Annotated in this window: 92 protein-coding genes (1 of these 92 cut by a window edge); 54 read left to right on the forward strand and 38 right to left on the reverse strand. The window is 67.1% G+C overall.

What is annotated here, in order from left to right:
• A protein-coding gene (locus WJ542_RS17430) for a hypothetical protein (protein ID WP_411190657.1) crosses the window boundary here: on the forward strand, positions 1–385 show its 3' portion. Its footprint begins 152 nt before the window's first position; only the last 385 of its 537 coding nucleotides appear in the window; its start codon lies off the left edge, out of view; its stop codon occupies positions 383–385.
• A gap of 125 nt (positions 386–510) precedes the next feature.
• Positions 511–696: a hypothetical protein gene (locus tag WJ542_RS17435; RefSeq protein WP_411190658.1), complete on the forward strand. Its 186-nt coding sequence runs from the start codon at positions 511–513 to the stop codon at positions 694–696.
• Between the two features lie 27 nt (positions 697–723).
• On the opposite strand, the gene WJ542_RS17440 is transcribed toward WJ542_RS17435, so the two are convergent.
• The 6 genes from WJ542_RS17440 to WJ542_RS17465 form a co-directional block, all read right to left on the reverse strand.
• Positions 724–2,163 (reverse strand): efflux transporter outer membrane subunit, encoded by a 1,440-nt coding sequence (locus WJ542_RS17440; RefSeq protein WP_411190659.1) that lies wholly within the window; start codon positions 2,161–2,163, stop codon positions 724–726.
• Complete coding sequence (locus WJ542_RS17445) at positions 2,160–3,152, reverse strand: efflux RND transporter periplasmic adaptor subunit (RefSeq protein ID WP_411190660.1); 993 nt, start codon at positions 3,150–3,152, stop codon at positions 2,160–2,162. The genes WJ542_RS17440 and WJ542_RS17445 overlap by 4 nt, the downstream gene beginning before the upstream one ends.
• A gap of 1 nt (position 3,153) precedes the next feature.
• Positions 3,154–3,366, reverse strand: a complete 213-nt coding sequence (locus WJ542_RS17450; RefSeq protein ID WP_411190661.1) for a DUF1656 domain-containing protein — start codon at positions 3,364–3,366, stop codon at positions 3,154–3,156.
• A 37-nt stretch (positions 3,367–3,403) separates the two neighbouring features.
• Positions 3,404–5,542: an FUSC family protein gene (locus tag WJ542_RS17455; RefSeq protein WP_411190662.1), complete on the reverse strand. Its 2,139-nt coding sequence runs from the start codon at positions 5,540–5,542 to the stop codon at positions 3,404–3,406.
• Between the two features lie 20 nt (positions 5,543–5,562).
• Complete coding sequence (locus WJ542_RS17460; protein ID WP_411190663.1) at positions 5,563–6,018, reverse strand: MarR family winged helix-turn-helix transcriptional regulator; 456 nt, start codon at positions 6,016–6,018, stop codon at positions 5,563–5,565.
• A 173-nt stretch (positions 6,019–6,191) separates the two neighbouring features.
• Positions 6,192–6,890 (reverse strand): HAD family hydrolase, encoded by a 699-nt coding sequence (locus WJ542_RS17465; RefSeq protein WP_411190664.1) that lies wholly within the window; start codon positions 6,888–6,890, stop codon positions 6,192–6,194.
• A 193-nt stretch (positions 6,891–7,083) separates the two neighbouring features.
• Between WJ542_RS17465 and WJ542_RS17470 the strand changes: the two genes are divergently transcribed.
• Positions 7,084–7,842 carry a class I SAM-dependent DNA methyltransferase gene (locus tag WJ542_RS17470; RefSeq protein ID WP_411190665.1) on the forward strand — a complete coding sequence of 253 codons (759 nt, stop codon included), beginning with the start codon at positions 7,084–7,086 and terminating at the stop codon, positions 7,840–7,842.
• Here the strand turns inward: WJ542_RS17470 and WJ542_RS17475 are convergent.
• Positions 7,839–8,972: a pyridoxal-phosphate-dependent aminotransferase family protein gene (locus tag WJ542_RS17475; RefSeq protein ID WP_411192474.1), complete on the reverse strand. Its 1,134-nt coding sequence runs from the start codon at positions 8,970–8,972 to the stop codon at positions 7,839–7,841. The two genes, WJ542_RS17470 and WJ542_RS17475, sit on opposite strands and share 4 nt — an antisense overlap.
• Before the next feature lie 1,267 nt (positions 8,973–10,239).
• Here WJ542_RS17475 and WJ542_RS17480 point away from each other — a divergent pair.
• The 6 genes from WJ542_RS17480 (at position 10,240) to WJ542_RS17505 (ending at position 16,047) form a co-directional block, all read left to right on the forward strand.
• Positions 10,240–11,370, forward strand: coding sequence for a branched-chain amino acid ABC transporter substrate-binding protein (locus WJ542_RS17480; RefSeq protein WP_411190667.1), 1,131 nt, complete (start codon positions 10,240–10,242; stop codon positions 11,368–11,370).
• Between the two features lie 138 nt (positions 11,371–11,508).
• Complete coding sequence (gene livH / locus WJ542_RS17485; protein WP_411190668.1) at positions 11,509–12,435, forward strand: high-affinity branched-chain amino acid ABC transporter permease LivH; 927 nt, start codon at positions 11,509–11,511, stop codon at positions 12,433–12,435.
• A gap of 7 nt (positions 12,436–12,442) precedes the next feature.
• Complete coding sequence (locus WJ542_RS17490; protein WP_411190669.1) at positions 12,443–13,723, forward strand: high-affinity branched-chain amino acid ABC transporter permease LivM; 1,281 nt, start codon at positions 12,443–12,445, stop codon at positions 13,721–13,723.
• Complete coding sequence (gene livG, locus WJ542_RS17495) at positions 13,720–14,490, forward strand: high-affinity branched-chain amino acid ABC transporter ATP-binding protein LivG (RefSeq protein ID WP_411190670.1); 771 nt, start codon at positions 13,720–13,722, stop codon at positions 14,488–14,490. Before WJ542_RS17490 ends, livG begins: the two co-directional genes overlap by 4 nt.
• Positions 14,490–15,191: an ABC transporter ATP-binding protein gene (locus WJ542_RS17500; protein WP_411190671.1), complete on the forward strand. Its 702-nt coding sequence runs from the start codon at positions 14,490–14,492 to the stop codon at positions 15,189–15,191. Before livG ends, WJ542_RS17500 begins: the two co-directional genes overlap by 1 nt.
• A 262-nt stretch (positions 15,192–15,453) precedes the next feature.
• On the forward strand, positions 15,454–16,047 hold the full coding sequence (locus tag WJ542_RS17505; RefSeq protein ID WP_411190672.1) for a DUF4337 domain-containing protein: 594 nt from the start codon (positions 15,454–15,456) through the stop codon (positions 16,045–16,047).
• 43 nt (positions 16,048–16,090) lie between these two features.
• Here WJ542_RS17505 and WJ542_RS17510 read toward each other — a convergent pair whose 3' ends face one another.
• Together WJ542_RS17510 and WJ542_RS17515 are read right to left on the reverse strand one after the other, a co-directional pair.
• On the reverse strand, positions 16,091–16,534 hold the full coding sequence (locus WJ542_RS17510) for a hypothetical protein (RefSeq protein ID WP_411190673.1): 444 nt from the start codon (positions 16,532–16,534) through the stop codon (positions 16,091–16,093).
• A 186-nt stretch (positions 16,535–16,720) separates the two neighbouring features.
• On the reverse strand, positions 16,721–17,191 hold the full coding sequence (locus tag WJ542_RS17515; protein ID WP_411190674.1) for a DUF2501 domain-containing protein: 471 nt from the start codon (positions 17,189–17,191) through the stop codon (positions 16,721–16,723).
• A 611-nt stretch (positions 17,192–17,802) separates the two neighbouring features.
• Between WJ542_RS17515 and WJ542_RS17520 the strand changes: the two genes are divergently transcribed.
• A complete protein-coding gene (locus WJ542_RS17520) occupies positions 17,803–18,891 on the forward strand; it encodes a transposase (protein ID WP_411190675.1) in 1,089 nt (362 codons plus the stop codon).
• Between the two features lie 51 nt (positions 18,892–18,942).
• On the opposite strand, the gene WJ542_RS17525 is transcribed toward WJ542_RS17520, so the two are convergent.
• Positions 18,943–20,433, reverse strand: coding sequence for a mannose-1-phosphate guanylyltransferase/mannose-6-phosphate isomerase (locus WJ542_RS17525; protein ID WP_411192475.1), 1,491 nt, complete (start codon positions 20,431–20,433; stop codon positions 18,943–18,945).
• A 520-nt stretch (positions 20,434–20,953) separates the two neighbouring features.
• Between WJ542_RS17525 and WJ542_RS17530 the strand changes: the two genes are divergently transcribed.
• The 10 genes from WJ542_RS17530 to WJ542_RS17575 are packed head-to-tail and all read left to right on the forward strand — an operon-like array spanning position 20,954 to position 33,831.
• Positions 20,954–22,333 (forward strand): undecaprenyl-phosphate glucose phosphotransferase, encoded by a 1,380-nt coding sequence (locus WJ542_RS17530; protein WP_411190676.1) that lies wholly within the window; start codon positions 20,954–20,956, stop codon positions 22,331–22,333.
• A 37-nt stretch (positions 22,334–22,370) separates the two neighbouring features.
• A complete protein-coding gene (locus tag WJ542_RS17535) occupies positions 22,371–23,789 on the forward strand; it encodes a UDP-glucose dehydrogenase family protein (RefSeq protein WP_411190677.1) in 1,419 nt (472 codons plus the stop codon).
• A gap of 31 nt (positions 23,790–23,820) precedes the next feature.
• Positions 23,821–24,264 (forward strand): arsenate reductase/protein-tyrosine-phosphatase family protein, encoded by a 444-nt coding sequence (locus WJ542_RS17540; protein WP_411190678.1) that lies wholly within the window; start codon positions 23,821–23,823, stop codon positions 24,262–24,264.
• Positions 24,252–25,427: a polysaccharide biosynthesis/export family protein gene (locus WJ542_RS17545; protein ID WP_411190679.1), complete on the forward strand. Its 1,176-nt coding sequence runs from the start codon at positions 24,252–24,254 to the stop codon at positions 25,425–25,427. The genes WJ542_RS17540 and WJ542_RS17545 overlap by 13 nt, the downstream gene beginning before the upstream one ends.
• A gap of 60 nt (positions 25,428–25,487) precedes the next feature.
• A complete protein-coding gene (locus WJ542_RS17550; RefSeq protein ID WP_411190680.1) occupies positions 25,488–27,716 on the forward strand; it encodes a polysaccharide biosynthesis tyrosine autokinase in 2,229 nt (742 codons plus the stop codon).
• 47 nt (positions 27,717–27,763) lie between these two features.
• Positions 27,764–28,690: a glycosyltransferase family 2 protein gene (locus WJ542_RS17555; protein ID WP_411190681.1), complete on the forward strand. Its 927-nt coding sequence runs from the start codon at positions 27,764–27,766 to the stop codon at positions 28,688–28,690.
• Between the two features lie 49 nt (positions 28,691–28,739).
• Positions 28,740–29,888 carry a glycosyltransferase gene (locus tag WJ542_RS17560; RefSeq protein WP_411190682.1) on the forward strand — a complete coding sequence of 383 codons (1,149 nt, stop codon included), beginning with the start codon at positions 28,740–28,742 and terminating at the stop codon, positions 29,886–29,888.
• 2 nt (positions 29,889–29,890) lie between these two features.
• Positions 29,891–31,405, forward strand: a complete 1,515-nt coding sequence (locus WJ542_RS17565; protein WP_411190683.1) for a glucose-6-phosphate isomerase — start codon at positions 29,891–29,893, stop codon at positions 31,403–31,405.
• Entirely contained in the window at positions 31,402–32,625 is a 1,224-nt protein-coding gene (locus tag WJ542_RS17570; protein WP_411190684.1) for a glycosyltransferase family 4 protein, read from the forward strand. Before WJ542_RS17565 ends, WJ542_RS17570 begins: the two co-directional genes overlap by 4 nt.
• A gap of 27 nt (positions 32,626–32,652) precedes the next feature.
• Positions 32,653–33,831: a glycosyltransferase family 4 protein gene (locus WJ542_RS17575; RefSeq protein ID WP_411190685.1), complete on the forward strand. Its 1,179-nt coding sequence runs from the start codon at positions 32,653–32,655 to the stop codon at positions 33,829–33,831.
• A 33-nt stretch (positions 33,832–33,864) separates the two neighbouring features.
• Here WJ542_RS17575 and WJ542_RS17580 read toward each other — a convergent pair whose 3' ends face one another.
• The 3 genes from WJ542_RS17580 to WJ542_RS17590 all read right to left on the reverse strand — a co-directional run bounded on the left by WJ542_RS17580 (position 33,865) and on the right by WJ542_RS17590 (position 37,001).
• Complete coding sequence (locus WJ542_RS17580; RefSeq protein WP_411190686.1) at positions 33,865–34,797, reverse strand: NAD-dependent epimerase/dehydratase family protein; 933 nt, start codon at positions 34,795–34,797, stop codon at positions 33,865–33,867.
• A complete protein-coding gene (gene gmd, locus WJ542_RS17585) occupies positions 34,784–35,827 on the reverse strand; it encodes a GDP-mannose 4,6-dehydratase (RefSeq protein WP_411190687.1) in 1,044 nt (347 codons plus the stop codon). The genes WJ542_RS17580 and gmd overlap by 14 nt, the downstream gene beginning before the upstream one ends.
• 82 nt (positions 35,828–35,909) lie before the next feature.
• Entirely contained in the window at positions 35,910–37,001 is a 1,092-nt protein-coding gene (locus WJ542_RS17590) for an acyltransferase family protein (protein WP_411190688.1), read from the reverse strand.
• A 405-nt stretch (positions 37,002–37,406) separates the two neighbouring features.
• On the opposite strand from WJ542_RS17590, the gene WJ542_RS17595 reads away from it, so the two are divergent.
• The 3 genes from WJ542_RS17595 to WJ542_RS17605 all read left to right on the forward strand — a co-directional run bounded on the left by WJ542_RS17595 (position 37,407) and on the right by WJ542_RS17605 (position 43,629).
• Positions 37,407–39,593, forward strand: a complete 2,187-nt coding sequence (locus WJ542_RS17595; RefSeq protein ID WP_411190689.1) for an NHL repeat-containing protein — start codon at positions 37,407–37,409, stop codon at positions 39,591–39,593.
• Positions 39,594–39,667: 74 nt separating this feature from the next.
• A complete protein-coding gene (locus tag WJ542_RS17600; protein ID WP_411190690.1) occupies positions 39,668–41,134 on the forward strand; it encodes a flippase in 1,467 nt (488 codons plus the stop codon).
• The gene (locus WJ542_RS17605) at positions 41,131–43,629 is read left to right on the forward strand and encodes a glycosyltransferase family 4 protein (protein WP_411190691.1); all 2,499 of its coding nucleotides are present in this window, start codon (positions 41,131–41,133) and stop codon (positions 43,627–43,629) included. Before WJ542_RS17600 ends, WJ542_RS17605 begins: the two co-directional genes overlap by 4 nt.
• 698 nt (positions 43,630–44,327) lie before the next feature.
• On the opposite strand, the gene WJ542_RS17610 is transcribed toward WJ542_RS17605, so the two are convergent.
• Positions 44,328–45,506: an acyltransferase family protein gene (locus tag WJ542_RS17610; RefSeq protein ID WP_411190692.1), complete on the reverse strand. Its 1,179-nt coding sequence runs from the start codon at positions 45,504–45,506 to the stop codon at positions 44,328–44,330.
• A 225-nt stretch (positions 45,507–45,731) separates the two neighbouring features.
• On the opposite strand from WJ542_RS17610, the gene WJ542_RS17615 reads away from it, so the two are divergent.
• The 4 genes from WJ542_RS17615 (at position 45,732) to WJ542_RS17630 (ending at position 50,854) form a co-directional block, all read left to right on the forward strand.
• Positions 45,732–45,875 carry a hypothetical protein gene (locus WJ542_RS17615; protein ID WP_169740115.1) on the forward strand — a complete coding sequence of 48 codons (144 nt, stop codon included), beginning with the start codon at positions 45,732–45,734 and terminating at the stop codon, positions 45,873–45,875.
• 277 nt (positions 45,876–46,152) lie between these two features.
• Positions 46,153–47,043 (forward strand): UTP--glucose-1-phosphate uridylyltransferase GalU, encoded by an 891-nt coding sequence (galU, locus tag WJ542_RS17620; RefSeq protein WP_411190693.1) that lies wholly within the window; start codon positions 46,153–46,155, stop codon positions 47,041–47,043.
• 444 nt (positions 47,044–47,487) lie between these two features.
• Positions 47,488–49,074, forward strand: a complete 1,587-nt coding sequence (locus WJ542_RS17625; RefSeq protein WP_411190694.1) for a S53 family peptidase — start codon at positions 47,488–47,490, stop codon at positions 49,072–49,074.
• 130 nt (positions 49,075–49,204) lie between these two features.
• Entirely contained in the window at positions 49,205–50,854 is a 1,650-nt protein-coding gene (locus WJ542_RS17630; RefSeq protein WP_411190696.1) for a S10 family peptidase, read from the forward strand.
• Between the two features lie 49 nt (positions 50,855–50,903).
• Here the strand turns inward: WJ542_RS17630 and WJ542_RS17635 are convergent, their stop codons facing one another.
• The gene (locus WJ542_RS17635; RefSeq protein WP_411190697.1) at positions 50,904–51,425 is read right to left on the reverse strand and encodes a nucleoside 2-deoxyribosyltransferase; all 522 of its coding nucleotides are present in this window, start codon (positions 51,423–51,425) and stop codon (positions 50,904–50,906) included.
• 322 nt (positions 51,426–51,747) lie between these two features.
• On the opposite strand from WJ542_RS17635, the gene WJ542_RS17640 reads away from it, so the two are divergent.
• Entirely contained in the window at positions 51,748–54,330 is a 2,583-nt protein-coding gene (locus WJ542_RS17640) for a response regulator (RefSeq protein ID WP_411192476.1), read from the forward strand.
• Here WJ542_RS17640 and WJ542_RS17645 read toward each other — a convergent pair.
• The 3 genes from WJ542_RS17645 to WJ542_RS17655 all read right to left on the reverse strand — a co-directional run bounded on the left by WJ542_RS17645 (position 54,303) and on the right by WJ542_RS17655 (position 57,710).
• On the reverse strand, positions 54,303–55,478 hold the full coding sequence (locus tag WJ542_RS17645) for a hybrid sensor histidine kinase/response regulator (protein ID WP_411192477.1): 1,176 nt from the start codon (positions 55,476–55,478) through the stop codon (positions 54,303–54,305). The genes WJ542_RS17640 and WJ542_RS17645 overlap by 28 nt on opposite strands.
• Before the next feature lie 120 nt (positions 55,479–55,598).
• The gene (locus tag WJ542_RS17650; RefSeq protein ID WP_411190698.1) at positions 55,599–56,951 is read right to left on the reverse strand and encodes an MFS transporter; all 1,353 of its coding nucleotides are present in this window, start codon (positions 56,949–56,951) and stop codon (positions 55,599–55,601) included.
• 138 nt (positions 56,952–57,089) lie between these two features.
• Positions 57,090–57,710: a cytochrome b gene (locus WJ542_RS17655; RefSeq protein ID WP_411190700.1), complete on the reverse strand. Its 621-nt coding sequence runs from the start codon at positions 57,708–57,710 to the stop codon at positions 57,090–57,092.
• A 29-nt stretch (positions 57,711–57,739) separates the two neighbouring features.
• Here WJ542_RS17655 and WJ542_RS17660 point away from each other — a divergent pair, with 29 nt between their 5' ends.
• The 8 genes from WJ542_RS17660 (at position 57,740) to WJ542_RS17695 (ending at position 72,050) form a co-directional block, all read left to right on the forward strand.
• Positions 57,740–58,651 carry a transporter substrate-binding domain-containing protein gene (locus tag WJ542_RS17660; RefSeq protein WP_411190701.1) on the forward strand — a complete coding sequence of 304 codons (912 nt, stop codon included), beginning with the start codon at positions 57,740–57,742 and terminating at the stop codon, positions 58,649–58,651.
• 250 nt (positions 58,652–58,901) lie between these two features.
• Entirely contained in the window at positions 58,902–60,143 is a 1,242-nt protein-coding gene (locus WJ542_RS17665) for an NAD(P)/FAD-dependent oxidoreductase (protein WP_411190702.1), read from the forward strand.
• Positions 60,144–60,261: 118 nt separating this feature from the next.
• Entirely contained in the window at positions 60,262–60,495 is a 234-nt protein-coding gene (locus WJ542_RS17670; RefSeq protein WP_411190703.1) for a type II toxin-antitoxin system Phd/YefM family antitoxin, read from the forward strand.
• Complete coding sequence (locus WJ542_RS17675; RefSeq protein WP_411190704.1) at positions 60,492–60,887, forward strand: type II toxin-antitoxin system VapC family toxin; 396 nt, start codon at positions 60,492–60,494, stop codon at positions 60,885–60,887. Before WJ542_RS17670 ends, WJ542_RS17675 begins: the two co-directional genes overlap by 4 nt.
• An 84-nt stretch (positions 60,888–60,971) precedes the next feature.
• A complete protein-coding gene (gene recC, locus WJ542_RS17680) occupies positions 60,972–64,667 on the forward strand; it encodes an exodeoxyribonuclease V subunit gamma (protein ID WP_411190705.1) in 3,696 nt (1,231 codons plus the stop codon).
• A complete protein-coding gene (gene recB / locus WJ542_RS17685; RefSeq protein WP_411190706.1) occupies positions 64,664–68,464 on the forward strand; it encodes an exodeoxyribonuclease V subunit beta in 3,801 nt (1,266 codons plus the stop codon). Before recC ends, recB begins: the two co-directional genes overlap by 4 nt.
• Positions 68,461–70,704: an exodeoxyribonuclease V subunit alpha gene (gene recD, locus WJ542_RS17690; protein ID WP_411190708.1), complete on the forward strand. Its 2,244-nt coding sequence runs from the start codon at positions 68,461–68,463 to the stop codon at positions 70,702–70,704. Before recB ends, recD begins: the two co-directional genes overlap by 4 nt.
• 11 nt (positions 70,705–70,715) lie before the next feature.
• Positions 70,716–72,050: an NRAMP family divalent metal transporter gene (locus WJ542_RS17695; RefSeq protein ID WP_411190709.1), complete on the forward strand. Its 1,335-nt coding sequence runs from the start codon at positions 70,716–70,718 to the stop codon at positions 72,048–72,050.
• 14 nt (positions 72,051–72,064) lie between these two features.
• On the opposite strand, the gene WJ542_RS17700 is transcribed toward WJ542_RS17695, so the two are convergent.
• The gene (locus WJ542_RS17700; protein ID WP_411190711.1) at positions 72,065–72,814 is read right to left on the reverse strand and encodes a GntR family transcriptional regulator; all 750 of its coding nucleotides are present in this window, start codon (positions 72,812–72,814) and stop codon (positions 72,065–72,067) included.
• A gap of 271 nt (positions 72,815–73,085) precedes the next feature.
• Here WJ542_RS17700 and WJ542_RS17705 point away from each other — a divergent pair, with 271 nt between their 5' ends.
• From WJ542_RS17705 to WJ542_RS17730, 6 genes are read left to right on the forward strand one after another with little or no spacing between them, the layout of a single operon-like run.
• Positions 73,086–74,015, forward strand: a complete 930-nt coding sequence (locus WJ542_RS17705) for an ABC transporter substrate-binding protein (RefSeq protein WP_411192478.1) — start codon at positions 73,086–73,088, stop codon at positions 74,013–74,015.
• Between the two features lie 13 nt (positions 74,016–74,028).
• Positions 74,029–75,558 carry an ATP-binding cassette domain-containing protein gene (locus tag WJ542_RS17710; RefSeq protein WP_411190713.1) on the forward strand — a complete coding sequence of 510 codons (1,530 nt, stop codon included), beginning with the start codon at positions 74,029–74,031 and terminating at the stop codon, positions 75,556–75,558.
• A complete protein-coding gene (locus tag WJ542_RS17715; protein WP_027794698.1) occupies positions 75,555–76,493 on the forward strand; it encodes an ABC transporter permease in 939 nt (312 codons plus the stop codon). Before WJ542_RS17710 ends, WJ542_RS17715 begins: the two co-directional genes overlap by 4 nt.
• Positions 76,490–77,446: an ABC transporter permease gene (locus WJ542_RS17720; protein ID WP_411190714.1), complete on the forward strand. Its 957-nt coding sequence runs from the start codon at positions 76,490–76,492 to the stop codon at positions 77,444–77,446. Before WJ542_RS17715 ends, WJ542_RS17720 begins: the two co-directional genes overlap by 4 nt.
• Positions 77,447–77,501: 55 nt before the next feature.
• On the forward strand, positions 77,502–78,422 hold the full coding sequence (locus tag WJ542_RS17725) for an SMP-30/gluconolactonase/LRE family protein (protein WP_411190715.1): 921 nt from the start codon (positions 77,502–77,504) through the stop codon (positions 78,420–78,422).
• Complete coding sequence (locus WJ542_RS17730; RefSeq protein WP_411190716.1) at positions 78,419–79,975, forward strand: UxaA family hydrolase; 1,557 nt, start codon at positions 78,419–78,421, stop codon at positions 79,973–79,975. The genes WJ542_RS17725 and WJ542_RS17730 overlap by 4 nt, the downstream gene beginning before the upstream one ends.
• Positions 79,976–80,080: 105 nt before the next feature.
• Here the strand turns inward: WJ542_RS17730 and WJ542_RS17735 are convergent, their stop codons facing one another.
• The 5 genes from WJ542_RS17735 to WJ542_RS17755 form a co-directional block, all read right to left on the reverse strand.
• Positions 80,081–80,506: an organic hydroperoxide resistance protein gene (locus WJ542_RS17735; protein ID WP_411190717.1), complete on the reverse strand. Its 426-nt coding sequence runs from the start codon at positions 80,504–80,506 to the stop codon at positions 80,081–80,083.
• 240 nt (positions 80,507–80,746) lie between these two features.
• Positions 80,747–81,313, reverse strand: coding sequence for a TetR/AcrR family transcriptional regulator (locus WJ542_RS17740; protein ID WP_411190718.1), 567 nt, complete (start codon positions 81,311–81,313; stop codon positions 80,747–80,749).
• Between the two features lie 96 nt (positions 81,314–81,409).
• Positions 81,410–82,960 (reverse strand): rhomboid family intramembrane serine protease, encoded by a 1,551-nt coding sequence (locus tag WJ542_RS17745; protein WP_411190719.1) that lies wholly within the window; start codon positions 82,958–82,960, stop codon positions 81,410–81,412.
• A gap of 160 nt (positions 82,961–83,120) precedes the next feature.
• Positions 83,121–83,774: a LysE family translocator gene (locus WJ542_RS17750; RefSeq protein ID WP_411190720.1), complete on the reverse strand. Its 654-nt coding sequence runs from the start codon at positions 83,772–83,774 to the stop codon at positions 83,121–83,123.
• A gap of 64 nt (positions 83,775–83,838) precedes the next feature.
• A complete protein-coding gene (locus tag WJ542_RS17755) occupies positions 83,839–84,546 on the reverse strand; it encodes a CerR family C-terminal domain-containing protein (protein WP_411190721.1) in 708 nt (235 codons plus the stop codon).
• Positions 84,547–84,640: 94 nt separating this feature from the next.
• Here WJ542_RS17755 and WJ542_RS17760 point away from each other — a divergent pair, with 94 nt between their 5' ends.
• The 3 genes from WJ542_RS17760 to WJ542_RS17770 are packed head-to-tail and all read left to right on the forward strand — an operon-like array spanning position 84,641 to position 88,850.
• The gene (locus WJ542_RS17760; protein WP_411190722.1) at positions 84,641–85,777 is read left to right on the forward strand and encodes an HlyD family secretion protein; all 1,137 of its coding nucleotides are present in this window, start codon (positions 84,641–84,643) and stop codon (positions 85,775–85,777) included.
• Positions 85,770–87,368, forward strand: a complete 1,599-nt coding sequence (locus tag WJ542_RS17765) for an MDR family MFS transporter (RefSeq protein WP_411190723.1) — start codon at positions 85,770–85,772, stop codon at positions 87,366–87,368. Before WJ542_RS17760 ends, WJ542_RS17765 begins: the two co-directional genes overlap by 8 nt.
• An 18-nt stretch (positions 87,369–87,386) precedes the next feature.
• Positions 87,387–88,850: an efflux transporter outer membrane subunit gene (locus tag WJ542_RS17770; protein ID WP_411190724.1), complete on the forward strand. Its 1,464-nt coding sequence runs from the start codon at positions 87,387–87,389 to the stop codon at positions 88,848–88,850.
• A 58-nt stretch (positions 88,851–88,908) separates the two neighbouring features.
• Here WJ542_RS17770 and WJ542_RS17775 read toward each other — a convergent pair whose 3' ends face one another.
• The gene (locus WJ542_RS17775; RefSeq protein WP_411190725.1) at positions 88,909–89,454 is read right to left on the reverse strand and encodes a cytochrome b; all 546 of its coding nucleotides are present in this window, start codon (positions 89,452–89,454) and stop codon (positions 88,909–88,911) included.
• Positions 89,451–90,533, reverse strand: coding sequence for a catalase family peroxidase (locus WJ542_RS17780; protein ID WP_411190726.1), 1,083 nt, complete (start codon positions 90,531–90,533; stop codon positions 89,451–89,453). Before WJ542_RS17780 ends, WJ542_RS17775 begins: the two co-directional genes overlap by 4 nt.
• A gap of 266 nt (positions 90,534–90,799) precedes the next feature.
• Between WJ542_RS17780 and WJ542_RS17785 the strand changes: the two genes are divergently transcribed.
• Positions 90,800–91,198, forward strand: a complete 399-nt coding sequence (locus tag WJ542_RS17785) for a GFA family protein (RefSeq protein ID WP_411190727.1) — start codon at positions 90,800–90,802, stop codon at positions 91,196–91,198.
• Between the two features lie 70 nt (positions 91,199–91,268).
• On the opposite strand, the gene WJ542_RS17790 is transcribed toward WJ542_RS17785, so the two are convergent.
• Together WJ542_RS17790 and WJ542_RS17795 are read right to left on the reverse strand one after the other, a co-directional pair.
• Complete coding sequence (locus WJ542_RS17790) at positions 91,269–92,711, reverse strand: NAD-dependent succinate-semialdehyde dehydrogenase (RefSeq protein WP_411190728.1); 1,443 nt, start codon at positions 92,709–92,711, stop codon at positions 91,269–91,271.
• Positions 92,712–92,942: 231 nt separating this feature from the next.
• The gene (locus tag WJ542_RS17795; RefSeq protein WP_411190729.1) at positions 92,943–95,090 is read right to left on the reverse strand and encodes a phosphocholine-specific phospholipase C; all 2,148 of its coding nucleotides are present in this window, start codon (positions 95,088–95,090) and stop codon (positions 92,943–92,945) included.
• Between the two features lie 712 nt (positions 95,091–95,802).
• On the opposite strand from WJ542_RS17795, the gene WJ542_RS17800 reads away from it, so the two are divergent.
• A complete protein-coding gene (locus WJ542_RS17800; RefSeq protein WP_411190730.1) occupies positions 95,803–96,267 on the forward strand; it encodes an RbsD/FucU family protein in 465 nt (154 codons plus the stop codon).
• Positions 96,268–96,277: 10 nt separating this feature from the next.
• Here the strand turns inward: WJ542_RS17800 and WJ542_RS17805 are convergent, their stop codons facing one another.
• Complete coding sequence (locus tag WJ542_RS17805) at positions 96,278–96,616, reverse strand: DUF1330 domain-containing protein (protein ID WP_411190731.1); 339 nt, start codon at positions 96,614–96,616, stop codon at positions 96,278–96,280.
• A 176-nt stretch (positions 96,617–96,792) separates the two neighbouring features.
• Here WJ542_RS17805 and WJ542_RS17810 point away from each other — a divergent pair, with 176 nt between their 5' ends.
• Positions 96,793–97,062, forward strand: a complete 270-nt coding sequence (locus tag WJ542_RS17810) for a tetraspanin family protein (RefSeq protein ID WP_411190732.1) — start codon at positions 96,793–96,795, stop codon at positions 97,060–97,062.
• A 96-nt stretch (positions 97,063–97,158) separates the two neighbouring features.
• On the opposite strand, the gene WJ542_RS17815 is transcribed toward WJ542_RS17810, so the two are convergent.
• The 6 genes from WJ542_RS17815 to WJ542_RS17840 all read right to left on the reverse strand — a co-directional run bounded on the left by WJ542_RS17815 (position 97,159) and on the right by WJ542_RS17840 (position 104,990).
• Complete coding sequence (locus WJ542_RS17815; protein ID WP_411192479.1) at positions 97,159–98,211, reverse strand: alcohol dehydrogenase; 1,053 nt, start codon at positions 98,209–98,211, stop codon at positions 97,159–97,161.
• Between the two features lie 192 nt (positions 98,212–98,403).
• Positions 98,404–99,048: a DUF2894 domain-containing protein gene (locus WJ542_RS17820; protein ID WP_411190733.1), complete on the reverse strand. Its 645-nt coding sequence runs from the start codon at positions 99,046–99,048 to the stop codon at positions 98,404–98,406.
• Positions 99,041–99,691 (reverse strand): OmpA family protein, encoded by a 651-nt coding sequence (locus WJ542_RS17825; RefSeq protein ID WP_411190734.1) that lies wholly within the window; start codon positions 99,689–99,691, stop codon positions 99,041–99,043. Before WJ542_RS17825 ends, WJ542_RS17820 begins: the two co-directional genes overlap by 8 nt.
• On the reverse strand, positions 99,688–102,084 hold the full coding sequence (locus WJ542_RS17830) for a DUF802 domain-containing protein (protein WP_411190735.1): 2,397 nt from the start codon (positions 102,082–102,084) through the stop codon (positions 99,688–99,690). Before WJ542_RS17830 ends, WJ542_RS17825 begins: the two co-directional genes overlap by 4 nt.
• An 11-nt stretch (positions 102,085–102,095) precedes the next feature.
• Positions 102,096–102,827 (reverse strand): DUF3348 domain-containing protein, encoded by a 732-nt coding sequence (locus tag WJ542_RS17835; RefSeq protein WP_411190736.1) that lies wholly within the window; start codon positions 102,825–102,827, stop codon positions 102,096–102,098.
• 141 nt (positions 102,828–102,968) lie between these two features.
• On the reverse strand, positions 102,969–104,990 hold the full coding sequence (locus WJ542_RS17840; protein WP_411190737.1) for an acetoacetate--CoA ligase: 2,022 nt from the start codon (positions 104,988–104,990) through the stop codon (positions 102,969–102,971).
• A gap of 170 nt (positions 104,991–105,160) precedes the next feature.
• Between WJ542_RS17840 and WJ542_RS17845 the strand changes: the two genes are divergently transcribed.
• The 3 genes from WJ542_RS17845 (at position 105,161) to WJ542_RS17855 (ending at position 107,177) form a co-directional block, all read left to right on the forward strand.
• Positions 105,161–105,577, forward strand: a complete 417-nt coding sequence (locus WJ542_RS17845) for a MarR family winged helix-turn-helix transcriptional regulator (RefSeq protein WP_411190738.1) — start codon at positions 105,161–105,163, stop codon at positions 105,575–105,577.
• A 128-nt stretch (positions 105,578–105,705) separates the two neighbouring features.
• Entirely contained in the window at positions 105,706–105,840 is a 135-nt protein-coding gene (locus WJ542_RS17850) for a hypothetical protein (RefSeq protein WP_411190739.1), read from the forward strand.
• On the forward strand, positions 105,837–107,177 hold the full coding sequence (locus WJ542_RS17855) for a hypothetical protein (protein WP_411190740.1): 1,341 nt from the start codon (positions 105,837–105,839) through the stop codon (positions 107,175–107,177). The genes WJ542_RS17850 and WJ542_RS17855 overlap by 4 nt, the downstream gene beginning before the upstream one ends.
• 60 nt (positions 107,178–107,237) lie before the next feature.
• Here WJ542_RS17855 and zwf read toward each other — a convergent pair whose 3' ends face one another.
• Together zwf and WJ542_RS17865 are read right to left on the reverse strand one after the other, a co-directional pair.
• Positions 107,238–108,713 (reverse strand): glucose-6-phosphate dehydrogenase, encoded by a 1,476-nt coding sequence (gene zwf / locus WJ542_RS17860; protein ID WP_411190742.1) that lies wholly within the window; start codon positions 108,711–108,713, stop codon positions 107,238–107,240.
• A 161-nt stretch (positions 108,714–108,874) separates the two neighbouring features.
• Positions 108,875–110,200 carry an Nramp family divalent metal transporter gene (locus WJ542_RS17865; RefSeq protein WP_411190743.1) on the reverse strand — a complete coding sequence of 442 codons (1,326 nt, stop codon included), beginning with the start codon at positions 110,198–110,200 and terminating at the stop codon, positions 108,875–108,877.
• 252 nt (positions 110,201–110,452) lie between these two features.
• On the opposite strand from WJ542_RS17865, the gene WJ542_RS17870 reads away from it, so the two are divergent.
• The 3 genes from WJ542_RS17870 to WJ542_RS17880 are packed head-to-tail and all read left to right on the forward strand — an operon-like array spanning position 110,453 to position 113,642.
• Positions 110,453–111,421 (forward strand): YncE family protein, encoded by a 969-nt coding sequence (locus WJ542_RS17870; RefSeq protein ID WP_411192480.1) that lies wholly within the window; start codon positions 110,453–110,455, stop codon positions 111,419–111,421.
• Positions 111,422–111,456: 35 nt separating this feature from the next.
• The gene (locus tag WJ542_RS17875) at positions 111,457–112,461 is read left to right on the forward strand and encodes a sterol desaturase family protein (RefSeq protein ID WP_411190745.1); all 1,005 of its coding nucleotides are present in this window, start codon (positions 111,457–111,459) and stop codon (positions 112,459–112,461) included.
• A 56-nt stretch (positions 112,462–112,517) separates the two neighbouring features.
• On the forward strand, positions 112,518–113,642 hold the full coding sequence (locus tag WJ542_RS17880) for a 3-deoxy-7-phosphoheptulonate synthase (RefSeq protein ID WP_411190746.1): 1,125 nt from the start codon (positions 112,518–112,520) through the stop codon (positions 113,640–113,642).
• Positions 113,643–113,679: 37 nt separating this feature from the next.
• On the opposite strand, the gene WJ542_RS17885 is transcribed toward WJ542_RS17880, so the two are convergent.
• Positions 113,680–115,221, reverse strand: coding sequence for a methyl-accepting chemotaxis protein (locus WJ542_RS17885; protein WP_411190747.1), 1,542 nt, complete (start codon positions 115,219–115,221; stop codon positions 113,680–113,682).
• Positions 115,222–115,343: the final 122 nt, after the last annotated feature.

Here is a 115,343-nt window from a genome sequence, read left to right on the forward strand (position 1 = left end):
AGGTCTTCAGAAGAAGATCGAACGTCTTGACGCTGAGATCGCTCAGGCACAGGTCGACAGACAGGCTGCCGAGATCAAGGTCCATCGTCTCGCGGCACTGATCGAGGAACTGCGCGGCCTGAAAGCCGGGGTTCCGGCAGTGGGCATGCCCCAATTCGGCGCGGAACCCGCAATCATGCCGTCCCAACGGCCGCGAGAATCATCCCGGTTTCGTCCCGGTGCGTTGTTGATTGCTATCGCCGTCGTGTTGATCGCTGTCGGACTGTTTGCGGCATTCGCTTACGACGGGACGGCATGGCATGGCCTCGCCGGCTATTGCTCGGACCACACCGATTCCGTATTCAAGGCATTGTGCTGGATGGCGGGCACGTCGCCTCATCGCTGATCTCGCAGGATGCGATTGTGCTTTTGCCCGGCTGCGTTGAAGCGGTCCGTGGCGGCTCGATCGGCAGTGAGGTATCTTCAGGCCCCCGTTTGCCTGATTTCACCGACGGCGAGACTTGATTGATCATGGGAACGCTGAAAGTCGTCGAAGACGTGGTCGTAGGGTTGACGGTCGTCGTGCTGTTTGCGTTGGTTGAACTGAGCGCGAAGAATCGTCTCCCGGGCATGCCGCGTGACGAGCTGCGGGATCGGGCCACCGGCTGCAATGGCGCGCGTGACGCGGATTCCACCGGGATGTCCGACTCCTCTTGAAGCGCGCACCGCACTTGCCGTGCGGCCTCACTTCGGCTGGGACTCCTGCCATCCTCCACCCAGCGCGAGAAAGAGCTTCACCTGATCGAGCGCCACCTGTCCCTGGGCCGCGGCCACCTGAGCATGCACGCTCGTGACCGTGCGCGTGGCGTCGAGGTCGGAGAGGAACGACTCGCGCCCGGCCGCGTACAGTCTATGCGTTTCGTCGGCCGACTCCTGCGCGGAAGCGTAGGCGGCGACCAGTGCTTCGGTGCGCTGGTCGTCGGCGGCATAGGTTGCGAGGCTCGTCTGCGTTTCGCGCAGCGCGTTGAGCACCACGCCGTCGAAGTGGGCGAGCGCGCCGCCCGTCGCTGCCTGGGCCTCCTGCACGCGCGCGCGTTGGCCGTTGACGGGGAAGGACCAACTGATTAGCGGTCCGAATGACCAGTTGTTGGTGGCCGGCCCGAACAGGTCGCCCGTCACGCCAATCGTACCCACCCCCGCGCCGAAGCTGATCGAAGGATAGAGCTCCGCCGTCGCCACGCCAATGCGCGCCGTGGCGGCCGCGAGTTGCCGCTCGGCCTCGCGCACGTCGGGGCGGCGCTTGAGCAGGGCGGCGCCGTCGCCTACCGGGATCGGCTGCCTGAGCTTCGGCAACTGCGTGCACGAGAGCGCGGCGGGCGGCAGGTCCGCCGGTGCGCGGGCCAGCAGCATGGCGAGCTGGTATTGCGCGATGCGGCGCTGGCCTTCGAAGCGCGGAATGTCGGCCGCAACCGTTTCGGCCTGGGTTTGGCCGCGCGTCACGTCTGGCTGGTTGCCGCGGCCCGCATCGCGCAGCCGCTTCGTGAGCGCCACGCGCTCCTGCTGCAGCTTCAAGGACTCCCTGGCGACGGCGAGTTCCTCGGCGGCCGAGCACGATTCGACGTAGGCCTGCACGACGTCCGCGACGACCGTGATGCGCGCGAGGTCCGCGGCGGCGAGAACCGCGTCGTCGTCGGCGCGCGCGGCTTCCACGCCGCGCCGCAGCTTGCCGAACAGATCGAACTCATAAGAGACATTCACGCCGAGGTCGCCCAGGGTGGCGACAGGCACTTTGCTGAACAGCAGATATTGCTCTCCCGACACCTGCGCGCGCTGGAATGCGGCGCTCGCGCCGCCCGAGAAGCCGCCCTGTTCGTTGGCCACCTCGACGGCCGCGCGTGAGCGTGCGAGGTTCGCTGCCGCCACGCGCAGGCTCGTATTCGACTTCAGCGCTTCCTCCACGAGATCGTCGAGCACGGGGTCGTCGTAGAGCCGCCACCACTGCGCGGGCACGTCACCCTGTGTGACCGGCGCGTTCTCCGCGCCCGCAATCGGCCCCTGCGCGAGCGGTGCGTTGACAACTGCCTCTTGCGGCAGCTTGTAGTTCGGGCCCACGTTCATGCATGCCCCGAGCGCGAGCGCCATCGGCGTGAGTGCAACGATGCGCCACAGACTCCGGCGCTTCATTGCGACGCTCCGGCTGAGCTGGCCGCGCCAGACGCACCTGACGCGCCCGGCGCAGCCTGGGCTTCCACGGCGCCGCTCGAACCGCTTGCGGCACTCGCGCCCGTAGCCTTCTTCTTGCCGGTTTCCGGCTCATGCACCGAAACCGTCGCCGTGCGCCCCGCAATCATGCGGAAGTCTTCGGGCACCTCATCGAGCGCGACGCGCACGGGAATGCGCTGCGCGAGCCGCACCCAACTGAACGCGGGGTTCACGTTCGGCAGCAGGTTCGCGCTCGGCTGCCGGTCGCGGTCCTCGATGGCGGCGACGATGCTTTGCACGTGGCCGCGCAGCGGATGCGACTCGCCCATCACGAGAATGTCGACGGGTTCGCCGATATGGATGCCGGAAAGCTTGGTTTCCTCGAAGTAGCCGTCCACGCGGAACGAATGCATGTCCACGACCGAGAGCACGGCGTGGCCCGCCGAAACATACTCGCCCACGCGCGGCGCGCGGTCGTTCAGATAGCCGTCCACGGGGCTCACGATCGTCGTGCGCTGCAGGTTCAGGCGCGCGGTGTCGACCTGGACCTGGGCGTCGGCAACCGTCGCTTCGCCTTGCTCGACACGCGTGCGGCTCTCTTCGAGCGTCTCGCTCGCCACGAGGTTGCCGAGCGTGAGGTTGCGCGCATATTCGCGCTTGGCCTGCGCAAGCGTTGCCTGCCGCTGTTCGAGCGTGGCCTGCGCGAGTCGCAGCGCAAGCGTGTAGCGCGCCTGGTCGATCACGAACAGCACCTGGCCTTGCTTGACCTGCTGGTTGTCCACCACCTGTACGGAGGTGATGAGGCCGCCCACGTCGGGCGCGACCTGGATCACGTCGGCGCGCACATGGCCGTCGCGCGTCCACGGCGCGAACATGTAGTAGTTGACGATGCGCCACAGCACGAGCGCGGCGACCACGACGACGATGAGCGTCAGCAGGATCTGTCCTGCGGAGAACCAGGTTTTTTTCACGTTAGTAGGGCATGTAGCGATGCGAGACGATGACGACGGCGGCCAGCACGAACACGTAGATGCCGAGGTCGAAAATGGAGCGGTGCCAGACGAGCCGGTAGAAGCCGATGCGCATGAGCACCTTGCCGATCACGACGTTGATGAGGTACGCGATCAGCATGAGCACGAGAACGGCGGGCACGAACACGCCGAAGATGTCGACTTCGCCGATCATGAGTCGGACTCCGTAAGAAAAGCGATAAGAGGGGCGTTCATGCCTTGGCCTCCACGCATGCCTCGGGTGGTTGCGCGGCGTTGTGCGGGAAGAGCGAGAGCCGCATGCCCACGAGCGCGTGCAGCGTGTCGCGCAGCCAGCGCTGCGAAGCGCTCGCGCGCCGGGCTTCGCCTGCGGGCGTGCTGCCCGGCGCCGGGGCCGCAGGCACGGGTGCGGCTTCGTGCGTGAGGATGCGGCCGAAGGCTTCGTCGATGGTGTCGCGCAGCGCCTGCGGCGCGGGCTCGCGCACGCTCTTTTCGGCACATCGCGCATAGTAGGCGCTGACGTCGGCCAGCACGCGGTCGATCGCGGCCGGCACGTCGCCGGTGAGCTTGTGGCGCGAGCGGCGCAGGTCGAGCGAGTTCAGTGCGATGCGCAGGTCGCGGAAGCTTTCGATCGACGGATGGCGGTGCTCGTCCGAAGCCGCGAGGCGCGGGAGCAGTTGCATCAGGCGGTCGAGCATGCGCGAGGCGAGGTTGCGCTGATCGTCGAGCGGCGCCGACGAGGCGGCCAGCGCGACGTCGCTCCAACTGGAACGCAAGAGGCGCCGCGCGGCGAGCTCGGCGCCGAAGGGACGCGTGGCGCGCGTCCAGAGGAAGGCAAAGAGCAGGCCTGCAACGCCTGCGAGATTGCTGTTCAGGAACACGAGGAAGTCGGCCTCGTAGGCGCTCTGGATGCTGATGAAGGTGGCCGTGTTCACGGCGACGAGCATCGTCACCATGTTGAACTGCGGGCGCGGGATCAGCGTGCCGACCAGGATGAACGGTCCCGCGAACATGATCACGAGCAACTCGAAGTCGTGCACGTGCGGCAGCACGACGAAGAGATAAAGCCCCGCAAAGACCACGCTGGCGCAGGTGGCGGCGAAGAACTTGAAGACCATCGGCGCCGGCTCGTCGAGCGCCGCGAAGAAACTGCACGCCACGGCGGCGAGCGAAACGGCGCCCGCGCCGTCGTGCCATCCCGAGCTGATCCACAGCGCACTCGCGACCACGATCGCGCTTACCGGCACGAGACACGAAATGAGCATCATGCCGCGGTCGAAGAAGCGCTCGGTGCCGCCAAGGCGCCAATGCCGGTAGCGCGGCAGCCAGGAACCCGATTGATGCGCGATCAGCGCGCGCAGCGTGCGGCAGTCCTGCCATACGTCGATCACCTGGCCGAGGCGCCACAGCGCGTTCGACAGCACCGCGCCTTCCCAACTGGCCAGCGCCTCGCGTCCGGGCTGCAGCGCTTTGATGCGCGCGCGCAGTTCTTCGGCGACCGGATCGTCCGCTTCGATCTGCATGTCGGCGGCGCGTTTGGGCAGCGGGGCGTCGAACCACTTCGCGGCGTCGGCGAGCAGCGCGTCGAGGCCCTCGGGCCGCGCTTTCAGTTCGAGCAACAGCGCGACGAGCGGGTCGGCCAGCGCCGACATCATCGGCAGGAATAGCTGCATGCGGCCGCGCAGTGACTCGGCGCGCGCGAGGATTTCCGGATGCGTGTGGTCGTAGCTCAACTGGCTCAGCAGGAACTCGAGACCGTTGACGGTGGACGCGAGCCGCTGGCGGCAGGCCGAGAGCGCCGTGCCCGCGAGATGGCCCGAGAGCGTCTCGCGGCCGTAGAACGCGGCGTCGCGGAACCATGCGTCCGCGCGTTCGATGAGCGTGGGCGCAAGGCGGCTCGGCAGGATGACGCTGCCTACCACGCTCGCGCAGACGATGCCGAGCGTGATTTCCTCCGTGCGCGTGATGGCCACGTCGAAGATCGTGGCGGGATCGGCCACGGTGGGGAGCGCGATGAGCGGCATCGTGTAGCCCGCGAGCATGAAGACATAGCTGCGCGCCGTGCGGTCGGAGATCGCGAGGAAGAGCAGCGTGCCGGTCCACAGCGCGACGATCACGCTGAACGCATAGGGCATTTCCACGAACGGCGGTACGAGCAGGATCGCGGCAAAGGCGCCCAGCGCCGTGCCGAGCGCCCGGTAGAGCGCCTTCGAGCGCGTGGCGCCGACGAACGGATTCGAGACGATATAGACGGTTGCCATCGCCCAGTAGGGACGCGGCAGTTCGAAGTAGAGCGCGAGGTACAACGCCAGCATCGAGGCGGCGAAAGTCTTGACGGAGAAGAGCCAGTCGCGCACGGTGGGGTAGGTCATGACGCCGTTCGCTCCGCCTTTTACGCGTCGTGTGCGGCGTCTGCCGCTTCGGCTGCGTTGAATGCCTTCAGCACACGCAGCGTGGCTTCGAGGTCGGCGCGCGTCACGCCCTTGAGGACGCGTCCGCGCAGCGAGCGCAGATCGTCTTCCATCTTTTCGGTGACGGCGCGGCCGGTGTCGGTGAGCGTGATCGTCTTGGCGCGGCGGTCGTCGGGATCCTCGTCGCGGCGCACGAGGCCGGCGGCGCAGAGCTGGTCGAGCAGGCGCACGAGCGAAGGCCCTTCGATGCCCACGTGCTCGGCCAGCGTGACCTGGCGCACCGCTTCGCCCAGGCGCCCGGCCGTGAGAAGCGGCGTGGCGCAGGCTTCGGAGACGTTGTACGCGGCCAGGGCGCCGTGGCTGGTGCGGCGCCATTTGCGCGCGGCTACCACGAGCGTGCTGCTGACGGCCAGACGTAAAGTATGAAGATTAGACATCGGCGGGATGATAGCGGAATGCGATTCGGTAGCAAACTATCTTTTCCGGCTGACGACGCCATCGTCGGATGGTAGTCGAGTCGGCGGCCGGATGCTTCGTAGATGAGCGGCGTGTCGCGATGTGTCGGTTTTGCGCGACGGTCATACGCGCTACATACGTGATGCACCCGGGTTTAGCCGGCGCGCCAGCCCGCAAGCAGCGCGGGGAGATCCGCCATATCCGTGAAGACATGAGCGACGCCGGTTTCGCGCAGGGCGCGGGCGCTGTCGTGGCCGCTGTCGTGGCCAATATGCGCCGGGCTGTAGCCGAACACCGTCGCACCGGCGGCGAGACCGGCGCGGGCGCCCGTCACGGTGTCTTCGACGACCGCGCAGCGCGCGGGCTCGACGCCGAGTCCGGCCGCGGCGGCAAGGTAAACGTCGGGGTGCGGCTTGCTGCGCTCCATCTCGTGACCGCTGAAGATGCGGCCTTCGAAGCAGTCGAGGAGGCCCACCTTGCGCAACTGCAGCTCCACCTTGTGGCGGTCGGCGCCCGAGGCGAGTGCGATGCGGCCGCCGAAGGCCGCGTGTACGGCGCGCACGGCGGCAGGGGCGCCCGGAATCTCGACGAGATCGCGCGCGAGCGCCTCGTTGCGGCGCGCGCGAAAGCCCGCAAGCCAGGCTTCGTCGATGGTGATGCCCGTATGGGCCGCGATGCGCGCCGTCTCGTCCTTCACCATCTTGCCCACGAAGATCCGCATGGCTTCGTCGACGCTCAGCGTCCAGCCCAGCTCGCCCAGCATGGCCACGAGCACCTCATGCGTGATGCGTTCGGAATCGACCAGCACGCCGTCACAGTCGAAGAGCACGGCGTCGAAGGGAAGGTGGGACATGGTCGGTCTGCGCAGAGGGCGGGTAAGGGTGGGCAGCCGGGCCGTGCGCGGTTCGGCACGGCCCAGGGTGGAGCGCGATGATAACCGGAGTCCACGCAACGTGGGCGGCTCGCGCGCAGGCGGTGCAGGCAGGGCTGGAGCAAAGCATGGAAAACGCGTGACAATGGCGTTCCACCGAATTTCCACATGCCCCATGCCCGCCGACTCGCCGACACCCTCCGCCGATCCGAACGAACTGCCTGGACGCGCGAACTACACGCAGTTCGCCGACCGCTATGCGCAACGCGTGGCGGACAAGCCTCATAACGCGCTCTACGAGCGGCCCGCCACGGCGGCGCTACTTGGCGAGGTCGCGGGACTCGCCGTGCTCGACGCGGGCTGCGGACCCGGTTTCCTCAGTGCGAAGCTGGCGCGCTCCGGCGCGCACGTGCACGCGTTCGATGTGACGCCGGCCATGATCGAGCTGGCGCGGGCGCATTGCGGGGGGCTGCCGGTCGAGGTAGCGCTGGGCGACCTTGGCCGGCCGCTTAGCTGGCTCGCCGGCGGCACGTTCGACCGCATCGTCTGCTCGCTCGCACTCGATTACGTGGAGGCGCTCACGCCGGTGTTCGCCGAATTTCACCGCGTGGCGAAGCCCGGCGCGCAACTGGTGTTCTCGCTGGCGCACCCGATGCGCGACTGGATCGACACGCGCACGCGCGGCGGGCGCAGCTACTTCGAGACGACACGCTTCGGCCTGCACTGGGGTGGCTTCGGCGAGCCGAAGCCGTGGATCGAAGCGTTCCGGCGCCCGCTTGCGGACATCGTCAACGGCCTTGGCGCGGCCGGCTGGACGCTGGAGACGCTCGTCGAGCCCAGGCCCGCGCCCGAAATGCGGGCTGTCGCGCCGGCGCTGTACGCCGAGCTCGAACTTTCGCCCGCGTTTCTCTGCGTGCGTGCCCGGCGCGCCTAGCGCGCGCCGGCGGACAGCGACGCTTCGAGCGCCGCCACGCCCGCAGGCAGGTCGACCTTGCCGCCCAGATCGCGGATCGTGCGGCCGAGCGCGTGGACGGTGCGAAAGAGATTATGGTCGCGGCATTGCTCGCCCATCTGGCCGATGCGAACGATAGGCAGCCCGAACGATCCCGCGATCTCCACCTGATGCTGGCCTGAAATGTGTTCGCAGACGGCGCGCGGCGCGAGTCCTTCGGGCAGCGCGATGCCCACGACCGAATTCAGCCGGCAGTTTTCGGGCGCATAGAGCGCGAGGCCGAGCGCGCTCACGCCGCTCTGCAACGCGAGCGACGAGCGCTGGTGGCGCGCGAAACGCTTCTCCAGCGTTTCCGTGCAGACGAGCCGCAGCGCCTCGTGCAGCGCCAGCACGCCCGAAACGGGTGCTGTGTAGTGATAGCCCGCGTTGTGCCAGAAGTTCTCGGCGAGCGTGGCGTCGAGGCACCAGTGCGTGTTCGGCACGCTGCGCTCGCGCACGCGCGCCCACGCCGCGTCCGAGAATGCGATCAGCGAGACGCCGGGGATCGACGAGAGGCCTTTCTGGCCGCCCGTGATCACCACGTCGATGCCCCAGGCGTCCATTTCGAGCGGCATCGTGCTGAGCGTGCAGACCGCGTCCACCACGACGAGCGCGCCCGCCGCTCTCGCAAGCTGCACGATCTCTTTCAACTGGCGGTTGCAGACCGTATTCGACGTTTCGCCATGGACCACGGTGACGACGGCGGGCCGCGTGCGCGCAATGGTTTCGGCCACGGCGTCGAACGAGGCGATCTCGCGGTCGGGTACGTCGAGCGTCGTGACCTCGGCGCCGACGCGGCGCGCCATTTCCGCCATGCGGTGGCTGAAGAAGCCGTTCACGATGGAGAGCACGCGGGTGCCCGGCCACGCGAGGTTCGAGACGGCCATTTCCATGGCGGCCGAGCCCGGACCCGCCACGCCCAGCACCCAGTTCGAGCGCGTCTGGAACACGTAGCGCGCCATCGCCTTCACCTGGTGGATCACGCGCGCCATGGTGTCGCCCAGGTGATTGATCACGACCGAGTTTGCCTGGGCGACCGCGGCCGGAATGGGAACGGGGCCGGCACCCATCATGAGCAGGGGCTCGTCGGGCAGGATGTCGTCGAGCGAGTCGACTGCGGGGCAGGGCACCGGCGCGGCGGCTGCGGCGGGGATGGCGGTGCGCTGCGGATTGGCGGATTCGGGATGAAGCGTGCGGGACGTGGTTTCGGTCATGGGAAATGCCTGGTGCGGAGATTCCAGCCCAAGGCGCGGATGCGGGGCGGAAGGAGCAGTGTTGTCCCGCGGCGGCCGCATGGCCATGTACAGTTCGCGCGAATTCCGCTGAACAGTCGCGTGGGCTCGCGCGACCCTGCCCGCGGTTTTCGCATGCGGTACGACGCGCTTGATGAGGGCGATTTGCCGGTCGAGCGGCAGTTTGCCCGAGACGCCGGTGACGTTGTGGTGCCGGTAGCCCTGCGGACTGTGCGCCGTTATGGTGCATGAGCCGACGGCAAGGCAGCGAGACTATCACCGAGGCTGGGTCGCCGGGATGGAGGAAAGGGATTCTGGTGCGGCGGCGCCACGCTGCTGTCCGGGATTATGTGCGCCCGGGTGCGGGATTTTTAGACAGGAGTATTGCGGCGACGAAGATTTTCTCGTTTTCCGATGGGAAAAATGGATGGGAGCGAGTGAGAAGGGTATGAAATTGATTAAGTGAAATCCTGATTTCAATTTAAATTATTTTGTAATATTTCTTCTTGTAAATCAATGGCTTGCCGAATTTTTATTTAGGGTTTTCCATTATGTTAATTGTCGCTGGTAAAATATGGAAATCGAGGTTTGATTAATTGTCTCGAAAATGTGCGATCCGAAAAGAGGTGTCTTGTCTCGATTGAGATCCGCTTATATTATCCGCAATCTTGGATTATATACCCCCGGTAAGCCCCGTCAGTCGGCGATCGGCGGCGCGGCACCCGATTTCTCCAGCATTTTCAACGCGCTTCGATCATTCGGGCTCTATTGGCCGTCGCCAATACTCGACGCGATATCGGAATAAACCCTTGGTTGCGACCGCAATCGTTTATTGTTAGCATCCGCGGGTCGCTGATTGAGTCCGGATCACCTTTCCGGTACGAAATGCAGTGAACGGGGCAGGCGGATCGCTTGCGCAATAGAGGCGGTATCCACCCAGTCTCTCCGAACTCGGCCGCTACAAGGCGGTTGATACATGCCGGGCCCCGTCGCGTCTTTTCTCCGGCCCGTCCTTGTTGTTCTCCTCGGCAAGTCCCTTGGGGTGCTGTTCGTTTGCGCAGGTCAATCTGTCTGACCGGTTGACCCGAAAACAATCGAGGAGCTCCAGATGACGCCGTTCTCTCGCCTTACCCGCCTTACCTCCATTTCTCTCGCCGCTGCGCTGCTCACTTTTGGTGCATCCGCGCATGCCGATACCATCAAGATCGCCATTGCCGGCCCGTTCAGCGGCCCGGTCGCCCAGTACGGCGACATGGTCAAGGCGGGCGCGCTCACGGCCATCGACCAGATCAACGCCGCCGGCGGCGTGAACGGCCAGAAGCTCGAAGCCGTGCTGATGGACGACTCGTGCGAGCCGAAGCAGGCCGTCGCCGTGGCGAACAAGATCGTCTCGCAGCACATCCAGTACGTGGTTGGCCACGTCTGCTCGGGCTCGACGATCCCCGCTTCGGACATCTACGAGAACGAAGGCGTGGTGATGATCACGCCGTCGGCCACCGCGCCGCAACTCACCGAAGGCAAGAAGCGCCAGTTCATTTTCCGCACGATCGGCCGCGACGACCAGCAAGGCCCGGCCGCCGCCGCGTACATCATCAACAAGGTCAAGCCGAAGAAGGTCGCGATCCTGCACGACAAGCAGTCGTACGGCCAGGGCATCGCCACCTCGGTGAAGGCCGCGCTCGACAAGGCGCACATTCCTGTCGTCGTCTTCGAAGGCATCAACGCGGGTGATTCGGACTACTCCGCAGTCGTCACGAAGCTCAAGTCGCAGGGCGTGGACTTCGTCTACTTCGGCGGCTATCACCCGGAAATGGGTCTGCTGCTGCGTCAGTCGCGCGAGCAGGGCGTGAAGGCGACCTTCATGGGACCCGAAGGCGTGGGCAACAAGGACGTGACCGCGATCGCCGGTCCGGCTTCGGAAGGCATGCTCGTCACGCTGCCGGCCGACTTCGCCTCCGACCCGGCCAATGCGAAGCTTGTGAAGGCATTTGCCGACGCGAAGCGCGACCCGAACGGCCCGTTCCAGATGCCGGCCTACGCCGCTGTCGAAGTGATCGCGGATGGTATCGCGGGCGCGAAGACCACGGATCCGACCAAGGTTGCCGCGTACCTCCACCAGCACGCGTTCGAGACGCCCATCGGCAAGGTCGAGTACGACGCGCAGGGCGACCTGAAGTCGTTCCATTTCGTCGTCTACACGTGGCACAAGGACGCCACGAAGACCGTCGCCGCCAACTGATTCCGGCGCGTGGTCTCTACGCCCCGTTCCCCGTCGCGACGGGCGGGGCGTTTTTCGATCCGGGCCTGTAGCTGGGCCCAATCGTGTCCCAACCGGTCCCGTCGGCCCTTAATGGCCTTGTTGCCGCGAGGCTTACGCATGAATGATTTTCTTCCGCAGTTCACCCAGCAGCTCGTCAACGGGCTCACGCTGGGCGCGATCTATGCGCTGATCGCCATCGGCTACACGATGGTCTACGGCATCATCGGCATGATCAATTTCGCTCACGGCGAGATCTACATGATCGGCGCCTACGTGGGCCTCGTCACGCTCACGGCGATCGGGACGACGGCGGGCTATCCGCTGCCGCTCGTGCTGGGCGCGGCGCTTATCGTCTCGGTGCTCGTCACCGGACTCTACGGTTTCGCGGTCGAGCGCGTGGCGTATCGGCCGCTGCGCGGCGGTCCGCGCCTCGTGCCGCTCATCTCCGCGATCGGCATGTCGATCTTTCTGCAGAACTACGTGCAGATCGGGCAGGGCGCGCGCGACGTTTCGGTTCCCGAACTGATTTCCGGCGCGCTCGACTTCAACATGGGCGGCAACTTCGAGGTGACCATTCCGTATGCGCGCATGCTGATCGTCGGCGTGACGCTCGTGCTGATGGCCGCACTCACGCTCTTCATCGGCCGCTCGCGCATGGGCCGCGCCTGCCGCGCCTGTGCGGAAGACATGAAGATGGCGAACCTGCTCGGCATCGACACGAATCGCGTGATCTCGTTCACGTTCGTGCTCGGCGCAATGCTGGCCGCCGTAGGCGGCGTGCTGATCGGCCTCACGATCGGCAAGCTCAATCCGTATATCGGCTTCGTCGCGGGCATCAAGGCCTTCACGGCGGCCGTGCTGGGCGGCATCGGCAGCATTCCGGGCGCGATGCTCGGCGGCGTGCTGCTGGGCCTTGCCGAAACCTTCGCTTCGGGCTACATGCCGGCCGAATACAAGGACGTGGTCGCGTTCGGCCTGCTCGTGCTCGTGCTGCTGTTCCGTCCCACCGGCCTGCTCGGCAAGCCGGACGTCGAAAAGGTGTGAGGTCGATATGAGCCAGACTGTTTCGGTTCGCGTGGCCGCGCACGGTCCTTCTTCGTCGCAGACGGTGAAGGGCGCGTTCGCGGCGGCCCTCGCCACTCTCATTCTCACCGCGCCCATCCTCGGCCTGCAGCTCACGCTCGACGGCTACCAGGTGGTGCTGCAGCAGCATTGGCGGCCCGTCTGGGTCGCGGCGGCGGTCGTGTTCGTGTTCCAGCTCGTCAAGCCGTCGTTCCGGCGCGTCGTCAGCAACGTCGGCGGCTTGCGCCTGCCCGCGCTGCCCGTGCTCGGCGCGCGGCGGCAACGCGTGGCGATCTGGGTGCTGCTCGCGTTCGGCCTCGTGTTCGCGTTTATCGGTTCGCGCGGCGCCGTGGACGTCGCCACGCTGGCGCTGATCTACGTGATTCTGGGTCTCGGCCTGAACATCGTGGTCGGCTTCGCGGGCCTGCTCGATCTCGGCTACGTGGGCTTCTATGCCGTGGGCGGCTACACCTACGCGCTGCTCAACCAGTACTTTGGCCTGAGCTTCTGGGAGTGCCTGCCCCTCGCCGCGCTCGCCGCGGCTACGTTCGGCTTCCTGCTGGGCTTTCCGGTGCTGCGCTTGCGCGGCGACTACCTCGCCATCGTCACGCTCGGCTTCGGCGAGATCATCCGCTTGCTGCTCAACAATCTCACGAGCATCACGGGCGGCCCGGACGGCATCTCGGGCATTCCGAAGCCCACGGTGTTCGGCTACGAGATGGCGCGTCACGCGAGCGTGGAGGGCGCGAAGACGTTCCATGAGCTGATGGGCTGGGAGTACAACGGCGAGCATGTGGTGATCTTCCTTTACCTCGTCGCGCTCGTGCTGGTGGCGTTCACGTTGTTCGTCACGAGCCGCCTGCTGCGCATGCCGATGGGCCGCGCGTGGGAGGCGCTGCGCGAGGACGAGATCGCGTGCCGCTCGCTGGGCCTGAACCCCACGCGCGTGAAGCTTTCGGCGTTCACGCTGGGCGCTTCGTTCGCGGGCCTCGCCGGCGCGTTCTTCGCGGCGCGCCAGGGGCTCGTGACGCCCGAGTCGTTCACGTTCATCGAATCCGCGCTGATTCTCGCCGTGGTGGTGCTGGGCGGTATGGGCTCGCAGTTGGGCGTGGTGCTCGCCGCCATCCTGCTGACCGTCCTGCCCGAAGTGGCGCGCGGCTTCGCCGAGTACCGGATGCTGATGTTCGGTCTGGTGATGGTGCTGATGATGATGTGGCGTCCGCAGGGCCTGTTGCCCGCGAGCCGTCCGCATGTGGAGTTGCCGCGATGAGCGCAGAACAGTTGTTGAAAGTATCGGGCCTCCAGATGCGCTTCGGCGGCCTGCTCGCGGTGGACGGCATCGATTTCGACGTGCGCGCCGGCGAGGTCTTCGCGATCATCGGTCCGAACGGCGCGGGCAAGACCACGGTGTTCAATTGCGTGGGCGGCTTCTACAAGCCGACCGCAGGCGAAATCCGCCTCGCCGGCAAGGCGATCACGGGCCTGCCGAGCCATCAGGTGGCGCGGCGCGGCCTCGTGCGCACCTTCCAGAACATCCGTCTCTTCAAGCAGTTGACGGTGCTGGAGAACCTGATGGTTGCGCAGCACCTCAAGGTGAACCGCAACATCCTGAGCGGCCTTTTCACGACGCCCGCGTACCGGCGCGCCGAGCGCGCGGCGCTCGAACACGCGGCGCAATGGCTCGATCGCGTGGGGCTGAAGCATGTGGCGAACCGCGAGGCGGGCACGCTTTCGTACGGGCATCAGCGCCGCCTCGAAATCGCGCGCTGCATGATCACCGGGCCTCGTCTCCTGATGCTCGACGAACCGGCTGCGGGCCTCAACCCGCAGGAGAAGATCGAGTTGCAGCAGATGGTGGACGGACTGCGCAACGAGTTCGGAATTTCCGTACTCCTGATCGAACACGACATGAGCCTCGTGATGGGCGTGTCGGACCGCATTCTCGTGATGGAGCACGGCAAGCCGATCATGATCGGCAAGCCTGAAGCCGTGCGCAACGACCCGCGCGTGATCAAAGCGTATCTCGGAGAGGACTGATGCTGAAGCTGGAACAGGTCCATACCCACTACGGCGCGGTAGAGGCGCTGGCGGGCGTGTCGATCGAAGTGAACAAGGGCGAGATCGTCACGCTGATCGGCAGCAACGGCGCCGGCAAGACCACGCTCATGATGACCGTGTGCGGCACGCCGCGCGCGTCCTCGGGCCGCGTGACGTTCGAAGGCGAGGACATCACGCGCAGGCCCACGCACGAGATCATGCGTCTTGGCATGGCGATCTCGCCCGAGGGGCGCCGCGTGTTTCCGAGCCTGACCGTGCTGGAAAACCTGCAGATGGGCGGCTTCTTCGCCTCGCAGCATGAGATCGAGGCGGGCCTCGAGCACGTCTTCAAGCTGTTTCCGCGTCTGGAGCAACGTGCGAAGCAGCGCGCGGGCACGATGTCGGGCGGCGAGCAGCAGATGCTTGCCATCGGCCGCGCGCTGATGAGCCGTCCGCGCCTCTTGCTGCTCGATGAGCCGACGCTCGGACTCGCGCCGCTCGTGATCGCCCAGATCTTCGACATCATCCGCACGATCCGCGACGAAGGCGTCACGGTGTTCCTCGTCGAGCAGAACGCGAACAAGGCGCTCAACGTGGCCGACCGCGGCTATGTGCTCGAAACGGGCCGCGTGGTGCTGGCCGACAGCGCCGACAATCTGCTCGCCAACGACAACATCAAGCGGGCCTATCTGGGCGGCTAGATGGCCGGCCAAGGCACGCGCAAGCGGCCCGCGGGATCTCCGTTCGTCGAGCGGCGGTTTCGCGGGCCGCTTCCTTTTGCGCGCCCGCCAGGGGGCCGTGTTGGGCGCCGCGAATCCTTCGTTTCGCTTTCTGTTACGTCGACCCCGTATTTTTTGTTACGGCAATGCCCTGCTGCGTACTGGACAAGTGCGCCGCGCTCACGATAATTGACGCTCCCGAAAGGCAGGCGCGCCTGAGCGGGTTTTATCGGAGAGTGTGGGGATGTCTGATGAGTATGAAGTGCACGGGCCGCACGATCACGCGGTCGAGCACGCCGCCGCCGGTCACGGCGCGCGTGGGGCAGGGGATCCGTTTGCGAGCCGCATGGCGGTGATGACGGCGATCCTCGCGTCGATCGGCGCGATTTTCGCGTATCAGAGCGGGACGAGCGAAAATCTCGCGCTCTATTACAAGAACGAAGCGGCGATCCTCAAGACGGAGGCCGCGAACCAGTGGGCGTATTACCAGGCGAAGGGCGAGAAGCAGAATCTCGCGGAACTGGGCGAGGCGCTTTCGGGCAATACCGGCGAGGCCCACAATCGCTTCGCGGCGGACGCCGAAAAATATCGCCAGCAAAAAGAGCCGATACGCGCGCAGGCCGAAGCACTCGAGAAAGCCGTTGCGCAAAACGACGCGCGCAGCGAGGGGCTCATGCACGGCCATCATCGCTGGGCTCAGGCCACCATGGCCATCCAGATTTCCATCGCGCTCACGGCGATCACGCTGCTCACGCGGCGGCGCTGGCTGCAGTACACGTCGATGGGCATTGCGGTGGCGGGCGCGGTGCTCGGCACGATGGCTTACTTCGGCGTCTGACGAGGATTGACGAGCTGCTGGCGGCGATTGACGGGAACCGACCCTAGCCGCCGCAGACGATGGCCGTGAGCATGAACGGCACGACGGTCTGTACCGTTGCGTCGCTGTTGGCCTCGCGCAGGCGCACCCGCACCGAGTCCGCGGGGGCGGAGACCACCACGCCGTAGAGCGGCGAGTCGATCTCCTTGCCGGAGCCATGGTGAAAGAGCGAGTCGTCGCGCTCGTAGCCGACTACCACGTAAATAGGAAAGCCGAATGCGCTGAGTTGCCCGCCGTGTGCCGGGCGGAATGCGTTGACGGAGTTTGCCTCGACCCGGGTTGGCCGGGGATCGATCGACTTCTCGTCGATCAGCGACGAGATGAAGGCATGCGGGTTCGAGCGGCAGTCGAACTGCTCGTCGAGGCCGTCGGCATGCGCGAATGCGGGCGCCAGCATGGCGGCGAGGCCTGCGAAGAATGCGAATACGGGAGTACGGCGCTGGCTCATGATCGTGACACGACTGCTACACAACACCCGGGATGACCCATTCGACACCCGAACGCCATTCATGTTCAAGCGGCGCGGCACATAAATTGCGCCGCAGTGCGCGCGAGCCCACATCCGGGTCGCGCGCATCGCGCCTCGACTGCGCCTGCAGCGCCGGAACGGCAGGCGCCACGGAGGCTGCCGGCGTTACAGCATCGACTTCCCCTGGGCGAGGATCTTGTCGCAGACCTGGCGCGTGGCGGCTTCCTTGAGGCCGCCGCCCGAAAGATCGACCTGCGAGCCGCTGCCGGAGGTCAGTACGCCTTTGCTGCCCTGGGTGTAGCCGCTATCGGTCGTATTCGCGCCGCCGGGCAGCTTGCTGAGCAGCGAGTCCTTCACGCCGCTCGCGCTGTCCGCACTGAGGTAGTTGTTCTTGATGCAGTACTGGAGCAGACCGGTGACGTTGCCGAGGCTGCCCGACGTGAGCGAGGAGCCCCCGGCCAGCGAGCTCAGGCCGCCGGACCCGCTGTTGCCGCCGAGCGCGCCGAGCGCATTGCCGGCCGAGCCGCTGTTGCCGCTCTGGTTCAGCAGATTGCCGAGCTGGGCGTGGGCCACGCCCACGGGCAGCGCGAGCGCGATGGCCAGCGTGGCAAGGGCGCGAGGCACAGACGTTTGCATACTCCTTCCTCCATCGTGTAATAGGTGCCTCGTAATATAGACGGATTCGGTCGATGGGCGCGCGAAGGTGCTCACGCGCGGCGACACATCACCCGCTATGGGCAGGCGAGGTGCAACCGGTGCATACGCAGGTTTCATCACCTTGTCATTTGTTGCGGGCACAACATAATGCAGGAGAGCCAGGCATTGAGCAGTCATTGCGCATGCACGTGAAGCAGGCCACTTGCATACCGCGCGGGGAGGACGATGCGAGATGCGTGCGAGATGCGATGCGAGCTGGATGGGCAGGAAACATCGTGCTTACAGGCGGTTTCAGCAATATTCACGCCGTACGATGAGGGACTTTGTTTCTAACCGTAACACTTATTACGGCCCTCCTCATCGGCTGGTTTCAGGTGGTATGCTTCCTGCACAAATTCTCCCCTGCACGAGTGAGACCACGTTCTTTGCGTCAATAACGTGAATGCGCGCACTGCCCGAGTGCAGCGTAAGGCGCAAATGAATCCGGTAGATAAGCATATGGTGCAACCGGGCATTCCAACGCGGACAGCCACGATCCGCGCGTGAAGGTCCAGTCACAGCAGCCCCGGTCCGGCTGCGCGGAGAACAGCATGAATTTCGAAGAACTGAGCGACGACGAATGGACGATGGTGTCCTCGTTCATCGCCGATGAACCGCCTATCCGGCTCAATCGCCGCGGCCGCCCCCGCGCCGAGCCGAGGGTGGTGGCCAATGCCGTACTCTGGATTTTGACCACGGGTGAATCGTGGTCGCGCCTGCCCGCGCGTTATCCGTCCGGGCCCACGTGCCGCCGCCGCTTCGACGAATGGCACGTGAGCGGCACGCTTGGCGAGATCGTTCAACGCTTGACCCAGGTCGGGCGTCAATTCGTTTATGTCCCGGAACCTGCGCCCCCTGTTTCGCAGGTTGCGGCGGCACCTGCCGTCGAAGCCGGGCAGACTGCCGAGGACGATGGCCTGCCCGCCGTCTACTGGAAGAGCCCCGAAGCCTGGCAGGCGCCGGCCCCGGCGTCCGCTCCGGCTTTTGCCGATCCGATCGAAAGCATGACGCGCCAGCTCGCGTGTGCGGATCCGGTCGAGCGGGCCAGGTCCGATCGCGCGGAGCGCGCGCCGGCCGTGCGTGCGCGCGCCGACGACGTTGCGGCTGCACCGGCGGCTTTGCCGGGCGCGCAGGCGTTGGGCGTGCCGCACGACGAAAGCCCCGCGGCCGCGCGTCGCGTGCCGGGCGGGAGCAGTGCGCCGCAGCCCGTGCAGGTGGCCGAGTGGCGCGGCTATGTGATGAACCTCGCCGTGCAGCCCGTGCGCAACCGCATGTATCGCGCAGCGGTGGAGATTCTCAAGGACGGCCGGCGTGTCGAACGCTCGGGCCTCATCGGACCGCCGTTCCAGGATCGCGAAACGGCCAAGCATTTCGCCTATGACTGGGCGCGCAAATGGATCGAGCGCGAGTGCTGTGATGCGTCGCATACGGCGTCCGCGGCGCTGCGCGGTACGGTCGTGACGCGTTCCGCGCCGCCCGCGGGCAGCAACGTTCGCCTCGCGCCGCTGCAGCGCTATACCGCGTCCGGCACGCTCTTGCCCGCCGCCGAGGTCCGCGATGCGGACACGGCTGCATGCAGTAACGAACGTCGTGCCACCGAGCCGCATTTCAGGCCTCACGCCAGAACGCACGCAGGCTGACCGCTTGCACCGGCGCATGGCGCCGGTGCAAGCTCGTGCTTACGCCTGAATTCACTGCCGCCCATACTGATCGTCGAGGCGCACGATGTCGTCCTCGCCGAGATACGAGCCCGATTGCACTTCGATGATCTCGAGCGGCATCTTGCCGGGATTTTCCAGCCGGTGCGCCACGCCCAACGGGATATAAGCCGATTCGTTCTCCGACACGATGAAGCGCTCCTCGCCGCGCGTGACGAGCGCCGTGCCGCGCACGACGACCCAGTGCTCCGCGCGATGATGATGCATCTGCAGTGACAGCCGTGCGCCCGGTTCGACGACGATGCGTTTCACCTGGAAGCGTTCGCCGCCGTCGACGCAGTCGTAGTGGCCCCACGGACGATGCACGAGGCGATGCGTATGCGCTTCGCTGCCGTGTTGTTCGCGAATGCGCTGCACGACTTTTTTGACGTCCTGCGCGCGCGAGCGGTCGGCCACGAGCACGGCGTCGGGCGTTTCCACGACCACGAGATCCCGGGTGCCGAGGCAGGCGACGAGGCGTCCGTCGGAGTGCGCGAACGTATCGCTCGCGCCTTCGAACATCACGCGGCCTTGCGCCACGTTGCCCGCGTCGTCCTTGTCCGAGACCTGCCAGACCGTGTCCCAGGATCCGAGATCGGTCCAGCCCGCCGCGAGCGGCACCACTACGCCGTGCGCCACCGAGGGGTCGCTTGCGAGCGGCTCCATGACGGCATAGTCGATCGAGTTCGAAGGCGTGCGCTCGAAGGCTTCGCGTTCGACACGGAAGAAGTCGCCGTCCCGCGTGCCGTGCTCGGTGGCTGCCGCGCAGGCGTCGTAGATCGCGGGCTGAAAGTGACGGATGGCGGCGAGCCAGGTCGAGGCGCGCATGATGAAAATGCCGCTGTTCCACCAGTAGCGCTGCGAAGCAACGTACTGCTGAGCAAGTTCGAAGTAGGGCTTCTCGACGAATCCGTTCAGGCGCCGCGCGCCGCCGGGCTCGGCCGCGGCCAGCGGCTCGCCCACGTGAATGTAGCCGTAGCCCACTTCCGCGCGCGTCGGCACGATGCCCATCGTCACGATATGGCCCGCTGCCGCGTGGCGCACGCCCTCGGCCACGGCCGTCTGGAACGCGTCGAGATCGGCGAGCGCGTGATCCGCGGGCATCACCACGAGGATGCCATCCTGCTGTTCGCTCACCACCGAGAGCGCGGCCAGCGTCAGTGCCGGCGCGGTGTCGCGCCCGGTGGGCTCGAGAATCAGACGGGCGCGCTTGCCCACGCCGCGAACCTGCTCGGCAGTCGTGAAGCGATGCTCTTCATTGCACACGATCAGCAGTTGATCGGTCAGCGCGACGCGCCCGGCCAGCGCGTCCAGACGCGAAGCCGTCTGGGCGAGCAGCGAATGGTCGCCCACGAGGTTGATCATCTGCTTGGGGTGCTGCTCGCGCGACAGAGGCCACAGCCGCGAGCCCGCGCCGCCTGCGAGCACCACAGGGCAGACCTGCAACGCGCTGCGCGAATCGGCAGGGACTTCGGCCGCGCGCATCGATACCGTTGCGGAACCCGTATCCGTCATCTCGTTCTCCTGAAAGGGGTTTCGGTCCAGCGATTTGTAGCATGCTTAAATCGGTAATAAATCGGAATGCAAATAAGAAATCGGAAAATATTCTTTTCAAATAAGTTCAAGGACTTTATGGGGGTATTGATTCTGAAAAAAATAAAGTAAAAATGAATCAATATTCATTGTGAATGCCGTCGCAAACCCGACAAATTGGCTGGAAACAAGGAAAAATGTGCCGAAATCAGATGTCGATGGCGGTCTGATCAGAGGTCTTTGGCGCAAATTTTGCCGAAAAAAACAGGCCAATAATGGTGCGTGAGGCCCGATACATTTCGAGATACTTTTGCGCCTTGCGGGATAAATTTTATCGCGGTTTATTAGGGTTTATTCGGATCCAGTCCAGCAGCGCAGGAAGGGACAAGCGCTGCATTTCCAAGATTATCGAGACGCTGCCACCGGTTCGTACGCGTGGCCGCGTTCCATTTATTTAACCGAGGGGCAGGACATGTTCAGCGTTCTAGCGAGAATCCTTGACGTGGTCGCCATCGCCGCCGGCGCGTTGGCGGCGGCCGCCCTGCATCGCGGAAGCATCGTGCCGCTCGGCGACGTGGAAAGTGTCGCGCTCGCGTTCAACTGCCTGCTCGCGATCTGGATGTTCCCCGCTTTCGGCGTTTACCAGTCGTGGCGCGGCAAGTCGCTCTATGACCTGTTTGCCCGCGTCTGCGCGGCGTGGATCGCCGTGGAGGCGACCGGCATCCTGCTGAGCTTCAGCCTGCACCGCGCCGATTCGCTCTCGCGGCTGTGGCTCATGTGGTGGGCCGTGGCGACGGTGGCGTTCCTGATTGTCGCGAAGGCGCTCGTGTACATGGTGCTCAAGGGCTTGCGCCGCGAAGGCTACAACCAGCGCGACGTGGCCGTGGCGGGCAGCGATCGCTACGGGCGCTTTCTGATCGAGCAGATGAAGAGTCGCCCGGAAGCCGGCTTTCACCCGGCGCTGCTGTTCGATGAGGACAGCGATGCGTATGGCGAGGCCACCGTGGACGGCGTGCCCGTGGAGCGCAATCTTCAGGCCATGGTGCAGCAGGTGCGCGAGCGCGGCATACGCGAGCTCTGGCTGGCCCTGCCGATCTCGAAGGAGCGCACGATCCACCGCATCGTCATGGAATTGCGCAACGACTTCGTGAATATCCGCTTCATTCCGGACGTGCGTGCGCTCTCGCTCTTCAGCCAGCCCGTGGTGGATCTGCTCGGCGTGCCGGCCATCAATCTGGCGGCCTCGCCGATCACCGACCTGCGCGTGCTGCCCAAGCGCATCTTCGACTGCCTCTTCGCGGGCTGCGTGCTGGCCGCGCTCGCGCCGCTTTTCGCCGTCATCGCGATCGCCGTGAAATGCGATTCGCGCGGGCCGGTGCTGTTTCGCCAGCGTCGCAAGGGGCTCGACGGCAACGAGTTCGAAATCTACAAGTTCCGCTCGATGAAGGTGCACGCGGAAGGCACGGGGCAGGTCACGCAGGCGCGCCGCAACGATCCGCGCGTGACGCGCATGGGGGCGTTCCTGCGCCGCACGAGCCTCGACGAACTGCCGCAATTCATCAACGTGCTCAAGGGCGAAATGTCGGTGGTCGGTCCGCGTCCGCATGCGCTCGAGCACGACGACATCTACAAGAACCTCGTGCGCGGCTACATGCAGCGCTATCGCATCAAGCCGGGCATCACCGGCTGGGCGCAGGTCAATGGCTTTCGCGGCGAAACCGACCGCGTGGAAAAGATGCGCGACCGTGTCCGCTTCGACCTGCACTACATGCAGAACTGGAGCTTCACGCTGGACCTGAAGATCGTTGCAATGACGATGTGGAAGGGCTTTGCAGGACAGAACGCCTATTGAGGCGCGGCGCAAACGGACAATCACTTAAGAGGTGGGCATGAATCTGACGATCATAGGCAGCGGTTATGTGGGTCTCGTGACGGGCGCGTGCCTGGCCGATATCGGCAACGACGTGTTCTGTCTCGACGTGGACGCGCGCAAGATCGACCTGCTCAACCAGGGCGTCGTGCCGATTCACGAGCCGGGCCTGAAGGAGATCATCGAACGCAACCGCCGTGCAGGACGCCTGACGTTTTCCACCGACGTGGCGGCGGCCGTCGCCCACGGCGACATCCAGTTCGTGGCGGTGGGCACGCCGCCCGACGAGGACGGTTCCGCCGACCTACAGTACGTGCTGGCGGCCGCGCGCAATATCGGCCGGCACATGACCGGCTTCAAGGTGGTCGTCGACAAATCGACGGTGCCAGTCGGGACGGCCGCGCTCGTGCACGACGCGATCGCCAGCGAGCTGCGCCGGCGCGGCGAGTCGCATATGTTCTCGGTGGTGTCCAATCCCGAGTTCCTGAAAGAAGGCGCGGCCGTGGAGGATTTCGCGCGGCCCGACCGCATCGTGCTGGGCTGCGGCGACGACGTGCCCGGCGAACGCGCGAAGGAGCTGATGAAGCGCCTCTACGCACCGTTCAACCGCAACCACGAGCGCACGCTGTACATGGACGTGTCTTCGGCCGAGTTCACGAAATACGCCGCGAACGCGATGCTGGCCACGCGTATCTCGTTCATGAACGAGCTGGCCAATCTGGCCGACCGCGTGGGCGCCGACATCGAGGCGGTGCGCCGCGGCGTGGGCTCGGACCCGCGCATCGGCTACGACTTCCTGTACGCAGGCTGCGGCTACGGCGGCTCGTGCTTCCCGAAGGACGTGAAGGCGCTGATGCGCACGGCCGAGGATTTCGGCGAGCCGCTGCAGATTCTGCGCGCGGTGGAAACGGTAAACGACGCGCAGAAGCTGGTGCTTGCGCAAAAGATCGTCACGCGCTTCGGCTCCGATCTCACGGGACGCACGTTCGGCGTCTGGGGTCTCGCGTTCAAGCCGAATACCGACGACATGCGCGAGGCGCCCAGCCGCACGCTGATCGCGGAGCTGCTCGCGCGCGGCGCCCAGGTGCGCGCTTACGATCCGGTGGCCACCGACGAGGCACGCCGCGTGCTGGCGCTCGATCTCGCGGCGCAGCCCGAACAGCACGCGCGCCTCGCGTTTTCTGCCGATGCGATGGACGCGGCGAGCGACGCCGACGCCGTTGTCGTCGTGACCGAATGGAAGGTATTCAAGGCGCCGGACTTCGACCTGCTGAAGGCGCGCCTCAAGTCGCCGATCGTGTTCGACGGCCGCAATCTCTACGACCCGCCTGCCTTGCAGGAGCTCGGAATCGAATATCACGCGGTGGGCCGCGCGAGCGCGGCACAGGCGAGCCGGGCGCGCGCCGAAGACGCGGCGCGCGCGGGCGTGACGGCCTGAGCGGGCCGGTCTGCAACACGAGGGAGGTGCCATGTTCAACGACGTGCTGATCGTTTGCCATGCGAACGTTTGCCGCTCGCCGGCGGCAGAGCAGCTTTTCAGGGCGGCCGCGCCGCAGCCGGGTTCGTTTCACTCGGCCGGCCTGCGCGCGCGCGAGGGCGCCGACATGGACCCGATGATGCAGCGCCTGCTCGCCGAGCGCGGTGTCAATGTCGGGATGGGCGCACATCGCGCGCGGCGGCTCACGAGCCGGCTCGTGCGTGCCGCCGATCTCGTGCTCGTCACGGAACGCCGTCAGGTGTCCGAAGTGGAGCGGCTGGATCCGACCGCGCGCGGCAAGGTGTATGCGCTCGGCAATTGGGAGAACTCGGACGTCGCGGATCCGCACGGCCTCCACGAGGAAGCGTACCGCGAGAGTCTCGAGTTGATGGATCGTCTGGTGAAGGGATGGCTGAGCCGAATATGCCAAGGATGAAACTAGCTTGTGTACTGGCGCTTAGCGCCTTCGTGTCGGCCTGCGCCACGGCGCCCGGCAATTATCTCGACACCTCGAGCCTGCAGGAGCAGCCGTCGAATCAGCCGCAGCAGCAGTACACCGTGCACCTGATCGACTCGCAGCTCGTCATGCAGATGGCTCAGGCAGCCGCGTCCGCGCCGCCGCGGCCCCTGCCGCCGTCGCGCTACAGCAGTCCGGCTGACTACGTCTATCACATCGCGCCGCAGGACATTCTGGGCGTGACGGTGTACGACCATCCGGAACTTTCGACGCCGCAGGGCTCGACGTTCTCGACGGGCGGCAACACCACGCAGACGCTGGGGCAGACGCTCACGCAGCCGTACACGAACGCGCTGCCGGGCGAGGCCGACCCCTATGGGCAGACCGTCGCCTCGGACGGCACGATCTACTTCCCGTTCGTGGGCCGCCTGATGGCGGCGGGCAAGACACCGGGCCAGCTTCGCGACCAGATCGCCTCCGGCCTCGGTCCGTACGTGAAGAATCCACAGGTGGACGTACGGGTGCTTGCGTACCGCAGCCAGAAGGTGCAGGTGACGGGCGACGTGAAGACGCCGGGGCCGCTCGCGATGAGCGACGTGCCGCTTACGCTGACCGACGCGATCACGCGTTCGGGCGGCACGACCGACAACGCCGACATCAACCGCGTGCGGCTCACGCGCGACCACAAGCTTTACGTGCTCGACGCGAACCGCATGCTCGAAAAGGGCGATACGAGCCAGGACGTGATGCTGCAGAACGGCGACACGGTCTATGTGCCGGATCGTTCGGATAGCAGAGTGTTCGTCATGGGCGAAGTGAAGACGCCCACCCAGGCGGGCATGATACGCGGCGACTTCACGATCGCGGACGCGCTCACGGCGGCGGGCGGCATTCTCGACACCGACGCCAACCCGCGCCAGGTGTTCGTGATGCGGGGCATGAAAGACAACCCCACCCATCCCGATATCTACCGCCTCGACATGACGAAGCCGGACGCCATCATGCTGTCCTCGCATTTCGACCTCCAGCCGATGGATGTCGTATATGTCGGCACGGCGGCCTCGGCCACCTTCAACCGCTTGTTGCAGCAGGTGCTGCCCACCATCCAGTCCGTCTTCTACCTGAAGGAGATCGTGCAGTGACGCGCATGGCCATCCGGAAGCAGAACGCACTGGCGCAACACGAGACATGGGGATCGTAACGTGAGCACGCAATTCACCCATCAGGCGGCCCCAGCGGTCCGCACCGAAGAAGAGGACGTGGTCCTCGGCCAGTTGCTGCGCGTCATTCTCGACGACATCGGCTGGCTCATCGCCATCGCGGCGGCCGTGATCGCCATCGCGGTGTTCTACTGCTATGTGGCAAAGCCCGTTTACTCGGCCGATACCCAGGTTCGCGTCGAGACCTCCGACTACACGTCGCAGGCGCTCACGCAGACGCAAACGGGCGCCGACATCAAGAGCGGCTCCTCGACCTCGCTGCCCACGGACGCCGAGATCGAGATGATCAAGAGTCGCAGTGTGATCGAGCCCGTGGTCCAGCAGTTCAAGCTGAACTTCTCGGTCTCGCCCGACACGATTCCGGTGCTGGGCAGTCTCGCGAGCCGGCTCGCCACGCCGGGCGTTCCTGCGAAGCCATGGCTCGGCATGAACTCGTACGCATGGGGCGGCGAGGTGGCCGACGTGGATTCGGTGGAAGTGCCGCCCTCGCTCGAAGGCCAGAAGCTCACGATGACCGCGCTCGGAGACGGCCGCTACGCGCTGAGCGGCCCCGAAGGCGGGCGGCTGCTGGAAGGCGTTGCGGGGCAGGTCGCGCAGGGCAGCGGCATCACGCTCCTCGTGAACAAGCTCGTGGCGCGTCCCGGCACGCGCTTTACCGTCGTGCGCATGAACGATCTCGACGCCGTGACGGCGTTCCAGAATGCCATCACGGTGCAGGAGCAGGGCAAGCAGACGGGCGTGATCGACATCTCGCTCGAAGACACCGACGCGCAGCGCGCCGCCGACATTGCCAACGCGGTGGGGCAGTCGTACGTGCACCAGCACATCGAGACCAAGCAGGCCGACGCGGGCAAGATGCTCGACTTCCTGCGCGGCGAAGAACCGCGCCTGAAGTCGGACCTGGAGCGCTCGGAAGCCGCGCTGACCGCGTATCAAAAGCAGTCCGGCTCGATCGACGCGAGCGACGAGGCGAAGATCTATCTGGAAGGCAGCGTGCAGTACGAGCAGCAGGTTTCGGCGCTCAAGCTGCAGATCGCTTCGCTCGACCAGCGCTTCGGCGACCAGCATCCGGTGCTCATCGCGGCGCGCCAGCAACTCGCGCAGCTCGAGGGCGAACAGCAGAAGTACGACACGCGTTTCCGCGATCTGCCGGCAACCGAGGTGAAGGCGGTGCAACTGCAGCGCGACGCCAAGGTGGCGGAAGACATCTACGTCCTGCTGCTCAACCGTATCCAGGAGCTTTCGGTGCAGCGCGTGGGCACGGGCGGCAACGTGCATATCGTCGACACGGCGATGCGCCCGGGCAAGCCCTCGAAGCCGAAGAAGCTGCTGATCATTTCCGCGGCGACGCTGCTTGGCCTGATTCTCGGCACCGGCTTCGTGCTGATGCGCCGCAACCTCTTCAAGGGCATCGTCGACGCCGACGAGATCGAACGCACGTTCCATCTGCCCGTGTATGGTCTCGTGCCGCTTTCGGCGGAGCAGGTGGCGCTCGAGAAGCGCGCTCCCGCGCGCGGCGGCACGCGCCTGCGCGAAGTGCTGGCCAACGCCTGCCCGAAGGACCTCACGGTGGAGAGCCTGCGCAGTCTGCGCACCTCGCTGCAGTTCAGCGTGATGGATGCGCGCAACCACGTCGTGATGTTCACGGGTTCGGTGCCCGGCGTGGGCAAGAGCTTCATGACCGCGAATCTCGCGGTGCTGCTCGCGCACTCGGGCAAGCGCGTGCTGATGATCGACGGCGACATGCGCCGCGGCGCGCTCGAACGCCATCTGGGCGTGCCCCAGGAAAACGGCTTTTCCGAGCTGCTGTCGGGCCAGATCTCGCTCGACGAGGCCATCCGTGCGACCGAAGTGGACAACCTGCACTTCATCTCGTGCGGCCGCCGCCCGCCTAATCCGTCCGAGCTGCTGATGTCGCCGCGTCTCGGTCAGTACCTCGAAGGACTTTCGAAGCGCTACGACATTCTGCTCGTCGACACGCCGCCCGTGCTGGCCGTGACGGACGCCGCAATCATCGGCGGTCACGCGGGGTCGACGTTCCTCGTGCTGCGCTCGGGCATGCATTCGGAAGGCGAGATCGCCGATACGCTCAAGCGTCTGCGCACCGCCGGCGTGCGGGTGCAGGGCGGCATCTTCAACGCGGTGCCGCAGCGCGCGCGCGGCAACTATGGCTACGGCTATGCCGGCGTGCAGGAATACCTGAGCGCCTGAGACATGGGACGCAGTCCGGACCGAACCCAACACGGAGAAATCGTGCGATGAAAGTGACCGTGCTCGTGCCCACCTACCGGCGCCCCGACGACCTCGCGCGCTGCCTCTCGGCGCTGTTGCGCCAGGCGCGCGCGCCCGAACAGATCGTCGTGGTCGCGCGCGCCGACGACGAAGCGACGCATGCGTGCCTTGCGGAACACGTGACGCCGCGCGTGCTGAACGTGGATATAGCGATCGTCGACGAGCCGGGCCAGGTGGCGGCGCTCAACCGCGGCCTGGAAGCTGCGACGGGCGACGTGATCGCCATCACCGACGACGACGCTGCGCCGCGCGCGGACTGGGTCGAACGCATCGCCGCGTGGTTCGAGGCCGATGCGCAACTGGGCGCGCTGGGCGGACGCGACTGGGTTCACGAAAACGGCCGCATGCTCGACGGCGAGCGTGAACTCGTGGGCAAGCTGCAGCGCACGGGCCGCATCGTCGGCAATCATCACCTGGGTGTGGGCGCCGCGCGCGAAGTCGATCTGCTCAAGGGCGCCAACATGAGCTACCGGCGCGCCGCCATCGCGGGCCTGCGCTTCGATCGCCGCCTGCGCGGCACGGGTGCGCAGACCCACAACGACATGGCGTTCAGCATGGGCGTGAAGCACGCCGGCTGGAAGCTCGTCTACGACCCGCGCGTGGCCGTGGACCACTATCCGGCGCCGCGTCCCGGCGACGATCCGCGCAATGCGCAGACGCTTGCTTCCCTGCGCAACGCGGCATTCAACCTGCACCTCATCCTGCGCGCCCATCTTTCGCCGCTGCGGCGCGAGATGGCGTGGTGGTGGTACGCGCTGGTCGGCACGCGCGTCTACCCCGGCATGCTGCACGTGGCCATGGGCGCGCTGCGCGGGCAGCAGCCGGGCGCGGCGTTCGCGCGCTGGCGCGCCGTGCGCGGCGGCGCACGCGAGGCACGCCGAGCACTCGCCTGAACGGCGAGACGAAGAAAGCAGGCCGAAGCAATACTACGGAGGACCCCGAATGAGCCGTACGCAAGTCCACGTCCATCTTTTCTACGGAGCGGATCCGCGCCGCTATCGCCAGGGCGAGAACATCGGCTGCCTGTATGGCTACCATTTCGCCGAATCGCCGGAATTCGCGCTCGACTATTCGCGGGACGCGAACGAGCGCGCGCCCATGCGTTTTCTGCGCCGCGCGCTGAAGGCGGCGCTCGGCTTCGATTTCATTCATACGTGGCGCAATCGCCGCGCGATCCTGCAGTCTGACGTGATCTGGACGCATACGGAGCAGGAGCATCTGGCCGTGGCGCTGCTGCTGTTGATGCGGGCGCGCAAGGGCGGCGACCGGCCGCTCCTGCTCGCGCAAAGCGTCTGGCTGCTCGACCGCTGGGCCGGCTACGGCGCGCTGCGCCGCGCGCTCTATCGCCGGCTGCTCGGGCGTGCCGACATGCTCACCACGCTGGCGAGCGAGAATGCCGCCCTGTGCGGCCGTTATTTCGGGCGCAACGCGCGTCGCGTGCTCTACGGTCTGAACACCAGCGATTTTCCGCTGAGCCCGCCCGCGCCATGGCAGCCGCACGCGCCGTTGCGCGTGGCCGCCATCGGCAACGACCGCGACCGCGACTGGACCACGCTCGTCGAGGCGCTCGGCAACGACCCGCGCTTCGAGGTGCGTATCGCCACGCGGCGGCGCATGCCGTCTTCGGCGCGCGCGCCGAACGTCGAGATCGCGCGCGTTTCCGGCATCCAGCAGCAGCGCGCGCTCTACGACTGGGCCGACCTGATCGTCGTGCCGCTGCGGCCCAATACGCACGCGTCCGGCATCACAGTGATGCTCGAGGCCGCCGCGCTCGGCAAGCCGATGGTCGCGACGAAGGTCGGCGCGCTCGACGATTACTTCGATGAGCAGGCCGTTTCGTGGGTCGCGCCGTTCGATGCACAGCAGTTGCGCGAGGCCGTGAGCGCGCTCGCCGCGAATCCGAAGCGCGCCGGGGCCCTCGCGCGCGAGGCCGGCGAGCAGTTGCGCGAGCGCGATCTGACCACGCAACACTACGCATTTCAGCATGTGCAGCTTACGCGCGAGATGTTGCTGGAGCGCGAGGCGCAACAGGCGCGCAGCGCGGCGGCAGACGCGGCGCCTGCGGTGCGCGGGCTGACGCGGGGCCTTTGACGATGCGCACGCCTTACGCCGCATCCGGGCCGCTGCTGCCAGGCCAGCCGTCCTCCCCCGCATCCGCCTCGCCCGCGCAGAGCCGGCAGCCGTCGGGCCTGCGCCGCGCGCTGGGCCGCGATACGCTGCCGCCGGCGGCGCTGTGGGTCTTCACGGCATTGCTGGTGGCGGCACACCAGGGCACGGTGCTCACGCTCGCGTTTCCGGTGCTGGCCATCATGGTCGGCTTTTCGCTCTATTTCGTGAATCCGGTGCGCTACATCGGCTTCATGTGGTGGCTGTGGTTCCTGAGTCCCGAGGTGCGGCGCCTCGCCGACTTCGGCAAGGGCGCCTTCACGCCCACGAGCCTGATCCAGATCGCGCCGCTCGCGGTCACGATGATCAGCGGCATCTCGCTCGTGCGCTACTACCCGCTGCTCGCGCAGCGCCGCGGCTTGCCGCTCCTGCTCGCGCTCGCCGGCATCGGCTATGCGTTCGTGATCGGCCTCGCCGCGAACGGTCCGGCCGCCGCCGCGTACGACCTCGCGAACTGGATCTATCCGCTCCTGATCGGCTTTCACATCATGGTGCTCACGCGCCGCTATCCCGAGTGCCGCGACACCATCGTCAACACCTTCATCTACGGCATGCTCGTGATGGGCGCCTACGGCCTCGTGCAGTTCTTCGTGATGCCGCCGTGGGACGCCATGTGGATGATGGGCTCGGACATGGACTCGCAGGGCGATCCCGTGCCGTTCGGCGTGCGCGTGTTCAGCACGATGAATTCGTCGGGACCGTTCGCGTTCGCGATGATGGGGGCGATGGTGTTCGTCATGGCGGCGAAGCACCGCGTGCGCTGGGTCGCGGCGGCCTTCGGCTTCTTCGCGTTCGCGCTCTCGCTCGTGCGTTCCACCTGGGGCGGCTGGGCGATCGCCATGCTGATTCAACTGATGAAGTCCAGCAATCGCGTGCGCATTCGCATCATCGTGAGCGCGCTCGTGCTCGCGGGCGCCTGCGTGCCGCTGCTCACCATCGGGCCGATTGCGGACCGCATGCAGCAGCGCCTGAACACGCTCGGCAACCTCAGCAACGACCAGAGCTACCAGGCGCGCAACCAGTTCTACGCGGACTTCGCGAAAACTGCCTTCACCGACGTCACGGGCGAAGGGCTGGGCGCCACGGGTGCCTCGACGAAGCTGTCGAGCAGCAACGGCCAGCTCAGCAAGTACGGCAGCTTCGACAGCGGCGTGATGAACGTTCCGTTCGTGCTCGGCTGGCCCGGCACGCTGCTGTACCTCTCCGGCGTGCTGTGGCTCATCGTGCGCGCCGTGCGCGAGGCGCTGCGCATGCCCGAGGACCGCTATGCCACGGCGTGCCTGAGCCTCGCGATCTCGATCTTCGCCATGCTCGTGTTCACGAACTCGCTGGTGGGCACCGGCGGTCTGCTGCTGTTTTCCAGTGTCTTTTCCCTGCTCGCCGCGGGCCACTGGCGCAAGCTTACGCGCCGTCAGGCCCGCATCAAGGAGATCACCGATTGAGAGTTGCAATCGTCACGCACGTCGTGCGCCATAACGACGGCCAGGGGCGCGTCAATCACGAGATCGCGCGCGCCGCGCTCGAAGAGGGCTTCGAGGTGACGCTCGTGGCCTCGCACGTCGCGCCGGAGCTGCTTGCGCATCCGCGCGTAAAGTGGGTACAGGTGCAGCCCTCGCGCGCGTGGCCCACCAATCTGCTGCGCCAGCAGGTGTTCGCGGCGAAGAGCGCGCTGTGGCTGCGCCGGCATCGCCGCGAGTACGACGTGCTGCATGTGAACGGCTTCATCACGTGGGCTCACGCGGACGTCAACACCGCTCACTTCGTGCACGGCGGCTGGGCGCGCAGCAAGTATTACCCGTTTGCGCTCACGGGCGGCGTCTGGTCGGCGTATCAGTTCGTCTATACGCGCGCAAACGCCATGCTCGAACGCTGGGCGTACCGGCGCTCGCGCGTGATCGCCGCCGTTTCGCGCAAAGTGGCCGACGAGATCGGCGCCTGCGGCGGCGAGCCCGTGGAGCGTCTCGACGTGATCTACAACGGCGTCGATACGCAGGCCTTTTCGACGGCGAGCGGCAACCGGGCGAAATTCGACTTGCCGGCCGACGCGTTTTTGCTGCTCTTCGTGGGTGACCTGCGTACGCCGCGCAAGAATCTGGGCACCGTGCTGCATGCGCTGAAAGCGCTGCCCGAGCGCGTGCATCTCGCCGTGGCGGGCTATCTGCCCGGCAGTCCCTATCCGGCGCTTGCGCAGTCGCTGGGCATCGAATCGCGGGTGCATTTCCTCGGCCTCGTGCGCGAGATGCCGGTCCTGATGCGCTCCGTGGACGCCTATGTCTTTCCTTCGCGCTACGAAGCGATGAGTCTCTCGCTGCTGGAGGCCATGGCGGCCGGTTTGCCGGTCGTCACCGCGCGCACGGCGGGCGGCGCCGAAATCATCACGCCGGACTGCGGCATCGTGCTCGACGACCCCGACGACGCGGCGGCGCTGGCAGGCGCGGTCCAGCAGCTTGCCGACGACACGCGGCGGCGCCATGCGATGGGCGAAGCGGCGGCGCGGCTCGCGACGTCGTTCGGCTGGGCGCGCATGGCCGCGCAATACATTGCGCTGTACCGGCAACTGGCCGGCGACGTGAACGAAGCGGCGGACGTGGCAGAAGCGGCAGGCGCGGGCGAGGGCCGCGTGCTGACGTCCGCCGCGCTGCCGCGCGCCGAAACCCTTTGAAATACGAATAGAACGAGGACACACGCGATGACGACTCACTCCATCCATTCGCTGCAGATCGGCATGCACTGGTTTCCCGAACGCGCGGGCGGACTCGACCGCATGTATTACTCGCTCGTGGGCGCGCTGCCGGGCGCGGGCGTTCACGTGCGCGGCGTGGTGGCCGGCTCGCCCAAGGTCGCGCAGGACAGCGGCGGGGCGATCAATGGTTTCGGTTCCGCCGCGCGCGCGTTGCCGCTGCGCCTCATGGCGGCGCGCCACGCGCTGCGGCGCGAAATCCGCCGGCATCGGCCCGACGTGATCTCTTCGCATTTCGCGCTCTATACGTTCCCCGGGCTCGACGTGACGCGCGGCATTCCGCAGGTCTCGCATTTCCAGGGACCGTGGGCCGACGAAAGCTTCGTGGAAGGCGCGGCTTCGCTGAGCCAGCGCATCAAGCATTATCTGGAGCAGTCGGTGTACGAGCGCTCCTCGCGCCTCATTGTGCTGTCGCGCGCGTTCGGCGACATCCTCACGAAACGCTATGCGATTTCCCCGGAGCGGGTGCGCGTGGTGCCGGGCTGCGTGGACACGGCGCAGTTCGATCCGCCCTGCACGCAGGCGGAGGCGCGCCTGAAGCTGCAACTGCCGCAGGGACGGCCGATCGTGCTGGCCGTGCGGCGGCTCGTGCGCCGCATGGGTCTCGAAGATCTGATTGACGCGATCGCGCAGATCCGCTCGCGCCATCCGGACGTGCTGCTGCTGATCGCCGGGCGGGGTCGCCTCGAAGCCGAACTGCAGCAGCGCATCGACGATGCGGGGCTGGCCGACAACGTGAAGCTGCTCGGCTTCGTGCCCGATGCGCATCTGCCGTCGCTGTATCGCGCCGCGACGCTTTCGGTCGTGCCCACGGTCGCGCTGGAGGGCTTCGGGCTCATCACGGTGGAGTCGCTGGCGGCCGGCACGCCGGTGCTCGTGACGCCCGTGGGCGGGCTGCCGGAAGCCGTGGCGGGGCTCTCGCAGAATCTCGTGCTGCCCGCCACGGGCGTGGGCGCGATTGCCGATGGCATCGACGCGGCGCTGTCGGGGCGCATCAAGCTGCCCGACGCGCAAACGTGCCGCGACTACGCGCGCAATCACTTCGATAACGCGGTGATCGCGAAACGCGTAGCCGCGGTCTATGCGGAGGCGATTGGTTTGACCGGCGCCGCGAACGGCGCGCATTGAGATCGAGAAGCCAGACCGTCCGCCGCGCCGGCGTCAGGCGACGCGGCGGCGGGCGTCCTCGTACATCCAGCGCAGTGTGTCTTCCAGCTTCACGCGCGTCATCGGGCCGATCGCCGCGTCGAGCTTCGCGTGCGAGCCGACGAGCTGGCGCACTTCGTTGGCGCGAACGAAGCGCGGATCGACCGTAACCTCGATTGCATAGCCGGCGATCCTGGCGAGCGCGTCGAGCACGGCTTGCAGCGTCCAGCCCGCGCCCGAACAGACGTTGAAGGTTTCGCCGCGGGGGACGGCTTCGATGAGCTGCGCGTAGGCGTCGACCACGTCGCGCACGTCGGAAAAGTCGCGGCTCACGTCGAGGTTGCCGAGCGAGATCGCGCGTTCGCCGCGCGCATAGTGCGAGACGATCTTCGGCAGCAGGAAGTCGGGGCTCTGGCCCACGCCCGTGTAGTTGAAGGGGCGTGCGATCACGAGCGGTAACTGTGCGTTCCAGCGCTTCGCTACATACTCCATCGCGAGCTTGCTCACGGCGTAGTCGTTGGCAGGTTGCGGGGTTACGCCTTCGTCGATGACGCCTTGCGTCGTGTTGCCATAAACGTTCGCACTGCTGGCGATGAGGACGGCGCGTGGCACGTGGGACTGTCGTGTCAGCACATCGAGCAGATTGCGCGTGCCTACCACGTTCACGGCATAGGTGCGGGCGATATCTCCATTGGCCACGTGGGCCACGGCGGCGAGGTGCAGCACGACATCGGGCTGCACGGTTTCCACGGCGTCGGCAAGCGCTTGCTCGTCGAGCAGGTCTGCGGCTATGGGGGTGGTTTCGCGCGGCACGCGCTCCTGGCTGCGCACCGTGCCCCATACGCGATAGCCGCCGGCAACGAGCCGCGCGGCCATGTAGCGGCCGGTGAAACCACCCATGCCGGTGATCAGCGCGCGTGGAGCGCGCTGCGTATCAGAAGGTGTCATGGTGCTCGTTGCGCGCAAGGTCGGCGGCCACCATCATCTGGCAGAGCTGTTCCAGGGTGGTCTGGGCTTGCCAGCCCAGTTCGTTGCGCGCCTTGCTCGCGTCGCCGATCAGCAGGTCCACTTCGGCGGGGCGGTAGAAGCGCGGGTTCACGCGCACGAGCGTCCGCCCGTTCGAGATGTCGACGCCGGTTTCGCGTTCGTCGCGGCCCGACCATTCGAGCTGGATGCCCGCCGCGGCGAAGGCCATCGTGACGAAGTCGCGCACGGTTTCGGTGCGGCCCGTGGCGAGCACGTAGGTGTCGGGACGGTCGGCCTGCAGCATGCGCCACATGCCTTCCACGTATTCGGAGGCATAACCCCAGTCGCGCTTCGCGTCGAGATTGCCGAGTTCGAGCACGGGTTGCTTGTCGAGCTTGATCTTCGCGACGGAGTCGGTGATCTTGCGCGTCACGAACTCGCGGCCGCGCAGCGGCGACTCGTGATTGAAGAGAATGCCGCTCGTGGCGAAGATGTCGTACGACTCGCGGTAGTTGATGGTGGACCAGTGCGCGAACAGCTTCGCGATACCGTAGGGGCTGCGCGGATAGAACGGCGTATCCTCGCACTGGGGCACGGCGCGGACCTTGCCGAACATTTCGGAGGTCGAAGCTTGATAGTAGCGGATGCGTGGATTTACGACGCGAATCGCTTCGAGCAGATTCAGCGCGCCGATGCCGGTGACTTCGGCCGTCGTGACGGGTTGGTCGAACGAGACACCAACGAAGCTCTGCGCCGCGAGGTTATAGACCTCCAGGGCATGGGCGCGCTCGACGAGGCGCAGGGTGGAGCCCGCATCGGTCAGATCGTGTTCGACGAGTTCGAGCGCCGGGTGGTCGAGAACGCCAAGCTCGTTCATGCGCCAGAAGTTCACGGAGCTCGTGCGCCGGTAAGTGCCGGTGACGTGATAGCCCTTGTCGAGCAGGAGCCGGGTGAGATAGGCCCCGTCCTGGCCGGAGACGCCGGTGATGATGGCTTTGCGTTGTTCGTTCATGGAATCTGCCTTGTAGTCAATGACGAGAAGTCGAAAGGGTTCGGATTCGGGGCTGCGCTCAGGGCTGTGTTCAGGGCCGCATTCATACCTGCGTGCGGGGAGCGGAAGCCGTGCGCGCCGTGGACACGGCGTTCGGCGCCGTGCCGTGCCGCGCACGCGGGCCGCGCGTGAGGCGCCGTTCGAAGAGGAACCAGCTTGCGCTCGCGTAGGCGAGCGTCAAGGCGAGCGCCAGCGCGGCGCTCGCATAGCGCCCATGGCCGAGCGGCCACACTGCGTAGAGGAACGTGAGGTGGATGAGGTAGATCGTGTAGCTGATGGTGCCGATATACACGAGTACGGGATGGCTCAGCAGGCGCCGCACGAGGCCTTTCGCCTGCAGGGCGACGATGACGAGCGAGGTGCAGAGCACGAGCGAAATGCTGTAGAGCAGCGCATTCGAAAGCGGCGTGTTGGTGGCGCGAAAGCGCGGGTAGTGCAGATGCAGCCACGCCAGCGTGGCGAGCGCCGCGCAGAAGAACACCACCGCGGGCACCTTGAACGGTTCGAGTGCGTTGCGGTCGCGCCGCACGAGCACGGCGAGGAGCGCGCCTGCGGCGAGCAGGTCCATGCGGAACGGCGTGAGGTAATAGATCGGCCAGTAGGTGGCGAACCACGGTGTGGCGACGGCGCGCAGCACCGGCACGAGCACGATCAGCGCGGCAGCCACGAAGGCCAGCATGCGCTCGGGCAACAGCAGCACGACGAAGGGCCAGAAGATATAGAACTGTTCCTCGACGGCGAGCGACCAGAGGATGTTGAGGCTGTCGTGCCCGCTCTGGCCCAGTGCGTCGCCGATATTGGTGGCGAAGAAGGCGTACCACGGCCAGTAGTGCGCCCAGCCGAAGCCGAACAGCAGCGAGGACACGACCAGCAGCAGGATGTACGGCGGCAGGATGCGCCGTGCGCGGCGTGCGTAGAAATAACTGAAGTACGACTGCCCACGCGCCTTGCGTTCGAGCAGGATGCCGGTAATGAGGAAGCCGCTCAGCACGAAGAACAGGTCGACCCCCATCCACAGCGGCGCGTGCAGCGCGTGCTGCGCGAACACGGCCATCACGGCGATCGCGCGCAGTCCGTCCAGTTGGGCGATGCGATGGGATGAGGTAGCGGGACTTGCCGGGTTCGTTACGGTCATCGGGTATCCGGTCAATTGAGGCGCAGAATGTCCGGGTCATTCTAGAAAGAATTAAATGCGTAAAAACGGCGAAATATATGGACGCGTGAATGGAATATGAAAATGATCGATACGGGAATATGCGTCGCGATATCGAATTGGAAATGCGGTATGGGTGGAATTGCACCGGAAGAAAACGGAAAAAACGACGTGAACCGCAGCGAGACGAGCATTTCTGACCGGAATGGATCTATCAGGAACGATGCGGAAATATTGACGCGGCGTTCAAAAAGCATTGAATTTTTTTGAATTATTTTCGCTTTTTGCAGGGTGATTTTTCTCATGGGATGTACGGCATGATCCGGACAGATTGCCGTAAACCCCAACGGAGGATTGCCCTTGCCCTCAACGAGTTCCGGTCGCCGCATGCGCAGGCCGCTGGCGCTAGCCGCCCTGTGCGCGTTCGTCTGTACGTCGTCGGTTCAGACGGTGGCTGCGCCGCAACTGAATGTGACTACGTCGTGGATCGGCAATACGTATGGCGATGGTCAGGGCACGTGGGTGCAAATCAATATCACGGCAATTGCGGTCACGCCCGACGGCAAGGTCTATACGAACGCGCCGTGGGACGAGAGCGGCGCCGAAATCAGCGAGTATCAGGACGGCAAGGCGCTCGGCTTCGCGGGCGGCACGCACGGCTGGGGCGGCAGTGGCGGTAACGCCGTGGCCGTCAACCCTCGCTATCTGTATGCCGCCGTGGGCGTCGGCAACGAGAAGGGGCACCTGGTCGGCAACGGCATCTGGCCGCCGAAGGGGCATCAGTGGATCGGCATTACGCGGCGGCCGCTCGGCGAGCCTAAGCGCGCTGCCGCGTTCCAGGCCTCGCCGGATCCGCTCAATCCTCACGCGCAGCTTGCCGGCGCATTCCTGCGCATCAATGACGTCGCGAGCGGCACGCGTGCCGACATCGGCGGTCTTGCTGCCACCGACTCGACGCTCTATGTGAGCAACACGGCGATGGACCGCATCGAGGTGTACGACGCCAATACGATGCAGCGTCAGTCGCAATGGAGCGTGCACGAACCGGGTCGCATCGCGATCGCGGGCGACGGCTCGCTCTGGGTGCTCACCGGCACGCTGAGCGACCGCACGCCGCGCGTCGCGCACTACTCGGCGCAGGGCAAGCTGATTTCCGATGCAGCGCTCGCGCTTCCCGCCGACTCGGTTGCCGTCGATATCGCGGTCGATCCCGCGCAGCGCATCCTGATTGCCGATAACGGCCCGCGCCAGCAGATCCTGATCTACACACGCAACGGCGACACCTACGCGCCGGGAGGCGCGCTTGGCGAGCGCGGCGGCATCTTCTCGGGCGTGCCGGGGTGGCCCGGTCCTGGCCGCTTCAACGGCTTGACCGGCGTGGCGGCGGATGCGCACGGCAACATCTACGTTTCGACGAACGGCATCGGGCCGCGCCACGACAGCATCGGCGCGGGCCTCGGCGCGACGCTCGAGAGCTATACCCCGGAAGGCAAACGCAACTGGAATATCGAGGGCCTGTTGTTCGTGGACGGCGCGTGGATGGACCCGTCGCGTCCCAATAGCGTCTATACGGGCAACAAGCGCTTCGAACTGGATCTCTCGAAGCCGCCGGGACAGGACTGGAAGTATATTGGATTCCTGAACAATCGCTTCCGCTATCCGGACGACCCGGTCTTTCACACGGACCAGTGGCCGGGTCTGCCCACCGCACGCGAGCTGGATGGTCACACGTTCCTCTATCTCACGGACATGTATGCGGACCATCTGAAGATCTATCGCTTCGATCCGCAACATGAAGGCGAAATCGCGATTCCCTCGGACTTTATCGCGGGCCGCGAGCGCCCGGTCCTGCACGTGCCCAACGCGCCGCCCGGCGGCGACTGGATCTGGCGCGACGCCAACGGCAACGGTGCGTTCGATCAGGACGAGTTCACGCTCAACACGGGCCGCGAGAAACTGGGCGGCGGCTGGGGCTGGTGGATCGATACGCGCGGCGACATCTGGCGCGCGCGCGACGACAAGGGCATCTGGCGCTTCCGCTTCGGCGGTCTGGACGCGAAGGGCAACCCGATCTACAGCTACGACAAGCTCGACAAGTACGACATACCCGCGCCGTTCACGGAAGTGCACCGCGCGATCTACGAACCGGAAACGGATTCGCTCTATGTGACCGGCTATACGGCCGATTCGCCGCACGATCCGGGCTTCTGGAAAGAAGCGGGCCGGGTGCTCGTGCGCTACGACCATTGGTCGGGCGGGCATCCCGATCAACGCTATCTGCTGCGCCTGCCGTGGGATCCGAAGGCGAAGCCGCCCGTCACGCCCGCGGGCCTCACGGTCGAAGGGCGCTACGTCTTCGTAGTGGAGCCCGCTGGCAACGTGCACGTGTACGACAAGGACAGCGCGAAGGAGGTCGGCACCTTCGGCCCGGGACCCGAGGTGGGCAACGCTTCGGGCTGGGTGGATGTGCCGTTCGGCATCAGCGCGCATCGGCAGTCCGACGGCGAGTACCTGATCTTCGTGGAGGAGGACGCGCGCGGCAAGGTGCTCATGTACCGCTGGAAGCCTGTTTAAAGGCTGCATGAGGGCTGCATGAAGCCCGCCTGAAGGCCGCCCCCGGCCGGTTGCAACCCCGCTACTGGAACGTTATGGACAAACGAATCCTGCGCAACATCGCCATCAATCTGTTCGGCCTCGTGCTGCCCACCTTCGTGTCGCTCGTCACGGTGCCCTCGTACATCCGCCTGCTCGGCGTCGAGCGCTATGGCGTGATCGCACTCGTCTGGACGCTGATCGGCTATTTCAGCGTGCTCGACCTCGGCATGAGCATGGCCGCACAGAACCATATTTCGAAGGCGCACGCCTCCGGCGATGCCGACGCCTGCGAGCGTGTCTTCTGGAGCGCCTTCTGGCTCAACTTCACGACGGGCGTGATCGGCGGCCTGCTGATCTATTCGGGCGGCGCGCTCTATACGGCGTACTTCACGCACGTCACACCGGCTCTGCGCCACGAGGTCTATCTCGCGCTGCCGTGGCTCGCCGTAGCGATCCCGCTTGCCAACGTCTCGTGGGTGTTCGCGGGCGCGATCAACGGCGCCGAACGTTTCGGCATCTACAACACGAACCAGACCATCGGCACATTTCTGTTCCAACTGCTGCCGCTCGGCGCGGCCTGGGCCATCGCGCCGAACCTGCAGACCGTGCTGGCCGCGGCCGTGCTCGCGCGCCTGATCGCCGCGGTGCTGCTCGGACATTCGGCGCTGCGCGTGTTGTCCATCCGCACGCTGCGCGGCCCGCGTCTCGACACCTCGAAGGCGCTCTTCAATTTCGGCGGCTGGATGCTGATTGCGAGCATCACGACGATGGTGGCCGATTCGCTCGACCGCATGACGCTGGGCGCGGGTCTCGGCGCTCGCTTCGTGACCTACTACACGGTGCCCCAAAACCTCGTCACGCGCTTGAACCTCGTACCCAACGCGCTCGTACGTACGCTTTTTCCGCGCCTTTCGGCGCTGCATCGCGAGCATGCCGACGAGATCGCCTCGCAGTCGCTGCAGTTTCTCAATGCCGTGTTCACGCCTGTAGCCATTGGCGCCATCGTTGTGCTCGCGCCGTTCATGGGCGCCTGGGTAGGCCCCGATCTGGCCGCTCACGGCGCACCTGTGGGCCGCGTCCTGATTGTCGCCGTGTGGTTGGTCGGCCAGGCGAGCGTTACGCGCGTGCTGATCCAGGCGCAGAACAATCCGGCCGCAACCGCTCGCGTGGGCCTCATTGAACTGCCGCTCTTCGCCGGGTTGCTGTGGTACGCCATCGCGCACTTCGGGCTGCCTGGCGCGGCCGCCGCCGTGCTCGCACGCGCGCTGTTCGACTACCTGGTTTTGCTGTATCTCTCGCGCATCCACGCCCGCCTGATTCTCGTCGACATGTTCGCACACCTGAGCTTCCTTGCCGCCGCGCTGGCGTGCGCATGGTGGCTGCCGGGCGCGGCGTTCGCGGTGGGGGCGGGTGTCGTGCTGGCAGTGGCGAACGTCGTCTGGTCGGTGGCGACCACGCCGATGTTGCGCAGCTATGCCCGTTCCCTTTTCTTTCGCCTGAATTCACGGAAAAGCGCATGAGTCACGAATTGATCGACGAAGCGGTGCCGTCCGAAAGCGCCGCCGTGCCCGCCCTGCGGCGCGAACGCGTGGTGGCGCCTGGCGCCGCGAAGCGCGCCGCGTCTGCCATGGCTCCCGCCGCGCGCGCGCCGCGCGTGGCGATCGTGCATGACTGGCTCGTCACCTACGCGGGCGCCGAACGCGTGCTCGAACAGATCATTGCCTGCTTTCCCGAAGCGGATCTGTTCGCCGTCGTCGATTTCGTCGACGAGAAAGAGCGTGCGTTCCTGCACGGCAAGCCGGTGACGACCTCGTTCATCCAGCGGCTGCCCCTCGCACGCAAGAAGTACCGCGCGTGGTTGCCGCTCATGCCGCTCGCCATCGAGCAGCTCGACGTTTCGGCCTACGACGTGGTGATTTCGAGCAGCCATGCGGTGGCCAAGGGCGTGCTGACCGGGCCGGACCAGTTCCACCTGAGCTACGTGCATTCGCCGATCCGCTATGCGTGGGATCTGCAGCACCAGTATCTGCAGGAATCGCATCTCACGCGCGGTCCGAAGTCGATACTCGCGCGTCTCATCCTGCACTACATCCGCAACTGGGACGTGCGCACGGCAAACTCGGTGGACCAGTTCGTCGCGAACTCGCAGTTCATCGCGCGGCGCATCCGCAAGGTGTATCAGCGCGAAGCGGCCGTGGTGTATCCGCCTGTCGATATCGAAGGTTTCGCACTGCAGACCGGGAAGGACGACTTCTATCTGACCGCGTCGCGACTCGTGCCGTACAAGAAGATCGACCTGATCGTCGAGGCATTCGCACGTACGCCGGAGCGCAAGCTTGTCGTGATCGGCGACGGTCCCGACATGCACAAGGTGCGCGCCAAGGCCACGCCGAACGTCGAGGTCATGGGCTATCAGCCGTTCGCCGTGCTGCACGATCGCATGCGGCGTGCGAAGGCCTTCGTATTCGCCGCGGAAGAGGACTTCGGCATATCCGTGGTCGAGGCGCAGGCGTGCGGCACGCCCGTGATCGCTTATGGCAAGGGCGGAGCGCTCGAGACCGTGCGCGACGGCGTGCGGCCTACGGGCCTGTTCTTCGGCGAGCAAAGCGCGGAGGCGATCGTCGCCGCGGTGGATGCCTTCGAGCGCGAGCCGGGCCGCATACGCCCCGAGGATTGCCGTGCGAACGCCGAGCGCTTTTCGGCGGCGCGGTTTCGCGAGGAACTGTTCGCGCGCGTGGCGCAGAGCGTGCCCGGGATCGCGCGCCGCGGCGTCGCGCGTGCCCCGGCCGCATCGGCTGCGGCGCCCGCGCAGCGTGCCGGCGATGGGGAAGGGCAGGGCGACGTGCCTGGAGCGCCCCGTGTGCTCGCCCTCGACCAGAGCGGCGTGCTGGGCGGCGCGGAACTTTCGCTGCTCGAAGTCGTGAAGGGTCTGCGCTCGCGCATCGAGGTGCTGCTCTTCAACGACGGGCCGTTTCGCGAGGCGCTGGCCGCTGCGGGCGCGCGCGTGGACGTGCTCGATTCGGGCGCGCTGCGCCACGTGCGCCGCGATGGCGGCACGGCGCCGCGCCTGGGCGTGCTCGCGGGCATCGCCGGGCTGGTGGGCGCGACGCGCCGCCGCGCGCGCGATGTCGACGTGCTCTATGCCAACACGCAGCGCGCCATGGTGATCGGCGTACTGGCGGGCCGGCTGGCGCGCAAGCCCGTGGTCTGGCATTTGCGCGACATCGTCAGCGACGAACACTTCGGCCGCGTGCAGCGTCTCGTCATCAAGGGCTGTGCGAAGCTGGGCCTCGCGCACGTGATTGCGAATTCGCATGCGTCGGCGCGCGAATTCGAGCGGCTTACGCATTTCGACTCGGGCCGTATCGATATCGTGCACAACGGCGTGGACGAAGCACCGTTCCGGGCGCTGAAAGGCGTGTCGCAGCAACAGTTGCGCGCGCAGATTGGCTTGCCGGCCGACGCGTTCCTCGTGGGTGCCTTTAGCCGCCTTGCGCGCTGGAAGGGGCAGCATGTGCTGCTTGAAGCGCTGTTGCGCGATACGCGCTTGCACGCGGTGCTGGTGGGTGCCCCGCTCTTCGGCGAAGACGCCTATGCCGCGGAGCTGCGTGCGTTTGTCGACGCGCATGGGCTTGCCGGGCGCGTCCACTTTCTGGGCTTTCGTCACGACATTGCCGCCTGCATGCGGGCGATGGACGTGATCGTTCATACCTCGATTACGCCTGAGCCGTTCGGCCGCGTGGTGGTGGAGGGCATGCTGGCCGAGCGTCCCGTTGTGGCTTCGCGCGATGGTGGCGTGACCGAGATTCTGGAACATGGGGTCAGCGGTTTGCTCTGTACGCCGGGCGATGCGGCGGAACTGGCTGCGACGCTGGTTTCGCTGCACGATGATAGGGCGCTGCGCGAGCTGTTGACGGGAAACGGTCTTGCCGTGGCGCGTGAACGTTTTGGTAAGACGCGCTATGTGGAGGCGGTGGAGCGTGTGCTGGATGAAGTTGTGATGCGGGCGCGCTAAGAGTTTTTATTTGCTCGGAGTGATGTTGTGGGTGCTGCTGAGTGATTGATTCGTGGTTCTTACTACTTTGGCGTTTCCTTGTGTTCGTGTCGGTATGCCAGGGTTGCCCCTGTGCGGGGCGGCACCTACTTTCTTTGCCGCGGCAAAGAAAGTAGGCAAAGAAAGCCGCTCACCCCGCCAGTGTGACGCCGTCCGCCACTCGCCTACCCTGGTAGTGGTTCCGGGGCGTCTGCCATCACTGACCGTTAGCCGGAGTGACAAGGGGCTCATTCTTCCGGCGACGCTGCGCGCGCCGAAGGGCATAACTTAAACCAGCGGTACGTACACCGAAATGCCTGAAAGCAAGGCCGGTTTCCCTTGCAGACCTGTCTGCGGCGCGCGTAGCGCGCAGCAGGAGGTATGAGCCCTTTGTCACTAACGTGGAGGGTGCGAGGTGACAGACGCTCCGGAACCACTACCCACGATGGCGAGTGGTGGACGGCGTCACACTGGCGGGGTGAGCGGCTTTCTTTGCCTACTTTCTTTGCCGCGGCAAAGAAAGTAGGTGCCGCCCCGCACAGGGGCAACCCTGGCAGACCACCACGAACACAAGGAAACGCCAAAACAGCAAGAACCGCAACAAACCCCAGGAGTGACTATTTCCAAACACTCGCAGAACCACTACCAAAACAGAAGCGCTAAAAAAAGCGCTCCATCGCTCATGCCCCCCGACGCCGCAGCCTCGCGGCAGCCCGAAGCGCTGGGCGCTCGACGAGGCAGTAAAAAATCCAGGCCACAGGCAACACGGCTAACGTGAAGCCGAACGAAGGCCAGATAGAGGTCTGCAGCGCCGAGCGGTACAACAACGAGCCCAGCAGCACAAATAGCGGCAAGTGGATCAGATACAGCGAATAGCTGAAGTCGCCGATCTTCGAGAACAGGGGAACGACGACCCCGCCGCCGTTGCCGTCGGCAGGACGCGCAAGCGCCTTGACGAGATAGCAGGCGAACGCGCACGCCCAGAGCTGAAACGCACCGTACTGGCCGAAATGAAACGCGGCGCAGCCGGCCACGGCGAGCAGCGCCGCGGCGGACCAGGCGAACGGAAAGCCGCGCGAGCCCCGCAACCGCGCTTCGGCGATCCAGGCGCCGAGGATCCACGAGAACCAGTACGAGGTGAAGACGATGATGTCGTGGCGCTGCAGCGTCAGTGCCGAAACGACGTTGATGGCCGCAATGCCGGCAATCACGGCAGGCAGGCCGAAGCGGCGGCGCAGCGCGAAGACGAGTGGATAGAGCAGGTAGAACTGCACTTCGAGCGAAAGCGTCCAGAGCGCGCCGTTCGAGCCATAGGTCTTGCCGGCCACGCCCTGCAGCGAAAACAGGTTGACGAGGAAGGAGAGCGGGCCGATATCGAGAATCTTGTGGCTGACCGGCTGCAACGTGAGGCTGATGGAGTCGGCCGCGAACGTGAGCAGCAGGGCGGCCAGCAGCACGGGATAGATACGCACGAAGCGGCGCAGCCAGAACTGGCGCGTATCGAGCCGAAAGCCGGGGTTGGCGAGCAGTCGCGCCGCGCCGCTGCGATGAATGCAATAACCGCTGATGACGAAAAAAATTGGCACGCCGGCCGATCCCCAGGCCACCGGTAGCGTGAGCCACGCGGCAATCGTGCCGGGATTCGCGAGGCTTGCATGCGAGGCGTGAAAGGCCTCCATGCCGACCCACGTGATCTGGCGGCAGTGGAAATAGGCTACGAGCAGTGCTGCAAAGCCTCGCAGCGCCTCGATCAGGTGCTCCCCGGCAAGCGCGCCCGCGGCGGGCTGCAAGGAGCGGGCCGGTTGAGCCGGCAGGATGGACGCGGGCGGCAGGGTGGTTTCGAGTGCGGGATCGCTCATCAGTATGCGGGATGTTCGGGTGTCCTCGCGATCTTAGGCGGGAAGCGCGGCGAAATTATGCAAAAGATTTTCAAAATGTATTCCTGCTTGCCTTTCGGTTGGCGATTTGAAAAATATCGAATGGCATAAAAAAATAGCGATGCGAAAAAGTCAGTTTATTTGTGGAATTTGTGATGCTAGTTTGGGAGCGCCTGCTTATGGTTGCTGGAGTCGCTGGAGAATTCGATGAACCTGCATTTGCTAGCCGGCGTAGCCGTGCTGTTGATCCTCGTCGCGGTGTCGGCCTACCGCGAAGCCTTGCGCAATGAGCCGATCCGGCGCGTGCGTGCGCGTTCGGGCAAGTTGCCCACCGCCGACGATGTCGAGTAGACTGCGCTCGTCGATATCGGATTTCATACGCGCGTCCATTCGTTGCTCGCCATCTGGATCAGGCAATTTCTGCCGATTATCCGCAGTAAATGGCAATAATTGCCGCCGATCCTTTTCAAATTCTTTATCCGGATTTCCTTGGCCTTTCATAATTGCCGGTAGAGGCCGGAAGCCGGACGAGTTCCCTATAAAAAATTCACTATCAGAACCCCCGGGGCCGCCGGACTCGCCATGTCGCGAGTCCGTCATTCAAACGATCGATCTGGGATAGAACATCATGTTGAAAGTCACCAAAGCGGTATTTCCTGTTGCGGGCCTCGGTACGCGCTTTTTGCCGGCGACCAAGGCCAGCCCGAAGGAAATGCTGCCGATCGTGGACAAGCCGCTGATCCAGTACGCGGTGGAAGAAGCCATCGCCGCGGGCATCACGGAGATGATTTTCGTGACGGGCCGCAGCAAGCGGGCGATCGAAGATCACTTCGACAAGTCCTACGAGATCGAGGCCGAACTCGAAGCACGCCGCAAGGACAAGCTGCTCGAACTCGTGCGCAGCATCAAGCCGAGCCATGTGGACTGCTTCTATGTACGCCAGGCCGAAGCGCTGGGTCTGGGCCACGCCGTGCTGTGCGCCGAGAAGCTCGTGGGCGGCGGGCCGTTTGCCGTGATTCTCGCCGACGACCTGCTCTACAGCCCCACGCCCGTCATGAAGCAGCTCGTGGACGTGTTCAATCACTATCACAGCTCGGTCGTGGGCGTGGAAACGATCGCGCGCGAGAACAGCGCGTCGTATGGCGTCGTGGATGGCCGCGAGTGGGAAGAGGACGTGTTCAAGCTCGCGGGCATCGTCGAAAAACCCGCGCCCGAGGTGGCGCCGTCGAATCTGGGGGTGGTGGGGCGCTATGTGCTGATGCCCACGATTTTCGATCATCTGCGCGCGCTCAAGCCCGGCGCCGGCGGCGAGCTGCAGCTCACCGACGCGATGCAGTCGCTTCTCACGGAAGAGCAGGTGCTCGCGTACCGTTACAAGGGCACGCGTTTCGATTGCGGCAGCAAGCTCGGCTACCTGAAAGCGACCGTCGAATTCGCGTTGCGGCACCCGGAAGTGAAGGACGAGTTCGAAGCGTATCTGCAGCAGCATCTTCCGGCGGCACTGGCCGCAGCGGCCTGACACAGTCGCGCAGCCGCGCTTGCGCCCGCAGGTGCGGCTCGCATTTTTGCACTGCGCCGTCCTCCGCTTCCGCCGCGCCTCTTCCGCCTCTGCGGCGCGTTGCCGGCGGGCGGCCGGTTCGCGTTCACGCCGACCGATTCGTTGTGTCGTCAGCCACGGTCTTTCTCCACTTCGCACTACACTGGGAAGCAGGAGCGAGGGCAATTGGTGCCGCCCCGGTTCCGGGAACGGCACGTGCTACGCGCGGCGGGCCGATGTGATGAACTGCCCGAAACGGAACGATTGCCCGGACCGAACATACGTCATGCGTAGTGACTCGATACCGGCGGTTCCGCGGCGCCCTGGCCTGCCCACGCCAGTCGCGCGCGGGAACGGCGGAGCCTGACTCAACCCGCGCGTGCCGGACCGCTGGAGGGCGCGTGCCAGAAACAAGGAGAACCGGCCATGACAAGGCATTCCCCGACAGGCAGCGACCAGCCCGCGCCGGCCGGCGCGACGTGCGTGGGCGCCTGCGATCCCGCTGATCGCTTCGACGTCGTGGTGGTGCTGCGGCGCCAGCAGGCCGAGGCTTTTCACCAACTGGTGGACAGCTTGACGGCCCGCGATCCGTCCGCGCAGCCGATCTCGCGCGAAGAATACGAACAGCGCTTCGGCGCCGCGCGCAAGGACATCGAGCGCGTCGAGCGCTTTGCTGCGGCGCACGGACTCACCGTCGTGAAGGCCGACCGCGCGGCGCACCGTGTCGTGCTTTCCGGCACGGTGCAGCAGTACAACGCGGCGTTTGGCGTCGACCTGCAGCACTTCGAGCACCGGATCGGCAAGTCCACCCGGCATTTCCGCCAACCGGGCAGTCCCGTGCGGATACCCGACGACGTTCGCGAGGTCGTCACGGCCGTGGTCGGTTTCGACAACCGCGAGAAAGCGCAGCCGCACTTCCGCATGATTTCGCCGATCCGTCCGCCAATCCGCGCAGCGCAGGCGGCGGGCGAATCGTTCACGCCGCTGCAGATCGCGCAGCTCTACGACTTTCCCCCCGGCGACGGCAAGGGCGAGTGCATCGCGCTCATCGAAATGGGCGGCGGCTACAGCGACGCCGATCTTCAGGACTACTTCAGTACGCTCGGCGTGCCGATGCCGACCGTGGAAGCCGTTCCGGTGGACGGTGCGGAGAACGCGCCCACGGGCGACCCGAACGGCCCCGACGGCGAAGTTACGCTCGACGTGGAAATTGCCGGCGCGCTAGCGCCCGCCGCGCTGATTGCCGTGTACTTCTCGCCGAACAGCGAAGCGGGCTTCGTCGACGGCGTAAGCGCGGCGCTGCACGACAGCACGCGCAAGCCTTCGGTCATTTCGATCAGTTGGGGCGCGCCGGAATCGGCCTGGTCGCAGCAGACCCTCGCCGCACTGAACGACGCGCTCGAAACCGCCGTCGCGCTGGGCGTGACGGTGTGCGCGGCGGCGGGCGACAGCGGGTCGTCGGATGGCGTGGGCGACGGCGCCGACCACGTGGACTTCCCGGCGTCGAGCCCGTACGCGCTGGGCTGCGGCGGCACGCACATTAAGGCGAGCGGACGGCAGATCGTGCGCGAGACCGTCTGGAACGACGGCAGCGGCGGCGCGACGGGGGGCGGCGTGAGCGCGACTTTCGCGCTGCCCGCCTGGCAAAAGGGCCTTTCGGTCGTGCGCCAGAACGGCGGCGCGGGCGCGCTCGTGCGGCGCGGCGTGCCCGATGTCGCGGCCGACGCGGACCCGGACTCGGGCTACGTGGTGCGCGTGGCCGGCACCGACACGGTGGTGGGCGGCACGAGCGCGGTGGCTCCGTTGTGGGCCGCCCTGATCGCGCGGGTGAACGCCGCGCGCGGCAAGCCGGTCGGCTTCGCCAACGCGCTGCTCTATGCGCAGCCGGCTGCGTTCAACGACATCACGAGCGGCAACAACGGCGACTATTCGGCCGGCCCGGGATGGGACGCGTGCACGGGGCTCGGCACGCCGGTGGGCACCAAGGTGGCTGGGGCGCTCGCATCGGCGTAGGATGAAGCGGCGCGCGCGGAGGCGCTGCCCTCCGCGCGATTCAAGGCGCATTCACGCTGCATCACGGCGTATCACGGCGTATCACGGCGTATCACGGCGTATCACGGCGTATCGGGAGCCAGGAGAAGACATGAACGATCACGCTTCATCCACGCACGGAAACCCGAGCGGCAACGGCAAGCATCGCGGTCCGGCGGACGTGCCGTGCTTCGATCCCACCGCCTACGGCATGGGCCCGGACGACTTCGTCACCGACATGACCGAGAATGCCGCGATCACGCACCACGCCATGGAACTAGGCGGCCAGGCGATCGCCTACACGGCGACGGCGGGGCACCTGGTGACCGTGGACCCCAGCAGCTCGCAGCCCAATGCGAAGATTTTCTACGTGGCGTTCACGAAGGACGGCGCAAGCGCGCAGGAGCGGCCCGTCACGTTCTTCTACAACGGCGGCCCGGGTTCTTCGTCGGTGTTCGTGCTGCTGGGCTCGTTCGCGCCCAAACGCATCAAGACCTCGATGCCGGGCTTCACGCCGCCTGCGCCCTATACGCTCGAAGACAATCCGGACAGTCTCCTCGACCGCAGCGACCTCGTGTTCGTCAATCCGGTGGGCACCGGCTATTCGGCGGCCATCGCGCCGCATCACAACCGCGACTTCTGGGGCGTCGACCAGGACGCCGACTCGCTCAAGCAGTTCGTCAAGCGCTATCTCACGGCGAACGACCGCTGGAATTCGCCGAAATTTCTCTACGGCGAGTCGTACGGCACGGCGCGCAGTTGCGTGCTTGCCTATCATCTGCACGAGGACGGCGTGGACCTCAACGGCATCACGCTGCAGTCGTCGATTCTCGACTACACCCAGAGCGGCAACCCGGTCGGCGCGCTGCCCACGGCGGCGGCCGACGCGTGGTATCACGACCGCCTCGGCGTGAGTCCGAAACCTGAGGACCTCCAGGCATTCGCGGCTCAGGTCGCGCAGTTCTCGCGCACGGACTACCGCGAGGCGCTCGCGAAGTTTCCCGATCCGAAGAATGCGGCGATCGCCGCGGCGCTCAAGACGCTGGCTCAATACACGGGCATCGATACGCAGACGCTCTCGTCATGGAACCTCGACATCGCCGCTTACGACAGCCGCGGCAATTCGCTCTTCCTCACCACGCTGCTCAAGGACAAGGGCGTGGCGCTGGGCTCCTATGACGGCCGCGTGACGGCCATCGACACGGGTATCGCCGGCAATGTCGATCCGAACGCGGGCGGCAACGATCCGACCATGACGGCCGTGAGCGGCGTCTACACGGCGATGTGGAACAGCTACCTCAACGAGCAACTGAAGTTCCGCTCGAACTCGTCGTTCACGGACCTCAACGACCAGGCGTTCCAGAACTGGAACTTCAGCCACATCGATCCCACCGGCGCGCAGAAGGGGGTGGACGCGCAAGGCAACGTGATCCTCTACACGGCCGGCGATCTGGCCGCCGTGATGGCGCTCAATCCTGACCTGCGCGTGCTCTCGGCGAACGGCTTCTACGATTTCGTCACGCCCTTCTACCAGACCGTGATCGACCTGCAGAAGATGCCGCTCGCCGACCAGAAGGTGCGCAACAACCTCAGCGCGCGCTTCTACCCGTCGGGGCACATGGTCTACCTCGACAATGCCTCGCGCACGGCGCTCAAGGGCGATCTGGCGAAGCTCTATCAGAGCGCGGTGGCGGACCGGCCGGCCGTCGCGCGCATCCGCGCCCTGCAGCGCATGCGGGCAATGAGCACGATGCAGCATTGACGCGCGCGCGGCTTCACGCCGCGTTCATGCCGCTTTTACGTCACGCGCTTCACGCCTCGTGGCCCTGCGCCATGGCCGCGAGGCAGGTGCGTGCGTCGCCGTTCACGATGCGCGCTGCGCAGGCGATCATCAGATTCTTCTGCAATCCAAAGTCTTCCACGAGAAAGCCGCGTTCGCATTGGCGTCCCTCGGGGCCGGGCTGCGACGGCACGCGCTCGATCAGCGTGCCCGCATCGGTCGTATAGGCCCAGATTTCCTTGCCCAGCGCCGCGGCAAAGCCGATTTCGAACGCCGTGCCCGAGTCGGGCTCGCCGGGGCCGCGGAAGTCGTCGACATTGGCCATCACGAGGTCGGCGCTGCGGATCGCCTCGAGGTTCGAGCGATAGATCCAGGCGGCCGCGCGCGGGCCGTCCAGGTCGGCGGGGACTGCGGCGTCGAGCGGGTAGACGCCCTCGAACCCGTATTCGGCGCAGGCCTCGCGCAGGCGCTCGCCGAATGCGCGGGCGTCGGGCCGGAACACGTCGAAGCCGGCGAGGTAGACGCGGGGGCGGGGCAGCAGAGCGTTCGTCATGGCGGGATCCTGGTTTTCCGGTGAAGGCCCGATGAACCGGTGGACCGACCAGAGGATTCTAGCCCGGCGCCGGGAGGCACGGCGGATCCGTCCCTGAAGGCCCTTCAGTTCGGGCCGCCGGGTGCCGATATAGCCGGCGGGCGGTAGTGTGGTGGGAAAGGCGAAGGCGGGAAGGCCGGCATAGACGGCCGGATACATCACATTTATGCTGATACCCGAAAACTGGTGCCAGTATCGATTCGTGCTGCCATTGCCATGCCCGTGGCAGAGAACAGCGAGCCGCCATACGTTGCCAGGCCCGTAACTTTATGCAGAGAGCATGATGAACGCCATGGCAGGATGGCTCCGCAATCTCAACCAGCGGATTGACGATACCTGGCACATGTCGGCCTGGAGCGCGCGCGCGGTCGGTGTGATCGGCACGATCGGACATCCGGTGTACTGGCTGTGGTGGACCTACGTCGACCCCAAGACCAACGAAAGCTTGACGATGCGCGCGATCGGCACGCTTGCCTGCGCGCTTTTGCTGTTGCGGCGTTTCTGGCCGGCCGCGACGGTGCGTTTTCAGCCCTGGTATTATTTCGTAACCGTAGCTTATACGCTGCCGTTTTTCTTCACGGTCTATCTCGTGACCAGCCACTATTCGATGGTCTGGTCCATGGCGGAAGTCGGGATGATGTTCTTCCTGATGGCCATCTTTCCTTCCTTCCTCGTGCTGGCGCTCAATCTGTCGATCGGCGTCGGTCTTGCGATCCTGTGGGCGTGGATTGCCGTGCCGGAGTCGTTGCGCGTCGACGCGCACCTGCTGCTGTATACCTATCTTCCGGTCTTCGCCTTCGGCATCGCCGCCGGCCTGTCGTTCAGCTACAGCAACATGATGGGCCTCACGGCGCAGGCGAAGAACGAGGCATTGCGGGCGCTGGCGGGCACGATTGCCCAGGAAATGCGCAATCCGCTCAGCCAGTTGCGGTACGTGCTGGACCGCGTCGAGGAAGCCCTCGCGACGACGGGAGGGTGGAGGTCGACGCCCGCGTTGCCGCCGGAAGGCGCCGTTGCGCTGTCGCGGCACCTCGCGCATGGACAGTTGGCGATCGACCGCGGGCTGAGGATCATCGCCATGGCGCTCGACGAGGTCCGCGCGAGGCCGCTGCGACCGGACAACTTCAGCTATGCAAGCGCCGCCGCGATCACGCGCAAGGCGCTGGAGGAATACGGTTTCGCCAACCGGAAGGAGCGCAGCCGCGTGCGGCTCGTGGTCATCGAGGATTTCACCTTCAAGGTCGACGAAACGGCCTGGCTTTTCACGCTGTTCAATCTGATCAGGAATGCGTTGCATCACATGGCCGCGCATCCCGAAGCGACGCTGACTCTGACCGTCGACCGGCAAAAGGTGATCGTGCACGACACGGGCCCCGGCATCGCACCGGAGCTCATGCCGCATCTGTTCGAGCCGTTCCGCACCCAGGGGGAGTCGGCGGGGGCGGGGCTCGGGCTCGCTTACTGTCAACGCGCGATGCGTTCCTTCGGCGGCACCATCGGCTGCCGTTCGGAGCCCGGCAAATACACGCAGTTCACGCTCGAATTCCCGCTCGTGGCCGAGAGCGAAATCGCAGCCTACCGGCAGCAGGTGCTCGCGCGGGCGGCGCATCATTTCGGCGGCAAGCGCATTCTGGTGGTGGACGACGACGCCAGCCGGCGCGCGCGGGTCGGCCACGCCTTGTCCGACGTGAACGCGGAGGTTGCGGAGGCCGGCGACGGCGAGCAGGCGCTGGCCTTGCTGCGGGAGGCGTCGCACTACGACGCGGTGCTGATGGACGTCGACATGCCGGGGCTGGACGGCTATGCCGCGACCGAAAAGCTGCGCGCCGAACGCGACTCGCCGAACCGCAACGTGCTGGTTGCGGGCTACGCGGCGGAACCCAACAGCCTTGCCCGCGTGCTGGCCCGCAGCGCGGGGATGGACGACACCATCGGCAAATCCTCGGGCATGGTGGAGTTGATCCATGCGCTCCAGATGCTCATGGAGAACGGCGACCGACACCATCGGACTCCGAAGTTTGGCGGCTTTGCCGGCAAAACGATTGTGGTCGCGGACGATGACACCTACAGCAGAATGGTCGCCAAGAGCTATCTGGAGCGATGCGGCGCCACCGTCGTGGAGGCGGAAAACGGGCAGGGCGTGCTGGCCCGCCTGCAGGCGGGCGGAACCATCGACGCCGTCGTGCTGGACATGAACATGCCCGGCATGGGCGGCGTGGAAACGGCGGCATGGCTGCGCGAGCGCTCGGACGTGTTCGGCCGGATGCCGATCGTCGCCATGACCGGCTACTCCGACATGGAGGCCGTGCGTTCGTGCCTCGCCGCGGGCATGAACGAGGTGATGATCAAGCCCGTGCGGGTCGGTGCGTTGTACGCCTGTCTCGCGCGGCAGTTCGCACTAGCGAGCGCCTCGCAGGCGCTGGAGCGGGAGGGCGTATCCGCTTCGTCTGCCGCGCGCGCCGGCATGTCTGTGCCCGACGGGCCGGACGATCTGCTCGACGAAGCGCAGCTCGAGGAACTGGCGTCGCTCGATATGCTGGACCAGTCGTTCGTCAACGGGATCGCGCAGATCAGGGTGCTATTGACGCAGTTGCCCGGGCAGGTCCGGGTGCGTGATCGACAAGCGGCGCAGGCGGCGTTGCATCGGCTTTTGGGCGTGAGCGGAAACATCGGCGCGAGAGCGCTGCACGCGTATGTGAAGCAGATCTATCCGCAGGTTCTGGACGGCCAATGGCCGGCGCAGATGGACTGGCCCGAACGCATGGTCGCGCTGGGAGCCCGCTCGGCCGACGCCTTGCAGCGGTATTTCGACACGGCCACGACCACGGCCATACGCGATCAGCGCGACGTAACGAGCGGCGACTGATCCGCGTCCGGGCGCTCCGGCTCCGGCGCGGGCGTCCGGGCCTCGGCTGCGCCGAAGCCCAGCGTGACGGTCGTGCCATCACCCGGCACGGAGTCGATGCGCAGGCTGCCGCCGAACGACCGCATGATGCGGTCGCAGAAGACCATGCCCATGCCATGGCCGCCGTCCTCGGCATGCGTGGTGACGGGATCGCGCAGCAGGCGCGCGCTGACCGCCGGAGCGATGCCGGGCCCGTTGTCGCGAAACCGGATCTGAGGTTCGGCGTCCGTCGACACCTCGATCGTCAGGCGTGGCGCGGCGACGTCGGCCAGCGCGCGCAACGCATTGGCCAGCAGCGAGGACAGCACGAGCGCGACGCAATTGGGCATGACCCGCACGGCAAAATCGGCGTCTGCGTTCACCGTGATCCAGTCGCGCTGGGCGGCGGAAAGCGGATAGGTGTCGAGCACGGCCGCAATCAGCCGCGTGGCGTCGACGTTTCGCGCGCCGTCGCGCGAAAGGGACTGCACGCCGCTGTCGCGGTGCAGGGTGGTCCAGAACGACGAAATCAATGCCAGGCAGTACTGCGTGTTGGACAGCATGGACGCGGCGGCATGAGCGATCCGGTCCTGCTGTTGCGGATCGTTCTCTCCGGCCGGGTCGTTGCCGATCGACTGCGCGAAGAGAGCGATCGTGGCCAGCGGGGTATTGAGCTCGTGAACGAGAAAAGCGAGCGTTTCGTCCATGGCCTGCAATTGCCGGCGGCGCGTTTCGCGCTCCGTGTACCGGGCGATCGCCAGTTGCAACACGTCCTGAACCGTTTTCCTGCGCAACGGTTTTTCGAGGATGCGGAATGCGTTGCCCGTGTTCACGGTCTGCAGCAGCATGTCCTTGTCCGCGTAGGCCGTCACGAGTATGCGCACGATTTGCGGATAGTGCCGCGCCACCTCGTGCAGCAGCGCGTCGCCGTCCCGGACCGGCATGCGGAAGTCGGTGACGAGCACGGCAATTTCCGCGCCGTGTTCGCCGAGGATGGCGAGAGCTTCTTCAACGTCCCGCGCGAGATGCACGGGATGGCGTCCCTCCACGGCACGTGCGAAATGGATACGGGAAATCTCGTCGTCGTCGACGAACAGAACCGAGAGCGGGCGTGGCGTGGCGGAGGTCATCGCGTGATAGTAGCGCAATCCGCCTGTCACCGGCGCGCGTCGCCGGCGTTCCGCCGGTATTCGATACCGGGTGAAACTGGCGCTGTGCGATGCGTTTCGCGTCGACCGTGCCGGCGGTCCTCAGAGCCTCACGACCTCGCCGTCCTCGTGGGGGTCGTCGAGCGCGGAGATGTCGGGCGATTCGAGCATCGGATTGTGATGCAGGATGAGCGCCGCGCCGGCGCCGACCAGGCCCGCGCCCGCGAGGCACAGCAGGCCCGCGCCGAAGCCGCCCGTGCTGTCCTTGATCCAGCCCATCGCGTAGGGGCCGAAGAAGCCCGCGAGATTGCCGAGCGAGTTGACGGCGGCAATGCCGCCGGCGGCGGCCGCGCCGGAGAGGAACGCGGCCGGCAGCGTCCAGATCACGGGCAGGCAGCCGAAGATGCCGAAGCCGGCGATGGAGAGCGCGAGCATCTTCAGGACCGGATTGTCGAGCCCGGCCGAAGCGCCGATGCCGAGCGCCGCAACGGTCAGGGCAATGGCGACGTGGCGCTTGCGCTCGAGCCGCCGGTCCGAATGGCGGCCCCACAGCACCATCGAAATGACGCCGACCGCGTAAGGCAGCGACGTGACGAAGCCGGTCTGCAGATTCGTGAGGCCGAACGACTTGACGATCTGCGGCAGGAAAAAGCTCAGGCCGTAATTGGTTGCGTTCGCCCCGAAATAGATGAGGGCCACGGCGAGCACGCGCGGATTGATCAGCGCCTCCATCACGCTGAACGTATGCACCGCTTCGCGATGGCGGCGCTCCTGCGCCTGGCGCGCGACGAGCCAGTCACGCTCGTCGTCGGCGAGCCAGCGCGCGTCGGCGGGCTTGTCGGTCAGATAAAACAGCACCACGAACGAGAGCACGAGCGCGGGTATCGCTTCGAGCAGATAGACCCACTGCCAGCCCGCCAGGCCCTCTTTGCCGTCCAGCGAGAGCAGCGAGCCCGAAACGGGGGCGCCTATCACCGTCGAGAGCGGAATGGCGGCCATGAAATAGCCCACTACGCGCGCCCGGTATTTCGCGGGAAACCAGAGCGTGAGCAGGAAGATGATGCCGGGGAAGAAGCCGGCCTCGGCGATGCCGAGCAGGATCCGCAAGGCGTAGAACACATGGGCGTTCGAGGCGCCGCTCCAGCTCGCGAGTTGCGGAATGAAAGCCATCGCGCCGGCGATGATGCCCCACGTGAACATGATCCGCGCGATCCACCGCCGCGCGCCGAAGCGTTCCAGCAGCAGGTTGGACGGCACTTCGAAGAAGAAGTAGGCGATGAAGAAGATGCCTGCGCCGAAGCCGAACGCGCTCGCGGAGAGGTCGAGCGCCTTGTTCATCTGCAGGGCGGCGAAACCGACGTTGACCCGATCGAGATAGGCGACGAAGTAGCAAACGATCAGGAACGGCACGAGGCGCGCGCTCACGCGCGTCATGGTGCGGGTTTCGAGCTCCATGGATGTCTCCTCCGGCGGCCGGCCGCGCCCATGCGTCGGTCACGGACCTGTCCGTTTGGTGTGGTAAAAGACTAGTCCGTCACGGCGCGTTGCGAAAGATCGGGGGACATCGGCCCACATAGTGGAACGCGGCGGCGTTCAGAGCATGCGGCGCAGCACGCCGTTGCGCGCAATGAACTGATGCTTGACGACCGCGAGGACGTGGAGTGCGACGAGCGCCGCGAGCAGCGCGCAACTGGCGCGGTGGACGACGAAAAGGGTTTCGGTGAGCGGGCCTTGCGCGAACGGCGTGGGGATTTCGACGAGACCGAAGAACGAATAACCGTTGGGGACCATCAGGAAGCCGCTGGCCAGCGCGGCAAAAATCGTCAGGTACAGCAGAGCGTGCACGAGGTGCGCCACGGCCCGCTGGGCGCGGGGGATGCCGGGCAGCGCGCGCGGCCTGGCTCGCACGAAGGTCCAGCCCAGTCGCAGCGGAAAGAGCGCGATGAGCACCGTCGTGATCGACATGTTCAGTTGCGAGAGCCATTCCCGCCCCGGGCCGGCCGGCAGGTGGGCCAGCGTGTAGCCGGCAATGCTCGCGTAAATGATGCCGGCGGCGAAGATCCAATGAAAAAAGCGCGCAATGACATCGTAACGGTCCGGATCTCCCCCGCGCGGCAGGCGGCGGGCGCGGCTTGCCTCGCTCGTCTCGGGGCCGGTGAGCCGGGCGATTGCGTTGCCGGCGCCGTTCTGGGCAGATCGTACCGCTTGCGGCATGGAGCCTTCCTCGAACAATAAGGGTAATAATGATAATCAAAATCATTTACAAATTTCTTGCACGGGGATGCTTTCTCGCCGCCGTTGTGCTGCCGCTGCCGGCCGCCGCCCAGGTGGCCCAGCCGACGCTGGACAAGATCCGGGACGCAAACTTCATGGCCATTGGCTATCGCGAGGCGTCGGTGCCGTTTTCCTACCTGGACGCACGCAATGACGTGATCGGCTTTTCGCAGGACATCTGCAGCAAGGTGATCGACGCCGTGAAGGCGAAGATCGGCCGGCCCGGCCTGCAGGTGCGCTTCATTCCAGTCACTTCGCAGAACCGCATTCCGCTCGTGCAGAACGGCACGGTGGACCTGGAATGCGGCGTGTCCACCAACGTGAGAGCGCGCCAGACCCAGGTGGCGTTTTCCGATACGTTCTTCATCGCCACCACGCGGCTGCTTACGCGCAAGGATTCGGGCATCCGCGACTTCCCGGACCTCGCGGGCAAGACCGTGCTGACGAACCAGGGCACGACGTCCGAGCGCATCCTGCGCCGCATGAACCAGCAGAAGCACATGGGCATGCGCATCATCAGCGCGAAGGACTATGGCGACGGTCGCGCGGCGCTCGAATCGGGCCGCGCGGCCGCCTACATGATGGACGACGTGTTGCTGGCGGGCACGCGCTCGCTCACGGCGAACCCGTCCGACTGGGTGATCGTGGGCACGCCGCAGTCGTCGGAGGCCTATGGCTTCATGATGCGCAACGGCGATCCGGCGTTCAGGCAGCTCGTGAACGAGACGCTGGGCGGCCTCATGAAAAGCGGCGCCATGGCATCGCTCTATACGAAGTGGTTCGAGAAGCCGGTGCCGCCGAAAGGCATCGACTTCGACTTCCCGATGAGCGCGCAACTGCGCGCGCTGTACGCGGCGCCGAACGATCGGGCGTTCGATTAGCGCGTCTCGCTTCCCGGCACGGCCAGGACCGTTCCGGGTCTTTCCGGGCCTGTCAGGCGGCGGCGCGTGCGAACCATGAGATGATCGCGTTCCTGGCGCAGCGGAGTGGCGGCGCCGGGCGGCGATGACTTCGACCCGGCACGGACCGGGTTCGGGCCCGATCGGGGATCGCCGCAATCGATCGAGACAACGAACAGGCTGGACTGGTCATCGAGGCCAGGCAGGCCCAGGCAGGCAGAAGGGAGCGAATATGGAAGGGGCCAGCAGCACAGTGGTGATCGTCGGGGCGGGGCATGCGGGCGGCAACGCCGCGGCGCTCCTGCGGCAATACGGCTTCGAAGGGCGGATCGTGCTGATGGGCGCCGAGCCCGTGCCGCCCTATCATCGTCCGCCGCTCAGCAAGGCCTATCTGAAGGGCGAGGCCGACGTCGAGCGGCTCTGGCTCAAGCCGCGCGCGTTCTACGACGACAACCGCATCGAGCTGGCGCTCGGCGCGGCGGCACAGACGCTCGACCGCGCGGGCAAGACGATCGCGCTCGCCGACGGCAGCGCGCTCGCGTACGACAAGCTCATTCTCGCGACGGGTTCGGTGCCGCGCGCGCTGGCGATTCCCGGTCACGACCTGCACGGCGTGGTGGCGCTGCGTTCGCTCGCCGACGCCGACGTGCTGCGCGAGCGCGTGCAGCCCGGCGAGAAACTCGTGGTGATCGGCGCGGGCTACATCGGCCTTGAAGCGGCGGCGGCAGCGCGCCAGCTCGGCCATGACGTGACGGTGCTCGAAGCGGCGCCGCGCGTGCTCGGGCGCGTGACGGGCGAGACGGTTTCGGCGTTCTATGCGAACGAGCATCGTGCGCAAGGCGTCGACCTGCGGCTCGGCGCGCGCATCGAGGCGCTGGTGGGCGAGGGCGGGAAGCTCACGGGCGTGAAGCTGGCGAGCGGCGAGGTCGTGCCGGCCACGCTCGCGCTCGTCGGAATCGGCATCGCGCCGAACGTGACGCTCGCGCAGCAGGCGGGCCTCGTCTGCGAGAACGGCGTGCAGGTGGACGACGACGCGCGCACCGCCGATCCGGACATCTACGCCATCGGCGACTGCGCGAGCCGGCCGCTCTCGCACTACGGCCGCACGGGGCGGCTCGAAAGCGTGCACAACGCCGTCGAACAAGCGAAGCTAGCGGCGGCGTCCATCGTGGGCAAGGCGCGCCCGGCATGCGACGCGCCGTGGTTCTGGTCGGATCAGTACGATCTCAAGCTGCAGACGGTCGGCCTCCTCGAAGGCTACGACGAGACGGTCGTGCGCGGCGACCCGGCGGCGCGGCGTTTCGCGGTTTACTACCTGAAGAACCGTGTGCTGCTCGCGGTCGATGCCGTCGGTTCGATGCCCGATTTCCTCTGCGGCAAGAAGCTCGTGGGCTCGGGCAAGACGCTCGACGTGGACGCGTTGCGCGATCCGGCTACCGATATCGGCAAGTTCGCGGCGGCAGCGCTGGCGTGAGCGGGCAGGCCGGGCCCAGGAGACATGGCCCGGTCGCTTCTAACGGGTGAAACTGACTTGTTCAACTGGTCATAATCGGCTAGCATAATGACTATGGTCACATGACTATGGGGAAATCATGGAGGGCAAGCAGGTCTCGAAGTCCGAATTCAAGGCAAAGGCGCTGGAATTCTTCCGGCAGGTCGAGGCGTCCGGCGAGAGCGTGGTCGTGACCGATCACGGCAAGCCGGCGCTGGAAATCCGGCCATACCGCGGCAGCGACCGCCACCCGCTCGACGTGCTGCGCGGTTCGGTCGTTCGCTACGTCGATCCCACGGCGCCGGTGGATGTGGCGTGGGAGGCCGCGGAGTGATCGTTCTGGATACGCATGTTCTGGTCTGGTGGGTCAACGGCGACAACTTGCTGAGTCCGAAAGCGCGGCGGGCGATCGAGCGCGAGCTGGATGGCGGTCAGATCGTGATCTCGTCCCTATCCGCGTGGGAGATTGCCATGCTTGTGGAGCGCGAGAAGCTCGTGCTCTCGATGGACGTCGATAGCTGGCTGGGCACGGTCGCGCAAATCGACGCGGTACATTTCATTCCCGTGGACGTTGAAATTGGCCTGAAGTCCGTGGCGCTGCCGGGTGAATTTCACAAGGACCCGGCCGATCGCATGATCGTGGCAACGGCGCGCAGACTGGCCGCTCCGCTCGTGACGCGCGACGAAAAAATCCTTGCGTACAAGCATGTCAAGACCATCTGGTAACGGGGCGAGAGCAGGCGGCGTGGCCCCGCTTTCCGCTCCGTCGTTGCTCTCCGTTTCTTCGCCGGCCCCGCGCAGGAGCCCCGCTTGAGCGCGCGCGAACTCCCCACCGGACTGATGCTCGTGCATGGCAATCAGCCCGAGCGCCTGCGCGACCTGATCGTGCAATGGATCCGCGAGAACCCGATCGGGCCGCTCGAAAAAGAAGTGATGCTCGTGCAGAGCAACGGCATCGCGCAGTGGCTCAAGCTCGCCTTCGCCGCGGACCCGGCCGAGGGCGGCTGCGGCATCGCGGCCGCCCTCGAAATGTCGCTGCCCTCGCGCTTTCTCTGGCAGGCCTATCGCGCGGTGCTGGGTCCGGACGCCGTGCCGGCCGTTTCCCCCTTCGACAAGTCGCGGCTCACCTGGCGGCTCATGCGCCTCCTGCCGGCGCTGCTCGACGAGCCGGGCTACGCGCCGCTCAAGCGCTTCATGGCGCGCGACGACGACCAGAAGAAACGCTTTCAGCTTGCCGAGCGCGTGGCCGATCTGTTCGACCAATACCAGGTCTATCGCGCCGACTGGCTCGCCGCATGGGCCGCACACGAGGACGTGCTGATCGACGCGCGCAGCCAGCGCACGCCGCTGCCCGACGACGCGCGCTGGCAGGCGGCGCTGTGGCGCGCGCTGCTCGACGATGTCGGCGCTGGAGCGCCGGGCGTGGTGGGTGTGGTGGGTGTGGCGGGCGAGGCGGGCGTGGCGGGCGTGGCGGGCGTGGCGGGCGAGGTCGACGCGCGGCGCACGGGCCGCGCGGCCGTGCACGAGGCCTTCATGCCGGTCGCGCAAGACTGGCGTGAGGGCGATGCGAGGCCTCGTGGACTGCCGCGCCGCCTCGTTGTATTCGGCATTTCAAGCCTGCCGCGCCAGTCGGTGGAGGTGCTCGCCGCGCTCGCGCGCTGGACCCAGGTGCTGATGTGCGTGCACAACCCGTGCATGCACTACTGGGCCGATATCGTCGCCGACAAGGACCTGCTGCGCGCAAGCCACGCGCGCCAGCGGCGCCGCCCGAACGCGCCCGCCGCGCTCGACGAGTCGGTGCTGCATCTGCACGCCCAGCCGTTGCTGGCGGCATGGGGCAAGCAGGGCCGCGACTTCATCGGCCTGCTCGACGAGTACGACAGCGACGAGGCGCGCGCGAGCTATGCCGCGCATTTCACGCGCATCGGCCAGCGCATCGACCTGTTCGACGGCGCCGACCCGCTCAGCTTGCTGCAGCAGTTGCAGGACGATATCCGCGACCTGCGGCCGCTTGGCGAGACGCAAACGCACTGGGACGAAGTCGATCCCGAAGCCGACGAATCGATCCGCTTTCACGTCGCGCACAGCGCGCAGCGCGAGGTGGAAATCCTGCACGACCGGCTGCTCGCCGCGTTCGCCGCCGACCCGACGCTGCGGCCGCGCGACGTGATCGTGATGGTGCCGGACATCGAGGTCTATACGCCGCACATCCAGGCCGTGTTCGGGCTTTCCGATGCCGACGATCCGCGCCATATCCCGTTCAGCATCGCCGACCGCGCGCAGCGCGCGTTCGATCCGCTGATTGGCGCGCTGGAGATGCTGCTCGCGCTGCCGTATGCGCGCGTGAGCGTGAGCGACGTGCTCGACCTGCTCGAAGTGCCCGCGGTGCGCGCGCGCTTCGGCATCGACGTCGAGGACTTGCCGACGCTGCACAACTGGATCGACGGCGCGAACATCCGCTGGGGCCTGCACGCGGAGCAGCGCGCGAGCCTCGGCCTGCCGCCGGCCGAGGAACCTGGCGCGCCGAATAGCTGGGCCTTCGGGCTGCGGCGCATGCTGCTCGGCTACGCCGTTGGCGACCGTGCGGGTGCCTGGCGCGGCATCGAACCGTATGCGCAGATCGGCGGTCTCGACGCCGCGCTGCTCGGCCCGCTCACGCGCCTCGTGGACGCGCTCGATGCCGCCTGGCAGACGCTGCGCGAGCCCGCGACGGTCGAGGTCTGGTGCGAGCGGCTGCGCGCGCTCAAGACGACTTTCTTCGACGCGGGCGACGGCGAGGACGCCTACACGCTGGAGCGTCTCGACGCCGCGCTCGAAACGTGGCGCGACGCCTGCGCCGAAGCCCGGCTCGCAGACCCGCTGCCGCTCGCGATCGTGGCCGAAAACTGGCTGGGCGTGCTCGAGGGCGGCGGCCTGCAGCAGCGCTTCTTCGCGGGCGCCGTGACCTTCGCGACGCTGATGCCGATGCGCGCGATCCCGTTTCGCCACGTCTGTCTGCTGGGCATGAACGACGGCGACTATCCGCGCAGCCGCACGCCGCTCGACTTCGACCTTATGCGCCGCGACTATCGTCCGGGCGATCGCTCGCGCCGCGAGGACGACCGCTATCTGTTTCTCGAAGCCTTGCTTTCGGCGCGCGACCATCTGCATGTTTCGTGGATCGGGCGCAGCGTGACCGACAACACGGAGCGGCCGCCCTCGGTGCTGGTGGCGCAGTTGCGCGATCATCTGAAGGCGGGCTGGCGGCTGGCGGGCGCGAAGTCCGGCGAGCCCGATGCGCTGCTGGATGCCCTGACGATCGAGCATCGCCTGCAGCCGTTCAGCGCCGACTATTTCCCGGCGCGGGGCCACGTCTCGCGCCTCTATACCTACGCGCACGAGTGGAGCCGGCCCGCGCCGCTGCCGCGCGCAGCCATGGAGGCGAGCGTGCCCGCGCTGGCGCCGGCCGAGCGCGACGAGCCGCTCACGATAGGGGAACTGGCCGAATTCCTGCGCGATCCGGTGCGCAGCTTCTTTCGCCAGCGCCTGCGCGTGGCGCTGGAGACCACGGACGCGGCGAGCGAGAACCACGAGCCGTTCGACGTGGACGCGCTGAAGGCCTGGCAACTGCAGGGCGAGTTGATCCGCGCGCAGGTGGCGGCGATGGAGCGTGGCGAGGCCGATCTCGAACCCGCGGCGCTCGCGCGACTGGAGCGCATGCATCGCGGCGGCGATCTGGTGACGGGCGGCTTCGGCGAGGTGATCGGCGAGGAACTGCTCCAGCCGATGGCGGAGCTCTTCACGGAATACCGCAAGGCGCTGGCGCGTTGGCCCGAGCCGCTCGAACATCACTATGAGGTGCGCCTCGATGCGGGCGAACGCGGTCGCAACCTCGCGCTTGCCGACTGGCTCGACGACTTGCGCGCGGGACCGGACGGCTCGCACGGCCGCGTGATCCTCGACGCGGGCACGCTCGTGAAGGACAACAAGTATCGCGGCGACCGGCTCGTGGCGTACTGGGTCGCGCACGTTGCCGCGCAACTGGCCGCGGGCGAGGTGACGACCGTCATCGTGAGCAAGGTCGGCGTGGCCGAGTTCGCGCCGGTTGCGCCCGAACTCGCGCGCGACTATCTGATCGCCCTGATGCGCGCCTGGGACGAAGGCACGCGCAGGCCGTTGCCGTTGGCGCTCAAGACGGCATTCGCGTGGCTGCGCAGGCTGCCCGAGGCCTTCGACGGCAGCCGGAGCGCGGTGCCGCCGGAAGCCTGGGAGGCTGCGCGCGCCGCGTTCGAGGGCGCCGTGCACGCGCGGGGCGAGCGCGAGACGAACCCCTATCTGCGTCGCGCGTTCCCCGACTTCGACACACTCGCCGCCCAAGACGAGTTCATCGCGCTGGCGGCCTCGCTGCTGCTGCCCGTGCAGCGCGCGCCGCTGGCCGGCTCGCGCGCGAGGCGCGGAAGCGGCGGGAGCGTGGGGGGCGACGAGAGCGGCAAGCAGACAAAGGCCCCGGCAGGAGAGACCGCATGAGCCCGGCAACCGACATCGCCGCCGGCGTGCAGGACCTCAAGCCCTTGCGCTTTCCGCTGTCCGGCAGCCGCCTGATCGAGGCGAGCGCGGGCACCGGCAAGACCTTCACGATCGCTATGCTCTACGTGCGCCTCGTGCTCGGCCACGGCGAAGACCTGGCCACGGACGAGGGCGCGCGCGCGTTCACGCCGCCCGAGATTCTCGTCGTCACATTCACGGACGCGGCAACCAAGGAACTGCGCGAACGGATCCGCGCGCGGCTCGCCGAAGCGGCCCAGGTTTTCCGCGCGGACCCGGACGAGGAGGCATTTGACGAAGGAGGCGGCGACCTCCTGCACGAACTGCGCGACAGCTACGCGCGCGAACAGTGGCCCGCCTGCGCACGCCGGCTGGAACTGGCGGCGGAATGGATGGACGAGTCGGCCGTTTCGACGATCCACGGCTGGTGCAACCGCATGCTGAGCGAGCACGCGTTCGACAGCGACAGCCTCTTTTCGCAGACGCTCGAAACCGACCAGACCGAACTGCGAGCGGAGGTGGTGCGCGACTACTGGCGCACGTTCATGGCGCCGCTCGATGCACAGTGCGCGCAGGAGGTGCGCGCGTGGTTCGCGAGCCCGGACGCGCTGCAGCCAGCCATACGCGGCCTGCTGGCGCACGCGGACCTGCTGCCCGATGCGCCGGAACCCGTTGCGGCACTGCTCGAAGCCCGCACGCAGGCGCGCACGGCCCTCGATGCACTGAAGGCGCCGTGGCGCGAGTGGATCGACGAGGTGAAGGCGTTGCTCGACGCGGCGCGTGCGAAGAACCAGTTCGACGCGCGCAAACTGAACACGCGCAACTGCGAGACGTGGATCGAGAAACTGCGGACCTGGGCGCACGATCCCGACATCGAGCATCCGGGTTTCGACGAAAAGGCCGCCGTGTGGACGCGCCTCACGCCCGCAGGCCTCGCGGAGATCTGGAAGCCGGGCAGCGCGCCGCCCGCGCATCCGGCCTTCGCGGCGATGGAAACGCTGCGCGAAGCGCTCGCCTCGCGCCCCGACGCGCGCGAGGCGCTGCTCTGTCATGCGGCGCGCTGGGTCGCGCGGCGCTTCGAGGAAGAGCAGGCGCGCCGCTCGCAGATGGGCTTCGACGATCTGCTCACACGCCTGCTTGCGGCCCTGAAGCAGGAGAACGGCCCGCGCCTCGCGGAAATCATCCGCCGGCAATACCCGGTGGCGCTCATCGACGAGTTCCAGGACACCGACCCGGTGCAGTACGAGATCTTCGACCGGGTCTATCGCATCGGGGAAAACGATCCGGGGACGGCGATCGTCCTGATCGGCGATCCGAAGCAGGCCATCTATGCGTTCCGCGGCGCCGACATCTATACCTACCTGCGCGCGCGGCGTGCATGCGAAGGGCGGCTCTACACGCTCAAGAAGAACTTCCGTTCGACGCGTGCGATGGTGGCGGCGGTCAATCGCTGCTTCGACGCCGCCGAGCAACGGCGCGAAGGCAGCGGTGCGTTTTTGTTTCGCAATGCAGAGGAAAACCACAACGCGCTGCCGTTCGTCGAAGCCGAGGCGAACGGCTTGCCCGAAACCTTCGTGGCGGATGGCGTCGACCCTGCCGCATTGAACGTCTGGTGGTTGCCGCCGGCGGACGACGGCAAGCCGCTCGGCAAGACGGCCTACTTTGCCGCCATGGCGCAGAGCTGCGCGAGCGGCATGGTGCGCCTGCTCAACCTCGGGCAGGCGGGGGCGGCGGGCTTTGCGGGAGAGCGCGGCTTGCGGGCCCTGCAGCCTTCCGACATGGCGGTGCTCGTGAACAACCGCGGTGAGGCGCAAGCGATCCGCGAGGCGCTCGCCGCGCGCGGCGTGCGCAGCGTGTATCTCTCCGACCGCGATTCCGTGTACCAGACGCCAGAAGCCGAGGATCTGCGCTACTGGCTGGCCGCCTGCGCCGAGCCCGACGACGGGCGCCTCGTGCGCACGGCGCTCGCGAGTTCGGTGCTGGGCCTTCGCTGGGACGAGCTCGACGCGCTTTCCCGCGACGAAATCGCCTGGGAGGCGCGCGTGCTGCAGTTTCGCGGCTATCGCGACTGCTGGCGCAGAAAGGGCGTGCTGCCGATGCTGCGGCGCCTGCTCAACGACTTCCACGTGCCGCAGCGGTTGCTGGCCGAGGCCGGCCACGGCGAGCGCGCGCTCACGAACTTGCTGCACCTCGCCGAACTGCTCCAGCAAGCCAGCACGCAGCTCGACGGCGAGCATGCGCTGATCCGCTATCTCGACGAGCAGCGCGAGGACGAAAGCGCGGGGGGCGGCGGGGACGCGCGCCAACTGCGGCTGGAGAGCGATGCCGCGCTCGTGCAGGTGGTCACGATCCACAAGTCGAAGGGGCTCGAATATCCGCTGGTGTTCCTGCCGTTCGCGTGCGCGTACCGCGCGGTCAAGCCCGACGACGTGCCCTTCAAGTGGCACGATGAAAGCGGCGCGTTGCGCGTGATGCTCGAAGCCGATGCGCACGTGCTGCATCAAGCCGATCGCGAACGTCTCGGCGAGGACCTGCGCAAGCTCTATGTGGCGCTCACGCGCGCGCGCTACGCGACGTGGGTGGGCTATGCGCCGCTGGCGGGCGTGGAGGCGAGCGCATTCGGTTATCTGGCGGGCGGCGGCGCGCCGCTGCCGGCCGAGGAAACCGGGGCGCGGCTGGAAGCGCTGCGCGGCGCCTGCGAGGATATCGAGGTCGCGCCTGCACCGGAACCTCAGAGCGAAATCTTCGCCATGCGCGGGCCCGCGGCGGAGCGCGGGCCCGCGCGCGTATTTCCCATGCGCGAGCGGGAACGCTGGTGGATCGCGAGCTATTCGAGCCTGAAGACGGTGGAAGCGGCCCCGGGCGCGGCACCCGGCACGGACGGGAGCGATGGCGCGCGCGCAGCGCCCGACACGCGCGGCGAGGACGTGTTCCTCGAACTGCTCGAAGCAGGCGCGCCGCCGGATGAAGAGGCGGACTTCGCGCCGGCCGCTGCACCGGTTATCGCGCCCGCAGGCGACACCTTGCACGGCTTCGAGCGAGGCGCGGATGCCGGCAGCTTCCTGCACGACTTGATGGAATGGGCGGCGAACGAAGGTTTTTCCGTAATTGCACAGGATCCCGAAGCAGTGCACGACCAGGTCGCGCGCCGCTGCAACGTGCGCGGCTGGTCGCGCTGGATCGAGCCGCTCACGCAATGGCTGCTGCATCTGGTCAGGACGCCATTGCATCTGCCGCCGCGGGAGAGCGGGAGCGTGACGCCGGTCACGTTCGAGAAGCTGGACGCGTACATGGCCGAAATGGAGTTCTGGGTGGCGGCGCATCGCGTGGATACGCTGGCGCTCGATGCGCTCGTGACCGCGATGACGCTCGACGGCGCAGCGCGTCCCGCGCTGGATGCCGCGCGCCTGAACGGCATGCTCAAGGGCTTCATGGACCTCGTCTTCGAGCACGAGGGCCGCTACTACGTGGCCGACTACAAATCGAACTGGCTCGGTCCCGACGATGCCGCCTACACGGCGGAACGCATGCGCGCGCAGATTCTGCATTCGCGCTATGAACTGCAGTACGTGCTGTATCTGTTCGCGCTGCACCGGCTGCTGCGGGCCCGGCTGCCCGATTACGACTATGACCGACATGTGGGCGGCGCGGTGTATCTCTTCCTGCGCGGCGCCCATGCGCCGGGACAGGGGCTGCATTTCGAGCGGCCGCCGCGCGAGCTGATCGAGCGGCTCGACGCGCTCTTTGCACAGCATGACGCCGTAGAGGATGTGGCATGACGAAGCGACGCACGAAAGACACCATCGGCGTCACCGGCGACCTGTTCGCGCAGCTCGAACTGGAGGATGCCGCGAACCTCGCGCCGCCGCCGGCCGCCGGCCATGAAGGTAGCGCCGGCACCGCGGCGCGCGCGCATGCGGCGCGAGAATCGACGGCCCGGATGCTGGAGGTGCTCGAGGGCTGGGTCGAGCGCGGCTGGCTTCGCTCGCTCGACGGCGCGTTCGTGCGCTTTCTGCGGACCGAGGCGCCCGAGGCGACGCCGCTCCTGCTGCTGGCCGCCGCGCTCGCGAGTCACCAGCTTGGGCGCGGGCACGTTTGCCTCGACCTGCAGGCGACGCTCGACGATCCCGCGTTCGCGCTTTCGCTGCCGCCAGACGGTCCGCAGCCGGCCGGGGCCGAGCTGCCGCCGTCGCCGGCCGAGATACTCGCGGGCGTAACGCTCGCGCAGTGGTGCGAGGCGCTGGGCGTTGCCGGCGTGGTGGACACGGAGGGCGTTTCCGGCGGTGATACTCCGCTCGTGATGACGGGCACGCGCCTCTACTTGCGGCGCTATTGGCAGTACGAACAGGACGTGCGCGTGGGCATCGAGAAACGGCTCGCACGCGGTGCGCAACTCGAAGCCGCCTTGCCTCCCGGCGCGGCCCGCACGGCGCTCGATGCCTTGTTCGGGCCGCGCGATGGCGAGCAGGCGGCGCGCCGCGCGGACTGGCAGAAGCTCGCCTGCGCGCTCGCGGCCCGTAGCGCGTTCAGCATCGTCACGGGCGGCCCCGGCACCGGCAAGACCACGACCGTCGTGAGGCTGCTCGCGCTGCTGCAGACGCTCGCGCTGGGCGCAGCGAACGCGCGGCCACTGCGCATCCGCCTCGCGGCGCCCACGGGCAAGGCCGCGGCGCGGCTCAACGAATCGATCGCGGGCGCCGTGGAGCGGTTGCCATTCGCGGCGCTACCCAATGGCGAAGCGCTGCGCGCGGCCATCCCCAAGGTGGTCGCGACGCTGCACCGCGTATTGGGCACGCGGCCCGGCACGCGGCGCTTTCGCCACGACGCCGCCAATCCGCTGCCTGTCGACGTGCTCGTGATCGACGAGGCGTCGATGGTCGATCTGGAGATGATGGCCGCCGTGCTCGACGCGCTGCCGCCGGGCGCGCGCCTCATCCTGCTCGGCGACAAGGACCAGCTGGCGTCGGTGGAGGCGGGCGCGGTGCTCGGCGAGCTGTGCGACCGTGCCCGCGAAGGCCACTACACCGAGGCCACGCGCACCTGGCTCGAAGCGGCCACAGGCGAGCGCATCGACGCCGCCATGCTCGACGCGCAGGGTCTGCCGCTCGACCAGGCCGTGGCGATGCTGCGCGAGAGCCATCGCTTCGCGGCCGACAGCGGCATCGGCGCACTGGCGGAACTCGTCAACGTGGGCGATGCGGTGGGCGTTGCGAAGGTCTGGTCACGCGGCTATGCCGATCTGGCGCGCCTCGCCTGCTCGACGGCCGACGACGGATCGTTCGCCGCGCTGATCGTCGACGGTCTCGCCGGGGATCGCGCGGCGGCGCCCGACGCGCGGCGGCGCGGCTATCGCCGCTATCTGGAGACGATGTGCGCCACGCAGCCCGCGCCCGGCGCCTCGCCCGAGGCGCTTGCGCAATGGGCCGCGGGCGTGCTGAAGGCGCATGGCGAGTTTCAACTGTTGTGCGCCCTGCGGCGCGGCGCGTGGGGTGTCGAAGGGCTCAACCGGCGCGTTGCGCGCTTGTTGCAGGCGCAGAATCTGATCGATCCGCGCGGCGACTGGTACGCCGGGCGGCCTGTGCTCGTCACGCACAACGACTACGAACTGGGGCTCATGAACGGCGACATCGGCATTGCGCTCGCGCTGCCGGTGGAGGCCGGCGCGCAGCCCGTGCTGCGCGTGGCGTTCCCGGCCGGCGACGGAGCGGGCAGCGTGAAATGGGTGTCGCCGAGCCGGCTGCAGGGCGTGGAAACGGTATTCGCGCTGACCGTGCACAAGTCGCAGGGCTCGGAGTTCGCGCACGCGGCGCTCGTGCTGCCCGACACGTACAGTCCGATCCTCACGCGCGAGCTCGTGTACACCGGCATTACGCGCGCGCGGACGTTCTTTACGCTCGCGGTGCCCGAAGGCCGGTCGGTGCTGGAGCGCGCGGTGCACGCGAAGGTGCGGCGCGCGAGCGGCCTGCTGGCGGGGCTCGCGCGCGATGCGGCTGGCGGGGCCGGCGCGGTCGGCGCTTAGCGAGGTTTATCGTGCGGCGCACGCGTCTGGCGAGGGAGGAGAGCGTGGAGGCGGCACGCAGCGAAGAAAACGGCGAGACGGCCCCGAACGGGCCGGGCGGGGCGCGGCGGCTCCCGCCGCGACGCCGTGGCGGATGGCGCGCGCTGGCCGTCTGGGGCCCAGGCGTTCTCGCCGCGCTGGCGGATACCGATGCCGGCAATGTCGTCACGGCGGCGCAGAGCGGCGAGCAGTGGGGCTACCGTCTGATGCCGTTGCTGTTACTGCTGACCCCGGCGCTCTACATGGTGCAGGAGCTGACCGTGCGCCTCGGCATCTACACGGGGCGCGGCCACGGCGAGCTGATTCGCGAGCGCTTCGGTACCCGCTGGGCCGTGCTGTCGATGACCGGCCTCGCCGTCTCGACGATCGGCTCGCTGATCACGGAGTTCACCGCCGTGGCCGGCGTGGGCGAGATGGTCGGGCTCGCGCGCGAGCAGACCCTGCCGATTGCCGCTGCGCTGTTGTTCTGCGTGGTTCTGAGCGGCACGTGGCGGCGCATCGAACGCGTCGCACTCCTGATCGGTTTGTGCGAGCTCGTGTTCTTCTATATCGCGTGGGCCGCGCATCCGCATCCCGCCACCGTCGTGCGCCATGCGACCGACTGGCCGCTCGGCAATCGCGCCTTTCTGTGGTCGGCCGCGGGCCTGATCGGCGCCGTCTTCAATCCGTGGATGATCTTCTATCAGCAGGCGGCTGTTGCGCCCCGGCATCGGCAGTGGGACGACTACCGCGCCGAGCGCCGCGATACGGCGGTCGGTGCCGTGCTGACCCAATTGTTGACGACGGCCGTGCTCGTGGCGAGCGCGGCCATCGTCCTCGAACTCCATGCCGCTCCGCGGCTGGAAACGATCGGCGACATCAGTGCGATGCTGAGCTCGACGCTCGGCACCGAGGTGGGCGGCCTGCTGTTCGGCGTCGGCGTGCTGGGCGCTTCGATGGTAGCGGCCATCGTGGCATCGCTCGCGCTGGCCGGGGGCGTCGACGAATGGGCCGTGGGTAGCGGCGACGGCAACGGCAACGCGCGCGGCGGCAGGCTCGATCGCTGGTTCGTCTGCACCTACGCAACCTGCGTGGCTGGCAGCGCCGTGCTGGTCTGGCTCGTGCCCGACCTCGTTTCGCTGACCGTCGCCCTTCAGGTCGTCAACACGCTGATGCTGCCGCTCGTGATGGGCCTCTTGATCGCGCTGGCGGTTACGGTGCTGCCGCGACGGTTGCGCCCGCGCGGCGCGTATCTGTTCGCCCTCGTCGCGATCCTGCTACTCGTCACCGTGTTGGGCGTGGTTTGCGCCGTCGCCGGCGCGTTCTGAGTGCGCGCCCGCAGCTAACCTTCGAATAGTTCGACGTGTTCGTCGAACACGCGCTGCTGGCGCAGCAGCGCGTCGTCGAGATGCGCGAGCAGCGCACGTTCCGCCGCATCGGGATCGTGCCGGAGCAGCGCTTCGAGCACGCGCTGGTGCTGCGCCAGCGTCATCGCGCCCTCTTCGGGTTCGCGCGCCGTTACGTAGCGCACGCGGTCGATAGGCGCCCGCACGAGTTCGATCAACTGCAGCACCTTGGGCAGCCGCGCAGCCGCGCCCACCGTCGCGTGAAATCGGTTGTCCTGACGAATGGCCTCCACCGGATCGCAGCGATCGATGGCGCGCCGGTGCACCTCATGAATGTCGTGCAGGGTGTCGAGTTCGCGCGCCGTGATCAGTTCCGCCGCGCGACGGATGCTCGCGCTTTCGAGCACGCGCCGGATCAGCGCCCCTTCCGCGAACTGCTCGCGCCGTACCGGCGCGACGAACGTGCCCGATTGCGCCGCGATCGTCACGAGTTCCTCCCGGGCGAGCTGCTGCAACGCCTCGCGCACGGGCGTGCGCGAGATCCCCAGCGTTTCGCTCAACGCGCGTTCGAAGATCACGTCGGCGGGCAGGACGGCCATCGTCACGATCGCTTCGCGCAGCAAACGGTAGATCTGTGCGGAGAGCGGCTGCGCGCGATCGAGCGAGGTGGGGTCGGGCAGCACGCGGGCGATGAATTGCCCGGGATCGTTGCGGTCGGTTTTCATGAGCCAGGAAAGGGTAGCCAAATCGGGATTTCATTCTACGGGCTGGCCGCCGGAAGTCTGGCCAGAAGTCGGGTGACAGGCGGGCATGAACGCGCCCTGGGGTAATACCGTAGCTGCGGCGGCACAAAAAAGTCCTCACATGCGATCGTTCAACTAGTATATTAGTTAGCCGAAACAGACCACAAGGAGACAGCAAGTGCGTTCGTACCTGGCTTCTGCAGTTCTCGGATTTTGCCTCGTGACTGCCGGCGCTGCCCATGCGCAGGCGGCGGCCGGCGGCAGCACCGCGGCGATGAAGATCGCGCTTTCCAACAACTACGCCGGCAACAGTTGGCGGCAGACCATGCTCAAGAGCTGGTCCGAGGTGGCCGACCCGGCCGTCAAGGCCGGCATCGTTGCGGCGGCGCCCACGTTCACGACGGCCGAGAACCAGGCCACCGAGCAGGCGCAGCAGATCCAGAACCTCATCCTGCAGGGCTACAAGGCGATCGCGATCGACGCCGCCTCGCCCACCGCGCTCAACGGCGTGATCAAGCAGGCGTGCGCGGCGGGCGTCACCGTCGTCACGTTCGACGGCATTGCAACGGAGCCGTGCGCGTACCGCATCGCGGTCGACTTTCACCAGCTCGGCGCGATGCAGATCGACTACATGGCGAAGCGCCTGAACGGCCAGGGCAATTTGCTCGAAATCCGCGGCCTCGCCGGCGTGTCCGTGGACGACGAGATTCATCGCGGCATTACCGACGAAATCAAGAAATATCCGGGCCTGAAGATCGTCGGCTCGGTGCACGGCGACTGGACGCAGACGGTCGCGCAGAAGCAGGTGGCCGGCATCCTGCCCACGCTGCCGAAGATCGACGGCGTGGTCACCCAGGGCGGCGACGGCCTGGGCACCGCGAATGCGATCAAGGCGGCGGGCCGCCCGACGCCGATCATCATCCTCGGCAATCGCCAGGAGGAGCTCGCGTGGTGGGCGCAGCAGCGCAAGAACGGCGGCTACGAGACGCTCTCCGTGACGATCCCGCCGGGTGCCGCGACGTTCGCGTTCTGGGTCACGCAGCAACTGCTCGCGGGCAAGAAGCTGCCGCACGATATCCAGATGCCGCTTATGTCCGTCACCTCCGACCAGCTCGACGCCGTGCTCGCGAAAACGCCGCCGGGCGGCATCGCCAACAAGCTGTACAGCCTGGACGAGGTCGTGAAGATCGTCGACGCGAAGTAGTCAGGAGAACGGATTGACCGACTCTCATGATGCCGAGCGGGATCTGGCGCCGGGCGCGGCACCGGCGCTGATCGGGCTGCGCGGCATCGGCAAGACCTTTGGCCGGGTGAAGGCGCTGGCCGATATCCGCTTCGAATTTCGCGCAGGAGAATGCGTGGGCATTGCCGGCCATAACGGCGCGGGCAAGTCCACGTTGATGGCCGTGCTGACCGGCGTGTTCCAGCCCGACGAAGGCGCGATGACGATCGAGGGCCGCGAGGTGTCGGGCTACGATCCGAACGTGGCGCGGGCGGCCGGGGTGCGCTGCGTGTTCCAGGAGCTCTCGCTGTGCGCGAACCTGAGCGTCGCCGAGAACATGCCGATCGTGCATCCCGAACTGAGCGGGCACGACTGGCGGCGCCGCGCGACGCGCCTGATGCTCGAACAGCTCGACGCGATCTTTCCGGGCCACGGCCTGAAGGGGCACGAGCTGATCGCGGACCTCACGCTCACGCAGCGGCAGATGGTGGAGATTGTGCGTGCGTTTACGGTCGTGCGCGATCCCGTGAAGCTCGTGATTCTCGACGAGCCGACCTCGAGTCTCGATGCGCATACCGCCGCGCAACTGCTGGCCTTCATCGGACGCGCCAGCGAGCGCGGCATCGCGACGATCCTGATCAGCCATATGCTGGGCGAAATCGTGCAGGCGGCGCAGCGCGTGCTGGTGATGCGCGATGGTCGCGTGGCCGCCGTCTTGCCGCGCGAGGCGATTACGCAGGACGCGATCATCCGCGCGATGGGCCAGGACCTGCACGTCGAGGCGGCAGGGGCGCAGCGCCGCGAAGCGGATCGCGACGGCGCGCGCGGGCAATCGGGCTACCGCTGGGCGCTCGGGTCCGGTGCGCAGGCGCAGATCGACGCGCCGCGCGGTGAAGTGATCGGCTTCGCGGGACTCGCGGGGCAGGGGCAGAGCGAGGCCCTGCTGACGATTTACGAAGCGGCCACGAAGGGCCGCGAGCGGGTGGCCTTCGTGGCCGGCGACCGTCCGCGCGACGGCGTGTTTCCGTTGTGGTCGATCGCCCAGAATCTCGACATCCGCTCGCTGCTCGACCGGCGCCGCGACGCGGACGGCGGGGGCAGGGCGCCGCTTTCGTTGTTTCCGCGCGTGATCGACCGGCGTGCGGCGCGCTCGCTCGCCAACACCTGGACAGAACGCATCGGCATACGCGGCGCGCCACTGAGCGCCGGCATCCTTTCGCTGTCCGGCGGCAATCAGCAGAAGGTGCTGTTCGCCCGCGCGCTGGCCTCCGACGCGCAACTGATCCTGATGGACGACCCCACGCGCGGCGTCGATATCGGCACGAAGCACGAGCTCTACCGGCTCGTGCGCGAGGAGGCGGCGCGCGGCCGCACGTTCATCTGGTACACCACCGAAAACGACGAGTTCGCCCATTGCGACCGGACCTATGTGTTCCGCGCGGGCCGTGTAACGAGGCTCCTGCACGCCCACGAGTGCAATGAGCAATCGCTGCTTGCGGCGAGCTTCGAGGAGATGCCCGCATGAACTGGACGCTCGACCGCGCCCGCCTGCGTGCGCTCCTGCCCGCGTTTTCGCTCGTCGCCGTGCTGGTGCCGATCTTCTTTCTGCAGCCGACCACCTTCAGCTATTTCGGCATCGGCCTGCTGCTGAACCTTGCCGTGCCGCTCGTGCTCGCCACCTTGGCGCAGCTCGCGATCATCACCGCCAACGATCTCGATCTGTCGATCGGACCGTTCGTGAGTCTCGTCGCCTGCATCGGCGCGACTTTGCTGGTGGACCGGCCGCTTGTGGGTATCGCGGCGCTCGCGGGCTGCGTGCTGTTGTATGCGGCCGTGGGTGCGCTCGTGGAGTTCCGGCAGATCCCGTCGATTGTCGTGACGCTCGGACTCTCGTTCGTCTGGAACGGTCTTGCCGTTCTGCTGCTGCCTTCGCCGGGCGGCACGAGCCCTGTGTGGCTCACTTCGGTCATGGGCTACCAGACGCCGTTCATCGCCGCGCCGATCTTGTGGTCCACGGTGATCGCCGTGCTGGTTCACCTGCTGCTGATGCGCTCTTCCTTTGGCGTGCGGCTGCGCGGCACGGGCGGCAACCCGCGCGCGATGCGGCGCTTCGGCTGGTCGCTGGTGCGCAGCAAGGCCCTGCTGTACGGGATTGCGGGAATTTTCGGCGTGCTCTCAGGGCTCTGCCTGCTGGGACTCACCACCTCCGCGGACGCGAATCTCGCGCTGCGCTACACGCTGCTCTCGATTGCTGCCGTGATACTGGGCGGCGGCGAGTTTATCGGCGGCCGCGTTTCGGTGGTGGGCGCCGTGCTGGGTGCGACGACGCTGACGCTCGCGGCCTCGTTTCTCGCCTTCCTCAATGTTTCGCCCGACTGGCAGGTCGGCATGCAGGGTGCGATCCTGATCGTCGTGCTTTCGCTGCGCGTGCTGTTGCAACGACGCGGAGGCCAGCGATGAGCGGCAACGATAGCGGCGCGCGCCTTCGTTCGCTGGAGGCACCGTGGGCATGGTCGTTCGCGGGCGCGGTGCTGGTCTGGCTCGTGATTGCCGGTGTGTTCGGCTTCTCGATTGCCGGCAATGTCGTCGCCACCGCGCTCGTGTTCGCTGTCTTCATGGTGCTGGTCGGCCTCGGCCAGATGATCGTGATCACGGCCGGCCCCGGCAATATCGACCTCTCGATGCCCTCCGCGATCGCGCTGAGCGGCGTGCTGGGCGTGCAGTTGATGAAAGGCCAGGACGGCCTGATCGTGGCCGGCATTGCGGTCGCGCTCGCGGTGGGCATGCTGGTGGGCGTCGCGAACTACCTGCTGATCCGGGTGCTGCGCATTCCTCCCATCATTGCCACGCTCTCGTCGAGCTTCATCGTGCAATCGGTCGCGATCACGCAGAGCCGCGGCATGCCGCCTCCGCCGCCCGCGCTGCAGGCGTTCGCGAATGCGCGCATGATCGGACTGCCCGATGTGGCGTGGCTTGCGCTCGTGTTGTCGGTGGCGCTGGCGTTCGTGCTGCACCGCACGGTGTTCGGGCGCGGCCTTTCGGCGCTCGGCCAGAATGCGCGCGCGGCGTGGCTCGCGGGCGTGAAGGTCGAGCGCGTACGGTGCGTGACCTACGTGCTTTCCGCGATCATTGCCGCGTTGACCGGGCTGCTGCTCGCGGCCGTGTCGGGCGGCGCCGCGCTCGACATGGGCGTGGAATACATGCTGATCTCCGTAGCGGTGGTCGTGATCGGCGGCACGCAGGTGGCGGGCGGCAAGGGCACCGTGGCGGGCGTGTGGGGGGCATCGCTATTCCTGTACCTCACCAATGCGATGCTCAATGCGCTGGGCGCCGGGGCAGGCATACGTTCGATCGTCTACGGAGTCCTTATCATTGCCGTTGTCGTGGCGAGCGGGCGCAGGGTGCGCCAGTGAACGGCACATGAGCGCTTTGGAGCGTAACGATTACCTCAGGAACCAGGAATAAACCATGAATCCCAACGAGTATGAAGTCCACGATGCGCGCTTTCGCGCGCTGCTTCAGCCGAACGCGCAGTTCGAAAAGCTCGCGGGCGGATGCATGTGGGCCGAAGGTCCGGTGTGGTTTCCGGCCGGCGAGTTTCTGGTCTGGAGCGACATTCCCAATAACCGCATGATGCGCTGGGTGCCCGGCATCGGCACGGGGGTGTTTCGCGCCAACTCGAACTTCAGCAACGGCAACACGCTGGACCGGGAAAGCCGGCTCGTCACCTGCGAGCACGGTGCACGACGAGTGACGCGCACGGAGCACGACGGCCGCATCACTGTAATTGCCGACCGCTACGACGGCCGCCGGCTGAATTCGCCGAACGACGCTGTCGTGCATTCGGACGGTTCGGTCTGGTTCACCGATCCGGACTACGGCATTCTCAGCGACTACGAAGGCTATCGCGCACCGAGCGAGATTGGCGCGTGCCATGTGTACCGCGTGGCGCCCGACACCGGCGCGGTGGCGCGCGTGGCCGACGACTTCGCGAAGCCCAATGGCCTCGCGTTCTCGCCCGACGAGTCGCGCCTCTACGTAGCCGATTCCGGCGCCTCGCACATCGAGCACGGCCCGCACCATATCCGCGTGTTCGACGTGGACGCGCAGGGCCGCTTGCGCAACGGCCGCGTCTTTGCCGACGTCTCGCCGGGCGTGCCGGACGGCATGCGCGTGGACGAACACGGCAATGTCTGGACCAGCGCGGGCGACGGCATCCATTGCTACGCACCCGACGGCACGCTGCTCGGCAAAATACTCGTGCCCGAGACCGTGGCGAATCTCGTGTTCGGCGGACCGAAGCGCAATCGCCTCTTCATCGCGGCCAGCACGTCGGTGTACTCGCTGTATGTGGGCGTGCGCGGCGCGCATGCGGGAGGACAGCAATGAACCTGCCTCATCTTCCGCCGGTGCCGAAACTGTCGGCTTCGCTGATCTTGCTCGATCCGCGCGACGACGTCGCGATCGCGCGCGAACAACTGCTGCCTGGGGCCTCCATCGACGGCGAGCGCGTCGTGGCTGGCCTCATTCCACCCGGCCACAAGGTGGCGGTTCGCGACGTAGCGCAGGGCGCGCCGGTGCGTCGGTATGGGCAGATCATCGGCTTCGCGAGCCGGCCGATACGATGCGGCGAGCACGTCCATACGCATAATCTCTCGATGGGCGAGTTCGAGCGCGACTATGCGTTCGGCGTCGACGCCCACGACACGCCGCGCGCCGCACAGCCCGCGACGTTTTTAGGCATCCGTCGCGCGGACGGCCGCGTCGCGACGCGCAATTACATCGGCATCCTGACGTCCGTCAACTGCTCGGCCACGGTTGCGCGCGCGATTGCCGATCACTTTCGCCGTGACATTCATCCCGAGGCGCTCGAAGCGTTTCCGAACGTGGATGGCGTGGTGGCACTCACGCACGGCCAGGGCTGCGCGCTCGCCTCGGAAGGCGAGCCGATTGACGTGTTGCGCCGCACGCTGGCGGGTTATGCGCGGCATCCCAATTTCTTTGCAGTCCTGATCGTTGGGCTTGGCTGCGAAACCAACCAGATCGACGGACTCGTCGAAGCGGAGCATCTGGAACGCGGCGCACAGCTCGCGACGATGACGATCCAGCAGACCGGCGGCACGGCGCGCACGGTCGCGGCGGGGATCGAACGCGTGCGCGCGCTGCTCGCCGAGGCGAACCGCGTGACGCGCGAGCCGGTGGAGGCGCGTCATCTGATGGTGGGGCTGCAGTGCGGCGGTTCGGACGGCTATTCGGGCATCACCGCGAACCCGGCGTTGGGCTCGGCCGTGGACCGGCTGGTCGCCCACGGCGGCACGGCGATCCTTTCCGAAACGCCCGAGATCTACGGCGCGGAGCATTTGTTGACGCGTCGCGCCGCTTCGCGCGAGGTCGGCGAGAAGCTGGTCGCGCGCATCCGCTGGTGGGAGGCGTATTGCGCGCGCATGGAGGCGAACATGAACAACAATCCATCCGCCGGCAACAAGGCGGGCGGGTTGACGACGATCCTCGAAAAATCTCTCGGCGCGGTGGCGAAGGGCGGCACGACGCAGCTCGTTCAAACTTACGAGTATGCGCAGCCGGTGCGCGAGCACGGGCTCGTGTTCATGGATACGCCGGGCTACGATCCCGTCTCCGCTACGGGCCAGGTGGCCGGCGGCGCTAACCTGATCTGCTTCACGACCGGGCGCGGCTCGGCGTATGGCTGCGCGCCCTCACCGTCGCTGAAGTTCGGCACCAACAGCACGCTGTGGCGCCGCCAGGAAGAGGACATCGACCTGAACTGCGGAACCATTCTGGACGGCGAACAAAGCGTGGACGAAGTCGGTGCGGCAATCTTCGAGTTGATGCTAGCGACGGCCTCCGGCCAGCGCTCGAAAAGCGAGCAACACGGCTACGGCCAGAATGAATTCGTGCCGTGGCAGTTGGGGGCGGTTATGTGAGTGAGCCGGCTCGCGCGCCGCACCTTGACTGTCACGCGAGCCGGCTGCATGGGCGCATCGGGCCGCGAGGCCCGAACCCGGTCCGCGCCCCGTTGCGCCGACGCTTCAGACGATCGTGAGCGTGACGTCGATGTTGCCGCGCGTGGCGTTCGAGTACGGGCACACGATGTGGGCCTTGTCCACGAGCGCTTGAGCCTCGGCGCGGTCCAGGCCCGGCAGCGAGATCTTCAGCTCGACCTCGATGCCGAAGCCATTCGGAATCTGGCCGATGCCCACGCTGCCGTCCACGGCGGCGTCGGCTGGAATCGCGATCTTGTCGCGTGCCGCGACGAATTTCATCGCGCCGATGAAGCACGCGCTGTAGCCGGCGGCGAACAACTGCTCGGGGTTCGTCCCGTCACCACCGGCGCCACCCAGCTCGCGCGGCGTGGTCAGCTTGAGGTCGAGGTTGCTGGCGGGCACCACGGCACGGCCGTCACGGCCTCCGGTGACATGGGCGTGGGCGGTGTAGAGAACCTTTTCGATCGACATGACAGACTCCGGTTGGGTACTGCGGTTGAAGTGGACTGCTGGGCTGATCCTCAGGAAGGGTAGTCGCCGGACGTGAATCCCGCGAGTCGTTGCGCGGCCGGCGCAGGCGGTGTGCCTGTGGGCCGGGGTACGCCGATCGACTTCTTCATGAGGCTCTTCCTGAAACTATCTATCAGAAGATAGATATTGCTGCATGAAAAGAAGCGGCTGGCCGCCTCGCTTCCCATCTTCCGGCTGCCTTCAGGCAGCCTTTCTCCACATCGCGCTCACGTCTTCGAGGCGCGACTTCGTATGAAACAGCCGGCTCGCGATCACGCTGCCCTGCAGCGCCGCGAACAGCGTGCGCGCCGCACTTTCCGGACTGCCGTGGGTCACGAGCGTGCCTTCCGCCGCGCCCGCCGCGAGCACCTTGGCGAGCCAGCTTTCGTTGGCGCGGAAAAACGCCTGAATTGCCTCGCGGATGTTCTCGGGCAGCGACTCGATATCGGCCGCCAGCATGCCGCACAGGCAGATCTGGTTGCCGTCCCCCAGCGTCTTGCCGAACAGCTTCGTGTAGGCCCCGAGCTTCGCCTCCGCAGAGAGGTCCGGATTGATCGCCTGCAGACCCGCCATCACTTCGCCGCTGTACTGGTGAACTGCTTCGAGCACCAGATCGTCCTTCGACGGGAAATAGTAGTGGATGCTCGACGTCTTCACGCCCACCAGGCTGGAGAGGTCGCGATAGCTAAACCCGTTGTAGCCGCGCAGCATCATCAGCGTGATGGCGTGGTCCAGAATCTGTTCGCGGACGGTCAATTTCGTTTCCATGGACAAAACTTTATCTACTGGAAGGTAGATTGTCAAGAGCGTCGTGAAACGATTTGCATCTGGATGCCGCGGGTCGGTCTCAGTCCGCGTCAGGTGTCAGGGCGCCGCGAGAGCGCGGTCCGCTGCGGCGCGTTCGCGTTCGGCGTCGGCGATCAGCACCCTGATCCGGTCGGCCACAGCCGCAGCGGGCTTGTCGCGCAGCGACGCGAGATCGGCGAAGCCGAGCATGCTGCGCTCCATGTCGTCGTAATAGCGCAGCCTGGCGTCGCGCCAGGCGGTGCGCGGCGAGCCGGGCGGCAGCGCGGCGGCGGCGAGCCGCGTGCGCAGCGCGTGCCATTCGGGCCAGACGTCGTTGCGAATGCGTGTCGCCAGTTGACCCGGCCGCCCAACTGAACCCGCCGGTTGAACGATTCCGCGCAGGTCGTCCACGGCGCGTTGTTCGTCGAACGCGTCCTGCTGCATCACGGCCGCAAACGTTAGCTCGGCACGCGCTTCAAAGCTCGCGTTGGCGCGTACGGCCTGCAGCCAGAGGGCCGCGCACGCAAACGCCGCGAGCCCGGTTGCGAGGTACAGCGCGTCGTGCGGATCGCGGCCGTGCTGCTCGCGCTCGTCGAAGGGCCGCGCGAGCACCCAGCCAAGCGCGAAGCCCGCGAGGAGCCCGCCGATGTGCGCGGCATGGTCGATGCGCTGCGCGCGCAGGCCGTTGAAGAGGCCATAGCCGACGACGGTCAGCGCCATCGCGAGGCGCTGGCGCAGGTGCGCGCGCGGCAGGCTGGACGGGTAGCGCAGCGCGTGGGCGACGAGGGCGCCGAGCACGCCGAAGATCGCGCCGGAAGCGCCGGCGCTGTCGAGTGTGGCGTGCCAGCAGAGGCTGGCGAGGCTCGCGACGACGCCCGCGCACAGATACAGCGCCGCGAAGCGCGCATGTCCGTAGAGCCGTTCGACCACGCGGCCGGCCAGCGCGAGCGCCGCCATGTTGAAGACGAGGTGGAGGACGCTCCAGTGGACGAAGAGCGCGGTGACGAGGCGCCACCACTGGCCGCCGAGCGTATCGGGGCCGAAATTCGAGCCGAATGCGAGGGCCGTCGCCGCGCCGGTGTTGGGGAAGCCGCCGCCCGTCGCGAGCATGGCCAGATAGACGAGCAGGTTCAGCGCGACGAGTGCCCACGTCACGCGGGCGTGTCCGGCGCGCGCTTCGATGCCGTCGAGATAGCGGTCGAGCGCGGCGGCTTCGGCGGCGAACGCGGGCGTCGTGATGGCGGGCAGCCGCGCGGCCAGCGCGCGCGCTTCGGTGCGTGATCGCGCGCGCAGGACGAGCGTGCGGGGTTCGCGCGCGGGCGGCGCCACGTCGAAGCTCACCACACGGCCGTCGACGACAACGTCGCGCACGTCCGCCCGCGAAAAGCGCAAGTCGGTCTCGCTGACGCCGCCCAGCAGCCCCGTCTCGAGTGCGACGAGGTGAACGCCGGCGCCGTCGAACAGGATCGCGCCGTGCGCCTTGAACGAACGCGCCGTCCGCGAGCGTGTCTCGCCGGCGCGCCGCGAGGGAGAGGTGCCGAGCGCGATTTCGAAGCGCTCGGCAGACGTGCCGAGCCGCTGCGCCGACGGGGGAGCTGACGGGAATGACCGGGATTCCTGAAGACTCATGCGCGCGTACTTCCGTTATTTCCGCTTGTTGGACGGACGGCTCGGCCCATCGCACCGCGGGATCGATGCGGTCTGGATGGACGTCATGGCGCGGCGCAGCACGATCGTGCTGCGCCGTTCCGCTCCAATAACGGCAGTTGGCGCGTGAGGCTTTAGGGGGTCAGAGGCCGCGGTGTCCCGCGGTCAGGATGAGACGCAGGCCGAGCGCGGCGATCGCGCTCGCGGCGAGCCGGTCGATCCAGCGCTTGGCCCGCAGGTAGAGTTCGCGCGGCCGCTGGCTCGAGAAAGACAGGGCGACGACGGTGTACCAGCCGGTCTCGATCGCGAAGACGAAGGGCGGCAGCGCGAAGTAGCACCAGAGCGGCGGATGCTGGGGCAGCAGCGCCACGAAGATGCTGCCGTAGGCGATGGCGGTCTTCGGATTGCTGAGCTGGGTGCTGAGGCCCATCCAGAACGACCTGCCCGGGCGGCAGGACGCACCGGGGGCGCCGGGCGTGCCTGACGTACGGTCCATCGTGACGGGCTGGCCGGCGCCGCGCCAGATGCGCCGGGCGATGTAAAGCAGGTAGAGGCCGCCCGCGATCTTGAGGCCAGCATAGAGCCAGGTAACGGCCGTGAGCACGGTATACAGTCCGGCTAGCGCAATGCCGGCGAAGCAGATCGCGCCCGCGCCCATGCCGAATGCGGTGGCGACGCCGTCGCGGCGCGAGAGGCCGATGGCGTTGCGGGCGACCAGCACGAAGCTGGGTCCGGGGCTCATGGCGCCGAGCAGGACGGCGGCGAGAATGCTGGCGACGGCGGCATAAGGGGACATGGCGTGACTTCCGGCGAGGGGAGCGCCTACGTTAGCACAGGGGGCCGCGGCCGGCCGCGCCCGATCAGGCTTTGCGCTCGCGGATCCAGTGCGTGAGCAGCAGGCGCGTCTGCTCGCGGACCGTGGCCTTCACGAACTCGGCCTTTTCCGCGTCGATGTCGTCCCACTGCAGCATCGAGAGCGTCGAGCGCCGGGCAATGTGAAAGAGCAGGAACTGCCCGTACAGGCTCAGCATGCGCACGGCGGTGCGCGGGTCGTCGGCGGGGGTGCCCGTCATGCGCGCGAGCAGCGCCATGTTCACGGCATTGAGCGGCTCGCGCACGCGTTCGCGCAGGACCTGGGAGCCGATCTCGGGCTCGCCGCCGCCTTGCTCGCGCGCGAAGAAGAGCCGTGCGTCCGGCTCGTGGTGCTTGATGAAGGTGCGGTCGGCCACGGCCATCTGGATGCCGATGAAGGCTTCGACGAGCGCTTCGTCGCCGGCCTCGGCCGAGAGGACTTCGCGCGCGCGCAGCACGGCGGGCTCGAAGGCCTGCCACGACTCGTCGGCGATCCATTCCGCGCAGGCGCGGTAAAGCCCTTCCTTGTTCTCGAAGTAGTACTGCAGCGCCGGCGCGTTGACGCCCGCCCGCGCGGCGATCTCGCGCGTGGAGGCGCCGTCGAAACCCTGCTGGCCAAACAGGCCGATCGCGGCCTCGATGATCTTGCGGCGCGTTTCGTCGCCGCGTGCATAGCCGCCCGCCGGCGGCCGGCGCAGTCTCTTGCTCTCGTTCATAACTCCCCTTGCAAGCTCATTTCGAAATATATCACTTGACACAATTTTTCCGAATGGAATAATTATTCCGATTGGAATAATTTGGACCGAAAACATGTCAACGACGGCAGGCGCACCGGGGCGCGAGGTGGCGGACGAAGTGATCACGCCCGCGCGAGGCGGTGCGAAGCGAATGTTTCTGATCGGCATGGCGCTGGTCGCCCTCGTGGCCGGCGCGGTCTGGCTCGGGCACTGGTGGCTGGTCGGCCGCTTTATCGAAACGACCGACGACGCCTATCTGCAGGCCGACAGCGTGACGATCGCGCCGAAGGTGAGCGGCTACGTGACCGACGTGTACGTGGCCGACAACCAGGCGGTGAAGGCCGGCGATCCGCTCGTGAAGCTCGACGCGCGGCAGTACCAGGTCTCGCTCGATCAGGCCGCGGCCACCGTGGACGCGCGCGAGGCCGACATCCAGCACGCGCAGGCGCAGATCGACCAGCAGCACGCGAACATCGCGCAGGCCGAGGCGCAGGAACAGGTGGCGCGCGTGAGCCTGCGCCACGCACGCGACGAGGTGGCGCGCTACACGCCGCTCGCCGCGACCGGCGCGGAAACCACGGAGCGGCTGGCCGAACTCACCAGCACGCGCGATCAGGCGCAGGCCACGCTGGCGGCCGACGGCGCCGCCGTGGACGCCGCGCGTTCGCAGATCGGCGCGCTCACGGCGGAGCTCGCGCAGGCGCGCGCGCAACTCGAGGCGGCGCGTGCGAATGCGGCGCAGTCGAAGCTCGATCTCGACAATACGGTCGTGAAGAGCGCGCTCGACGGGCGCGTGGGCGACCGCACGGTGCGCGTGGGCCAGTACGTCCAGCCCGGCACGCGCATGCTCAGCGTCGTGCCCGTGCAGAGCACCTATCTCGAAGCCAACTTCAAGGAAACGCAGATCGGCCGCATGCGCGTGGGCCAGCCCGTCGAACTGCACGTGGATGCGCTGCCGGGCCACACGCTGCACGGCGTGGTGGACAGCTTCTCGCCGGGCACCGGTTCGCAGTTCGCGTTGCTGCCGCCCGAGAACGCCACCGGCAACTTCACGAAGATCGTGCAGCGCGTGCCGGTGCGCATCCGCATCGATACCGGGCCGCAGACACGCAAGCTGCTGCTGCCGGGCATGTCGGTGACCGTGGACGTGGACACGCGTTCGGCTCGCGACGACGACCGCCGCCTCGACAACGAGAATCATCGTGGCTGAGGCTTCCGCCCATTCCGCGCCGTCCGCGCCGCATCCGCACGGCGAGCGCGCGAGCGCGGCCGACTGGATCGCCGTCGCCGCGGGCGCGCTCGGCGCGCTGATGGCCACGCTCGACATCTCGATCACGAATTCGGCGCTGCCGCAGATTCAGGGCGAGATCGGCGCGACCGGCACCGAGGGCACGTGGATCTCCACGGGCTATCTGATGTCCGAGATCGTGATGATTCCGCTGGCCGCGTGGCTCACGCGCGTATTCGGACTGCGAAATTTCCTGCTCGCGAACTCGGCGCTCTTCATTGCGTTCTCGATGATGTGCGGCTGGTCGCACACGCTGCCTGCGATGATCGCCGGCCGCATTGGCCAGGGCTTCACGGGCGGCGCGATGATTCCCACCGGGCAGACCATCATCCGCACGCGGCTGCCGCTTTCGCAACTGCCCGTGGGCATGACGGTGTTCGGGCTGATCGTACTGCTGGGGCCCTTGCTCGGGCCGGTGGTAGGGGGCTGGCTCGCCGAGAACATCAGTTGGAGCTGGTGCTTCTTCATCAACCTGCCGGTGTGCCTCGCGCTGATCACGCTGCTGGTGGTGGGGCTCGAACCCGACCGCCCGCACTGGGAGGCCTTCTTCAAGGCCGACTGGCTCGGCATCGTGGGTCTCGCGATCGGTTTGAGCTCGCTTACCGTCGTGCTCGAGGAGGGGCAGCGCGAGCAGTGGTTCGAGTCCAGCACGATCGTCACGCTGACCTGGATCTCGCTCGCCGGCATGGCGCTGATCGCGCTGTCGCAGTTCACGGCGAAAAAGCCCATCCTGCGGCTCTCGCTCATGCGCAATCCACGCTATGCGAGCGTGATCATCATCGTCTTCGCGGTGGGCGCGGGTCTCTACGGCATTTCGTATCTGCTGCCGCAGTTCCTGAGCCTCGTTGCGGGCTACAACGCGGAGCAGTCGGGCGGCATCATGCTGCTCTCGGGCCTGCCGGCCTTCCTCATGATGCCCATCTTGCCGCGCCTGCTGGGCAAGATGGATTTTCGCGTGCTCGTGGTGGGCGGGCTCCTGATGTTCTCGTTCTCCTGCATGCTCGACATCTCGCTCACGGCGCAGAGCGTGGGCCACGATTTCGTCTGGTCGCAACTGATACGCGGCGGCGCCCAGGTGCTCGCGATGATGCCGCTCAATCAGGCTTCGATGGCAGCCGTCGCGCGCGAAGACTCGGGCGACGCGGCCGGTCTTTACAACATGGCGCGCAATCTGGGCGGGTCGGTCGGGCTCGCGATCATCGGCACCCTGATCGACCGGCGCGAGACTTTCCATACGGCCATGCTGCGCGATTCCGTCAGCGCGAACTCGCTGATCGCGCAGGACCGCGTGGCCGCGAATGCCGCCAACTGGTTCGCGCAGACCGGCGACATGGCGTATTCGCAGATGCGCTCGCTCGGCCAGATCGCGGCGCAGATCCAGCAGCAAGCGATGGTCATCACGTACTCCGAAACATTCTACGTGCTCGGCATCGCGCTGGCGGCCTGCATTCCGCTCGCGCTCCTGCTCAAGAAGCCCCAGCCCGGCGCGAAGGCGCCGTCCGCCGGCCACTGACGTTTCCTTTCCGCTCTCATGACGGCATTTCGCTTTTCTCGCTTCTCTCTTGCGCCGCTCACGGTCATCGCCGCCGCGTGCGCGCTTGCGGCCTGCACCGTCGGCCCCGACTACCGCGGCGCGCCCGCGGTCGCGCCGGAGGCCGCCAGCGCGGCCACCTTCGTGCGCACGCCCGCGAAGGGCTTCGTGCCGTCGCCCGCGCCCGATGCGTGGTGGCTCGCGCTGAACGATCCGCAACTGAATGCGCTGATCGACGCGGCCTTCGCGCATAACCCGGACCTGCGTGCGGCGCAGGCGCGGCTGCGCGAATCGCGGGCGCAGCTTCAGCAGCAGCGCGCGAACGAATTGCCGAAGGTGTCGGCCGACGCCGCGGCGGTGCGCATGCGCGAGCCGAATCTCGGCGCGTTCTCCTCGCAGGGCGGCTCGAGCGGAGGCGGTCCGCTGCAGTTCTATACAGCGGGCTTCGACGCCACATGGGAAATCGACCTGTTCGGCGGCACGCGCCGCGCGATCGAGGCCGCGAGCGACGAGGCCGACGCGGTCGACGCCGATCTCGCCGACGCCCAGGTCTCGCTCGCGGCGGAAGTCGCGCAGGCTTATATCGACCTGCGCGACCAGCAGCAGCGTCTTGCCATCGCGCAGCGCACGGCCGGGCTGCAGCAGCAGATGCTCACGCTCACCGAGCAGCGCCGCGCGGGCGGCACGGCGGCCGAAGTCGACGTCGAGCGATTGACGACGCAGGTGGAGAACACGCGTTCGACCATCACGCCGCTGGCGGCCCAGATCGAAATTTCGCTCGACCAGTTGGCGGTACTCACAGGGAAGGCGCCGGGCGCGCTCGACGCGGAGCTCGCAGCGCCGCAGCCGCTGCCTACCATGCCCGCCTCGGTGCCGGTAAGCGATCCTTCGGCCATGCTGGCGCAACGCCCGGACATTCGCGCCGCGGAACGCCGGCTTGCGTCGAGCAATGCGCAGATCGGCGAACATATCGCCGACTTTTTGCCCAAGCTCACGCTCTTCGGCGATCTCGGCTTCACGGCCGCCGATCCGGGCCATCTGATGCGCAAGAGCAATTTCAGTTGGGTGGGCGCGCCTTATCTGCAGTGGAACGTGTTCGACTTCGGCCGCACGCTGGGCGCCGTGCATGGCGCCGAGGCCTCGCGCGACGAAGCCGAGGCGCGCTACGAAAAGGCCGTGCTCGCGGCGCTGCAGGATGCCAACGCGTCGCTCTCGCGCTACGGCTACCAGCGCGAGCACCTCGCGACGCTGCAGCAGGTCCAGGCGTCGGCGCAGCGTTCCGCGACGCTCATGCGCGAACGCTACCGGGCGGGCACCTCCAGCCTCGTCGATCTGCTCGATACGCAACGCGCCGAATTCCTCTCGCAGCAGGACGTGGTGGCGGGGCAGGCAGAACTGCTCAAGGACTTCGTTTCGCTGCAGAAGAGCCTTGGGTTGGGCTGGAAGCCCGCCTCGCCGGGCTGAGGCGGAGCAGGCCGCAAACCGGGTTGCAGGGCTCGCGGCGCGAACGCGAGCTTCGCCCTCATGCGTGCGGCTCGCCGCGCGCCATGCTCGCCATCACGCCGTCGCGCCGGATCCACGCATGAAAGAGCGCGGCGCCCAGATGCAGCAGCACAGTCGCAAAGAGTGCGAAGGCGAGCCACGTGTGCGCCGTGCGCAGAACCGCATAGAGCGTGACGTTGCGCGGCATGATGGGCGGCAGATGGAAGCTGCCCGCCATCACGACAGGAAAGCCCCCGGCGGACAACATGGACCAGCCCACGAGCGGCATGGCCACCATCAACCCGTAAAGCGCGAGATGCGAGGCGTAGGCGCCCAGGCGTTGCCAGCCCGGCAGGTCGGCGGGTAGCGGGGGAGCGCCGCAAGCAAGCCGTACCCCCGCGCGCACGATCACGAGCGCGAGCAGCGCCATGCCAAGAGGGCGATGCAGCGCGACGAGCGTGAGGTGCAGCCGCGAGACCGTCGAAACCATGCCCACACCCACGAACAGCATCGTCATGATCAGGACTGCCATGGTCCAGTGCAGGAGGCGCGAAGGCGCGCTGAAATGGCGGCGGGGCGGCTTCATGGCTGCGGGTCTCCCTGGGATTGTCCCTGCGAATTTTCTTTCGATTGGGCGCCTTGCGCGATCTCGCGCGTGCGGCGGTTGTACGAAACGGCATAGGCGGCGGAGCGTGCCGCGAGCAGCGGATCGCGGGAGGGCGCGAGGCCGGCGGGGAGGATCGTCGGATCGTAGTTGACGTCGCGGCACGCGCCATCGCTCTGTGGCGACGCGCTTTGCAGCACCAGCGTGCCCGCGTCGATGCGCGGGCGGTCGGCCGGCCATGCCTCGGTCGCATTGTCGGTGGGGTCGCCGGGTTGAGCCACCGTGATCACGAGGTGCCAGCGCAGCGGTCCCTGGGCGAGGCGTGCGGCGAGGTCGTCGGCGAGAAAATCGGGCTGGGCTTTTTGCCCGGCCGTTTGCGGCGCGTACGGCGCCTCGGGGACCGTTTCCCAGCGGATCGCGTGCTGCTGGCCGTTCGCGTCGGTCGCGACGAACGCGTTGATGCTGTAAAACGCGGTGTTCGCGAAGCTCGACGCGGGTGGGTGGGCCTTCACCCACTGGCGGAACGGTAGTGTATCCGGGTTCGCGCGGAAGAACGCATCCAGCTTCGCCGGGTCCGGCTTGCCGGTGGCCGGGTCGGGCCGCGCGGCCACGAGTTGCTGCAGGAATTGCCGCGGCGTATGCACGGCGAACACGGGGGTCGAGTTCATGCCCGTACGCCACTGCTCGCCGTCCTGCTGCTGGAACAGCAGCGCCATGCTGCGCACCGGCGTGCTGGCGTCGGGCGCGGATGGATTGCTGCCCGGAATCGCGAAGCGCCCGATGACGGCCGTGCGGCCCGGCGCGAAGACCTCGGCGCGCGAGACGCTCGCGCCGTTGCCGTTGCTCTCGAACCAGCCGGCCACGCACAGGCCCTTGGCATGATTGCGCCTGAAACCCGGGTGGATGCCATAGTTCGTTTCGAAGGTGTTGACGAACCGGGGGGCGCTCACGCGATGGGGCGCGAGCCATCCCGCGGTCCACGCGAAGGCGCCGGCCGCGCCCGCGACCACGGCGGCGATGGCCGCGAGACGGCACGGAACGCAGATCGGTGCGCGGTTCATGGCCGTGCTCCACGCAACAGCGCGGGAGGGCGCGTGCGCGGAAAGCGCGCGGCACTCACCGGGCAGTGAAGGGAAAGGAATGACATGGTCGGTCCCGTGGAAGGCCGTGTGGCCGATACCGGGTGAACAGGGAACCCGCGGGTCTATTCCATCCGCAGGGTCGGCATGGCGTTTGCGTGTGCCGGACGGTCGTTTAAAAGTTCATCGAACGCTTTCGATGAACTGTACACGTGAGGCGTGCGCCTCGTCTGGCCAGGGAGGAAACCATGCTGACCGGTGGCTGTTTTTGCGGACAGATCCGCTATGAGATCGAGGGTGAGCCTGTTGACTGCACGGTATGCCATTGCGCCGATTGCCGGCGTACGTCGGGGGCGCCGTTTACCGCCTGGATGAGCGTGCGCCTCGGCGATTTTCGTTTTGTCGTGGGCATTCCGCGCGTGATCGCATCGAGTCCCGGTGTGGAGCGCTCGTTCTGCGGGCAGTGCGGAACGCCGCTGACCTACCGGCACGCCACGTTCACCGACGAGGTGGACGTGACGACCGGAAGCCTCGATCATCCCGACGAGGTGGCGCCCGCCCATCACACCTGGACGTTGCAGAAGCTCGCGTGGGTGCGGCTGGCGGACGGGCTGCCGGAGCATCCGCGCGCGCTGCCCGAGCCCTGACGCCCGATGGGTGCGGCGGGGTACGGCGCGTGCCGCGCGCCCCTCTGGACACGTGGCACGCGCTCGCGCATCAACGATGCTCGGTGACGAACTTCGTGACGAGATACGCTTCCATTGCCTCGGTGCCGCCTTCGGAGCCGTAGCCCGAGTCCTTCACCCCGCCGAACGGCGCTTCGGGCACCGCGAGGCCGTGGTGGTTGATCGACAGCATGCCCGCTTCGATGTCTTCGGAAAGGGCCGCGGACGTGGCGCTCGAGCGCGTATACGCGTACGAGGCGAGGCCCCACGGCAGACGATTGGCTTCCGCGATGGCGTCTTCGTAGCGCGAGAAGCGCGAGATCGGCGCGAGCGGGCCGAACGGCTCTTCGTTCAGGATGCGCGCGGAAAGCGGCACGTCGGTCAGCGCGGTGGGCGCGAAGAAATAGCCTTCGCGGCCAATGCGCTCGCCGCCCGTTAGCACTTTCGCGCCCTGTTCGCGCGCGTCGGCCACGAGCCGCTCCATGGCCGCGAGGCGCCGGTCGTTCGCGAGCGGCCCCATCTGCACGCCTTCCGTGAGGCCGTTGCCCACCTGCACGCCGCGCAGCGTCGCGACGAAGTGCTCGACGAACTCGTCGTAGGCCGCGTCCTCCACCATGAAGCGCGTGGGCGAAATGCAGACCTGGCCCGCGTTGCGGATTTTCGCGAGGGCGAGCAGCTTCGCGGCGCGCGGGACGTCGGCGTCGGCGAACACGATGGCGGGCGCGTGGCCGCCCAGTTCCATCGTGACGCGCTTCATGTGCTCGCCGGCTTTCGCGGCCAGCAGCTTGCCCACCGGCGTCGAGCCCGTGAACGAGATCTTGCGGATGGCGGGATGCGCGATCAGGTACGACGAGACGTCGGCCGGCACGCCGAATACCAGATTCAGCGCGCCCGCGGGCAGGCCTGCATCGATGAATACCTGCACCAGCGCGGCGCAGCTCGCGGGCGTTTCTTCCGGCCCCTTGAGCACGACGGTACAGCCCGAGGCGAGCGCGGCCGACACCTTGCGCACGGCCTGATTGACCGGGAAATTCCACGGCGTGAAGGCTGCGACCGGGCCCACCGGCTCGCGCGTGACGATCTGGCGGACCGCTTCCGCGCGCGACGGGATCACGCGGCCATAGGTGCGGCGGCCTTCTTCGGCGAACCAGTCGATGATGTCGGCGCCCGCGAGCGTTTCCACCTTCGCCTCGGCGAGCGGCTTGCCCTGTTCGCGCGTCATGATCGCGGCGACTTCGTCGGCGCGCTCGCGCAGCAGTTGCGCCGCACGGCGCATGAGCTTGCTGCGCTCGTAGGCCGAGACCTTGCGCCATTCGCGGAACGCGCGCGCCGAGGCCTCGGCCGCGTCGGAGAGGTCCTGCTCGCTTGCGAGGCTCAGGCGGCCGATTTCCGCTTCGGTGGCGGGGTCGATCACGGGAATCGTTCGGGCGCCGGCGCGCCAGGCGCCGTCGACATAGATCTGGGTATCCGGATAGGGCTTCACGCTGGACGTCATGATGGGGCAATCCTGTTCAACGGTGGGGGGAGGCGGCCGCAGGCGGAGGGGACTCGCGCGCGGCGCCGCGCAATGCGGACCGTCCATTGTGCCACCGCTCTTTGCGTGCTGCTGGCGGCCGGCAAGCGGAACGGGCCCTCGACGCGGTCGAAGGCCCGTTGGCCGCTGCCCACGAGGGCTCGCGGGGAGTGCGCCCGGCGAGAGGGGGGCGCACTCCCGCCCGCCTTAGCCTTAGCTCAGCCGCGTCACCGGCGCCACGGCGGCCGGATCGCTGATGCTCGGCCGGCCGGTCTCGATGTGGCCGGCGAAGCGGCGCTGGAAGGTCGCGTCGTCGTTGCTCGTCACCGTCAGGTCGTACCAGTGATGGCTCGAGGCGAGAATCCACGCCTCTTCGACTCGCTCGCCCGCCGGGACCCGCACGTTGCGCTCGCGCGCGCCGTAGGCGTTGTCGGTCACGTTCAGGCGCGCCACGCCGCCCCCCGTGTTCGCAAAGCGCAGGAACAGGTTGCCGTTGGCGACGTCGTAGTGCGCCGTGACCTCGGGCGCCGGCGTGCCGCCCTTTTGGTGGTTCCCCGGGTTGCCCTGCTGCGAGGCCGGTGCGGCCACCGTGCCCGCGAAGCGGCGTACGAACCCGTTCGGGCCGTGGACTTCGAACGCATAGACGCCGTTCGTCACGGTGAGGTCCCAGGTGTCGGACAGCGACTTGCCGGCTTCCACCGTATAGCGCCATGGGCCGTCGCTGCGGTTCGTGCCGTACGTGTAGAAATGGGCGCCCTCGCGCCCGGTGCTGGCGAAGGTGATTTCCAGCGTGTTCTTCGCCGCGTTCGCCTCGCCGTTCACGTGCAGTTCATAGGGCAGCGGGCGGGCAAAGCGCACGCCCGCCTCCTGCGGGTCGATCGGGCCCGGCATGGCCGGCACGGTCGGCGCCGGGTTCGCCGTGCACTGGTTGTTGGCCATCGAGATGTAGTTGCTCGTGTCGGGCAGCGCCGGCATCGTGGCGTCGGGCGTGCGGAAGTCGAACGCCGAAAGCAGGTCGCCGCACACGGCACGGCGCCAGGCCGTGATGTTCGGCTCGTTCACGCCGAAGCGCGCCTCGATGAAGCGGATGACCGAAGTGTGATCGAACACCTGCGAGCAGACGAAGCCGCCCTTGGTCCACGGCGAGACCACGGTCATCGGCACGCGGGGCCCGAGGCCGTAGGGCAGGCCGTCGGCCGTGTAGCTGCCGCCGCGGTAGGGGTTCACGACGTTGTGGATCTCGCCTTCCACGCTCACCGTCGACTTGCCCTGCGCCGCGGTCGTGGCCGGCTGCGGCGGCACGATATGGTCGAAGAAGCCGTCGTTCTCGTCGTACATGATGAAGAGGACGGTCTTGCTCCAGACCTCGGGGTTCGACGTCAGCGCGTCGAGGATCTGCGAGGTGTATTCGGCGCCGTAGGCGGGCGTGTACTTCGGGTGCTCCGAGTATGCGGCGGGCGGCAGCAGCCACGACACCTGCGGCAGGTTGTTCGCGAGCACGTCGTTCTTCAGGTCCGCAATCGTGCGCACGGTCTGCGCGCGCTCGTACAGCGCCGAACCCGGCTGCGCGTTGATGAAGTTCACGAAGTTCTGCAGGATGTTCGTGCCGTAGTTCCCGTTCAGCGGGTCGTTGCCGTTCGTGCCTTGCTGGTAGATCTGCCACGAGATGCCGGCGGCCTGCAGGCGCTCGGGGTAGGTTTGCCACGAGAGCAACTGGTAAGTGGGCGGGCCGTCGCCGTCCACGTAATCGTTGTTGTCGAGGAGCGGGCCGCCCATCGTGCCGGTCGGGTCGACCATGCCCGTCATCAGGTAGGCGCGGTTCGGGTGCGTCGGTCCGGCCAGCGAGCAGAAGTAGTTGTCGCAGACGGTGAAGGCATCGGCCAGCGCGTAGTGGAACGGAAGGTCCGAGCGCAGGTAGTAGCCCATCGTCATGTCGGTCTTGTACTGCGGCCACTGGTTGTAGATGCCGTTGTTGATCGCGTAGTGGGTGGGATACCACGAGTGGTCGAGGTCGCCCACGCACTGCGCGCTCGTCGTCAGCGTATTCAGGTGGAACGGCAGCACGGGCTGCGCCACGTTCTCCTGCGAAGGCTGGTACCAGACCGGCAGGCCGCCGGGCAGCGGAATCGGCAGGCGGTCGTTGTAGCCGCGCACGCCGCGCAGATGGCCGAAATAATGGTCGAACGAGCGGTTCTCCTGCATGAACACGACGATGTGCTCCACGTCGCGGATCGTGCCGGTGCGCGAGAAGGCCGGTATCGCGAGCGCGTTGCGGATCGATTCGGGAAACACGGTCATCGCGGCGGCGGCGCCCGACTGCGCGACAGTCTGCAAGAAACGGCGACGGCTGGTTGACGTCATTGTTGATCACCTTTCTGCTTGTGAACGGGAAGTGTGCGTGCGCACACCACGAAACGGCTTGCGTGCTTTTTGTGGATCTACTGGCTGGTCGTTGGGGTACGGCGGGAATCGTCGGCGGGGGCATCCGTGTCGCCGGGCGCGTAGCTCAGGACCGGAGCGATCTGCTGGCTGTCCGCGGCGAGGCTGGCCTCGACGCTTTGCACCGGAGCGGAGGCCTGGCCGGGCATGGCGTCTCGCGCGGAGTCGGCCGCATAGGCGCCGCTCGCGGGGGTGTTGCCGCCTGGGGGCGCTGTCGGGGCTGCCTGGGTTGTCTGCGCGGGCGCGGCTGCGGCGGGAACGGGGGTCCCGGCGCTGGCCGCGGACGGTCCCGCATCGGGACCGCACGCACTCAGCGAGATGGTTGCGAGAACAACGGACAATGCGGTAACCAATGGGACAGCAAGCGGGACAGCAAGCGCGGTCGCCGGAACGGCGCCGCAACGGCGTATTCTCATGTGCGTGTCCATTCTGATTGATGGAGTGCGCACAGTTTCCTTACCTAAGAAGAAAGAATTATGAAACTCAGGCAAACGTTTGCGTGCGATGAATATGCCTTTGCAAACGTTTCTGCCGATAGCGGAATGGTCGGTGCATCATGCCCGCGTGCTCTTGTGACACGAGCACGACACGCGTTACGATGGCGGCGCTTTGCGAACCTTGTTCAGGAGACACTGTGCTGAAGAATCTCGATCCGCTGCTCAATGCCGACGTGCTGCATGCACTGGCTTCGATGGGCCACGGCGATGAAGTCGTGATCTGCGACGCCAATTTTCCTGCCGACTCCGTAGCGCGCGAGACGGTGCTGGGCCGCGTGCTGCGCCTCGACGGCGTGGACGCGCCGCGGGCAGTGCGCGCGGTGCTTTCGGTCATGCCGCTCGACAGTTTCGTCGACGACCCTGCGCTGCGCATGGAGGTGGTGGGCGACCCGGAGGCGCTGCCCGCCGTGCAGCGCGAGGCGCAGCACGAAGTCAACGCGGGCGAGGGGCGCGAAGTGCCGCTCGCATCGCTCGAACGCTTTGCGTTCTACGAGCGCGCCCGCCGTGCGTACTGCGTGATCGCCACGGGCGAGCCGCGCGGCTACGGCTGCTTCGTCTTCAAGAAAGGCGTGCTGCTGGCGGCGGACGAGCCGCGGGCGTGAGCCTCGCGATCTAGCGCGGGCCGGGTACGTTCGCGAGGACGTCCGTTGCGCGATGCGGTTGCGGCACCTGGTCGATGAGGAACGCTTCGCCCTTGGCGTGCCCGGTGCGCAGCGGCAAGATCGTCTGATAAGCCGCCGAGCGATACCAGGCGCGCGCCTGCTCGCGGTCCTCGAACTCGATCACGATCAGGTCGCCCTTGAAGGCTCCTTCGAGCCGCTCGACGTGGCCGCCGTGAATCACGAAGCGCCCGCCATAAGGGGCGAGCGTTGCGTCGATCTTCTCCAGGTATTCGACGATGTCGGGGCACATTTCGACTTCGTGCAGATGGGCGATGGCATAGGCAGTCATGGTTGCGGTCCTCGTGCGTGGGTCCTGGTTCAGTGCCTTGAAGCGCACGCAACGGCGTGCAGGCAGGAACGAGAATAGGGCGCGACGCGCACCGGATCGATTACCTCGGAGGTAAGGGATGAGGAAAGCCGGCCATCCCGCAGCGGACGTGCGGGGCACAAGGCGTGCGGAGTAAAATGCGCGTCACCGGCCGTCCGGATCCAGTCCACCCTGTCACCGCTCGTCAGATGAAACCCGCACCGAAAAACGAAACCCAACGCAAGCGGCCGCCAACCTGGGTCCTCAATACCCTCACGGCGCTGGTGGGCATCGCCACGCTCGGCGCCGGCATTGGCTGGCTGATCTATAGCTGGGTTGTCGACCGGGAGATGCCTTACTTCGCCATTCCGCTGATTCTCTGCGTGCCCGTGATCGCGGCCGTGGCGTTCCGCAATATGTGGGACTAGCGCGTCAAGCCACGCGTCCTCTCCGGTGCTTGCCGCGTCGGAGCGGGTATTTGAGCAGCCGCCGCGTGGCGTGATCGGCGAAGGCTGCCGGCATGTTCACGGAATCAGCACTTGCCGCCCGACCACCTTGCCTTCCTGGAGGGCCTGCAGCGCCGCGTTGACCTCGGTGAGCGGCCGGCTCGTCACCGGTGCGGGACGCACCTTGCCGTCGCGCATCAGCGCGACGAGCTCGTGCAGTTCGGGCAGCGTGCCGACGTAGCTGCCTTCGATGCGCAGCGGCCGCATTGGGATGATCGGCAGCGCGAGCGTGATGTCGCCGCCCATGAGGCCCACGATCACCACGTGGCCGCCGCGCGCGCTGGAATCGAGCGCGAGCGTCACGGTGGACGTCGCGCCGACGAGGTCGAGCACCGCGCGCGCGCCGCCGCCCGCGGCCTGGGCGATCTGGGTGGCGGCGTCGGGTGCGCGTGCGTCGATGGCCGCGAGCGCACCTTCCTTCAGCGCGGCCTCGCATTTGGCCGGGTCGACATCCACGACGATCGCGCCTTTGCCGCCCAGCGCCTTGAGGACTTCGATCGCCATGAGGCCGAGACCGCCCGCGCCGATCACCACCACGGGCGTTTCGTGGATGCGCTCGCCGAATTTGCGGATGGCCGAATACGTCGTTACGCCCGCGCAGGCGAGCGGTGCGGCCTTGACGGGATCGAGGCCGCCGAGATCGACGAGATAGCGCGGGTGCGGCACGATCACGTAGTCGGCAAAGCCGCCGGCGCGCATGACGCCGAGCGATTGCGGCTTCACGCAGATGTTTTCCTCGCCGCGCAGGCAGGCGGCGCACTGGCCGCAGCCGATCCACGGATGCACGACCGCCATCATGCCGGTCTGCACGGGGCCGGCGTCCGGTCCCGCGGTCACCACTTCGCCGCAGATCTCGTGGCTGGGCGTGAGCGGCAGCTTGATGCCGCGGTCGGCGAGCGAGAGTTTCTTGCCGCCGCCCAGATCGTAGTAGCCCTCCCAGATATGCAGGTCGGAATGGCACAGGCCGGCGGCCTTCACGCGCACGAGCACTTCGGTGCCCTTGGGCTGGGGAATCTCCTCGTGCATCAGTTCGAGCGGCTGGCCGTGGCGGGTCACGCAAAAACAACGCATCTGCATGGATGTCTCCGTAGTCGGTTAGGGCGACCGCTGGGCGATAGCGGCTTTTTTCGCATCATAGCGGATACGGTACGTTTTCGTACGCTCGTTCGTCTTTTGTTTTTCCTGCCGTTTTTCCCGTATTCACGTGCCCTGGCCTTTGCGGATTGGCGCGCGCGAGAGGCCGTCCAGCGTGCGGAGCGGGGGCTAACGCGCCTTGCCGCGCGTGCCTTTCTTCGCGCTCGCGGCGCGCGGCGGTTCCTTGCCGGGGGCCGTGCTGCCGGCATTGAGCTGCTCTAGCCACGAGAGCGCATCCGCGTAGGTAAGGAACTGCTGCAGGTAGCCCGGCGAAAGCTCGCGCATGAGCGAGAGTGCGCGGTGCACGAGGCTGCTCGAATTGAGCGGGCCGGCGTTCTGCGGCACGAGGACTTCGGCGACACGCAATTGCTGGCCCGTGCGCACGCGGGCCCAGGTGGCCCGGAAGTAGTCGAGCAGTTCGGGCGAAACGCTCGGCCCGTTCGCGTCGCGGGCCCCCGCACCGCCGGCGTCGCGCGGCTGGTTTGCGAGGTAGTCGACCAGCTCGCCCAGCGCACCGCGCGCGCTTTGCAGCGAGGCCGGCGCTTCGTCCGGGCCGTGCCGGACCTGCGCCGCGCCGGCGGCGAGCGCCGCATAGTCCGTCATTAGTTCGGAGAGCCTGGCATCGAGCAGGCGGCGCACCTCGCCGCCGTGGCGCGCCGCGCGAAGCGCCAGCGCCTCCATCGCGCGAAAGCGCGCGGGATCGAGCCGGTCGGCGCCGCGTTCGCGCCATGCGTCGAGCTGCGTCGGCAGAGGCGGTGTCGAGCGCTCACTCACCGCGTTCACCGCCAGCGGCCGTCGAACGCGGCACGGGCGCGATTTCGACGCGCCGGTTTTTGGCGCGCCCCGCCGCATCGGCGTTCGAGCTCACGGGCTGCTCCGATCCGAATGCCGCCGCGAACACCGACGAGGCGGGCACGCCTTCTTCGATGAACGCACGCGTCACGGTCAGCGCGCGCTGGGCCGAGAGCTCCCAGTTGTCGGCGAAGCGCCGGTTGCCGGCGTGCACCTGCTGGTCGTCGGCAAAGCCGCTCACCATCAGGATTTCGTCGTGCGCTTTGAGGTAGGTCGCGAGCGGACTGGCCAGGCTTTGCAGCAACTGGCGGCCCTCGGGTTGCAACTGGTCGGAGTTCAGCGCGAACAGGACGTTGCCGCTGATGCCGATACGCCCGTTGACGAGCGTGATGCGCCCCGCCGCGAGCGGGCCGGCCAGCGCCTGTTCGAGTGTCTTGCGGCGCTGCGCTTCGAGCTGGCGTTCCTTGACGGCCTGGTCGAGCTTCGTCGAAAGCTCGAGCTGCACGCCGATCACGGCGACCAGAATCAGCACGAACGCGCCCAGCAGCACCGTCATCAGGTCGCTGAAGGCGGCCCAGACCGGCGTGGCCGGCTCCGCGCCGCCGTCGATGAAGTCTTCGCTCATGCGGCGTCGGCTCCCGCTTCGGTGCGCTGGCCAGCCAACTGCTGCAGCTCTTCCATGATCTGCTTCTGCGAGAGCAGGCTCAAATCGATCACTTCGCGCGCCTGCGCGACGTAGTAGGCGAGCTGTTCGTCGCTGCGCGCGAGCGACTTGTCGAGCGCGGCTTCGATGCGCTGCAACTGCGCCACGAGCGTTTCGTTCGACGTGCCGAAGGACTGCACAGCCGCGCCGAATGCATCGCCAAGGCTCGCCACTTCGGTCGCGCCGCTCGCGACCTGCGCGGCGACGCCGTCGAGCCGGCTCGTGCCGGTTTCGACGCGCTCGGTAAAGCGCGAGCCCACGCGTTCGAGCAGATCGGACGAGGTCGTCACGAGCGAATCGATAGCGCCGCGCTGTTCGGTCGAGGCGTGGTTCACGGCGGCGAGCAGCGTTTCGAGCGTGGCGAGCAGACGGTTGCGTTCCTCCAGCATCGCGGTGTCGTGGACCATGCTGTCCGAGAGCTTCTGGCGCAGCTCGGCAATGACATCGGCCGCGGCGCGCGGTGCTTCGGACGCGGCCTCGACGAGGCGGGCGATTTCGGCGATCGTCTCGCGCGAGTGGGTCGCGGTGCTGGCCGCGACTTCGCCGGCCGTCCGTTCGAGCGTCGCACAGATCGCCTGCTGGTGGTTCGCGGTTTGCGCGAGCGCCTCGTCCCATTGGGTGCGCAGCGTCGCCGTCATGCCGGTGACGGTCTCGCGCCAGGCGTCGAGGCGCTGGGCTTCGCGTGCGGCGAGCCTGGCCTCCAGGCCGGCGTGCGACTCGTCCGCTGCCCGGAGCAGGGCGGCCGTGTGCTGTTCGTACTGCGCCGCCGCTGCGGCGAGGGCCTGCTGGTGATCGTCGGCGAGCTGTCCGCTTACGCGCGAATGGTGGTCGAGCGCGGCGTTCCAGGTTTGCGCGACGGTGTCCGTGCTCGTGCCGAGGCGCGTGGCCACGTTATCGAGCAACTGGGTCGAGCGTTGCTCGAAGGCATCGGCATAGCGGGCGAGCGAAGTCCGCAGATCTTCCGCCAATGTTTCATTCAACTGGCGATGCTGCGCGAGCGCTTCGTGCCATTGCGTCGAAAGCGTGGTCGACGTGGCTTCGAGGCCTGACGTGATGCCGGTCAACTGACGCTCGACCGAGTGCGTGACGGTGTCGTGCAGCGAGGCCGTCTGGTCCTTGAGGGTTGCCGTCGACGTTTCGAGGCTTGATGCAACGGTATTCAACTGGCGCTCGACCGCTTGCGTGACGGCTTCGTGCAGCGCCGCGGTTTCAGCCTTGAGCGTGACAGTCGAAGTTTCTAGCGTCGATGCAATCGCGCTCAACTGGCGCTCCACCGCCTGCGAGACGGCGCCATGCAGTGCCGCCGTCTCGTGCCGGATGCTGGCGGTCGTCGCTTCAAGTCCCGTCGCGATGTCGTTCAACTGGCGTTCGACGGCTTGCGTGATCGCGCCGTGCAGTGCCGCGGCTTTGTCCTCGAGCGTCGCGAGCGTGGCTTCCACGGAGGGCAAGACCGCCGCGCTCGCGGCGCGCGCGCTGCCGGCCGCGCTTTCCTGAAGCGAGCGCGCGACGGAGGCGGCGAGTGCCGTCCATGTGGCGTCGGCCTTGCCGAGGAACGCCGCCTGGCTCGCGATCTGCCGCTCGTTCATGGCGAGGCTTTGCTGTTCGATGGCTTGCATCACGGTGTGCAGACGATCGACCAGGACCGGCATTGCCTCGGCCTGGCGCTGCATCAGCGCGTAGCCTGCCTCGCGCCGGTGCGCGTGCGAAAAGACGTGCAAGGTGGTCGCGATCTTCGCATCGAGCCGCAGGGCGGCTTCGTTGCGTTCGCGCCGGCAGAGCGCCGAAAGCAGCCCGAGCATGGCCGAGGTGGCGATGCCCGCGATCGAGGTGCCGAACGCGAACGCGAGCCCCTTGACCGGTGCGGCGAGCGAGGCGCGGATCGCGACGAGGTCGGTCGAGCCTTCCAGCGCGATCCCGGTGCCCTTGAGCGTGGCGACCATGCCGAGCAGCGTGCCGAACATGCCCAGCAGCACGAGCAGACCAACCAGATAAGGTGTGAGCGCGGGGCCGGGCAGCGCCGCGCGCTCGTTCTCCACGCGCAGGCGCACGGCGCCGCGCAGGCCGGCGGGCAGCCGGTCGAGCCATGCGCCTAGCTTCGCCGGCGGCGCGGCCAGATCGGCCAGGGCGGCGTCGAGAGCGGTCGTGGCCTGGCGGTAGCGCCATAGTTCGAGCGCGCCCGTGAGATAGCAGGCGCCGATCAGCACGGTGACGGCGAGCGCGAGCAGATTGGCGCCAGCGACATAGCCGCAGCCGATCCAGCAGACGGCGGCGAGACCTGCGAGGAATACAACGAGATCGATACGAAGTCGGGACATGAGGAGCTGAATTAGCGGGCGCGAAGGGCCGCGAGCAGCCCTTGCACCGGTTGGAACCGGATGTCGAGTTCGGCGAGCAGCGCGCTCTGCATTTCCTTGCGGAACGCGGCAAGCCATGCGCCGGGCGCGGCCGGCGCTTCATCGGCGCAGGCGCCGGCCCCGTCGGGCGTGGGTTGCGCCGCGCGGCGCAGGCGCTCGAAGTACGTCGCCAGCAGCGCGGGGACCGAGGCCAGCAGGCGCTGTTCGCGCGCGCCGAGCGAGCGTTCCATGATCGCGTCCACGGCCGCGAGGCGCGCGAGCGCCGGCGTGTGCGCCGCGAGCCGCGCCCGCAGACGCTTGCGCAACTGGCCGATTTCCGTCTCCATGGCCTGCTGGATCGACAGATAGTCCTGGCGGAACTCGGCAAAGTCGGCGGGCGGCGCCGCTTCGGCGTTCTCGCGTGCGCCGCGCCGCGCGTTGGCCGGGGCGCACGCGCGCGTGATCATCTTCGTGAGCGCGCTGCGCGCCGTCACGACGAGGGCCGCGTCCTCGCGGTCGAGCGCCTGCGCGGCGCCCGCGCGAGCCGGGTCCGGCGGGGCGCCCAGCGCGGTCGAGAGCGCGATCGCGTCGGTCCAGCCTAGCCACTGGCTCAGACGATCGGCGAGGGACGCCTGCGGTTCGGATACGTCGGCTTCGGCCAGACGAGCAAGCAGGCGAACGAGGGTCGGACCGCTCAGCGCCGCTTGCAGGGGGGCTTGAACCATACCTGCTGGAGACAAAAACCTGACAGTTTACACGCTGAGCCGTCTTCCGCCGAAGGTGTGTGGCCCGATGACGGAATAACGGTCATGATCGGAGCACCGGGCGAAGCCCGAGGCAGGGCTCCAATCGAAGCAATCGAAACGTCAAGCGGCGGGTTTGCCGGGCCTGCCGCGCATCGCCAGTTCGCGCGCGAACTCGCTGAACCAGGCGAGCGATTCGGGATTGGCCATCGTCCCGGGATTCGCGACCTTCTCTAGCGGCTGGCCCAGCAGCAGCTTCTTGATGGGCAGCTCCATCTTCTTGCCGGAGAGGGTGCGCGGCACCGCATCGATCTGGAACACGTCGTCGGGCACGTGCCGCGCCGAAAGCGCGACCTTGATGCGCTCGCGTATCGTGCCCTGCAGTTCGGACGTGAGCACGGCGCCCTCGCGCAGCACGACGAAGAGCGGCATGTACGACTCGCGGCCCAGGTACTCCAGATCCGCGACGAGGCTGTCGAGCACCTCGGGCAAGTCTTCCACCGCGCGATACAGCTCGCTCGTGCCCATGCGGATGCCGTGGCGGTTGATCGTCGCGTCGGAACGGCCGTAGATGATCGCGCCGCCGCGTTCCGTGATCCGCACCCAGTCGCCGTGGCGCCAGATGCCGGGCCAGACGTCGAAGTAGCTGTCGCGATAGCGCGTGTCCCCCGCGTCGTTCCAGAAGTAGAGCGGCATCGAAGGCATGGGCGCCGTGCAGACGAGCTCGCCCACTTCGTCGACGAGGGGCCGGCCCGCGTCGTCGAATGCCTCGACGCGGGCGCCCAGGCACCGGCACTGCATTTCGCCGAGCCATACGGGCAGCGTGGGCACGCCGGCCACGAAGCAGCCGGCAAAGTCGGTGCCGCCGGAAATCGCGGCGATCCATACGTCGCCGACATGGTCGAGGATCCAGCGATAGCCTTCTGCCGGGAGCGGCGAACCGGTCGAGCCGACCGCGCGCAGCGCAGATAATTCGGAGACCTGATGAGGTTCGACGCCCGCTTTCAGGCAGGCCTGGAAGAAGGCGGCGCCGGCGCCGAAGAAGTTGATCCGCGTGTCGCCGACGAAGCGCCACAGCGCGCCCATGTCGGGGTAGCCGGGGTTGCCGTCGTAGAGACACAGCGTGGCGCCCACGAGCAGGCCGGCCACCTGGCAGTTCCACATGATCCAGCCCGTGCTGGAGAACCAGTTGAAGCGGTCGCCGGGCCGCAGGTCGAGGTGCAGCGCGGCGATCTTGACCTGTTCGAGCACGATGCCGCCGTGCGAATGGACGATGGGCTTGGGCAGCCCCGTCGTGCCCGACGAGTAGACGATCCAGAGCGGATGGTCGAAGGGAACGGATTCGGGCGCGAGCGCTGCGTCGCCGGCAACGGCGTCCGCCCAGATGTGGCCTTGCGCGTCGTTGCCGCGCACGATCTCGGCCGCGTTGGCTCCGGGGGCAAGATAGGGCACGAGCACGACATGGCGCACGCACGGCAGTTCGGCCAACAACTCGCCTAACAGCGCACGGCGATCGTGCGGCTTGCCGCCGTAACGGTAGCCGTCGACGGCGATCAGCACAGTGGGTTCGATCTGGCGGAAGCGGTCGAGCACGGCGAGCCGCCCCATGTCGGGCGAGCAGACCGACCAGATCGCGCCGAGGCTCGCGGCGGCGAGAAATGCCACGATGGTATGCGGGATGTTCGGCATGAACGCGGCGACGCGATCGCCGCGCTTCACGCCCATCTGGCGCAGTGTGGCCGCGAGCGCGGCCACCTGACGCTCGAACTCGGTCCAGCCGAGTTCGCCGTGCTCGCCGGCCTCGTTGCGCCAGACGATGGCGTGGCGCGTGGGCGTGGCGTGGCGAAAGGCCTGCTCGACGTAATTGAGGGTGGCGCCCGGAAACCAGCGCGCGCCGGGCATCGAAGCATTTTCGAGCGGCTTGCCGCGCGGCGTTGCCGAGCGCAGGTCGGCCCAGTCCCAGAGCGCCGACCAGAAGCCGTCGAGATCGTCGACGGACCAGCGCCATAGCGCGTCGTAGCTGTCGAATGCAAGGCCGCGCTCGCGCGCGAGCCACTGCGTGAATTCGGTGACGCGCGCGCGGGCGACGGTATCGGGCGAGGGCACCCACGCGGGGGCGTCGGCGGCTTCGAGAGGCGGGGTCACGATGGCGGTTTTCCTCGGAGAACGAAGGGCGGCGGCCAGGCGCTGCCGCGTGTCCTCATTGGGTACCATTTTTTTCGCGCGCCGCGCTAGCCGGTGTAAACGCCGACCCCATGTCGAGGGAAAGCGCGCAGATGGTTGCATAGCTAACGATAAGCCGTTATGCTTCGAACATGTTCGACCAGTGTCTCTACTTCAACACGTCGGCGCTCGCGCGGCGTCTCGAGCGCGAATGGGCCGATGCCTTCGAGCGGTTCGATCTCACGCCGCCACAGGGCTTCATGCTGCGTGCGGTGATGGAGCGTCCGGGTTTGCTTCAGCGCGAGCTGGCCGACCTGCTTTCGATTGCACGGCCCACGGCCACGCGCGTGCTCGACGGGCTCGAAGCGCGCGGCTACGTGGAGCGTCATCGCACCGAAGGCGACGGGCGGGAAGTGGCCATCGTGCCGACCGCGCAGGCGCTCGCGATACGCGAGGCGCTCAATGGCGCGAGCGCGGCCGTCACGGGGCGCCTCAAGCGCACGCTGGGCGGCGAGGCGTTCGTGGATACCGTCACGCGGCTGCGCAGCGCACGCACGACGCTGGGCTGAGCGCGGCCGGACAGGCGGGTTCTTTTTTGAGGGACGCGGCGCAGGCATGTGCCGTTTTTGTCCTTCGCGCGTGGCGGGCTTCGGGGCTCCTGCGCGCAACAGCGCATCAAGGGTAACGGAGTTTCATCATGCGGCGCATCGGCGCTTTTTTCATCTCCACGTGGCTGGCAGCCGCCATTTTGTTTCTCGGTCGTCACTCGGTTCCCATGATCGCGCTGAGCGGCGTGGTGGTATTTGCAGGGCTGGATCTCTTCCGGCCGTGACTGACGATCTGCTTCCCGACCTCACGGACACGCCTGCGCTGCTGCGCGAAGCGGCGGAGCGCGCACGCGCCGGCGGCGACGAACTGGCCGCGCTCGCGCACCTGATCGCGGCCGAGGCGCTCGAATCGCACCGGGCAGGCGTTGCCGGCGAGGGCGCCCAGCGCATCGGCATGGTCGCGACCGGCTATTTCATGAAGGGCGACCATGCGCGCGCCAGGCGCTGGTACGAACTCGCGCTCGGTCTCGACGCCCGGCAGGCCGTGGCCTGGCAGAACCTCGCGGCGATCCATGCGAAGGCGGGCAACGACGGCCATGCCGAACGCTGTCGCGAGCGCGCGTACGCCTTGCAGCGCGTCTACGTGGAAGCGTCGGGGCAGCCGTCGCGCCGGGTGCTGTTGCTGTGCGCGGGCCGCTCCTCGGGCAACGTGCCGTTCGACCTGCTCGTGCCCACGCCGCACAACGGGCGCATCAAATACGCCATCGACTATGCGCCGCCCGCGGAGGACGCGGCCCTGCCGCCGTTCGATCTCGTGTTCAATGCGGTGGGCGATCCCGACATTGCGGAACCGCTCCGCGCACGTATCGCGCAGTTCGCGCAAACCTGTGCGCGGCCATTGCTCAATGTGCCGGAACGCGTTGCGGTTACGCGTCGCGACCGGCTGCCGGCGTTGCTGGATGGCTTGCAGGACGTGCAGACTGCGCCGTGCCTGCGCATCGATCCTGCCGATCCCATTCACGACAAAGTGCTCGACGAAGCACGGCAGCGCATAGCGGCGGCCGGCATGCGCCTGCCGTTGCTCGTGAGGCCCGTTGCGACGCATGGCGGCGAAGGGCTCGTGCGCTGCGACACCGAGGCCCAGCTCGAAGCCGCGCTCGCCGCGCAAGCGGGCTCGTTCTACGTCAGCGCGTTTCGCGACACGCGCGACGCCGACGGCTCGTGCCGCAAATATCGCGTCGCCTTCGTGGATCGCGTGCCGTATCCGTACCATCTCGCGATTTCGCCGCACTGGATGGTGCATTACTTTTCCGCGGGTATGGAGGGGGTGCGCGTGAAGCTCGAAGAAGAGGCGCGCTTTCTCGCCGACCCCGTTGCGGCGCTCGGCGAGCGCGGCGCGGCGGCGATCGCCGCCATCGGCCGGCGTCTCGATCTCGACTACGCGGGAGTGGATTTCACAATGCTGCCCGATGGCAGTGTCTTCGTGTTCGAGGCGAACGCGACCATGCTCGTGCATCGCGAGCGCCCCGACGGCGAACTCGCGCACAAGAACGCCTACGTGCAGCGGATCGCGGAGGCATTCGAAGCGATGATGCGCGCGCGCATGGCTACGAGGGTCTGAGGCGTTTCGACTGGCGCCGCACCGCGAAGCATGCGAGCGGCGCGGTTACGCCTCAGCGGCTCAGGCCTCTTCGGCCCACGACATCCCTTCGCGCGCCAGCAGCGCCGAAGACGCCGCCGGACCGAAAGTCCCCGCCGTATAGGTGCGCGGCCGGTCGCCCAGCTCTTCCCAGCCCAGAAGGATCGGCTCGACCCACGTCCACGCCGCTTCCAGTTCGTCGCGGCGCATGAAGTGCGTGAGGCGGCCGCGGATCACGTCGATCAGGAGGCGCTCGTAGGCCTCCGCGCGGCGCTCGGGAATGGCCTGCTGCAGATCCAGATTCAGGTTCACCGGCAGCATGTTCATGCCGCTGCCCGGCTCCTTCGCGAGCATCTGCAACTGGATCGACTCTTCGGGCTGAAGCTGGATCACGAGGCGGTTGCCGTAGTTGCGCGGGCCGCTCGGGAAGATCGAGAACGGCAGGTCCGCAAACTCGATGACGATCTCCGACTGACGCTTCTGCATGCGCTTGCCCGTGCGCAGGAAGAACGGCACGTTGGCCCAGCGCCAGTTGTTGATGTGGGCGCGCAGCGCGACGAACGTTTCCGCGCGGCTATTGGCCGGCACGTTGTCCTCTTCCATGTAGCCCTTCACGGGCTTGCCGTCCACGGCGCCCGCCGCGTACTGGCCGCGCACCGTGTCGCGCGCGATGTCGGCCAGCGTCATCGGGCGCAGCGAGCGCAGCACCTTGAGCTTCTCGTCGCGCACGGCGTCCGCGTCGAGAGAGACGGGCGGCTCCATGGCCACGATGCACAGCAGTTGCAGCAGGTGGTTCTGCACCATGTCGCGCAGCGCGCCCGTGTGGTCGTAGAAGCCCGCGCGGCTGCCCACGCCCACCGTCTCCGCCACCGTGATCTGCACGCTGCGGATATACGGCGCCTGCCACAGCGGCCCGAAGATCGGATTGCCGAAGCGCAGCACCATCAGGTTCTGCACCGTTTCCTTGCCCAGATAATGGTCGATGCGATAGATCTGCGGCTCGGCGAAATGACGGCCCACCGATTCGTTGATCTCCTGGGCCGAAGCGAGGTCGTGGCCCAGCGGCTTTTCCAGCACGACGCGCGAACGTTCGTCCACGAGACCCGCCGACGTGAGGTTGTCGCAGATCGTCGTGAAAAGCTCCGGCGAGGTCGAGAGATAAAACACGCGTATCGCCTCGGGGCGCGAGGCCGATTTGAGCCGGGCATAGTCTTCGGCCAGGTTGACGTCGATGATCACGTACTGGAACAGGCCGAGGAAGCGGTCCCACGCGGCGGCGTCGAAGGCCTTGGCGTCGATGAACGGACGCGACTGCTCGTTCATGAAGGCGCGGTACTGGTCGATGCTCCAGTCCTTGCGGCCCACCGCGATGATGCGGGTTTCGGCCGGCAGGTTGCGGTGCAGGTGCGCCATGTAGAGGGCGGGCAGCAGTTTGCGTGCAGCCAGATCGCCGCCGCCGCCGAAGATGATCATGTCGACGGGCTGGTCGGGCGCGGCTTGGGCAGTCTGATTCGTCATGGCAGGTCGCTGGTGGGCAAAGAGGATAAGGCGCCTCGCGGCGCTTATCGGGCGCGCGGGGCGCGCCGGTTGCGGAAAAAACCACGCCCGGCGTTCGGCCCGGCGCGGCGAAAAAGCTAATGGTGCATGGTTTCGCGTGACTTTGCACGCTGAAGATCGCCTCAGCCCGGCCCTGGCAAGCCGGGCACCGTCATGCCGAAGGTTTGTGCGAGCAGGATCGCGTTGAGCGCGAGCACGGCGGCCGCGCCGGCCACGGCGAGCCAGACCGTGAAGGTGCGGTTACGATGCGGCCCCATCACGGCGGCGCGGCTCGTGAGCCAGACGAGGGCGATCATGGGCACGGGCAGCGCGAGGCTCAGCACGACCTGGCTCATGACGAGCGCCTCTGTGGCGTTCACGCCGAGGCCGACCACGGCGAAGCTCGGCGCCATGGTCACGACGCGGCGCAGCCAGAGCGGAATCTGGAAGCCGACGAAGCCTTGCATGATCATCTGCCCCGCGAGCGTGCCGACGACCGAGCTCGAAATGCCCGAAGCGATCAGCGAAAGCAGGAAAATGCCGGCCGCGCCGATGCCGAGCAGCGGGGCGAGCGTGTGGTAGGCGCTCCCGATTTCGGCGACGTCCGGGTGGCCCGCATGGAAGGCGCCCGAGGCCATGATGACCATGGCCATGTTGATGAGGCCGGCGAGGGAGAGCGCGATCACCACCTCGACGTTGGAAAAGCGCACGAGGCGCGTGCGTTCGAGGTCGTTGCGCGGCGGCACGCGCGCCTGGGTGAGGCCCGAGTGCAGGAAGAGGGCGTGCGGCATGACGGTCGCGCCGATAATGCCCACCGCGATCGTCACGGCCTGCGCGTCGGGCAGGCGCGGCGTGGCGAGGTGGCGAAAGACGCTGGGCCAGGCGATGGGCGCGATGAAGAGCTCAAGCAGATAGCACAGCCCGATGATGCCGACGAGCCCGCCGATCACGAGCTCCAGCGGCCGGAAACCCGCGCGCTCGAACAGCAGCAGCACGTAGGTAACGATTGCCGTGACGACCATGCCCGCCATAAGCGGCAGATGAAACAGCAGCGACAGGCCGATCGCGCCGCCGAGGAATTCGGCAAGATCGGTCGCCATTGCCGCGATTTCGCTCACGCCCCACATCGCCCAGACGAGCGGCGCGGGCAGACGCTCGCGGCACAGTTCGGCGAGATTGCGCCCCGTGACGATGCCGAGCTTGGCGGAGAGCCCCTGGAACAGCATGGCCACCAGGTTCGCGAGCAGCACGACCCACAAGAGCGCGTAACCGTAGCGCGCGCCCGCCTGGATGTTGGTCGCGAAGTTGCCGGGATCCATGTACGCCACCGACACCACCACGGCCGGCCCCGCGAGCGGCAGCAGCAGTGCCGCGCCGCGGCGGCGCCCTTCGAGCGCCTCGCGCACGGCGGCGGCCGTGCTCTTCGTGAGGCCGTCGGGCAGGGGGTCTTCGCGGGTGCGATGGTCCATGCGCGCTCCTCGAAGTTGGGGGCAGAACGCCGGGCGCGGCGTTAACGCGCGTCGTCGGCGCGTCATCGGATTGCGGCGCTCGCGCGTTAAGGAGACAATCTTTCGCGCTTACGCGCCGGCGCATGTCGCTATCTCAGCACAAAGCGGTCCGGTGCGCCTCCATCAGCCTCTTTCTCTTACGAAATGCCTGAATTCCCGATCATTTCCTTTACGAAAGCCCGCCTCAAAGCTCACGGCGCGGCCGCACTGCTGATGGGCGGCCTCGCATGGGGCTCGCTCGCCCACGCCGACAGCAGTGCCAACGACAGAGTCATCGTGCTCGACTCCGGCGAAGCACAGCTTTCGCTCATCGACGAAGCAAGCCGCACCGTGGTCGGCACCGAGCCTACCGGCAAGGAACCGCATCACCTGATGATCACGCCCGACGGCAAGTCGCTGATCGTGGCCGATTCGGTCTCGAACGACCTGATGTTCCTCGACCCGCACACGGGCAAGGTCCAGCGCCGCGTGGAGGGTATCGAGGATCCGTACCAGCTTGGCTTCTCGCCCGACCACAAGTGGTTCGTGACGGCGGGCCTGCGCCTCGACCGCGTGGACATCTACAGCTACAACGGCCAGGACGTTACGCTCGTGAAGCGCATTCCGCTTGCGAAGACGCCGAGCCACATCACTTTCGCCTCGGACAACAAGACGGTGTTCGTCACGCTGCAGGACACCGGCGAAGTCGCGGCCATCGACTTGCCGACGCAGACCGTGCTCTGGAAGCTGCACGTCGGCGACACGCCCGCGGGCCTGTGGATGACGCCCGGCGACAAGTACCTGCTCGTCGGCATGACGGGCGAGGACGACGTGGCCGTGGTGGACTGGCACAACCGTACGCTCGTGAAGAAGATCCAGACCGGGCGCGGCGCGCACAACTTCCGCAATCTCGACGACGGCAAGCACGTGGCCGTGACGAATCGCGTGGAAAGCACGATCAGCATTCTCGATTACACGACGCTCACGAAGGTCGCCGACATCACGGGTCTGCGCCCCGGTCCCGACGACATGGAACTTTCTGCCGACAAACGGTATCTGTGGGTGACGTTCCGCTTCGCGAAGCACGTGGGGATCATCGACCTGACGACGCGCAAGCTGATCGACACGATCGCCGTGGGCCGTTCGCCGCATGGCATCTACTTCGCGAACCGCGCGCCGGTTTATTCGCCCAATCCGGACTGAGCGCGCAACCTCAAGGCACCGATTCGAGGGAACTGATGATAGACACCCTGATCTCGCAGCTCGACAACGGCATATCGTGGCTGCAGACCCTGGTTTATGTGGACGTGGTCCAGCCGATCTTCTACAAGGTCGGCCTGATGGGCTACGACGAGGACACCTACGATGCGCTCTACTGGGTGATCATCGGCGTGCTCGAAATCGTCGTGACCTATGCGCTGCTGCGCCCGCTGGAGGCGCTGCGTCCTATCGAGCCCTGGGCTGACCGCAAGGCGCTGCGTTCGGACATCTGGTACACGTGGATCGCCAAGCTCGGCATTCTGAATATCGCGTTCTTCTTCATGCTGCAGCCGCTGTTCAATCACTGGCAAAGCCTGATGGCGATCTACGACGTTCCGAACATCGACGTGGACAGCCTGTGGCCCGGCGTCACCGACAAGCCGATCGTGTCGTTCCTGATCTACTTCATCGTGCTCGACTTCGCGGGGTACTGGTATCACCGCTGGCAGCATCGCTTCGGCGTCTGGTGGGAACTGCATGCGGTCCATCACAGCCAGCAGCAGATGTCGCTGTGGTGCGACGACCGCAACCACTTCCTCGACGACATCATCAACGCGGCGTTTTTCGCGGCCATCTCGCTCTTCATCGGCGTGCAGCCGGTGCAGTACGTCGTGCTCGTCGCGGTGGGCAACTTCATGCAGAGCGTGCAGCACGTCAACGCGCGGCTGCCGTTCGGCTGGGGACTTGATCGCCTCCTCGTGAGCCCGGCCTTTCATCGCCGCCATCACGCGGTGGGCTACGGTCACGAAGGCACGCGCTACGGCTGCAACTTCGGCGTGGTGTTCCCGTGGTGGGACGTGCTGTTCCGCACGGCTTCGTGGAACAAGGAGCTCGAGCCTACCGGCATCCGCGACCAGTTGCCGGTGCCGCAAGGCCAGGGGCTCGACTACGGCGGCGGTGTGTGGGCCCAGCAGTGGAAGGGACTCGTGCGCATCGTGCAACGCCTGCGCAGCAAGCGCTATCCCATGGGGGCCGCCTCCTGAGGCCCGAGGTGCGGCCTTGATGCGATAATCCTGCCAGACCCCGCAAGGAGAGCATCTTGAGCCGCATCGACAATCCGCAGCACGACCAGGAAGTCGGCGTCGCCGACGCCACCGAAGACCCCACCCGCATCGACGACACGCGCATCGGCGCCGTGCGTCCGCTCATCTCGCCGGCGCTGCTGCTCGACGAGCTGCCGGTGCCGCCGCAGACCCAGACGCTCGTGGAGACGAGCCGCGCGCAGATCGCCGAGGTGCTCCGGCATCGCGACGACCGCCTCGTGATCGTCGTGGGGCCGTGCTCGATCCACGATCACGACCAGGCGCTCGACTACGCAAAGCGGCTCAAAGCAAAGGCCGATGCGCTGAAGGACGATCTGCTCGTGGTGATGCGCGTGTACTTCGAAAAGCCGCGCACAACGGTGGGCTGGAAGGGCTACATCAACGACCCGAGGCTCGACGGGAGCTTCCGCATCAACGAGGGCCTGCGCGCCGCGCGGCAACTGCTGCTCGACATCAATGCGCTCGGCCTCCCGACCGCTACCGAATTCCTCGACCTGCTGAGCCCGCAATACATCGCGGACCTCGTGGCCTGGGGCGCGATCGGCGCGCGCACGACCGAGAGCCAGAGCCACCGGCAGCTCGCCTCGGGCCTCTCGTGTCCGATCGGCTTCAAGAACGGCACCGACGGCGGCGTGCAGGTGGCCGCCGACGCCATCGTCGCCGCGCGCGCGAGCCACGCTTTCATGGGTATGACCAAGATGGGCATGGCCGCGATCTTCGAAACGCGCGGCAACGACGACTGCCATGTGATCCTGCGCGGCGGGAAGACGGGGCCGAACTATGACCGCGCTTCGGTGGCGGCGTGTTGCGAGGCCCTCGCGAAGGCGGGGCTGCGCGAGCAGGTGATGATCGATTGCTCGCATGCGAATTCGAACAAGGCGCATCAGCGCCAGATCGACGTTGCGCAGGACATTGCCTCGCAACTGGCCGATGGCGAGCCGCGCATCGTGGGCGTGATGATCGAAAGCCACCTCGAAGAGGGGCGCCAGGATCTCAAGCCCGGCGTGCCGCTCAAGCGCGGCGTGTCGATCACCGACGCCTGCATTAGCTGGGCGCAGACCGAGCCGGTGCTGGAGACGCTGGCCGGCGCGGTGCGCGCGCGGCGGCAGCGGCGCGGCTGATCGGGCGGGCGCCTGCTCGCTTGCCCGCTCGCTCGCGTCAGCCCGCCATGCCCTCGCGCAGCCGGAACGTGGCAACCGCTTCGCGTAGCGCTCCAGCCTGCTCGGCAAGCGCGTGAGCGGCCGCCGTGGCCTCTTCCACGAGCGCGGCGTTCTGCTGCGTGACTTCGTCCATCTGCGTGACCGCGATGCCTACCTGTTCGATGCCGGCCGTCTGCTCGCGCGAGGCCGTCGAAATCTCGCCGACGATGGCCGTCACGCGGTGCACCGAACCGACGATCTCGTCGATGATCTGACCCGCGCCCGCAACGAGCGACGAGCCCGCTTCCACGCGCTGCGTCGACTGGGCGATCAGGTCCTTGATTTCGCGCGCCGCGGAGGCGCTGCGTTGCGCGAGCGTGCGGACTTCGCCCGCCACCACCGCGAAGCCGCGGCCCTGTTCCCCCGCGCGCGCGGCTTCCACGGCGGCGTTCAGCGCGAGGATATTGGTTTGAAACGCAATGCCGTCGATCAGGCTGATGATTTCGCCTACCTTGCCCGAACTTTCGGCGATCGACCGCATGGTTTCGACCACTTCATGCATCACGGCGCCGCCGCGCGTGGCGGTCTGTGCCGCGGTGCCGGCCAGCTCGCTGGCATGCTGCGCGTTCTCGGCGTTCATGCGCACGATCGACGTGAGTTCTTCCATGCTCGCGGCCGTTTCTTCGAGCGACGCCGCCTGACCTTCGGTGCGCGCCGAGAGGTTCTGATTGCCGGCCGCGATCTGCGCGCTCGCGGAGGCGACGCCCATCGCGTTGCCGCGCACTTCGCTCACCACGTGCGCGAGGCTCGCCTGCATCTGCATGAGGGTGGCGAGCAGTTCGGCCGTTTCGTCGTCGCCGCTCGCGTGCAGATCCGTCGAGAGGTCGCCGGCCGCGACTTCATGCGCAAAGCGCACTGCACGGCCGAGCGGCCGCGTCACCGTCCGGCTGAAGGCGACGCCGCCCGCGAGAGCAAGCACGAACACGCCGATCATCAGCGCGGCGCTGATCTCCGTGGCGCGCTCGGCGTCGACGGCGGCTTGCGCCGCCACCTGTGCGTTGTCGGCGGCGATTTTTTGCGCCGCGCGGTCTAGCAGATCGGCAGGCGCGCGGTCCACGCCCGCCACCTGTGCGTCGCCGGCAGTCGGATCGAAGCCCGCGGCCTTGAATGCTTCGAAACCTTTGCGATAGCCCTGGCCCATGGCCGCGTGGGCTTGCGCGAACTGCTCGACGAGGTCGCGGGTCTCGCCGGCGGGAAGCGTTTGTTCGAGCTTCGCGGCCAGATCGTCGACGGTTTTCTCGCGTGTCTGGAACGCGCTCCAGTAGCGGTCGAGCTTCTGCGGATCCTTGCCGCGCAGGAGCGTGTCTTTCCATTCCTGCACCTGCAGCTTGAACGCGACGAGCGTGGCCGACGCCATGCGCTCGTTCGCGGCGCTATCCTGCACGGTGGTGCGATAGGTGTCGATGGCTTCGTTGAGCATGTGGATGCCGTAAAGCGCGCCCGCCGACATCAACGTGAGTGCGGCACCGAAGGCGAGAGGGATCTTGCGACTGAGCTTCATTGGGGGCAGATACTGGAGAGAATGAGGGCGAACGCCGATAGCTATATCGGCGTTCGCGCGGAATTCTGAAGGGTCCTTTCGCACTCGTTCGTAGACCAGAACAAGTCTGAGGAATAGGGGCG

Origin of the sequence: Paraburkholderia yinzeri, from assembly GCF_046581065.1 — a bacterium.
Lineage (GTDB): Bacteria > Pseudomonadota > Gammaproteobacteria > Burkholderiales > Burkholderiaceae > Paraburkholderia.

Bases quoted from the DNA above. Each gene is read 5' to 3' on its own strand.
- WJ542_RS17435 (WP_411190658.1), top strand. From the start codon at position 511: ATGGGAACGCTGAAAGTCGTCGAAGACGTGGTCGTAGGGTTGACGGTC.
- WJ542_RS17440 (WP_411190659.1), bottom strand. From the start codon at position 2,163: ATGAAGCGCCGGAGTCTGTGGCGCATCGTTGCACTCACGCCGATGGCG.
- WJ542_RS17450 (WP_411190661.1), bottom strand. From the start codon at position 3,366: ATGATCGGCGAAGTCGACATCTTCGGCGTGTTCGTGCCCGCCGTTCTC.
- WJ542_RS17455 (WP_411190662.1), bottom strand. From the start codon at position 5,542: ATGACCTACCCCACCGTGCGCGACTGGCTCTTCTCCGTCAAGACTTTC.
- WJ542_RS17460 (WP_411190663.1), bottom strand. From the start codon at position 6,018: ATGTCTAATCTTCATACTTTACGTCTGGCCGTCAGCAGCACGCTCGTG.
- WJ542_RS17465 (WP_411190664.1), bottom strand. From the start codon at position 6,890: ATGTCCCACCTTCCCTTCGACGCCGTGCTCTTCGACTGTGACGGCGTG.
- WJ542_RS17470 (WP_411190665.1), top strand. From the start codon at position 7,084: ATGCCCGCCGACTCGCCGACACCCTCCGCCGATCCGAACGAACTGCCT.
- WJ542_RS17475 (WP_411192474.1), bottom strand. From the start codon at position 8,972: ATGATGGGTGCCGGCCCCGTTCCCATTCCGGCCGCGGTCGCCCAGGCA.
- WJ542_RS17480 (WP_411190667.1), top strand. From the start codon at position 10,240: ATGACGCCGTTCTCTCGCCTTACCCGCCTTACCTCCATTTCTCTCGCC.
- livH (WP_411190668.1), top strand. From the start codon at position 11,509: ATGAATGATTTTCTTCCGCAGTTCACCCAGCAGCTCGTCAACGGGCTC.
- WJ542_RS17490 (WP_411190669.1), top strand. From the start codon at position 12,443: ATGAGCCAGACTGTTTCGGTTCGCGTGGCCGCGCACGGTCCTTCTTCG.
- livG (WP_411190670.1), top strand. From the start codon at position 13,720: ATGAGCGCAGAACAGTTGTTGAAAGTATCGGGCCTCCAGATGCGCTTC.
- WJ542_RS17500 (WP_411190671.1), top strand. From the start codon at position 14,490: ATGCTGAAGCTGGAACAGGTCCATACCCACTACGGCGCGGTAGAGGCG.
- WJ542_RS17505 (WP_411190672.1), top strand. From the start codon at position 15,454: ATGTCTGATGAGTATGAAGTGCACGGGCCGCACGATCACGCGGTCGAG.
- WJ542_RS17510 (WP_411190673.1), bottom strand. From the start codon at position 16,534: ATGAGCCAGCGCCGTACTCCCGTATTCGCATTCTTCGCAGGCCTCGCC.
- WJ542_RS17515 (WP_411190674.1), bottom strand. From the start codon at position 17,191: ATGCAAACGTCTGTGCCTCGCGCCCTTGCCACGCTGGCCATCGCGCTC.
- WJ542_RS17520 (WP_411190675.1), top strand. From the start codon at position 17,803: ATGAATTTCGAAGAACTGAGCGACGACGAATGGACGATGGTGTCCTCG.
- WJ542_RS17525 (WP_411192475.1), bottom strand. From the start codon at position 20,433: ATGCGCGCGGCCGAAGTCCCTGCCGATTCGCGCAGCGCGTTGCAGGTC.
- WJ542_RS17530 (WP_411190676.1), top strand. From the start codon at position 20,954: ATGTTCAGCGTTCTAGCGAGAATCCTTGACGTGGTCGCCATCGCCGCC.
- WJ542_RS17535 (WP_411190677.1), top strand. From the start codon at position 22,371: ATGAATCTGACGATCATAGGCAGCGGTTATGTGGGTCTCGTGACGGGC.
- WJ542_RS17540 (WP_411190678.1), top strand. From the start codon at position 23,821: ATGTTCAACGACGTGCTGATCGTTTGCCATGCGAACGTTTGCCGCTCG.
- WJ542_RS17545 (WP_411190679.1), top strand. From the start codon at position 24,252: ATGCCAAGGATGAAACTAGCTTGTGTACTGGCGCTTAGCGCCTTCGTG.
- WJ542_RS17555 (WP_411190681.1), top strand. From the start codon at position 27,764: ATGAAAGTGACCGTGCTCGTGCCCACCTACCGGCGCCCCGACGACCTC.
- WJ542_RS17560 (WP_411190682.1), top strand. From the start codon at position 28,740: ATGAGCCGTACGCAAGTCCACGTCCATCTTTTCTACGGAGCGGATCCG.
- WJ542_RS17565 (WP_411190683.1), top strand. From the start codon at position 29,891: ATGCGCACGCCTTACGCCGCATCCGGGCCGCTGCTGCCAGGCCAGCCG.
- WJ542_RS17575 (WP_411190685.1), top strand. From the start codon at position 32,653: ATGACGACTCACTCCATCCATTCGCTGCAGATCGGCATGCACTGGTTT.
- WJ542_RS17580 (WP_411190686.1), bottom strand. From the start codon at position 34,797: ATGACACCTTCTGATACGCAGCGCGCTCCACGCGCGCTGATCACCGGC.
- gmd (WP_411190687.1), bottom strand. From the start codon at position 35,827: ATGAACGAACAACGCAAAGCCATCATCACCGGCGTCTCCGGCCAGGAC.
- WJ542_RS17590 (WP_411190688.1), bottom strand. From the start codon at position 37,001: ATGACCGTAACGAACCCGGCAAGTCCCGCTACCTCATCCCATCGCATC.
- WJ542_RS17595 (WP_411190689.1), top strand. From the start codon at position 37,407: ATGCGCAGGCCGCTGGCGCTAGCCGCCCTGTGCGCGTTCGTCTGTACG.
- WJ542_RS17600 (WP_411190690.1), top strand. From the start codon at position 39,668: ATGGACAAACGAATCCTGCGCAACATCGCCATCAATCTGTTCGGCCTC.
- WJ542_RS17605 (WP_411190691.1), top strand. From the start codon at position 41,131: ATGAGTCACGAATTGATCGACGAAGCGGTGCCGTCCGAAAGCGCCGCC.
- WJ542_RS17610 (WP_411190692.1), bottom strand. From the start codon at position 45,506: ATGAGCGATCCCGCACTCGAAACCACCCTGCCGCCCGCGTCCATCCTG.
- WJ542_RS17615 (WP_169740115.1), top strand. From the start codon at position 45,732: ATGAACCTGCATTTGCTAGCCGGCGTAGCCGTGCTGTTGATCCTCGTC.
- galU (WP_411190693.1), top strand. From the start codon at position 46,153: ATGTTGAAAGTCACCAAAGCGGTATTTCCTGTTGCGGGCCTCGGTACG.
- WJ542_RS17625 (WP_411190694.1), top strand. From the start codon at position 47,488: ATGACAAGGCATTCCCCGACAGGCAGCGACCAGCCCGCGCCGGCCGGC.
- WJ542_RS17630 (WP_411190696.1), top strand. From the start codon at position 49,205: ATGAACGATCACGCTTCATCCACGCACGGAAACCCGAGCGGCAACGGC.
- WJ542_RS17635 (WP_411190697.1), bottom strand. From the start codon at position 51,425: ATGACGAACGCTCTGCTGCCCCGCCCCCGCGTCTACCTCGCCGGCTTC.
- WJ542_RS17640 (WP_411192476.1), top strand. From the start codon at position 51,748: ATGAACGCCATGGCAGGATGGCTCCGCAATCTCAACCAGCGGATTGAC.
- WJ542_RS17645 (WP_411192477.1), bottom strand. From the start codon at position 55,478: ATGACCTCCGCCACGCCACGCCCGCTCTCGGTTCTGTTCGTCGACGAC.
- WJ542_RS17650 (WP_411190698.1), bottom strand. From the start codon at position 56,951: ATGGAGCTCGAAACCCGCACCATGACGCGCGTGAGCGCGCGCCTCGTG.
- WJ542_RS17655 (WP_411190700.1), bottom strand. From the start codon at position 57,710: ATGCCGCAAGCGGTACGATCTGCCCAGAACGGCGCCGGCAACGCAATC.
- WJ542_RS17660 (WP_411190701.1), top strand. From the start codon at position 57,740: ATGATAATCAAAATCATTTACAAATTTCTTGCACGGGGATGCTTTCTC.
- WJ542_RS17665 (WP_411190702.1), top strand. From the start codon at position 58,902: ATGGAAGGGGCCAGCAGCACAGTGGTGATCGTCGGGGCGGGGCATGCG.
- WJ542_RS17670 (WP_411190703.1), top strand. From the start codon at position 60,262: ATGGAGGGCAAGCAGGTCTCGAAGTCCGAATTCAAGGCAAAGGCGCTG.
- recB (WP_411190706.1), top strand. From the start codon at position 64,664: ATGAGCCCGGCAACCGACATCGCCGCCGGCGTGCAGGACCTCAAGCCC.
- recD (WP_411190708.1), top strand. From the start codon at position 68,461: ATGACGAAGCGACGCACGAAAGACACCATCGGCGTCACCGGCGACCTG.
- WJ542_RS17705 (WP_411192478.1), top strand. From the start codon at position 73,086: ATGAAGATCGCGCTTTCCAACAACTACGCCGGCAACAGTTGGCGGCAG.
- WJ542_RS17715 (WP_027794698.1), top strand. From the start codon at position 75,555: ATGAACTGGACGCTCGACCGCGCCCGCCTGCGTGCGCTCCTGCCCGCG.
- WJ542_RS17720 (WP_411190714.1), top strand. From the start codon at position 76,490: ATGAGCGGCAACGATAGCGGCGCGCGCCTTCGTTCGCTGGAGGCACCG.
- WJ542_RS17725 (WP_411190715.1), top strand. From the start codon at position 77,502: ATGAATCCCAACGAGTATGAAGTCCACGATGCGCGCTTTCGCGCGCTG.
- WJ542_RS17730 (WP_411190716.1), top strand. From the start codon at position 78,419: ATGAACCTGCCTCATCTTCCGCCGGTGCCGAAACTGTCGGCTTCGCTG.
- WJ542_RS17735 (WP_411190717.1), bottom strand. From the start codon at position 80,506: ATGTCGATCGAAAAGGTTCTCTACACCGCCCACGCCCATGTCACCGGA.
- WJ542_RS17740 (WP_411190718.1), bottom strand. From the start codon at position 81,313: ATGGAAACGAAATTGACCGTCCGCGAACAGATTCTGGACCACGCCATC.
- WJ542_RS17745 (WP_411190719.1), bottom strand. From the start codon at position 82,960: ATGAGTCTTCAGGAATCCCGGTCATTCCCGTCAGCTCCCCCGTCGGCG.
- WJ542_RS17750 (WP_411190720.1), bottom strand. From the start codon at position 83,774: ATGTCCCCTTATGCCGCCGTCGCCAGCATTCTCGCCGCCGTCCTGCTC.
- WJ542_RS17755 (WP_411190721.1), bottom strand. From the start codon at position 84,546: ATGAACGAGAGCAAGAGACTGCGCCGGCCGCCGGCGGGCGGCTATGCA.
- WJ542_RS17760 (WP_411190722.1), top strand. From the start codon at position 84,641: ATGTCAACGACGGCAGGCGCACCGGGGCGCGAGGTGGCGGACGAAGTG.
- WJ542_RS17770 (WP_411190724.1), top strand. From the start codon at position 87,387: ATGACGGCATTTCGCTTTTCTCGCTTCTCTCTTGCGCCGCTCACGGTC.
- WJ542_RS17775 (WP_411190725.1), bottom strand. From the start codon at position 89,454: ATGAAGCCGCCCCGCCGCCATTTCAGCGCGCCTTCGCGCCTCCTGCAC.
- WJ542_RS17780 (WP_411190726.1), bottom strand. From the start codon at position 90,533: ATGAACCGCGCACCGATCTGCGTTCCGTGCCGTCTCGCGGCCATCGCC.
- WJ542_RS17785 (WP_411190727.1), top strand. From the start codon at position 90,800: ATGCTGACCGGTGGCTGTTTTTGCGGACAGATCCGCTATGAGATCGAG.
- WJ542_RS17790 (WP_411190728.1), bottom strand. From the start codon at position 92,711: ATGACGTCCAGCGTGAAGCCCTATCCGGATACCCAGATCTATGTCGAC.
- WJ542_RS17795 (WP_411190729.1), bottom strand. From the start codon at position 95,090: ATGACGTCAACCAGCCGTCGCCGTTTCTTGCAGACTGTCGCGCAGTCG.
- WJ542_RS17805 (WP_411190731.1), bottom strand. From the start codon at position 96,616: ATGACTGCCTATGCCATCGCCCATCTGCACGAAGTCGAAATGTGCCCC.
- WJ542_RS17810 (WP_411190732.1), top strand. From the start codon at position 96,793: ATGCGCGTCACCGGCCGTCCGGATCCAGTCCACCCTGTCACCGCTCGT.
- WJ542_RS17815 (WP_411192479.1), bottom strand. From the start codon at position 98,211: ATGCGTTGTTTTTGCGTGACCCGCCACGGCCAGCCGCTCGAACTGATG.
- WJ542_RS17825 (WP_411190734.1), bottom strand. From the start codon at position 99,691: ATGAGCGAAGACTTCATCGACGGCGGCGCGGAGCCGGCCACGCCGGTC.
- WJ542_RS17830 (WP_411190735.1), bottom strand. From the start codon at position 102,084: ATGTCCCGACTTCGTATCGATCTCGTTGTATTCCTCGCAGGTCTCGCC.
- WJ542_RS17835 (WP_411190736.1), bottom strand. From the start codon at position 102,827: ATGGTTCAAGCCCCCCTGCAAGCGGCGCTGAGCGGTCCGACCCTCGTT.
- WJ542_RS17845 (WP_411190738.1), top strand. From the start codon at position 105,161: ATGTTCGACCAGTGTCTCTACTTCAACACGTCGGCGCTCGCGCGGCGT.
- WJ542_RS17850 (WP_411190739.1), top strand. From the start codon at position 105,706: ATGCGGCGCATCGGCGCTTTTTTCATCTCCACGTGGCTGGCAGCCGCC.
- zwf (WP_411190742.1), bottom strand. From the start codon at position 108,713: ATGACGAATCAGACTGCCCAAGCCGCGCCCGACCAGCCCGTCGACATG.
- WJ542_RS17865 (WP_411190743.1), bottom strand. From the start codon at position 110,200: ATGGACCATCGCACCCGCGAAGACCCCCTGCCCGACGGCCTCACGAAG.
- WJ542_RS17870 (WP_411192480.1), top strand. From the start codon at position 110,453: ATGGGCGGCCTCGCATGGGGCTCGCTCGCCCACGCCGACAGCAGTGCC.
- WJ542_RS17875 (WP_411190745.1), top strand. From the start codon at position 111,457: ATGATAGACACCCTGATCTCGCAGCTCGACAACGGCATATCGTGGCTG.
- WJ542_RS17885 (WP_411190747.1), bottom strand. From the start codon at position 115,221: ATGAAGCTCAGTCGCAAGATCCCTCTCGCCTTCGGTGCCGCACTCACG.